The organism is Erythrobacter sp. HA7-11 (assembly GCF_055693605.1).
Map to the genome: position 1 here is coordinate 222417 of NZ_JBVFUF010000002.1, position 114513 is coordinate 336929.

The following is a 114513-nucleotide window of genomic DNA, read 5'->3' on the forward strand; positions in this document are numbered from 1 at the left end:
ACCGTTGCGCCGTATGATCTGGTGCGCAAGATGCGCGCTTCCATCCTAGTGCTCGGCCCGATGCTGGCACGTGCGGGCGAGGCGACCGTTTCGATGCCAGGTGGCTGCGCGATCGGAAACCGTCCTATCGACTTGCACTTGAAGGCGCTCGAGGCGTTCGGGGCCGAGATCGAGCTTGCGCAAGGCTACGTCAAAGCAATTGCACCTGATGGTGGCCTTCCGGGCGGAGAATTTGACTTTCCGGTAGTATCAGTCGGCGCGACCGAGAACGCGCTGATGGCAGCGGTGCTGGCCAATGGAACAAGCCGCCTGTTCAACGCTGCTCGCGAGCCAGAGATCGTTGACCTTTGCAACTTGCTCACCGCGATGGGCGCAGAGATCGAAGGGATCGGGACTTCCGACCTCACAATCCACGGGGTCAAGCGCCTGCACGGCGCAACATATCGCGTAATGGCCGACCGGATCGAAGCGGGCTCCTATGCCTGTGCGGCGGCAATTACCGGCGGCGAGTTGCGGCTCGAAGGAGCCAAGGGCGAGGAGATGGGCGCGACGATCCATGCGCTGCGCAATATTGGGGTGGAGATCGACGAGGACGCGCGCGGTATCACGGTTCGCGCTGATGGTCCGCTTACAGCCACCGACCTGACAACCGCACCCTATCCCGGGCTTGCGACCGATATGCAGGCGCAGTTGATGAGCCTTCTGTGCAAGGCCGAAGGCACCAGCGTCCTTAAGGAAACGATCTTCGAAAACCGCTTCATGCATGTGCCGGAATTGAGCCGCATGGGTGCGGAGATCTCGACTGAGGGACGCACCGCCATCGTGAAAGGCGCGGCTGACCTGACCGGCGCCGAAGTGATGGCGACTGATTTGCGCGCGTCGATGAGCCTGGTGATCGCAGCGCTGGCTGCCGAGGGCGAGACGACGGTGCGGCGCCTTTATCACTTGGATCGCGGCTATGAGCGGCTGGAAGAAAAGCTGCAGCTCGTCGGCGCTGATATTGAACGGGTTGGCGACTAGCCTGATTGCGCTATCGGTCCGTTACCAGCCAAACCCTGATCGCACTCGCCAGCCCCGGCGGCGTCTCGGCCTTGATTCGCTCTTCATCAATCCGAGCGACCAAAGCGTTGATCGGCACGCCCTCCTTCTCTGCTGCCTCGCGCAGCTTATCCCAAAAGAGCGGTTCCAGACTGATTGAGGTCTTGTGCCCGGCTATCTGGACCGAGCGTTTGACCGGAGGGTGATAGGGCGGTGACATGGCGCTTGCTCTAGCGCGGCTGCCTGCACTTGCCCATGACTTGCGAACGAAACTCTATTTGTAGTGCTCGCGCCGATCGCCAAACTCGCGCACACGTTTGCGCCAAGTGCGATAGCTGGACGGCTTCAGGTTCTCGCGCATCAGCACCTTGGTCTGAGCATCAGACAGGCCGAACTGCGCCTCGATATCGGCAAAGCTGACATGATCAGACAGCGCCATTTCGATGACGGCACTGATCTCTGACGGGGTCAATTCTCGCGATGAAGACATGCCCACTCAACACTCGGTTAGCGGGCATGTTCCAAAGACAATCAATACATGTGCTGGCCGCCATTGATGCTCATGGTCGAGCCCGTGGTGAAGGCCCCGTTCTCTGAGGTAAAGAAAGTCACGCCGCGGGCGATTTCTTCGGCCTGCCCCAAACGTCCGACTGGGATTTTGGCGACGATCTTTTCGAGAACCGGCTCAGGGACCGCTGCGACCATGTCTGTGTCGATATAGCCGGGTGCGATCGCGTTGACGGTGACGCCGAACTTCGCGCCTTCCTGTGCCAATGCTTTGGTGAAGCCGTGAATACCTGATTTGGCGGCGGCGTAGTTGACCTGGCCGTATTGGCCAGCCTGTCCATTAATCGAACCAATATTGACGATCCGGCCCCATTTGCGCTCACGCATGCCAGGGAATGTCGCCTTGGCCATGTTGAAGCAACCGCCAAGGTTCACGCGCATTACGTCGTGCCAATCGTCATAGCTCATCTTGTGCAAAGTACCGTCGCGGGTGATCCCGGCATTGTTGACGACAATATCGACAGGTCCGTATTTTTCGGCGACTTCAGCACATCCGGCGAGACACGCTTCGTGATCGCCAACATCCCACTTCATCGAGGGGATGCCGGTCGCTTCGGTAAACTTGCGCGCGCTTTCATCATTGCCGCCGTAATTGGCGATGACGGTGTGGCCTTGGCGCTTTAGGCGCTTGCAGATGGCTTCACCGATGCCGCGTGTGCCGCCGGTTACGATTGCTACTTTGCTCATGACATTCTGACCCCTTTAAGATCCGATTGCGTTTCTTCATCCTATGGCAGAGATAGCTGTGCCGTAACGTCATGAAAACGAAAAACCCCGCTCACGGCGGGGTCTACATACGAATTCGTCGCTCAAACAGAGCGACCTAGAACTTGAACTGGGTTCCGACGTAGACGGCCTGACTGTCCTGCTCGGCATTGGTAAGCGGAGCCAACCGATCCCGTTCCTGCGAGAGGCGAACACCAGCGGTCACATTCAGGTTGCCCGTCACGCGGTAAGAACCGCCAACGTCAACTGTCTGCGAAGCCAGATTGTCGAGCGTGTTTGGCGAGCGACCGGCGACCTTTTCGTCTTCCAGTCCAATCCGTGGTTGGAGACGGCTGGGCTTGTCGACTGCACTCGGTTTGGCCGGTTCGAAGGTTGCCAAGTCCGGTACAGACAGGCTGCGGACCGATTTCGGCAAGTTAACAGGCCGCGCAAAACTGTCATAGCCGCGCGCCGTGCCGAGATTGTAACGTGTCGGCTGAAGAGGCTTAAGGGCCGCAAGGCTATCGCCCGCGCCCGGTTTGGCATCAATTGCTTTGCGCACGGAAATCGCCTCAGCAATTTCGCGATCGACGCGCACGGCCACGGTTACAGTGCGGTCGCGCGATGCTGGCTGCGTGCCTGCAGGCGTAAACCGAAGGCTTTCATCGCCATTCTGACTAGCAATCAATGCAGCGAGTTCGGGATCGACGGTCGCAGGCGTGAAAATATCGATAGCCCCGGGGTCGAATGATGCAGAGCCATCGGTCAGGCTAACAACAGCAAGGCCAGTCGAAGGAACGCCGCACGCGAGCGCACCAGCAGCGAGCAAGAACGGCAGCTTGCGCTGGCTCTTCGCTGAAACCTGATGTGCGTTACGTGGCATGATGCCGATGCGTCCTCAATACGAATGTCTATCCGAATCAGAGCACTTTGAGCCTTAATATTGGCTGAGTTTGCCCCAAACGACTCGCTGCAACTGCAACAAGAAGATGAGAATAGGATCGGCTAGGCTCGCATGGCAATGCTTACCGCCGGATTCGGCTGCGTTTTTGGAGTTCGCGCAACAAATTGTTGCATTTGCGCACGCTCATTCCGCGACCGTAATCGAATCAGAGTCGTGCAAGTTCGGTTATTCAGCAGCTATAAAGGCGTTGAGGCTGCTACTGAGCCTAGATGAACGATCGGCAGGTGCGGATTGCGTCGCAACAGCGCTTGCCGCGCCGATGCACTCGGCTATAGAACCACAAATGACACAGACGAGGATTGCTACAGTGAACCGCGCCCCAACTTCAATTTTCACTTCCGCTCGCATTCTGTTCGCAAGCGCTGCGAGCCTGGCCTTGGTCGCTTGCGGGGGCGGGAATGATCGTCCGCGTGCTGAGCTTGCGGCCTCGCAGGTCACGACAATTGGCGTGAACGCCTATCTTTGGCGAGCCTCTCTCGAGACTGTAAGCTTTGCTCCGCTGCTCCAGGCCGACAGCGCAGGCGGTGTGATTGTGACTGACTGGTATGCGAACCCGAGCAATCCGGGTGAGCGCGTTAAAGTGTCGGTGACAATCCTCGATCAGGATTTGCGGGCTGATGCACTGCGAGTCGCAGCGAGCCGGCAGGTTGCTCAAGGCGGCACATGGGTAGATGCTCCGGTGCAGGCTGCGACCGTGCAAAAGCTGGAAGATATTATCCTGACGAAAGCCCGGGATCTGCGCCGCAAAGCTGTCGCTTCCTAAAAATTCGCCCGGTATTGGACTGCAAATCGCGCCGCGCGGCGCTTGCAGTGCTCACGACCCTGAAAGGTAGCTGCGCGCTGGGTCTTTCGCGGCACAATTTTCGCCGAAATCCCTAGCAAATTTTCGCGCAGCGGACACCTACGCTTCCAATCTGCGATGAATGACGTAACAGGCAAATCATGACCGATACGCGTTTCGATCCGTCCGCAGCTGACGGGCGCTGGCAGCGTGCGTGGGATGAGGCGGGCACCTTCACCGCCGATAGCGCATCGCCCAAGCCCAAGAGCTATATCCTTGAGATGTTTCCCTATCCATCGGGGCGCATCCACATGGGCCATGTGCGCAATTACACGATGGGTGACGTGCTCGCGCGCTACAAGAAAATGCGCGGTTGCGAAGTGCTGCACCCGATGGGCTGGGACGCCTTCGGAATGCCGGCAGAAAACGCCGCGATGGAAAAGAAGGTGCATCCCGGCGCTTGGACTCGCTCCAACATCGAGGCGATGAAAGCGCAGTTGAAGCGCATCGGCTTTGCGCTCGACTGGACGCGCGAATTCGCCACCTGTGACCCCGAATATTACGGGCATGAGCAAGCGCTCTTCATCGACATGTACGAGGCGGGCCTCGTCTATCGCCGCCAGTCGGAGGTGAACTGGGATCCGGTCGATATGACCGTGCTCGCCAATGAGCAGGTGATCGATGGCAAAGGCTGGCGCTCGGGCGCAGAGGTCGAAAAGCGGAAGCTCGACCAGTGGTTCTTGAAGATCACCGACTTTGCCGAAGACCTGCTCGACGGGCTGGATGAGCTCAAGGACTGGCCCGACAAAGTGCGGCTGATGCAGGAAAACTGGATCGGCAAATCGAGCGGTCTGGAGTTCAGCTTCGAGCTGTCGAATGGCGAAAAGCTGCCGGTCTATACCACCCGGCCTGACACGATTTTCGGCGCGAGCTTCTGCGCGATTGCGGCGGACCATCCGCTCGCTCAGGCCGTGGCCGAGGACGACCCGCTCGCGGTCAAATTCATCGAGGAATGCAAGCGCGGCGGCACGACTGCTGCTGAACTGGAAACCGCTGAAAAGCTCGGCTTCCGCACTGGCATCACTGCCAATCATCCCTTCACTGGCGAGGCGATGCCGGTTTTCATCGCGAATTTTGTGCTGATGGATTATGGCACCGGCGCGGTGATGGGCGTGCCGGGCCATGACCAGCGCGACTTCGAATTCGCGACCAAATACAAACTGCCGATCACGCGAGTCGTGGCGAGCGATGTGACTCAGGCCGATGCGCCCATGGGCCACGAAGCCGAAGCCGGTGACGGCGTGATTGTGAATTCGGATTTCCTCGACGGGATGAGTGTTGAGGATGCCAAGGCCGAAGTCATCAAGCGTGCGGAAAGCGGCGGCTGGGGTGAAGGCACGACCGTATGGCGGCTGCGCGACTGGGGCATTTCGCGCCAACGCTATTGGGGTACGCCGATCCCCTTCATCCACTGCGATAGCTGCGGCGTCGTGCCTGTGCCAAAGGATCAGCTGCCGGTCACGCTGCCGGACGATGTCGATTTCGAGACGCCGGGCAACCCGCTCGAACGCCACGCCACGTGGAAGGCGGTTGACTGCCCCAAATGCGGCAGCGCGGCACGGCGTGAGACCGACACGCTCGACACTTTCACCAATTCCAGCTGGTACTTCCTGCGCTTTGCCTCGCAGCCTGCGGATGCGCCGTTCGATCCAGAAGAAATCGCCAAATGGATGCCGGTGCAGCACTATATTGGCGGGATTGAGCATGCGATCTTGCACCTGCTCTATGCGAGGTTCTGGACGCGCGCGCTCGCGCATATCGGCAAGCTCGACGTGAAAGAGCCGTTTGCCGCGCTGTTTACGCAAGGCATGGTCACGCATGAGACTTACAGCCTTGGCGATGGTTCTTGGCTCTCGCCTGACGAAGTCCGCAAGGACGGCGTGGATTGGGTCGCGATCGAAAATGGCGAGCCGGTAACCGCTGGCCGCGTCGTCAAAATGTCCAAGTCGAAGAAGAACGTCGTCGATCCGGACAATATCATCGACGAATTCGGCGCGGACGCAGTGCGCTGGTTCATGCTGTCCGACAGCCCGCCCGAGCGGGACCTGCCATGGTCGGCGAGCGGGATCGAAGGCTGCGCGCGCTTTGTCCAGCGGCTCTGGCGCCTGTTCGACAGCTATGATGCGAGCGCAAGCGGCGAAGACGAAGCTCTGCTGCGCAAGGCGCATCAGGCCGTCGTCGCGGTCGCTGAAGACATCGAGGCCTTGAGCTTCAACAAGGCGGTCGCGCGGATCTATGAACTGACCGGCGCGGCGGAGAAGGCTGAGGCGAGCGAGTCCCGCAATTTCGCCATCAACGCCATCCTTCACATGGTCAGCCCGATGATGCCGCACCTCGCCGAGGAGGCCTATGAGACCATCGGTGCGGGCGGATTGATAGCCGAGGCCGATTGGCCCGCCCACGATCCCGCGATGTTGGTCGAAGACGAAGTCACCATTGCGGTTCAACACAAAGGTAAGCTGCGCGACACGCTGACCGCACCCAAGGGCGCGCCGAAAGAAGACCTCGAAGCGCTTGCACTCGCGAGCGAGAAGGTCCAGCGTTCGCTTGATGGAGCGGAGATACGCAAGGTGATCGTGGTGCCCGACAGACTGGTGAATATCGTCACCTGATGCGCCGCGCGCTCGCCTTGATCGCGCTGTTTGCGACAACGCCGCTGCTCTCAGCCTGTGGATTGCAGCCGCTTTACTCCGCGCAAAGCGCCAATGGCGTGGTCAGCAACGAGCTGGCGGCGGTGCAAATTCCGACCATTCCGGGACGCGGCGGCTGGCTATTGCGCGGCGCGCTCGAAGACCGGCTCAATGTCGCGGGCAATGTGAGTCCGCGCTATCGGCTCGACATACGGCTCGACGATGCACTCGAAGCCTTGGGCGTGCTCAACGATGACACGATAAGCCGCGAGCGCCGGATCCTGCGCGCGCGCTATCAATTGGTCGACCTTGCGAGCGGGGAAATACTGCTCGATGCGACCGATGGTTCGGATGCCGGGATTGACGTTGTCTCGTCCGAATATGCGACGATCGCTGCTGAACAAAACGCGCTTGAAAACCTCACGCAGGAAGTGGCCGACCGGATCGTTACGCGGCTCGCGCTGACCTTGCGCGCAAACGGGGAACCGCCGAGCCAATGAAGGCGACTCAGCGCGATTTCGCCCGCGGACTGCCCAATGGCGCGGCCAATTGCTCGATCTTTTTCTTTGCGGCCCTGATGAAGCAGGAGCCTCTGCTGCCGCTGCCAAGGTCGTCGAAAACCTGCCTGATGCGGGCGAACGGATCGAGATTGCCGGCGGCGATCTGAAGCGCGATCCGGCCATGCTAGGCGATGAGGCGCGCTCAGGCTCGCTCTTTGGAGACAAGCGCCATATCCTCGTGCGCGCCAATGGCGATGAAGCGCATGATGCGGTTAAGGCGTTGATCGAAACCGGCGAAGCGGGCGCGGGTGAGGCGGCTCCGGTGCTGATTGTCGCGACGTCTGCGACCGACAAGGCGCGCACTGCCAAGCTTATCGAAAAGCGCAAGGATGGCATGGTGGCAATGTTCTGGCCGCCGGACCTCTCCTCGGTCTCAGCCTCGGTGCGCAGCATGGGCGATGCAGCTGGGCTGCGGTTGGGCGGCGACCTGGCCGAGCGGATTGCGCGCGCGGCGGGCCTCGATGTGCGGCTGGCGCAATCGGAAGTGACTAAGCTGGCGCTCTATTGCGATGCCGATCCGCAATCGCCCAAGAACGCCTCGGTCGAGGATTATGCCGAGATCGGCGCGGCGACCGAAGAGGACGGCTTTCAGCCATTGGTCAACGCGGTGATGGGCGGAGAGACCGGGCGGCTCGACAAGGAAATCCGCCGAATGCGCGAGCTCGGGCTTAATCCGGTCGGTCTGTTGCTGGCGATTGAGCGGCGCGCAGCGCAACTGGCGCAGATCACCGCAAAGCTAGGCCCGCGCGGTTCGCTCGACAATCTGGGTAAAGGTGAGAAAGCGCAGCTCGGTATTTTCTGGAAAGAAGAGCGCGACATCCGCAATCAGCTTTCCCGCTGGCAGTCGCGCAAGCTTGATCGGTTGGTCCCGCGTCTGGTTGAGATGCACCGCTCGCTGCTCACCAACAGCCAAGCCGCTGAGTTGCTGCTCGCGCAAGGCCTGGCTGATATCACCCGTTTTGCCGCAAGGCGGTAGAGTTTCGGGGCAAAACGCCGGTTTCCTTCGGGAAATTTACGAGTTTTAATTCTAGGTTTGCTCCATAATGGAGCAAACATCCCGTCTTGCGATGGGGGTCGCGAAGACATGAACAAGCCGCTTGACCAATTGGATGTCGCGCATGGCGTTAAGCCACAGCGTCATCGCTCGTCGCCTTCGTTGGAGCGAAGGCGCCTGCGCGCTTACATCGCGATGATCGTCATCGATATTGCGCTGTTGCATGCTGGTTTCATGCTCGCTGCCCTGGCGTACGAAAGCATGTGGTGGGAGCCGCGTGCTTTGCTCGCCGCTCAAGCATTGCTTCCAATCTTCCTCACCATTGCGCTTTACAATGCGAGCTATTGCGCCCGCGCTCTTACGGACTGGATTTATGCAGTCCGGCAAATGGCCGTGGCTTTAGTTATCTCGTACCGCGCTCATTAATTTTGTCGCGTTTTACACCAAGTCGAACGCCGTATTCTCGCGCGTCACGATCTCGCTTGGCTTTATTATCAGCTTCATTTTGATGGTTGTCGCGCGCCGAATGCTGGTCCGTTTCATCGCGCGCAAATGGTCCGGAAACGTGCAAAACCAGCTGATCATCGACGATGATGGTCCGGGATTCGAGGCCGGCAATGCCAAGCGCATCAGCGCATCAGCTCTCGGTCTCGATCCGGCCAGCGACGATCCGTATATGCGCGACCAAATCGGGCAGTATTTGCGCAATCAGGATAGTGTGGTGGTCTCTTGCCCGGCTGAACGGCGCGAGCAATGGGCAATGATGCTCAAATCGGCGGGTGTATTCGGCGAGATTGTGAGCGAGGTACCGCACCATCTCGGCGCGGTGGGCGTGCAACGCTATGAAGATCAAGAGCGCACAACGCTCATCGTTTCAACCGGTCCGCTGAGGTTGCGATCTCGCGCGATCAAGCGCGCCTTCGATGTGGTTGTGGCTGGGCTGGCGTTGCTTCTCTTGTCGCCCGTCCTGCTGCTCATAGCGCTGGCGATCAAACTGGAAGATGGCGGACCGGTGCTGTTCGTGCAGGAACGGGTTGGGCGCGGTAGCGAGTTCTTCAAGGTGCTCAAATTCCGCAGCATGCGGATGAATGGCGCAGGCAAGGATGGTGCGCGTTCCACCGCGCGTGATGATGATCGTGTGACCCGCATTGGCCGCTTTATCCGCGCCAACAGCTTGGATGAGTTGCCGCAGTTCTGGAACGTGCTGCGCGGGGATATGTCGATTGTCGGTCCCCGCCCGCACGCTAAGGACAGTCAGGCCAATGAGAAGCTCTTCTGGGAAATTGACGGGAGATACTGGCGGCGACATTCCTTAAAGCCGGGCCTCACTGGCCTCGCGCAAATTCGCGGCCATCGCGGCGCGACCGAGAATGAGGCAGATCTTACCGACCGTTTGCAGTCAGACCTGGAATATATCGCAAGTTGGACCTTGCAGCGCGACATTGCGATTATGCTGCGCACCTTGCGGGTGCTGCGCCATGACCGCGCTTATTAGGCTGGGTATCAGTCCTGCGGAACGGTGAAGCTGCCAGTCACGCGGTCGCCAGAGCCTTCCGCCGCGCTGCCCGACACGCTGCCATCGACGCTCGAAAGGCCAGTTTGCAGGTCGATCACCAGGCGCCCACCGCTGAGCCGGTCCGCGCCGCGCCGCAGTCGGACATTACCTGACATGGTGATGATCCGCCGCCCGAGATCGTAAATCGCGACATCGCCGCTTGCGCTTTCATTCCCGCGCGAGACGGTCACGCCGCCGGTCGCGGTGATACGCTGAATGTCTAGCGATCCGGTGTCAGTGTAGTTGACCAGCATCCGGTCAGAGCGCACCGTGAGGCCTGCCTGGCGTACGGTCACGCTGCCCGAAAGAGCGACTCGGTTCTCCCGATCCTGAAGTTCGATCCGGCCCGCATCGAAATCGACCGGCGCGCGGCTGTTATGTGCCGCGATACCCTGCGCGCCCGCCTGAATGCCTGCCATCAGCGCGGCAGCAGCAACAAATCCGCCAAGGCCCCAGCGGGCAGCGATTTGCTTGATCGACAGGATGGTATGCTGCGTCATGGTATCCTCAATTTGCCCGGTATCATGGACAGTTTTGCATTGCCTTCAAGCGTGATCGTGCGCGCAGCCAGATCAGCGCGGATCGAATTGGCGCTGAATGTACCAGCAGGCACCGCGCCCTGCACACCATCATCGCCGCGCATTGTGCGTGTGTTGAGATCGACGGTCACACCGCTTGCGGTCATCGAATAGCCATCGGCGGCGCGCAGGCGGACGGGGCCGTCAACTGACACCTGCTCTACGTTGAGATCATAGTTTCCGCCATCTGCACTAATCCGTGCCGGCCCATCGGTGAGCAGCAATTGCGCAATCAAATCCTGCATCCGCACGATGCCTTCGGCGCTCGACCGCTGAACGGCTTCACCTGCCTGGATCGTGAACGGGCGCCCTTGATCATCGCGCCCGCGATAGAGCGCATTGTCGACGCTCAGCCGTTCATCGATCATCGCCACTTTGTTGCGATCAAGCAGGAAGGAGATTTCGCCGCGTGGTGAAAGCGGCGTGATGATCATCAACGCAGCCATAATCCCGACGCCCATCGGCAAAGCTCGCGCGAGGAAACTGACCAGCTTGTCATGACTGCCGCCGGGCGCAGCGAAATCCTGACGCTTGCTGCGCAGTTCCATTGCTTCGCTGGTTTCTAGGCGGCGTTTGATAACCATGGGGGTGCGTAACAGTCCCTAGCTTACATGTGGCTGAAAATATCGCTGTCGGCCCAGCCCGCCATGTCAAGCAGCGCACGCGTTGGCAGAAAATCGAAACAGGCCTGCGCGATATCCATCCGGTCTTCGCGCTCCAATCGCTTGAGCAATTCCTCGCGCATAGCGTGGAGATAACGCACGTCGGAGGCTGCATATTCGCGCTGCGCCTCTGACAGCTCCGGCCCGCCCCAATCGGAGGATTGCTGCTGCTTTGAGATATCCGCGCCGAGCAATTCATTGGCGAGGTTTTTGAGGCCATGCCGGTCGGTATAGGTGCGCACCAGTTTGCTCGCGATCTTGGTGCAGAACACAGGCGCGGCCATCACGCCCAGATAATGCTGGATCGCGGCGAGATCGAAGCGGGCATAATGATAGAGCTTTAGCCGCGCAGGATCGGCCAGCACCGCCTTCAGATTCGGCGCAGCATAGTCACTGTTTGGGCCAAAACGCACCAGATGCTCATCGCCCTGACCGTCGCTGATCTGGACCACGCAAAGCCGGTCACGGTGGGTGATCAGCCCCATAGTTTCTGTATCGACGGCGACAGGGCCATCGGCGAGCACGCCTGCGGGCAGGTCTTCTTCGTGAAAATGTACAGCCATATGAGGCAGTGCCTTAGGCCGATTGGGGAAAGAGGGGAAGGGGACATGGCGCGACAGGCCGGCTGCGGTGTAGCTTTGCCAGGCGATGACAGAAGACGCGATCCCTGACAGCTGGCGAGAGGCGCTGGAGCCGGCCTTGAAGACGTCCGAGGCGCGCAGGCTCGGCGGCTGGCTGCGGGCGGAAGAAGACGCGGGCAAAGTGATCTTCCCGCCGAGGGGGTCTCGGCTCGCCGCCTTGCAGGCAACGCCGCTCGATCTGGTGCGCGTCGTGATCCTTGGGCAAGATCCCTATCACGGGCCGGGACAGGCGCATGGCCTCAGCTTTTCAGTGCAGGACGGGGTGAAGCAGCCGCCGTCGCTCGCCAATATCTTCAAGGAGCTGGAAAACGATCTCGGCATTGCGCGGCCCTCAACCGGGAATTTAACTCCTTGGGCGGAGCAGGGCGTGCTGCTGCTCAACAACACGCTGACGGTGCAAAGCGGGCAGGCGGGGAGCCATGCCGCGCGCGGATGGGATGCGATCACCGATGCCTGTGTGCAAGCGGTGGTGGATCGCGGGGACGCCTGCGTCTTTATCCTGTGGGGCAGCCATGCCCAGAAGAAGGCAGGCCGGGTGCGCGGCCTTGGCACGGCGGTTCATCATCTGGTGCTAACCAGCCCGCACCCCAGCCCTTTATCCGCGCATCGCGGGTTCTTCGGTTCCAAACCGTTTAGTCAGACGAATGATTTCTTGGCGTCTCATGGGCTGGAGACGATTGATTGGAGCCTGCCGTGACCGAAGAGGAAGCGAAGGTTGCGCTGATTGCGCGGCAGAAAGAGCTGGCGCAAGAAGATGCCGCCAATGCCGATTCCACCGACGTGGTCGAATTGCAGCAGGACAGCGTTGGGCGCTTGTCGCGCATGGACGCGATGCAACAGCAAGCCATGGCACAGGCACAACAGCGGCGGCGGACGAACGAACGCACGCGGATTGCAGCGGCGCTTGAGCGGCTAGAGGACGGGGAGTGGGGCTATTGTGCTACTTGCGGCGAGGAGATTGCCGAGGCCAGACTGCGCCATGATCCCAGCGTTCCGACTTGCGTCAAATGTGCGAGCGGGAGTTAGCGCTCCGGCGTTGTTTCATCAGGCCGCGGCGGCAGTTTGCGCAGCTCGAACACCACTTCGCCGGGTTGCGGTGGGCCATTGCCAAGGAGCCCATTTCCGCCGGATAAGCGCAGCACGCCATTATCGAGCGCACCCATCATGCCGGTGAAGTCGGCCACTCCGATATCGTTAGGCGCGAATTCAAACCGGAGGATTTGCCCCGGCTTCCACCCAGCCTCCCGCAAATCAATGCGAGGAGAAACAACATTGTAACTGCTTTGCTCGACGGTGATGGCGCTCATCCGATCACATTCTGGCGGCTCATAATCTTCGAAATATGCATTGCTGCCCGCGACGAATTCGGTGAAGCGCGCGCCGTTTGCGCATTCAATCCGGACTTCTGCATAGGTGAAGGGCTTGCCATCGGGGCGCGTGACGTAGACGAGCTTGTCGTCCTCCGCGTCGTCTGGCCGGTCTTCGACCGACAAGAAACGAAATTTTGGCCGTACCGGCTTCGGGTTGGAGGTGAGGAACAGGACGTCTCCCTTCTGCTCCCAAGTCCCTTGTGCCCGGAGGTCTAGCCCGCCGACGGCAAGGCCCCATTGAAATTTGCCATTGGGCAAAATTCGCATCCCCATCGCGGTTTCAAATGAGCCGCCGTCATATACTCCCACAAATGGGCTGTTTTCTGTGCTGACAGGAGCGTTTGCGGCTGACTGAACCTCGCCATCCGAGCCGGAGCCGGTCGCCATGCACGCACCGAGGGTGAGCGCCAGCGCTCCGCAAAAACTAACCTTTTTCAAATGCATTGAAATCGCGGCCCCTATTCTGCTTCGCGTCACTGTATCGCGCGAAGCTGGCGCCGTGTCCATCAATCAGCGTGGCAGGTTGCTCGCACCCATTAGCATCTCATCCACGCTGCGCGCGCACTGACGACCTTCGCGGATCGCCCAGACGACAAGGCTCTGCCCGCGCCGCATGTCGCCGCAAGTGTAAACCTTCTCGACGCTGGTGGCGTAGTCCTGCTCATTGGCGAAGACATTGCCACGTTCGGTCAGCTCAACTGCAGCCTGATCGAGCAAGCCAGCCTTTTTCGGCCCGACAAAGCCCATCGCGAGCAGGATCAGATCGGCGGGCAGAGTGAACTCGCTGCCGACTATCTCGCGCATTTGGCCATCAACCCACTCGACGCGGGCGCATTCGAGCCCGGTGACTTTCTCGCCGTCGCCGACAACGCGCTTGGTCAGCACTGCCCAATCGCGATCAACGCCTTCTTCGTGGCTGGAGGAGGTGCGCAGTTTGAGCGGCCAATCGGGCCAGGTCAGCGCTTTGTCTTCCTTCTCCGGCGGCTTGGGCATGATCTCAAGCTGCGTGACGCTTTTCGCGCCCTGACGGTTCGATGTACCGACACAGTCGCTGCCGGTATCGCCGCCGCCGATCACAACCACATCCTTGCCGGTCGCAAGCAGGCTGCCGCGCGGGGCTGCGCGCAATTCTTCATCGCCCGCATTGCGCTTGTTCTGCTGGGTCAGGAACTCCATCGCGAGCCGCACGCCGCCCATTTCCGCGCCGGGAATGGCAAGCTGGCGCGCGTCTTCGCTGCCGCCGGCCAGCACGATCGCATCGAAGTTTTCATCGAGGTTTTTGAACGAGATATCGACGCCCACTTCCTTGGACGTTTTGAATTCCACCCCCTCCGCTTCCATCTGGACGCAGCGCCGGTTGATCAGGTGCTTTTCCATCTTGAAGTCTGGGATGCCATAGCGCAGCAATCCGCCGACCCGGTCGCTTTTTTCAAATACGGTGACGGTGTGGCCGGCGCGCGCAAGCTGCTGGGCACAGGCGAGGCCTGCCGGGCCAGAGCCAATGACTGCGACCGACTTGCCGGTCTTTTTTGCAGGCACTTGCGGGGTGATCCAGCCCTCTTTCCAACCGCGATCAACAATCGCGCATTCGATCGATTTGATCGTTACCGGCTGGTCGATGATGTTGAGCGTGCAACTCGCCTCGCACGGGGCAGGGCAGATGCGTACCGGTAAACTCGGGGAAGTTGTTGGTCGAATGCAGGACGGAAAGCGCATTCTTCCAGTCATTCTCATAGACCAGGTGGTTCCAGTCCGGGATCATGTTGTTCACCGGACAGCCGTTGTGACAATAGGGAATGCCGCAATCCATGCAGCGAGCTGCCTGGCTCGACAATGTCGCATCGTCCGGCTGGACGACGAATTCGCGGTAATTGTTCAGCCGCTCTTTGGGATCGAGATAGTCGCGATCGCGCCGCTCGATTTCGAGGAAACCAGTGTCTTTGCCCATATGCTTTACTCTGTCTCTTATTCCGCTGCGACCGATGCGGCCTCTTCGCGCTCCGCCTCAAGGGCTTTGAGCGCGCGCGCATAATCGCGCGGCATGACTTTCTTGAATCTGCCCAGCGCACTCGACCAATCGGCGAGCAATTCGCCCGCCTTGGCGCTGCCGGTGTGCAATTGGTGACGCTCGATCAGGATTTTGAGGCGCTCGGCATCGTGACGCAGCATGTCACCCATGCCGAAATCATTGACCGAGGTGCCGCGCTGGCTTGGACGTCCAGTGCCATCCTCGGCATCCGGCTCGGCAGCGATCGGCAGCAGATCGACCTGCGCGTGATTGACGAGGCTCTCGAATGTGCCTTCAGGGTCATAGACGTAGGCGACGCCCCCGCTCATCCCTGCGGCGAAGTTGCGGCCCGTCTCGCCCAGCACCACGACAACGCCGCCGGTCATATACTCGCATGCGTGATCGCCCGCGCCTTCGACGACGGCAATCGCGCCTGAGTTACGGACCGCGAAGCGTTCCCCCGCTACGCCGCCGAAATACGCCTCGCCCGCGATCGCGCCGTAGAGCACGGTGTTGCCAACGATGATGTTTTCGCCCGGATTGCGGTTGGCAGCCTCCGGTTGGCGCACGATGATCCGTCCACCGGACATACCCTTGCCGACATAGTCATTGGCATCGCCGGAAAGATCGAGCGTGACGCCGTGGGCGAGCCACGCGCCAAAGCTTTGGCCTGCAACACCGGTCAGGTTGATGCGGATCGTCTCTGGCGGCAGGCCTTCATGGCCGTGCGCGGTGGCGATTTCGCCTGAGAGCATCGCACCGACCGTGCGGTGCACGTTGCGGATCTCGTAATTCAGCTGAACCGGCTTCTTGGCTTTGATCGCCTCGCTGCAATCCGCGATCAGCGCGTTGTCGAGCGCGGCTGCAAGCCCGTGATCTTGCCCCTCGGTGTGGTTCAGCGGTGCACCTTCGGGAAGCTCCGGCATGTGCAGCAAGCGCGAGAGGTCGATACCGCTCGCCTTCCAGTGGCGGTGCATACGTGTCATGTCGAGACGGTCGGCGCGGCCCACCATTTCGGCGACGGTGCGGAAGCCCATTTCGGCCATGATCTGGCGCAGCTCTTCAGCGACGAAGAACATGTAGTTGACCACATGCTCGGGCTGACCGGTGAAGCGCGCGCGCAGGACAGGGTCCTGCGTTGCAACGCCAACCGGGCAGGTGTTGAGGTGGCACTTGCGCATCATGATACAGCCCGCCGCGATCAGCGGTGCGGTGGCAAAGCCGAACTCGTCCGCGCCGAGCAGCGCGCCAATCGCAACATCGCGTCCGGTGCGAAGACCGCCATCGACCTGCACCGCGATGCGACTGCGCAAATCGTTGAGGAGCAGGGTCTGCTGCGTTTCGGCAAGGCCGATTTCCCACGGGCTACCCGCATGGGTGAGCGAGGTGAGCGGTGATGCGCCTGTTCCGCCATCATAGCCAGAGATCGTGACGTGATCCGCGCGTGCTTTGGAAACGCCGGCGGCAACCGTGCCGACGCCCACTTCGGACACCAGCTTCACAGAAATCCGCGCCCCGGTGTTCACGTTTTTGAGGTCGTGGATCAGCTGCGCGAGGTCTTCGATAGAGTAGATATCGTGGTGCGGCGGCGGCGAGATCAGACCAACGCCCGGTGTCGAGTGACGCACCGCGCCGATGCGCTTGTCGACCTTGTGACCGGGCAATTGCCCGCCTTCACCCGGCTTTGCGCCCTGCGCCATCTTGATCTGGATATCGTCGGAATTGGCGAGATATTCCGTCGTGACGCCAAAGCGTCCGCTGGCAACCTGCTTGATCCGGCTGCGCATCGAATCGCCATTGTCCATCGGCGCAAAGCGGAACGGCTCTTCGCCGCCTTCGCCGGTGTTCGAGCGCCCGCCGATGCGGTTCATCGCGATGGCGAGGGTTGAGTGCGCTTCGTGGCTGATTGAGCCAAAGCTCATCGCGCCGGTGCTGAAACGTTTGACGATTTCGCTGGCCGGTTCGACTTCATCGAGCGGGATCGCGGTGTCCGCTTTCTTGAATTCGAGCAAGCCGCGGATCGTCAGCAGGCGTTCGCTCTGCTCGTTCACCGACTTGGCGAATTCCTCGTAGTTTGAGGGATTGTTGCCGCGCACAGCGTGCTGCAAATCCGCGACATTTTTCGGCGTCCAGGCGTGCTCTTCGCCGCGTAGGCGGTATTGGTAGATGCCGCCGACATCGAGCATGCTGTCATAGAGCGGATCATCGCCATAGGCCTGCGCGTGACGGCGCACTGTTTCCTCAGCCACTTGTGCAAGGTCGACGCCTTCGATCGTAGTAGCTGTTCCAGTAAAGTATTTGTCGACAAAGGCGCTGGAGAGGCCAACTGCGTCGAAAATCTGCGCGCCGCAATAGGACTGGTAGGTCGAGATGCCCATCTTGGACATGACCTTGCGAATGCCCTTGCCGATCGCTTTGATGTAATTCTGTTCCACTTCGCGCGGATCGAGCTCGAGGTGCTTTTTGCGGCGAATATCCTCCAGCGTTTCGAACGCCATGTAAGGATTGATCGCCTCGGCGCCGTATCCTGCAAGCACGCAGAAATGGTGCACTTCGCGCGCTTCGCCGGTCTCGACGACGAGGCCGGTTTGCATCCGCAGGCCCTGGCGTACGAGGTGATGATGCACCGCGGCGGTGGCGAGCAGAGACGGCATCGGAATGCGGTCTGCATTCTGCGCGCGGTCGGACAGAACAAGGATGTTGTGATCCTGCAGCACCGCCTCGGTCGCCGCCCAGCACATTTCCTTGATCGCAAGCTCGATACCTTCGACGCCAGCCTCGACGTCCCAGGTCATGTCAATCGTGGCGCACCGGAACGCGCCATCCAGCGCGGTTTCGACCGTGCGGATTTTCGCCAGATCGTCATTGGTCAGGATCGGTTGCTGCACCTCAAGCCGCTTATGTGTACCCGCATCGCGGCCTAGAAGGTTGGGGCGCGGACCGATCATCGACAACAGGCTCATCACCAGCTCTTCGCGGATCGGATCGATCGGTGGGTTGGTGACCTGCGCAAAGTTCTGTTTGAAATAATCGTAAAGCAGGCGGCTCTTGCTGGAGAGCACCGCAATTGGCGTGTCTGTGCCCATCGAGCCGAGCGGATCATCGCCCTTGACCGCCATCGGCTCAAGGAAACGCGAGATGTCTTCCTGCGTATATCCGAATGCCTGCTGGCGCTGCAGTAGCGGATTGCCATCGGCCTTGTCGCGCTCGACGATTTCAGCGACTTCGGGCTCGATGTCGGCAATGTCTTCGAGCTTGAACTGCGCCTTTTCGAGCCACTCGGAATACGGGTGAGCGCTGGCAAGATCAGCTTTCAACTCTTCGTCTTCGATTATCCGGCCTTGCTCAAGATCGATCAGCAACATCTTGCCCGGTTGAAGGCGCCATTTGCGGGTGATGTCTTCTTCAGCGAAGGGCAAAACGCCGCTTTCCGAAGCCAGGCAGACGATGTCGTCCTTGGTCACGCAGAAGCGCGCCGGGCGCAGGCCGTTGCGGTCGAGCGTCGCGCCAATCTGGCGCCCATCGGTGAAGCATACCGCCGCAGGGCCGTCCCACGGCTCCATCAAAGCGGCGTGATATTCGTAGAACGCACGGCGATCCGGATCCATCAGCTCATTCTTGGCCCAAGCTTCCGGGATCAGCATCATCATTGCATGCGCGAGGCTGTATCCGCCTGCCAGCAGCAGCTCGAGCGCATTGTCGAGACAGGCTGTGTCGGACTGACCGTGCGGAATGATCGGCCACATCTTGTCGAGGTCAACGCCCAGAAGATCGCTTTCCATCGTGCGGCGGCGTGCATTCATCCAGTTCACATTGCCGCGGACGGTGTTGATCTCACCATTATGCGCGATCAAGCGGAACGGGTGCGCTAAACGCCAGCTCGGGAACGTGTTGGTCGAGAAGCGCTGGTGCACAAGGCCCATAGCCGAGATGCAATCGGGGTTGCGCAGGTCGTCATAGAAGCTGCCGACCTGATCGCACAGAAGCAGGCCCTTGTAGACAATCGTGCGGCTCGAAAAGCTCGGCATATAGGTATCGGTCAGGCTCGGCATGTCGTGCTTGTCAGCCAAGCCTTTGAGCGGGTTTAGCGTCTGCTTGCGGATCACGATCAGCTTGCGCTCGAACGCTTCCTGATCGGCGCAATTCTCGCCGCGCGCGATGATCGCTTGCTGGATTACCGGCATCGAATCCACCACGGCCTTGCCGAGGCCATCGAGCGTGGTCGGAACTTCGCGCCAACCGATAAAACGCTGGCCTTCCTTGGCGGTGAACTTTTCAAACCGCTCCGTCACAAAAGCGCGCGCGGCCTCGTCCTGCGGCATGAAGCACATTGCCACAGCGTAATCGCCCGCCTGTGGCAGATCGTGCCCGGCGTTTTTAGCCCAGTTGCGGATCAGCGGGTCAGGGATCTGCAGCAGGATGCCCGCACCGTCGCCCAGCAGCGGGTCCGCCCCGACCGCACCGCGATGGTCGATCCGATTGAGAATCTCGAGCGCTGATTCGACAATGGAGTGGCTCTTTTCACCTTTGATATGCGCGACCATGCCCACGCCGCAGGCATCGTGTTCGTTTCGAGCGTCATAAAGGCCTTGGGCCGCGGGCTGTCCCATCAAAAAATCCGTTCTGTCAGATGCCGACACTGGCGACAGGCCCGGTGGGCTTGTGGCCGGCAGAATTGCAGGCGGCACGACCTTTTTCAGGCGCACGCTGCCTTGCTTGGCGTCCTTTTGCCGACAGAATCGCTATTTTGCAACCGCGAACAACGAAGCATTCTTTCGCATAGCTATGCCTTAGCTTTATCGCGATTGCGCGACACGCACATGTTTGCGGGGTTTGTTGCGTTTTTGTGTGCGCACTCGCATCTGCGAGCGCGATATCCTCGGCCTTTCAGACCTGCGTGAGCCGTGCTCCTCGGCCAAGCAACCTAAATTGTGCTGGTTCGACGCCGCAGGTGTCGCAAGGGCGCATGCCCGCCCGCAGCGATGCGACCGTTAGGTCGCGTGAGCGAGGAAAGCCAAGTGAGCGGATGCGAGCGCCGGCGCTTGAGGCGCCAGAAAATCACGCCGCGCCGCTTAGCTTTTGCAGTTTTGCGAGGGCGTCGCGCAATTCGCGTTCAGTCTCTTGCGCTTTGCCAGTGAACCCACCGGGTGTCAGGCTGGCCGCGTCACGTTTGGCGATCGCTTCGGCCTCTTGCTTATTCTCGGTGAAAAGCGACAGCGCGCGCAAGGCTTCCGCTAGAGCGGCATCGCGGCGCGGTTGGCCGGTTTCGCCAACGGCGGCTTGGTGGGCATGCAGGGCGGTGGCAAACCGTTCAACCATCTGGATCAGGCTCATATTGTCGGTCGACATGCTGCGTAGACTCTCGACCGCGCTGCCTCTTAGAAAATCGGGCGCATCAGCGGGGATTGGCGGAGGAGGAGGTGGTGCTGGCTTAGCCACGGGATCGGCTTCAAAGCTTGCCTCATCATAGGAGACGACGTCAGCCACCTCGCTCAGTTCTAGCGGTTCGGGCTCCGCGTTCGCGGGCATCCGAGGATCGAGGCCGTTGCTAAGGCTTCCAAAGATAGCTGTCTCCGCGCGCTGCTCTTCTACCGGAGCATTATCTTCGATGACAAGTTCAGCTTCGCCGGTAAGTTCGAGTGGCGCATCGAGACTGTCGCTGCCCAGATCCAGAGTCGGATCAATCACGCGAACTTCTTCTGTCTCAGATGCTGTTTTGTGTTGCTCGTGCGCGGGGGCGACCATCGCATTCGCGACTGCGCGCGCCGCCGCAAACGCGAGCAGTCCGCCGAACAAAGCGGCGAGCAAAGCCAGGGCGATGCGGGCATAGTCGCCGAGCGCGGTGAGTTGCGCTATCCCGACCAGATTGCGCAGAACCGGTTCGGGCAGAATCGCTATGATGAGGCCACAGAGCGCCGCGCCCCAACCTACTATCAGCGGCACGAAGCTCTTGTGCGCAGCGAGAGGTGTGCGCCCGCTGCGTGTTTTCGTGGACGGTTCAACCCGCTTAGCGGGCTTGGCTGGTTTTGGGGCTCTATCGCTTTTGCGAAAAGCTGCGTTCTTGAGTTTGATAAACAGAGATTCGCCGCGCGCACGATCGCTCGCGATTGCCTCTTCGGCTTCGCTCCGTGCAGCCGCTCTCTGGCTGCTGATCTGATCACGAAAGCTCATTTTATGCGCTTGCCTCTTCTTCGATGCGCTGCCCGGACTGCTCTGATCCTGGCGCGACCTCCTTGGCGGCTAACAGGTTTTGGTAAACGTCCAGATAACGTCTGGCGTTGGTTGCCCAATCATGACCAGAGCGGACATGTTCAAAGCCGCGAGCGCGCATCCCGTCCCATTCCCCGCGTTCATCGAACAACTCTGCCAATGCATCGGCGCAGGCATCAGGATTGTCGGGCGGGAAGAGATAGCCGGTCTCGCGGTCGGCTATGAGCTCGCGGTGCCCACCGACATCGGACGCAGCGACGATGCGCTGCTGCGCCATCGCCTCCAATGGCTTCAACGGCGTGACGAGATCGGTGAGGCGGCTTTTCTTGCGCGGGTAGGCGAGCACATCGATCAACGAATAATAGCGCTCGACCTGATCATGCGGCACGCGGTACGGTGAAGATCACGGCTTGCGGGTCGGGGAGCCGTGCGGCCTGTGCGCGCCATTCTTCGTCCATCTCGCCGCCGCCCACGAGCAACAACCGCGCGCCGGGTTGTTGTTCGCGCAGGCGCGGGATGGCGGCGATCAGATCGTCGAGCCCCTCATAGGCGTAGAAGCTGCCGATGAAGCCGATAACCGGCTCTCCCTCGGCAATGCCGAGTTCTGCAGCGAGCGAGATCATCGCGTGGCGGTGGATCGCCGAACAATGTCAGGTCGACGCCGTTGCGCATAATCCCGATGCGTCCCTCCGGCACGCCGCGCGCGGTAAGGTCATCGCGCAGGCCCTCGCAGATCGTGAACAGTGCATCGGCTTTCTTCGCGACCTGCGTTTCGAGCGCGCGGGTCATCCGGTATTTGAGCGAGCCTTCGGTGCCGGTGCGATTGCCGACCGCCGCATCTTCCCAGAACGCGCGTATCTCATAAACGAACGGCACTCCGATTGCTTCAGCAGCGCGCATGGCAGCGGCTCCGCTTAAAGCGGGAGAGTGCGCGTGGATGACGTCAGGACGCCACTCTTTGGTAAGCTTTTGAATTGCGGCAGACAGCTGGGCGATCTCGCGGATTTCGCCGAGGCCAGGCAGGCCGCCCGGTTCGCCTTGGGTCCGGTAAAATGTCAGCCCATCGACGGTTTGCGGGTTCGGCGCATCGGCCTCGCCAGCATGGCGAACGCCTGTGATCCCGCGCACCTCGACACCCAGCGCCTCTTGCGCCTTCAGAATAGCGCGCGTGCGAAAGGTGTAGCCCGAATGCAGCGGCAGTGAATGATCGAGAACGTGAAGTACGCGCATATTACGCACGCATATGCCCGATTGTCCTTAACGGGCCGTCAACTGCATTCGTTTAATGGCCTTAGCGCGACAGGCGATTGAGCCTGCGCTTAACCGTGCGAGACGAACGCCTGCTATGATCGACTATTTCGCCCTTGCTCTTGGTCATGGCCTTTTGGCCGTGGCTCTGCTGCGCATGGTGATGAGCGATGACCTCGATGTCGATCCGGCCATCGCCGCCAATCAGGAGGCGGAACGCAAGGAGAGCGCTGATGCTTTGGCTGAGCGCAAGCGGGCTGTGCGCGAACAGGCCCGACAAGAAGCTGCGGCGGAGCGCGAGACCTAGATGCTCGATCTCATCCTGCTCAGCTTCATCGGTTACATCCTGCTGCTCGGCCTGCGGCGGCCCTATCTGTGGGTGCTGCTTTACGTCTATATCGACATCATTGCGCCGCAGCGGATCGGATATTCGCTGATCCAGTCGATCCCGGTCTCCTTGATCGCGTTTGGCGCTGCATTCTGCGGATGGTTGCTGCTGGACCGCAAGGAGGGCGCACGTTTCAGCCTGCGCCAAGGGCTCATGCTGGCGCTGCTCGCCTATTGCTTTTGGACGACGGGTAACGCTGACTTCCCCGAGGCTGCACAAACCAAATGGGAATGGGTCTGGAAGGCCCTGGTTTTTGCGATTTTCCTGCCGCTGACCCTTACCACGCGTTTGCGACTCGAAGCGCTGGCGATCACGGTCGTGCTGGGCGTGGGCATGATTGTGATCTCAACTGGCATGAAAACCGTGCTGGGCGGTGGCGGCTACGAGAACCTCAAATTCTTCGTCTCCGACAATAGCGGGATTTATGAAAGCTCCACGCTTGCAACGGTCGCGATTGGAATGATCCCGCTGATCTGGTGGCTGGTGCGCTTCGGCACGCTCGTGCCCAAGCATTGGACGGTAAAGCTCTTCGCCGCTGCGCTGACATTCTCCTGCTTGCTGATACCGATCGGGACCGAAGCGCGCACAGGCCTCGTCTGCATTGCGGTTCTCGGCATCCTGATGCTGCGCTATGTAAAGCGGCGTGTGATGTTCGTGATGGCCGCTGGCGCGCTGGGCGTGATCGCTCTGCCATTCCTCCCGCAAAGCTATTACGATCGGATGGCGACGATTGCTCAGCCGGGCGGGGACGAAAGCGCCTCCACACGCGTGGCAGTGTGGGCATGGACGCTCGATTACGTGTCGCGCAATCCGCTTGGCGGCGGCTTCGATTCTTATCGCGGCAACTCGTTTAAATATGAAATGCCGGTCTCGGAAGAGGTCGGCAACACCACCTCGGTCGAATACCGCGAAGTCGTGGATGAGGGCCGCGCGTTCCACTCAGCAATCTTCGAATTGCTCGGCGAGCAGGGCTGGCCGGGCCTGTTCATCTGGCTTTGGCTGCAAGGGCTGGGCGTTTGGCAGATGGAGCGGATCGGGCGCCGCTGGAAGAACCGCGACAGTAAGACCGAGGCGTGGATCGCGCCGCTTTCGACCGCGCTGCAAATCGCCAGCCTCATCTATCTCACTGGCGCGCTGTTCCAAGGCATTGGCTATCAACCGATCTTCTTCAAGATCATCGGCCTGCAGATCGGGCTCTACAGCTATTGCCTCAGGCTTGATTCGAAACGGTTTAAGGCGGCGGTCGAAAAGCCGCGTGTCGAAAGCGCAAGCGCGCGCCGCAGAGCGCAGCGTGAGGCAAGCGGCCAGGCAGGCTCGCCCGATGCCGTAGCGGCAGGTTGACGTTTACGGAAACCTCATTGCGCTAACCGAAAGGATGCGCCATTACTCCGCCCAAGCGTTCGCCCGGGATTCGGGCCAGAAGCGCGTAAATTTGGCAGGAGACTAATCCATGACCCCGCAAGAATTGGCCGCAAAGGTCGGCGAAAACCTCGGCACTAGCGAGTGGGTCGAAATGACCCAGGAAAAGATCAACATGTTCGCCGATGCGACCGGCGATCATCAGTTCATCCACGTCAACGAAGAAGCCGCCAAGATGACGCCGTTCGGCGGCACGATCGCGCACGGCTTCATGACGCTGTCGATGATCCCGTATCTTTCCGCCAATTCCGACATGCCGAAAATCGACGGCGTGAAAATGGGCGTGAACTATGGCGGCAACAAAACCCGCTTCATCAACCCCGTGCGTTCGGGCAAGCGCATTCGCGGCCACTGGAAACTGGTCGAAATGATCGAGAAACGCCCCGGTCAGTGGCAGCAAACTGCCGAAATCACGATTGAGATCGAGGGTGAAGAAAAGCCCGCGCTGATCTGCGAGTGGATCACTCAGTTCTTCGTCTGATCGGAATCAGACGAACCGCATTTCCCCCGTGCCGCCCATGATTGGCGGCACCGATATTACTTGAAGGAATTCCCATCATGTCACGTGACGCAGTCATCGTCTCCACCGCCCGCACCCCGATCGGTACGGGCCTACAAAGGCGGATTCAACGCAACTCCGGGCGCTACGCTCGGCTCGTTCTCATTCGCAGCGGCGGTTGAGCGCTCCGGAATTGACGCCGCAGACATCGACGATGTGGTGTGGGGCGCGGTCCTCACTCAAGGCACGCAAGCGGGCAATATAGGTCGCCAGGTCGCTCTGCGTGGCGGCGCGCCGGTAACGGTTGCAGCGCAAACCATCGACCGTCAGTGCTCATCGGGCCTGATGGCGATTAGCACGGCGGCCAAGCAGATCATCGTCGACAATATGGACATCGTCGTTGGTGGCGGTCAGGACTCGATCTCTATGGTGCAGACGCCGGAAATGCGCGTCGCTCCCGATCCCTCGCTGATCGCGATGCACAAGGATGTTTACATGCCCATGCTCGGCACCGCTGAGACGGTCGCTGCGCGCTATGGCATTAGCCGCGAAGCGCAGGACGAATACGCGCTGCAATCGCAGCAGCGCACCGCCGCGGGTCAGGAAGCGGGCAAGTTCGACGACGAGATCGTACCTGTGACCACCACCATGATGGTGAAAGACAAGGAAACCGGCGAAGTCAGCCAGCAGGAGGTCACAATCACCAAGGATGAGGGCAACCGTCCCTCGACCACTCTGGAAGGTCTTGCCTCGCTGAACCCGGTCATGGGTCCGGACAAGGTCATCACTGCGGGTAACGCCTCGCAGCTTTCAGACGGTTCGTCAGCCAGCGTGTTGATGGAAGCAAAACTCGCCGAGCAAAAGGGCTTGCAGCCGCTCGGCCGTTATGTCGGCATGGCGGTCGCTGGCACCGAGCCTGACGAGATGGGCATTGGCCCGGTCTTCGCCATCCCGAAGCTGCTCAAGCAAACTGGCGTCAAGATGGAAGATGTCGGCCTGTGGGAGCTTAACGAGGCTTTCGCTGTGCAAGTGCTTTACTGCCGCGACCGTCTGGGCATCGACAACGACATCCTCAACGTGAATGGCGGCTCGATTTCGATCGGTCACCCATACGGCATGACGGGCGCGCGCTGCGTTGGCCATGCGCTGATCGAAGGCAAGCGTCGCGGCGCGAAATATGTTGTCGTGACCATGTGCGTCGGTGGCGGCATGGGCGCAGCCGGTATGTTTGAGGTGTTTTAAGCCTCAAGCGCTTTGAAATTGGGAAAGGCGGCGTCGGAGAAATCCTGCGCCGCCTTTTTTGTTGCTGTTTGTCACGTCGATGATACGTGATCCGCCAGGAAGGGATCGGCCAGATGGCGAAAAGCGAATACATCCTGCGCGCCGCCGCACCCGATGGCATAGGAATTCTTGCCGATGTGGCATCGTGCGTTGCGGGTCATAATCTGAGTATCCTCAAAAACGAAGATTTTGCGGATTTGGAGACCGGTCGTTTCTTCATCTGGCAACGGCTGGAAGCTCCCAATGGCCACGATCTGTCCGCATTCGAGGCTGCCTTTGACGAACTTGCAGCAAAGCGGAGGATCAAATGGTCAATCCGTCTTGCGGAGCAGAAGCCGCGCGTTCTTGTGATGGTGTCAAAAGGCGATCATTGCCTCATCGACTTGTTATATCGCGCGCGCCGCGACAGGCTTGGTGCGGAGATCGCCGCGGTCGTGTCCAATCATGAAAATGCTCGCTGGCATGCAGAACGCCACGACGTTCCTTTCCATCACGTTCCGGTGACGCACGAAACAAAACCAGAAGCAGAGGCGCAACTGCTGGCTCTGGTGGAGCAATATCAGGCCGATTTCGTGGTGCTAGCGCGGTATATGCAGGTGCTCTCGAAGAACGCCGTGAGGGCGTTGGAGGGGCGCTGCATCAATATTCATCATTCGGCGCTCCCAAGCTTCAAAGGCGCCAAGCCCTATGACCAGGCCCATGCTCGCGGTGTGAAGATGATCGGCGCAACCGCGCATTATGTGACATCCGACCTCGATGAAGGTCCGATCATCGCGCAAGAGATCGAGAAAGTGGACCACCATCATTCCGCACGCGATCTGGCTGAGAAAGGGCGTGATGTGGAAGCCCGCGTGCTTTCGCGTGCCGTCACGGCGCATGCAGAGGGGCGTGTGTTCCTGAACGGTGTCCGTACGGTCGTGTTTTAAGTCAATCGCGATGTGAAGAGTAAGCGCAGGCTTGCCCTGATGCGATAAGCCGCGCATTCTGCCCTCCATGGGCATCATGGAAATCATCGGGATTGCGGGGAGCGTCAGCCTTTTGAGTGGCTGGCGGCTTTATCTGTGCGTGTTTGCTACGGGCCTTGCGATGCGGCTCGACGCACTGCCGGTGCCGGAGCATCTCGCGAGCCTAGCCGTGCTCGAAAACCCGTGGGTGATGGGCATCGCCGCGTTTGGCGCCCTCGCGGAATTCTTTGCAGACAAGGTGATGTGGCTCGATAGCGCGTGGGACACGGTGCACACATTGGTGCGCCCGGTTGGCGGCGCGCTGCTGGCGCTGGCGATAGTCGATCCGTCGGACCCGGCGATGCAGGTGGTCGCGTTCATGTTGGGCGGCGGGGCTAGTTTCCTCGCGCATGGCGGCAAGGCGAGTGCCCGTGCTGTCGTCAACACCTCGCCTGAACCGGTGAGCAATGTCGCCGCTTCGAGCGTCGAAGATGTCGCGACCATCGGTCTGCTTTACCTCGCATACGAATATCCGATTGCAGCGGGCGTAATTGCGCTGGTGCTTTTGGGGTTGGTAGTTCTGCTGCTGCTGTGGGCGCGCAGGGTCATCAAGCGGCTGTTTTTCAGGGCGCCGAAGGCGGAGAGTTAGGAAGGCGAGCGGCCCGATCGGTCGCGCAGCGACCGCAAGGCCAATCGACCGCCCGCAGCGGCGCGGGCTTGCCCGCAAGCCGCGAGGCAATCGCATCCCGGATGGGATGCGCAAATCAAGAATTCGCCGCCACAAACTCCTCCACCACCGGCGCGACTTTTGTACGCCAGCGGCTGCCGTTGAAGATGCCGTAATGGCCTGCGCCTTCGGCCATGTAATAGCGCTTCTTCTTCTCGGACAATCCGCTCGCCAGCTTCAGCGCCGCCTTGGTCTGACCCAGCCCTGAAATATCATCGCGCTCGCCTTCAATTGCGAGCAGAGCGGTGTCCTTGATTTGGGTCAGGTCGACGATCTCGCCCTTGTGGCGGAATTCTCCGTTCGGAATCGAGTGCTTCTGGAACACCTCCTCGACCGTTTGCAGATAAAACTCCGCCGTCATGTCGCACACGGCGCGATATTCGTCGTAGAAATCCTTGGTTGCGTTCGCGCTGTCATCATCGCCTGCAGTGAGGTGTTTGAACATCTCATAATGGCTCATCATGTGGCTGCCGAGGTTCATGCTCATGAATGCAGAAAGCTGCATCCAGCCGGGATAGACCTTACGCCCCGCGCCGCGATATTTCATCGGCACGGTCGCAATTACGGAGTTGCGGAACCACTCGATCGGGCGGTTCATCGCGTGATCGTTGACGGTCGTGGGGCTTTCGCGCGTGTCGATCGGGCCGCCCATCATGGTGAGAGTTGCAGGCGCGGCGGGCGACTTGTGCTGGTTGAGCAGCGCGGTCGCGGCAAAGGCCGGGACCGAAGGCTGACACACGGCAAGCATATGCGGGCGCTGGCCGGGCTTCACCCCTTCGATATATTCGAGGAATTCCATCACGTAGTCGATGTAATCGTCGAGGTCGAAATTGCCTTCATGCACGGGCACGGTCTTCGCATCGGCCCAATCGGTGATGTAAACCTCGAATTTCTCGAGCATCCGGCGGACCGTCCCACGCAGCAGAGTTGCATAATGGCCGCTCATAGGAGCAACGATCAGCATTTTGGGGCGATTGTCGTCCACTCCGTCGAGCCGGAACCGCTTGAGATCGCCAAACGGGCGGTTGACCACCGTCGCCTCGATCACGGGCCATGCCTTGCCGCCGGTTTCGATCTCGGTGATGCCGAAAGCAGGCTTACCGTAATCCGCAGTCGCATGAGCAATCACGTCGAGCGCGTTCGCTGCCAAAGGCATCAGTCCCATCTTGGCGAAGGGATTGGCTTCGTTGGACATGATCGACGTGCTGATTGACGCCAGCGAGCTGACCGAATTCATCCAGCTGCGCTGCAATTCGTAGGCGTGATAGAGCAAGTTTACCCCCTTAAGAGCGAAACAGAGCGGATGCTCTGCAATTCGCCGCAAATATCGATCCCGTTACAGCCATAGGTGGGCGTGTATGAACGATTGTGCAATGCACAAAACTTTACATGGGGCGCATTTTCCGTGGGTGAGTGTGATTTTTGCACGTGTAAATTGGGCTAGCTATGCCTAAGTCAGCCGCAATGGATGGGGTGAAGCACGAGACCGACGCGGGTGAGGACCATACCGAGGAAGAGCTCGGCGTGGGCGATGATGCCGCGTTAAAAAAAGCGCCCAAGGCGCGCAGCCTCGCTCCGCTTAAAATGGTCTATGCTGCGGCAGCGAAATATCCGACGCAAATCGGCCTTGCGATGATTTCGCTGCTGATAACAGCGCTCGCGACACTGGCGATTCCCTGGCGGTTCAAGGTCATCATTGATGAGGCCTTTGGCGGTGCGGCGGCTCGCGCTGATATCGACGCGGCATTTCAGTACCTGTTGATGATCGTCGCCGTGCTGGCCGTGGGCACCGCTCTGCGGTTTTATTTCGTCAGCTGGATTGGCGAGCGGGTGGTGGCCGATATCCGCCTGAAGGTGCAGCGCAATCTCCTGCGCTTGTCACCCAGCTTCTATGAAGAGAACAGCCCGAAAGAAATTTCCAGCCGGATGACGTCGGACACGGCAATTATCGAGACTGTGGTCGGCACCACGGTGTCCATCGCCTTGCGAAATAGCGTGACCGCGATTGGGGGCACGATCTTACTGCTCTACCTTGCACCGACGCTGACGCTGGGCCTCCTTATCGGTATTCCGCTTGTAGTCCTGCCGATCGTCTTCTTCGGGCGCCGCATTCGCAATATCTCTCGCTCCAGCCAGGACCGGGTTGCCGATGTTGGATCACGGGTGTCCGAAGTGCTTTCAGGCATGAAGATCGTGCAGAGTTTCGGGCAGGAAGACCGCGAGGCGAGCCGCTTTGGCGAGGTGGTTGAGCAGACTTTCGATACGGCCAAGAAGCGCATCTTTCTGCGCGCGGCGATGACAACCATCGTCATCACTTTGGTGTTTGGCGGAATCACGCTTGTGATGTGGCGCGGCGCGCTCGCGGTGAGCCAGGGCGAAATCAGCGGGGGCACGATAGCAGCCTTCGTATTGGTTGGCGGCCTTGTCGCCGGCGCATTCGGCGCGCTCACCGAGGTCTATGGAGACCTGCTGCGCGGGGCAGGCGCGGCGAGCCGCTTGGCCGAATTGCTCGAAGCCAAGCCCAGCATCGCGCCGCCAGCACGGCCCGAAAGCCTGCCAGAGCCCCCGCGCGGCAGCCTCTCTTTCCGCAATGTGACCTTTCGCTACCCGAGCCGTCCCGAAGTGGCGGCGCTCAATGACTTCTCGCTCGAAGTCGAACCAGGTGAGACAGTCGCCATTGTCGGTCCGTCGGGCGCGGGCAAGTCGACAATTTTCCAGCTGGTCGAGCGGTTCTATGACCCGCAAGCGGGCACGATCCGCCTTGATGGCGTGCCGCTGACCAAGGCTGATCCGGCAGATATTCGAGACCGGCTTGCCTTTGTGCCGCAGGATGGCGTGCTGTTCAGCGGAAATGCGCGCGACAATCTGCGCTATGGCCGCTGGGATGCGAGCGACGAGGATATCTGGGAGGCGGCGCGCGCGGCTAATGCTGAAGGCTTTCTGCGCGATCTGCCGCAAGGGCTCGACACGGATCTGGGCGAAGGCGGCGCGCAGCTTTCAGGCGGACAGCAACAGCGCCTTGCCATAGCTCGCGCGCTGCTGCGCGATGCGCCGATCCTGCTGCTTGACGAAGCGACCAGCGCGCTCGACGCGGAAAGCGAGCTTCTGGTCCAACAGGCTCTCGACCAATTGATGGCAGAGCGCACGACTTTAGTGATCGCGCATCGGCTCGCGACTGTGCGCAAGGCTGACCGGATTATCGTGCTTGATAGCGGCAAAATCGCCGAGCAAGGCACGCACGAGACGCTGGTGCAGGCCGAGGGAATTTACGCCCGGCTCGCCAAGCTGCAATTTGCCAGCGACCAGGCCGCGTAAAGCCCGGAAAGCTGCCGAGAAGGCGCACTTTTTCGACCAAGTGCGAGCGCACATAGACAAATGTCGACTCTTTGCCTTTGTACGGGCTAGATAGTTTCATTGAAAACCAAGCCAAAACGAAACCAAAACACTCACCGGGACAGGTAGAAATGATCAAGAAAACAGCACTTTTGGGCGTAGGCTTCGCAGCTCTCCTCTGCGCCAATCCGGCGCTCGCCAAAGCGCCAGACATGCATATCGACACATTGCTCGAGGATGCGGAAACGACGGTTAGCGAAACCGCAGCCGAGCCGACCACGCCCACGATGAGCTTTGGCGAGTGGGGCGTTGACCCCGATCTGATCGCGCAAGATGTCGATCCGGGCGATGACTTCTTCAAATACGTCAATCAAAAGTGGCTCGATGCCAATCCGCTGCCATCCGAATACAGCCGGTTCGGCGCATTCACTTTGCTTGCTGAGAAATCGACCAATGATGTGAAGGCGTTGATTGACGAGCTGGTCGATAAAGATCCGGCCACCCTTAGCAATGATGAGCGACGGATTGTGGCGGTCCACAACGCGTTTCTTGACACTGATGCGATTGAGGCGCGCGGCCTTGCCCCGGCCATGCCTTATGTGAATGCGCTGGCGGGCGTCAGTTCTCTGGAAGAGCTGGCAATGCTCTGGGCAGAGCCAGGCTACTCCAGCCCGCTGAACGGTTTCGTCAATGTCGATGCCAAGCAGCCTGATCGCTACGTCACATATCTTGGTTCAGGCGGGCTAGGCCTGCCAGATCGCGACTATTACCTAGATGAGAGCGAGAAGGGCCGCGACATCCAGGCTAAGTATAAGGAATACATGACGCTGTTCCTGGAGGCCGCGGGCTATCAGGATCCAGCGGCCGCTGCCGAAGCGATCTACGCGTTTGAAGACAAGATCGCACGCACGATTAGCTGGGACCGCACAGTCAGCCGCAACCGCGATCTCACCTACACCGCGGTGACGAAGGAAGAGCTAGAAGCGATGGCGGGAGATTTCCCGGTCGCAGCGATGGTCGACAAGCTCGGCTGGACTCAATCGCCGATCTTCGTTGTCGGCTCGATCCCACCAAGCGAAGAGCGCGCCAAGGAACTTGGCCTCGACGAAGCCACCCTCGCCAAGATCGGCAAGGGCTTGCCCGGCATGCTCGACCTGATCAACGAAACGCCGCTTGCGACCCTGCAAGCATGGTCAATCAAACAGTTCCTCTCTGGGAGCGCGCAAGTTCTTGCGAAGAAATATGACGATGCGCAATTCGAGTTCTACGGCAAGCTGCTGCGCGGCACGCCCGAACAGCGCCCGCGTTGGAAGCGCGCGATTGCCGCTACCGAAGGCGCGATGGGTGAGCTGGTCGGCAAGAGCTATGTCGAGCGCTACTTCCCGAGCGCAAACAAGGCTGCGATGGATGAGCTAGTTGCAAACCTGCGCATCGCCATGGCCCAATCGATCGATGAAATCGACTGGATGGGCGAGGCCACCAAGGAAGAGGCGCGCGCAAAGCTAAACAGCTTTGATCCGAAGATCGGCTATCGTGATAACCTGGAGACCTATGAAGGCCTTGAGGTGAGCGCGGACGATCCTCTCGGCAATGCGATTGCGGCACAGGCTTGGGGTCAGGCAGACAATGCCGCGAAGCTCGGCGGGCCGATTGACCGGACCGAGTGGTTTATGACTCCGCAGACAGTCAATGCCTACTACAACCCGACTAAGAACGAGATCGTTTTCCCGGCTGCGATCCTGCAGCAGCCATTCTTCGGCCTGTCGGCAGATATCGCGGTCAATTACGGCGCGATTGGCGGCGTGATCGGTCATGAGATCGGACACGGCTTTGACGATCAGGGCTCCAAGTCCGACGGCACTGGTAAACTGCGCAATTGGTGGACCGACGAAGACCGTGCCGCCTTTGACGAGCGCGGCGACAAGCTGGTTGAGCAATACAGCTCGTTCTGTCCGTTCGACGAAGGCGAGACCTGTGTGAACGGACGCCTCACGCTGGGTGAGAACATTGGCGATGTTGGCGGGCTTTCGCTTGCATACCGCGCCTACAAGATCGCGACGAAGGATATGGACGTGCCGGTGATCGACGGCTTTACCGGCGATCAGCGCTTCTTCCTCGCCTGGGCGCAAGTTTGGCGTTCGGCGCAGCGCGAAGAGAACTATCGCCTGCGTCTGCGCACCGGCGCGCACAGCCCCGAAGAATACCGGGTCAACGGCGTCGTTCGCAATCAGGACGCTTGGTACGAAGCGTTTGGCGTGACTCCAGACGATAAGCTTTATCTGCCACCAGAAGAGCGCGTGCGTATTTGGTAATATAGTGAGCGGGCTTCTAGCGGATCATGCGCGTGTGCGCGCCGTCGCCTGATGCTTCAAAAACATTTGACTTGGCCCGCGCTTCATTCATGGAGCGCGGGTCATGACCTTTCTGCAATTGCTTTTGATCGCGGTGGTTCAGGGGATCACCGAGTTCCTGCCGATTTCCTCGTCAGGGCATTTGATCCTGATCCCCTATCTGACCGAGTTTCCTGACCAAGGTCCGCTGATCGACGTCGCGGTGCATGTCGGATCGCTGCTCGCAATCATCGTCTACTTCTTCAAAGATGTGGTTGTGCTGGCCCGCGGCGGCTTCGCAAGCATCGGCATCGGAAGAGCGCCGTTTGAGCGCAAATTGTTCTGGTGGATCGTGCTGGGTACCATTCCGGCGGTTGCGTTCGGCCTCTCGATTAAGATGGGTCTGTTTAACGGAATTGCCCAGAGCGTATTTGGCATCGAGATTGTTGATGGCGATCTGATGAGCTCGATCCGCTTCACCGATCTGATTGCGGTGAACCTGATATTTTACGGTCTGTTGCTGGGCCTTGCCGATTGGCTAGGCAAAGAGGTGAAGGCATTCGAGGATATGAGCTGGCGAGATGGTCTGCTGGTCGGCTTGGCTCAGGCACTGGCAATCATTCCCGGCACCAGCCGTTCGGGCGTCACGATGACGGCGGCGCGGGCGCTCGGATATAAACGCGTCGAGGCCGCCCGCTTCTCCTTCCTCCTGTCGATCCCAGCCGTCGCCGGCGCAGGCGTGCTCATCGTGCCGGAGATTTTCGAAGCCGGCACGGCGCTCGCCTGGGATGCGCTGATCGCGGGTGTACTGACCTTCATCTCGGCCTTCCTCACCATGGCCTTCCTGATGAACTTTCTGAAGAAAGCCTCGATGCTCGTCTTCGTCCTATATCGGGTGGCAATGGGCGTGGCGCTGCTTGCGATCTTCTAAGTCGCGGGCCAAGAGTAGCGCATGGCAGTTTTGATCTTCGTCCTCGTCGGCCTGCTCCTTGGCTGGTTCGCATCCATCGCGACGCGCACCGAAGATGGGCCGGGCATTTTCAAAAGCGTTGGCTTGGGAGTTGTCGCGGCCGCGCTCGGCGGGCTGATTGCGAACGGCTTTATGCTTTTCGGCAGCGTCAGCTGGGCTGCGCTCGGCGTAGCGGTGTTGGCAGCGATTGTGGTGCTCGCTGCGTATAAGCTCGTCTTTGTGGTGCGATTTTAAAAGATAGATGGTGTGGCCTGGTCGCAGAGCACGGTTGCTCTAGCGACCGCGAGGCCGCATGGCCGCCCGTGGCAGCGCGGACTTGTCCGCAAGCTGCGAGGAAATCGCGCGCCCGGATGGGCGTCACGCAAAATCAAACAGGCTTGGCTCCAGACCCACGACCACCGCGCAGGTGGTATTCTTGGCTTCCGCGATGCACCACATTGTCGACATCGATTACCGCGCTGTTCGCATAGGTGAAGCTGGCCGCTAAGCTGCGGTAGAGTCTGTCGAAATCTCGCTCGACTGTCTGGCGGTAGAGGTCCTCAAAGCTCTCAATCACGAAATAGGTCGGCTGCAAATCGCTGATCACGTAATCGGTGCGCATCGCCCGATCGACATTGAGCATGATGCGGTTGGGGCTCTTCGCCTCGGTCGCGAACACAACCTCTGTCGGGCCGGACAATATGCCTGCGCCATAGGCCTTGATGCCGTCCGCTTCTTCGATCAGGCCGAATTCGACCGTGTACCAATAGAGCGCGCCAAGGGCTTTGAGGCGGTTGTAACGCATCGCCTTCCACCCGGCGCGGCCATATTCCTGCATATAGTCGGCAAAGACCGGGTCGGTCAGCATCGGGACGTGACCAAAAACGTCGTGGAAGACATCAGGCTCTTGGATGTAGTCGAAGGTCTCTCGCGTACGGATGAAGTTCCCCGCTGGGAAACGGCGATTGGCGAGGTGCCAGAAGAAGACGTGATCGGGGATCAGCATCGGGACGGGCACAACGCTCCAGCCGGTCAGCGCGCCGAGTTCTTCGGATAGCTTGCCGAATTCAGGAACGCCGCCGCGCCCGAGGTCCAGCTTTTCAAGACCTGCCATAAATGCGCTGGCCGCGCGGCCTGGAAGCACTTTCATTTGCCGATCGAACAGATCGTTCCAGATGCCGTGATCTTCGCTCGAATAATGGGTCTGGATCGGCTCGACCCAGTCGTCTTTCAGATGCGCTGGCTTTTGCAGCGGCGCAGTAAAGACGTCCGCTGGCAAGTCCGGCAGCTGCGAAAAGTTGGTTTCGGGTTCGCTAAGTGTAGCCATAATCCTGGGAATTGGCTTACCATCGCACAAACGCAAGGACAAATCGGCGAACGGGAGGCGGGCAGAGCTGTGAAGGGCAAGGACTATCGTGAGGAATTGGAGTCGCTGACCGAGGAATTGGTTGGCATGGCGCGTTGGGCCCGGACGACGGGCGCGCGTATCGTGGTGCTGTTCGAGGGGCGAGATACGGCAGGCAAGGGCGGCGCGATCCGAGCGGTGCGCGAACGGCTCAATCCGCGCCAGTGCCGCACGGTGGCGCTCAGCAAGCCGACCGAGGATGAACAAGGCCAGTGGTATTTCCAGCGCTATATCAAGCATCTGCCAACAACGGGTGAGATCGTGCTGTTCGATCGCAGCTGGTACAACCGCGCCGGCGTGGAGCGGGTGATGGGCTATGCCGACAAAGACCAGGTCGAACACTTCCTCGACCAGGTTCCGACCTTTGAAAAGCTGCTGACCGATGACGGCATTCTGCTATTCAAATATTGGCTCACCACCGATCAGGAGCGGCAGGAAGAGAGACTCGCCGAACGGCTCGAAGACCCTCTGAAACGCTGGAAGCTTTCGCCGATCGACCTCGCCGCGCGGGCGAAGTACGATGACTACACCCGCGCTCGCGAGGCGATGCTGCGCGCGACTCACACCGACCACGCGCCGTGGACCCTGGTCGATTTCAACGACCAGAAGCGTGGCCGCCTTACCCTGATCCGCAACCTGCTCGACCGCTTGCCGGATATGCGTGTCGAGCCGCCAGCGATCGACTTTCCCGAGCTTGAAACGAAGCCGCTGAAGGAAAGCTATGACGTGATCGAGCCGATCAAGGATTACCCGATCGAGGATTGACGTCAAACTCCGATTGATATAAATATGATATCATAATTATATCAAAGGAGATTCGTCATGTCTGAACGTGCTGCGCAAATCAATGCGAGCCAAGAGCGGCCAGCCAGCTCGTATAATGGCTATGTGATGTTGCTGATCCTGGTGGCGCTCGCGGCGTTCGCCTTGTGGTTTGTCACCGGCAATGTGCCGCCAGAAGAGCCAACCAAGTTTCAGAAGTTGGCCTTTATCGGTGTGATTCTCAGCGGATCTCTCTTGCCGCTTATCATGGCGATCGGCTTTTTCATGGTTCAACCCAATCAGGCGGTCGTCATAACGCTGTTCGGCGAATATCGCGGCACGTCGCGCAAGGAAGGCCTGCAATGGGTCTGGCCGTGGATGATGAAGAACAAGCTGAGCGTGCGCGCACACAACATCCATTCGGAAAAGGTCAAGATCAACGATCTGCGGGGCAACCCAATCGAAGTCGCGTGTAACGTCGTATGGCGGGTTGAGGACACCGCACAGGCCGTGTTCGATGTCGATGATTACAAGGAATTTGTGAACATTCAGATCGAAGCGGGCCTTCGCACCGTCGGCGCGCGCCATCCCTATGACGACATGTCAGAGGATGATAAAACGACCCTGCGTGGCAGCGCTGACGTCGTGAATGCAGAGCTTCGTGAGGAGCTTAATGACCGGCTGAAGGTCGCGGGCATCACCGTCGACGAAGCGGGTCTGACTCACCTCGCCTATGCCTCTGAAATCGCGGGCGCGATGCTCCGCCGTCAACAGGCGGACGCAGTGATTGCTGCGCGCAAGAAGGTGGTTATCGGCGCAGTCAGCATGGTCGAAGACGCGCTTGAGAAGCTTTCGAAGGACGGCATTGTCGAGCTTGATGATGAGCGACGCGCAGCGATGGTCTCGAACCTGATGGTGGTGCTCTGCGGTGACCGCGAAGCGCAGCCGATCGTCAATACCGGTACGCTCTACCAATAAGCCGCAGCGAAGGAGGCAGCCATGGCTGCGACTTCAAATAATGGGGCGAAGAAAGCCGGAGCCGCGAAGAAAGCCTTCGCGCTCCGGTTGGACCCGGCAGTTCACGCCGCGATTGAGCGGCTGGCGGCTGCCGAATTGCGCTCGGCCAATGCCGAGATCGAAATGCTGCTGCGCGAGGCTCTGTCCGCGCGCGGGATCGAGGTGGAGCGGAGCAAACCGCCGAAGCGAGGAAGGCCGCCTAAAGAGGGTTAGTTCTCGCCGCCGCTTGCGGGTTTCGGAGAATAGCCTTCGCGCGCCGGTCCTTGCTAGTAGCGACCGTAACGCCTTACCTCAGGCTGGTTCCCGCAAGGGCAGTCGCGGTCATAACCTGCCTAGCGTCCTTGGCAAATGCGCCAAGCTCATAGCCTTCGTCGGACTTCCGCATCACCAGATGGAGCGGCTCGTCCGCAATTGCGGGAGACATCCCGCGAAAGTTGAAACTGCGAAGTGTGTTCTCGCCTAGCTCGCTCGCCGCCAGCTGCAACAGCAGGCTGGCTATCAATGGACCATGCACAACGAGCCCGCGATAGCGCTCCTGCGTCTCGGCATAGGGCGCATCGTAATGAATGCGGTGCGTGTTGAATGTCAGCGCCGAATAGCGGAACAGCAGGCGCGGATCGGGCGTTAGCACGCGGTGCGCATCCCATGCGGTCGGATCGAATGCGGTGTCGCCCAAGGCTGGCGGGCTGAGCGGCGCGTCGGCTGAGGCGGCTTCGCGATAGACCAGCGTCTGTGTTTCTCGAACCGCTAAGGTGCCGTTGGCGCTGGTCTCATGATCGATATTCACGAAGACGAGCTGGCCCGAGCCACCCAACTTTTCCTTGATCGAGGCAACAGTGCTTGTGCGCGCAATGCTTGCGCCCAGCGGGATCGGAGAAATGAAGTCAATCGCGCTAGAGGCCCACATGCGGCGCGGCAGCGGCACAGGAGGTAGGAAGCTGTGCTCGCTGTCATCGCGAACGGGGTGGCCGTCCTCACCCAATTGCGCAGTCGGCGCATCGGGAGTGCAAAGCGCGAAGTGGATGCCCTGAGGAAGTAGAGCCGGTCTTGGCATTGTCAGATCAAATACGGCGAGCCAGCGCTCGGCGAGCGCCTCATCCAGCCGGTCGCTTGCGCGTTGCTCGCGACCGATCCAGGCATCCCACTCGCCCATTAGGCCGCGCGCTCGAAAACCGCAGCGATGCCCTGACCGCCGCCGATGCACATGGTCTCAAGACCATAGCGCGCGCCGCGCCGGTGAATTTCGGCGGCCATGTCCGCGAGGATACGCCCGCCGGTCGCCCCGATGGGGTGGCCAAGCGAAATGCCCGAGCCGTTGACGTTGAGGATCTCGCGGCGGCTATCATCCTCGCTCCAACCCCAGCCTTTAAGCACGGCCAGCACTTGCGGTGCGAAGGCTTCGTTGAGTTCGACCAGATCGATATCGTCCCAGCTAAGGCCGCGCCGTTCGAACAGGCGCTCGACTGCGGGAACCGGACCGATCCCCATGCGCGAAGGATCGCAGCCCGCCGCCGCCCATCCTCCGAACCAGAGCGACGGCACCAGGCCCAGTTCCTCGAGTTTGTCTTCGGCCACCACTAGGCACGCTGCCGCGGCGTCATTCTGCTGGCTGGCATTGCCTGCAGTTACGATGGCATCCGGATCGCGTTTGCCATCAATCGGGCGTAGCTTTCCGAGGCTTTCCAACGACGCATCGGCGCGGAAGCCTTCATCGCGGTCAAAGCGCACCGGGTCGCCGCGGCCCGGTCCTTTCTTGGGCGGCACATCGACCGGCACCAGATGGTCGCCAAACTTGCCCGCATCCCATGCCGTCGCTGCATTCTGGTGCGAACGCACGGCATAGGCGTCGGCATCTTCGCGGCTGATTTCATAATCCTTGGCAAGGTTCTCCGCCGTTTCGATCATGCCGGTGATCACGCCAAAGCGCTCGATCGGCTGGCTCATCAGGCGTCCGCGCGAAAGCCGGTCGTGCAGAGTGATGTCGCCCATGCGCGCACCACCGCGCCCTTGTAAAGTGTAGTGCTCGACATTGGACATGCTCTCGCAACCACCAGCGACAACCACGTCAGCCATGCCGGTTTCAACCATCATCGCCGCATTGGCAACCGCTTGCAGGCCGGAACCACAGCGCCGGTCGAGCTGGTATCCCGGCACTTCAAGCGGCAGGTCGGCGGCGAGCCAAGACCAGTGTCCGATGGCGGGCGCTTCGGCATTGCCATAGCCTTGAGAGAAGACAACGTCGTCGACGCGCGCCGGGTCAATACCACTGCGCTCGATCAGCGCCTTCAGGATGATCGCGCCGAGCTGTCCTGCATTTAGGCTCGAAAGCCCGCCAAGAAACTTACCCACGGGCGTGCGCAAGGGCGATACGATGGCGGCTCTTCTTGTCATGGGCGGTCCTTCTATCGAGCGGAGTAATCGGCGTTTTCGTCGGACAGGGCGACGGTGCCAGCATCCACCAGTTTTGCAATCGCGCCAGACGACAGGCCGAGCCGTTCGGCCAGCACTTCCTCCGAGTGCTGCCCTAGGTAAGGCGCCGGGGCAGGGTCGCCTGCTTCGTGGGCGGGCAGGTTTGCGAAAGAGCGTGTCGCGGGATATTCGAAGCCGGAGGGGTTCGCAGGTGACGGGCCGAAAAGCGGGTTGTCGTCAACCAGAACCGGGTCGTTGGACGCCTCGTAGTGCGAACGGTAGCTCTCGAACGTGCAGCCGTGCTTGGCCATGCTTTCTGCGAGTTCTGCATAGTTGCGCGCTTCCGCTGTCGCTTGAAAGACATCGAACAGTCGGTGACGGTTCTCAAAACGGGGCCGGTCGCCCGCGTTGAAGTCCACGCCCAGTTCCTGCTCCAGCGCGGCTATCGGCTCAGCGACGTCAAACGCTTTGACCAAACCAGCCCATTGCTTGGGCGTGAGCGCGGCGACCATGAACCGCTTCCCGTCCTTGGATTGAAAATCGCGCCCGAATGCGCCCCAGATCGCATTGCCGAGCCGCTCGCGGTTTGATCCGCGATAGAGCATTTCAGCGAGCGTGCCGGAATTCGCCATGGTCCCAATCGCCACGTCGCCCAGTGGGACGCGCATCTCGCTGCCTTGGCCGGTCGCGTTGCGGTGGTGGAGTGCTGTCATCAGCGAAAATGCTGAATACGCCCCGGTGATGAAGTCCCATGCGGGCAGCGGTTGACTGATCGGCGGTGCGGTCTCCGGATCCCATTCCTCAGGGCCGGTCATCAGCGGATAGCCCGAGGCAGCGTTGACCGTGAAGTCCATCGCCTGCCTGCCATCGTGCCAGCCCATGATGCGAACGCTGATCATGTCGTCACGTTTCGCCGCCATCGCCGCGTGGCTGAGGAAGCTTTGTTCCGGCAAATTGGTGATGCATTGGCCCGTCTTGGCCGCAAGCTCGACGCACAATTCGCGGCCCTCCCCGCTGCGCAGATCGAGCGCGACCGACTTTTTTGCGCGGTTGAGGTTCTCCCAGCTCAGCGAGCGGCCCTCCTTCGTCAGCATGAAGCGGTCATAATCGAGTCCGCCTGCCTTGTGATCGACGCGGATGACTTCGGCGCCCATTTGCGCGCAATACAGGCCCGCCGTGGGCGAGGCGACGAAGCTGGAAACCTCGACGATCGAGAGGTCGTTTAGAAGGTCGTACATTCGTTTCCTTGTCTAGATGCCGGCGCGGGCTGGCGCAGCTACAAAACTACGAATTATTCTTTTCCCACTCGCGCAGCATATGCTTGGCGATCTGGAGCTGAAGGATCTGCGTAGTACCCTCGTAAATCCGGTAGATGCGCGCATCGCGATAGAACCGCTCGGCATCGTATTCGGCAAGGTAGCCCGCGCCGCCATAGATCTGCACCACGCGATCGACCACGCGTCCGCACATCTCGCTGGCGAACACCTTGAACGCGGCTGCCTTGGTGATGATGTTCTCGCCGCGATCCGCGCGCGCAGTCACATCGCGCATCATGCATTCTGCGGCATAGATCTCGGTCTCGCTGTCCGCCAGCATCGCCTGGATGAGTTGGAAGCGGGCGATCGGTTCGCCAAAGGCCTTGCGCTCATTGGCGTAGCGAAGCGCACTGTCGAGCGCGCGCCTGGCATAGCCGGTAGCTGCCGCGCCAACCGAAATGCGGCCATTGTCGAGGCTCTGCATTGCGAAGCGGAAGCCCTTGCCGGTTTCCCCGCCGAGCAGAGCGTCTCCCGGCACCTTCACATCGTCGAGCATGATGTCGGAGATGTGCGATCCGGCCTGCCCCATCTTCTTGTCAGGCGATCCGGTCGATACACCGGGCGTGTTCATCGGCACGAGGAAGGCGCTCACATGCGCGTTTTTGGGCAGCGCCTCTTTCTCAGTGCGCGCCATAATCAGCGCGACATCGGCGTGCGGCGCGTTGGTGATGTAGCGCTTGGTGCCGTTTAGCACCCAGCCATTGCCGTCAGGGTCAGGCGTCGCGGTGGTCTGCATCGCTGCGCTGTCGCTGCCCGAACCCGGCTCGGTCAGGCCGAAACAGGCAATCTTGCCTTCGACAAGCTTGGGATACCACTCGGCCCGCTGTGCCTCGGTTGCACCATTCTTAAGCGCGCTCGCAAACATGCCGATATTTATCGAAAAGATCGAGCGATAGGCCGGCGCTGCATAACTCATAGCGTTCACCACGCGCGCATATTGCGTGGTGTTAAGGCCCGCGCCGCCATAATCCTCCGGCACAGAAATACCGAACAGGCCCATGTCGCGCATTTCGTCGACGATCTCTGGCGGTATCGCGTCGTTCTCAATCACCGCCTCTTCGGAAGGGATCAGGCGCTCTTTCACATAGCGATCGAGCTGCTCGGCGAATTGTTCGAACGTATCGGAATCCATTCCGGGATTGGCGTGCGCAGCCTGCATAATGTGTATCGTCCTTGGGTTAGTCGCCTGCGTCCGGGCGTGCTTCCGTCTCGCTTTCATCAGCGGGAGGAAGGGCGATGCCCGTCTCGGGCAGGACTTCAGGTGGAAGCACGCGCTCATCGAGCATTGAAGCTGCCTCGTCGAGCGCCTGCGCTTCGCCCTCGCTCACCGCGCCCGGCCCGCTATCGGGCTCTGCGCCGCTGCATGCGGCAAGTCCGACAAGAGCTGCGAGCGCTAATATGCAAGAGAAGCGAGCGCGCGCGAACGCCGTCGGTCGGCGAAATTGCAGGGCTCGCTCCTCTTGCATCAAAATCGAGATTACTCGGTTGTAGCGTCTACAGCGTTTTCAGCCGCTTCGACTACGTCTTGCAGGCTGTCGCTGGCTTCTTCAGCAGCTTCTGCAGCAGCAGCGGCTTCGTCCGCCACGGCTGAGGCCGCTTCAGCTGCGCTTTCTGCGGTTTCTTGTGAGACGGCTGTGTCAGCTGGCTCGCCTGCGTCTTCGGTCGCTGCAGCAGCTGCGTCCTCGACTGGCTCTTCTGCGACAGGCTCAAGCGCTTCGTCTGCCGGCATTTCAACGGTGTCTACGGTTGCTTCGGTCGATGCATCTTCGGCGCTGCCACAGGCGGCGAGCGCCAAAGTCGCACCGGCGATGGCGAGTGTGTTTGCGAGTTTCTTCACGGGTAATTCCTCCTGAGTGACCCAAATTGGATGGCTGGGCGCATCCGCACCTTGGCCCATCCACTGTCTAGCCTCGCAACGGCCTGCTCGCCAAGCACGAATTAACCTTTGCAACGCAGGTCTGTGCCGCCGAGGGACGCACATCAAACAGAGCAACGGCACTCGAGAAGCCTCTGGTATCAATATAACCATGACCTACAGACTCACCGCTTCCGCCATCGCTCTTGCGCTATTGGGATCAGCTGCCTCTGCACAAACCGTGCGAGGCGACTTTATGATTGTCGAAACTGGCAAATCGTACAGTTCGCTTCAAGCGGCGGTGAATGCGGTCGGCGCACGTAAGGCGACGATCTCAGTTGCGCCGGGCACGTATCGGCAATGCGCGATCCAAACCGATGGTGTGATTACCTACACCGCTGAAAAAGCTGGCAGCGTGGTGTTTGAACGCCGTGCCTGTGAAGGCAAGGCGGCACTGGTGCTGCGCGGCGTCGGGGCGGAGGTGCGCGGAATTACGTTTCGCAATATCGCTGTGGCCGACGGAAATGGTGCTGGCATTCGACTTGAGCGTGGCAGCCTCAACATCGCATATTCGCGGTTTGAGGATAGCCAGCAGGGCATCCTGACCGCCAACGATCCGAACGGCTTTATCTACATCGCGCGCTCGACATTTACCGGGCTTGGCACCTGCGAGCATTCGGCAGGCTGCGCGCATTCGATTTATGTCGGCAATTATGGCGAGCTGTCGGTGGTTGATAGCCGGTTTGAGCGCGGGACAGGCGGGCACTACATCAAAGCGCGCGCAGGCAAAGTGATGATACGCGGCAACTCGTTCGACGATGCCAATGGGCGCGGCACGAACTATATGATCGACCTGCCAGCGGGCACGCGCGGCACGATCACAGGGAATTGGTTCATGCAGGGCCGCGACAAAGAGAACTATTCAGCCTTCATCGCGCTCGGTGCAGAAGGAATCCTGCATCCGTCAGACGGCCTGCGCGTGCAAAATAACGAAGCGCGCTTTGTGCCAGGACTGCGCCGTTCCAGCACGTTTCTAGCCGATTGGACCAGCTCGCGCGTCGTTATGAGCGGCAACCGTTTGATGGACGGCCTGACGCAATATCAGGAGCGGTAAGGCTCAGCCAAATGCGGATGAGAATTTGACCTCGCCTTCAGGCAAATCGCCATCCAGCACGAGGCACTGGAAGTATTCTGCCGGGCCGCCCGCATAGGTGAGCTGTGGTTCATGCTTGAAACCGAAGCGTGGATAATAGTCAGTGCTGCCCAGCAAGACGATACCCTTGGCTCCGCGCTCCCGCATATCGGCGATAGCGCGGCGGATTAGCCTGCCGCCAATGTCCTGCCGCTGAAGCTCGGGCACGACCGAGACCGGGCCTAGGCCAAACCAACCAGTCGCCCCGCCGCTGATCGTGACCGGCGAGATGGCTATGTGTCCGACAATGCGTTCTGCATCCTCCGCCACGAGCGATAGAGCAAGGTCACCGTCAGCGCGCAATTTGTCGATCAGATCCGGTTCGTCACCGTCACTAAACGGCATGTCGCGAAAGGCCACTTCGGTGATCGCGTGGATCGTGCCTTCATCGCCGGGCGCTTCGGGTCGGATTGTGATGGCGGTCATGTCAGCAAATGTCCCGATTTGTCGCGCTTGGTTGCGAGATAGCGCGTGTTGTGGGGGTTGTCTGGCAATTGGTGCGGTACGCGTTCGCTGATTGTAATGCCGGCGGCGGTGAGCGTGTCGACCTTTCGCGGATTGTTTGTCATTAACCGAACGCTTCGCGCACCGATCAGCTCGAGCATGCGTGCGGCAACGGGGAAGTCGCGCGCTTCATCGGGCAGGCCGAGCCGCTCATTCGCCTCGACCGTATCAAAGCCCACATCCTGCAGGCCGTAGGCGCGCAGCTTGTTAATGAGGCCGATCCCGCGCCCTTCCTGCCGCAGATAAAGCAGCACGCCCCAACCGCCTTGTCTGGCCTCCTCTGCCATCGCGTGAAGCGCTGCGTCGAGCTGCGGCCCGCAATCACATTTGAGGCTGCCGAAAGCATCTCCGGTTAGGCATTCGGAATGCAGGCGAACCAGCGGTTCTTTGTCGCCATTCTGCGTGCCGATGATGAGGGCTGCGTGCTCGCGGATGTCAGCCGTTGAGCGGAATGCGATGATCTCCGCATCGGTGCTGGCGATTACAGGCAGGCGCGCGCGCGTCGCGATCCGCAAGGCACCGGTGTGCGTGTAATGATCGAGGTCGCTCGCCGCGAGCGGCAGTGTTTCGCCTGCTTTCTGCGGGGCAATCAAAAAGGCGGGCAGGATCCCGGCGATGCGCGCCAGCTCAAGCGCCACCTTGGCGGTCTCCTCCCACTCGATGCTTTGCGCGCGGAACGGCCCCTTTAGCGGGTTACGTAAATCAAGCGCCGGGTCGGCAATTGGCAAGGCGGTGCTCAGATCAAATGGCTCTCCGCCAGCGATCACCACTGGGGCATGCGGGACCGCTGCCTCGCGCTGATTGGCTAGCTTTAGAGTCACCGCGCGCGCGCAGGAAATCAGCATGCGGTCAGCTGTCGCCTCTCGCGCAATCGCCGTCTCCACTGGCAGCAAAACGGGTCCACCAGCAAAAGCCAGCGGCCAGCCATGGCGCAGAGCATCGACCGCCTGCGCCGCGCGCCGTTCAGGAGACGGGGTGGGGAGGTCCGCCTCGCTCAGAGGTCAAACTCCGTGATCAAAGGAATGTGGTCAGACGGCTTTTCCCAGCTGCGCGCGTCCTCAAGGATGCGGTGCCCGCTCGCCTGTTTTGCAAGCTCTGGGCTCGCCCACATATGATCGAGCCTTCGCCCGCGATCGTTCTTGCGCCAGTCAGGCGATCGATAGGACCACCAGCTGAAATAGCGCTCTGGATCGCGGATATGCTCGCGCCCGATATCGACCCAGCCGTGCGCGTTCCTAAACCGGTCCAGCGTCTCTATCTCAATCGGTGTGTGGCTGACCACTTTGAGCAACTGCTTGTGGCTCCATACGTCGCTTTCGAGAGGGGCAATGTTGAAATCGCCGACAATCATGGTGGGCTGGTCAATGGAGCCCGCCCAGTCGGTCATGCGGGCCAGAAAATCGAGCTTCTGGCCGAATTTCGTGTTCACCTCGCGGTCGGGAACATCGCCGCCAGCGGGCACATAGACATTGTCTAGAGCCATGACCGGCGAGCCGCTTTTGAGCAGTTCGACCCCGACATGACGCGCTTCGCCATTGGCCTGCCAATCATGCCGCGAATATTCGCGCAGCGGCAGTCGGCTAATCGTTGCAACGCCGTGATAACCTTTTTGCCCGTGCACCGCGATGTGCTCGTAACCGAGCGCTGCGAGTGGCTCGGCAGGAAACTGATGCTCCTGACATTTGATTTCCTGCAGGCACAGCACGTCGGGCGCTTCTTCTTTCAGAAAACGCTCAACCAGGGGCAGGCGCAGACGGACAGAATTGATATTCCAGGTGGCAATCGAGATCATGCGGCTTGCCATAAGAGGCGCACGGCGCGCGCACAACATTTCCCTTTATCGTCACAATGGAAAGCGATAGCGAAGCCGATAACTGGTTGGAGACCTTAAAGATGAAACTCACCCGCACGCTTACGATTGCGCTTGCCGCCTGCACATTGCCGCTTGGCGCTTGCACCTATGCCGAGGGCAGTCAGAGCGTGGCGAGCACACCCGCTCCTGGGGTGCAGCAAGCCGAGGCGAAAAAAGCCAAAAACGTCATCCTGTTCATAGGTGATGGCATGGGCATTTCGACGATCACTGCCGCGCGGATCTATGCCGGGCAGAAACTGGGCCAATCGGGCGAAGAATATGTCCTGCCATTCGAGCGGTTCGAGAATGTCGCTTTGGTCAAGACCTACAATACTAATGCTCAGGTCGCTGACAGCGCGGGCACAGCAACTGCGATGCATTCGGGCGAGAAGACCAAGATTGGCGTGCTTGGTGTCAGTTCGAGTGTAACGCGCGGCGATTGCGCATCGGGCCTAGCCAACCCGCTCCCGCTATTGGGCGAAGAGGTGAAACAGCGCGGCCTTGCGCTCGGCATCGTCTCCACCGCTCGGATTACCCATGCGACCCCGGCAAGTGTCTACGCCCGCAGTGCTGACCGCAATTGGGAAGCATTCATCGAGGACGAAGCTGAGCGAGCCTGCAAGGACATCGCGACTCAATTGGTCGAAGCCGACTTTGACCTTGCTCTGGGGGCGGGCGTCATTCTTTCTTTGGCAAGGATAATGATGGTCGGCGGCTTGAAGACAATGCCGATTTGCCAAGTCTTTGGACTGCGCGCACGGGCGGCATGTTCGTGCAAGATGCGCAGCAATTGGCTCAGGCGCCGATGGATGTGCCAGTGCTGGGGCTGTTTTCGAACAGCCATATGACCTACATGGCCGAGCGCGCGCAGGATCCGACCAAAGGAGCAAGCGAACCGACCCTGACTGAGATGACTGCGACCGCCATTTCGCGCCTCAAGTCGGACCCAGAGGGCTATTATCTGATGGTCGAAAGCGGGCGAATCGACCACGGCCATCACGCTGGCCGGGCAGGCGTTGCGCTTGAAGAAGCGGTCGAGTTCGCCAACGCGATTCAGTATGCGATAGAGAACACCGATCCGGAAGAGACGCTGATCATGGTGACGGCGGATCACAGCCATGTGTTCACGATTGCGGGCTACCCGCGCCGGGGGAACGACATCTTGGGTCTGGTCGTGCCGCCATCAGACGGTGGAGACGAGGTAGCGGAGGCCGCGAAGGCAAAGGACGGCAAGCCATATACGACACTCGGCTATGCTAACGGCCCAGGGGCCATCGAGCATGACCACGAAAACGGTCGCCCAGTGCCAGAGACCGGAATTGCAGCGCAGCAGCAGGCGGCGATCCCACTGGGGAGCGAAACCCATGCGGGCGAAGATGTCGCGCTCTATGCGCAGGGACCGGGCGCGGAGAAAGCACGCGGCGTGATCGAGCAGGACGTGATCTACGACATTATCCGCGGTGCGTACGGCTGGGAGTGAGTTGAGGATTTGAATTCTGTTTGTACATCGCATCCGCGATGCGATTTCCACTTCTTGTTTTTTGCCCTCAAACGCCGGGCGGCGGACATCCGTCCGCCTTGGCTTTTCTCGCACGAGCTCGGGCGCGCGTTCGCGCTTGCGAGGCCCGCGGCCTCGAACCATTCCAGGCTAACGACTTGGTTGCGAAGCTCGGCTGCGACGCGACGCTTTATCCACTATTCGGGTTAGGCGTAAGCGAGAATTGTTCGCCGTGAAGACCGGCGCGCAGCGCACGTCTGGTGCGTGAGCACCGGAAGCTGAGCGGTGGGCAATTCGCAGCAAGCATAAGGCGAATAGGCAGCAAAAAACCCTCACCCCGGGGGCAATGGGATGAGGGTTCCATGTGAGCGTTCGTCACGCTTGCACAAGCCAGCTGTGTTGAAGGTTGGGGCAACAGGGGGAAACCCGCCTTCAACTGACTTGCCTTAGAAAATTACGCGTTCTTGCCTTACGGGTAAATGAATATTCGCCTTGGCTTGTCGTATTCCTACAACTTTACGCGGACAAAGCGTTCATCGCGGTCGACGAGACGATGGGCGCGGATCCTTGAAGCGAAAGGCGCTGTCCGGAACCGACATTCCATAGCGGTGATTCGCGAGCCGCACAGTGGTACGGTGATTCTGCGAATCGAGGGCAACCCAATGGGTGAGCTGCCAGCCGCCAGGCGCCGATGCATCGCGAACCATGATCAAGTTGATCACGCCGAATTCGGGCCGCTTGGGATCGCGAACTTCAACGCTCAATACATTCTCATTCCCGGTCGGAATCGGTTTGCCGTATTTGCGGACATCACGCTCGGGGTCGAGAAGCGCACCAAGCGGCGAATTCTTGATTGGCCAGCGCTCGACCTGCTTCACGTCATAGTCGACGAGGTACATCGACCGGTACCGTTCGACACGACCAGCAGGTTTGCGTCCTTTTGGTATTCGAAACGGATCTTGCCCGGACGCTTGAGTGTCATCGTGCCGGAAACGCGATTGCCTTGCCGGTCGATCTGCGAGAAATCGGCGCGCATAGTCGAGATCGCGCGCAAAGCTGCGGCAGCCTTGTCGAGCGCATCGCTAGACTGCGCGTGAGCCGCTGGCGCAGGAGACACGCTCAGCGGAGAAGGCGCACCGAATGCGGTGGCAACAGCAACAGCGCTCGCTGCTATGGCAAGCGTAGGCTTGTGAGATGAAAAAAGTCGCATGTTCATGCTTTCAGCAATTAGAGCTCAAGCGTTGAACTGCGGCTGAATTGATCGCTTGGCAAGAGTGCAGGATCGAAATTCAGCGGAGAGTTGCGTGTGCCTCGCTCGGCGCGAGGCCCACCAATCGAAAATCAAGCAAAGCTTACTTGATCTTGGCTTCCTTGAATTCGACGTGCTTCTTCACGACCGGATCATACTTACGAAACACCATCTTTTCGGTGATGTTGCGCGGGTTCTTTTTGGTCACGTAGTAGAAACCCGTGTCGGCGGTCGAGACGAGCTTGATCTTGACGGTTGCGGGCTTCGCCATCGCAGTTTCCTAAATCTATCGTTGGTGGGCTGCCCCAAGGGGGTCTGAGCCGAAAAATATAAGGCGACGCACACGCATCGCCTCGCAAGGGCGCGCCAATGAGCGATTCAGGGGTAAGAGTCAAGCCATTCTCACCAGTCCGAGCGGCTGACCTTGCCGCGTTTGGCCTTTACTTCGCCGCGCGCCTTCTTCGATTTGAGCCGTTTGGCCTTGCCCACCCGGTTGAGCCGCGTCTTGGCCCTGCGTTTGGGCTGGCGATGCGCGGCTTCGAGCAATTCTTCCAATTTGGTGCGGGCGAGCGTGCGATTGGCTTCCTGAGTGCGGTGCTCCCGCGCGGTGATCAGCAATTCACCAGCAGCCGTGAGCTTGCTGCCCGCGAGCGAGCGGAGCCGCGCGAAGACCGGCGGCGGCAGGCGCAAAGCATAGATGTTGACCCGCAGCTGCACTTCGGTTGCCACCTTGTTGGCGTTTTGCCCGCCAGGTCCTGAGCCGGCGAGGAAACTTTCCTCCGCCAGCGCGTGCGCGCGATCGATCAGACCGTCATCCATCGTCGGCCAAAGAAGCGCGGGTTGGCGGTGCGGAGGGCTGCTCGGGCGCGGTCATTCCGGCGCGCGCAAAATCCTCAGGGAAGGGCGCAAAAGCGGTGATGTCGGGCTTTCCTTCGCGCTCGATCGTGATTGTCTCTGCATGAAGCATGGTGCGACCCGCGCCGCGATGCTGGCCGTGGACCGGGCCATAGACCGGATCGCCAAGCAGCGGCGCGCCAAGGCCTTGGAGTGCGTGAACGCGCAATTGATGCGTGCGGCCAGTTTCGGGGCGGAAACGGATGAGCGAGCGGGTGCGGTCGCCTTCACCGATGGTTTCGAGCAGCTCCCAATGCGAGATCGCGTTCTTGCCCTTCTTCGCCGCGATCATGCACCAGCCTTTTTCAGCCGAGCTGATCTTCGACAGCGCCATCTCAATGCGTCCGGACTCGCCAGAGGGGTGACCGTCGAGCACCGCAAGATAGCTCTTGCCGACCGCGCGATACTCAAACGCCTTGTTGAAGCGCTTCAATGACTTGGGATTGCGCGCGAGCAGCAGGCAGCCGCTGGTGTCAGTGTCGAGCCGGTGGACTGGCATCGGTGGCCGCTGAAAGCCGAGCTTTAACTGCTCCCAATGATCCGCAAGGCACGGACCACCGCGACGCGGGCGATCGACCGGCAGACCGGCGGGCTTGTTGATGACGAGCGCTTCGCCGTCTTCGAAAAGGATTTCGATTGTCATTGTCTTCTTTTTCCTTGCCGCCCGCGCCCTCTACCCCTCCACCCGGATTATCACACCGGGTTACGATCCGAGTGAAAGGGTGGAGGGCGCAGGTTGGCTACGACATCATCTATATCAGTTTCGCAGCAAAAAGCCCGCGCACGGCATTGCCGAGCCAGAATCCGTCTTCGAGATCGGCCAAAGTCAGCTCGCCTTCGCGCGCCTTTCCTTCCGCGATCAAGTGCTCGCGCAAAATGCCGGGCAGCAGGCCGAGCGTCGCGGGCGGGGTGATGAAGCTGCCATCGTCCTGCTCGACGAAGACATTGGTGAAGCTGCCTTCGGTCACCAAGCCATCATCGCGCACGAGCACGGCTTCGCCCGCGCCGGCGTCTTTTGCGGCGGCCAGGGCATCTTCGTAAAAGCTGCGGTCGGAGCTCTTGTGCGCAAGCCGCCAGTCGGATGGATCGAGCGGATTGGGCAGCGCGATGCACGCGAGCGGCTCGTCGCTCGGCATTGGCAGCGGGCCAGTTTCAAGCGCCAAGGCTCTATTGCGCGAGACCAGCAGCCGCACCTTGCACGCGCTTTCAAGATCAAAGCATAGCGCCTGGATCTGGTTGCGCGCGGCATGGCGATCAAAGCTAGTGCCAAGTTCTGCCGCGCTGCGTTTGAGCCGCGCCAGATGCAATTCGAGCAGGTCAATCCCGCTCTCCGGCTCAAACCGCATGGTCTCAATCAGGTCGAATTGCGGCGCGGTGAGATCGGGCGAAGCGCGCCGCGCAAATCCGGCCTTTACTTCGCACTCGCGCCGCTCGGCCATCATGTCGCTATCAGCCACAATCGCAGAGCCGACGCCGAGCACGGCGTTGCCTTGCGCATTTTCGATCGGGCTGAGCCGCAAGGTGCGGATCGCAACATTGAACGCGGCGCTACCGTCTGCATCGATCCGGCCAATCGCGCCGCAATAAGGGCCGCGCGCATCGCGCTCGACTTTGTGGATCAGCTCCATCGCGCGGATCTTGGGTGCACCCGTGATCGAACCGCAAGGGAAGATCGCGCGGATGAGATCGCTCGGTCCTTTGCCGGGCGTAAGCCGCGCGCGCACGGTCGAAACCATCTGGTGCACCGTTGGATAGCTTTCGACTGCAAAAGGCTTGTCGACCCGCACGCTGCCGGGTTCCGCCACCCGGCTCAAATCGTTGCGCATCAGATCGACGATCATCAGGTTTTCCGCCTTGTCCTTGACCGAGGTCGCAAGGTCCTCGCGCAAGGCAGCATCGCTCGCCGCATCGTGCCCGCGTGGGCGCGTGCCCTTCATCGGCTTGACCTTCGCCTCGCCATCTTCAAACGCGACGAACAATTCGGGAGAAAAGCTAAGGAGCCAATGCGCGCCGTCGAACAGCACGCCCCCATAGCCTGCATTGCCCGCGCCGCGCAGCTGAGAATAAAGCGATATCGGATCGCCGCGGTAGGAGCCCGCGAGCGGATAGGTGAGGTTGGCCTGATAAATGTCGCCCGCGCGGATTGCTTCCTGCAAAGTCTCGAAGGCGTCAGCATAGCCACCGGGCGACAATTGCGGGTCAAGCGGACCGATGCTCGCATCGCCATCCGAACGGGAAGCGAGCCATCTGGGCACGTTCCGCGCCGGGATCTCATGTGGCTCATCGAACAGGCCAAGCCAGACCAGCGGACCATTGGCGCCGCTGCGCGCCCGCGCCAGCTCAAACGTCTTTGGCTCAAGCGCGAGGCCCGCTTCATAAGCGATATAGCCCGCCAGCGCGCCGCCGGTCTCAGCCTGCGCACGCCGCGCATTTTCCAGCACTTGCTCGACGTCACCCGCGCGATAGGCTGCAAACACCTCGCGCGGATTCTCGTAAAGCAGAGCAGGTGCAGGCTCGCCCGCGCCGTCCGCCACGGCGCGCGCATCATCAAGCAGAATGAAAGGGGTTTCCTCACCCATATCGAGCAGCCTTAGAGCAAAAACCGTCCAAGTCGACACCTTGACCGCATTGCCCGCGCGCTGCACATGTTTTTCAAACGAAAATCTGACGAAAAGGGCGTCCAATAATCATGAGCGACATAGCAGCCGACATCTTTCTGGGCCTTGCCGCCAATGGCGAAAACCAGCACCTGGCCTTGAGCCGCGCGAACCGCCACGGGCTGATCGCAGGCGCGACTGGCACGGGTAAAACGGTGACGCTGCAGGGTCTGGCTGAAAGCTTTTCGGCCAATGGCGTTCCGGTGTTTGTCGCGGACGTGAAGGGCGATCTGTCTGGCATCGGAATGCCGGGCAGCCCGACCTTCAAGCATGCGGACAAGCTCGAAGGTCGCGCCAAAGAGCTTGGCATGGACGATTACGGCTATTCCGATAACCCGGCAGTGTTCTGGGACCTGTATGGCGAGCAAGGCCATCCTATCCGCACCACGATATCAGAGATGGGCCCGCTGCTGCTCGCGCGCTTGCTCGACCTCAACGACACGCAGGAAGGCGTGCTGCAGATCGTCTTCCGTTACGCCGATGACAATGGGCTATTGCTGCTTGATTTCGGCGATCTTCAATCGATGCTGCAATGGGCGAATGAAAACGCGAAAGAGCTTTCGGGCAAATACGGCAATGTCTCGAAGCAATCGGTCGGCGCGATCCAGCGCCAATTGCTAAGCTTTGAATCGCAGGGCGCGGACTACTTCTTTGGTGAGCCAGCACTTGAGATCGATGATTTCATTCAATGCGATGATCAAGGGCGCGGCAATATCAATGTGCTGGCAGCCGACAAGCTGATGCGCAGTCCGAAGCTTTATGCGACGTTCCTCTTGTGGCTGCTCGCCGAACTGTTCGAGACCCTGCCCGAGGTCGGCGATCCGGAAAAACCCAAGCTCGTTTTCTTCTTTGATGAAGCGCATTTGCTGTTCGATGACGCGCCCAAAGCGCTCGAAGAAAAGATCGAGCAGGTGGTTCGCCTGATCCGATCCAAGGGCGTCGGCGTCTTCTTTGTCACGCAAAACCCGATCGACATACCTGAGGAAGTCGCGGGCCAGCTCGGGAACCGCGTGCAGCACGCCTTGCGCGCCTTCACCCCGCGCGATCAGCGCGCGATCAAGGCGGCGGCGGAAACCTTCCGCATCAACCCCGATCTCGATATCGAAGAAGCGATTACCGAGCTGAAAGTGGGTGAGGCACTGGTTTCGACCCTGGACGAGGACGGCGCGCCTACCATCGTGCAGCGCACTCTGATCAAACCCCCGCGCTCGCGCCTTGGCCCGGTGACCAAGAAAGAGCGTGCGATCATTCAGTCGATCAGTCCGTTTGAGAACAAGTATGACGAAGCAGTCGACCGCGAAAGCGCCGAGGAAGTGCTTGCGCAGAAGGCGGCTGACGCGGCTGAGACCGCCGAAGAAGTCGCTGAAAAAGGCGAAGAGGAAGTCGGCAAGCGCGCGCGCAAAACCAAGAGCATGTGGGAAAAAGCCATTTCGCGCGGCACCAAGGTTGCCGCTGGCGGCATGGCTGGCGCGGCGGCCTCTGCTATGCTGGGCAAGAAGTCTCGCGCCAATCCGATGCGGTCCGGAATCACATCCGCCGCAGGATCCATCGCCACAGATCTGGCCGGGCCGATTGCAGGGCGGTTTGTCAGGAACCTGATCGGCGGATTGATGAGGTGATAGCGGGCTTTCGTCCGTATTGGCTCAGGCAATCCGCAAAACATGGTCCTCAAAACTGAGGCGAACCGGCATGTCGAAGTCGATCAGCGCTTCGCCTCCTGCCTCGCGCAGCATGGTCTCGCACGCCTCCCGCTCTTTACCCTCGAGTGAGCGCAAGTAATCAAGCCCGCGTTGCAGCATCCATAGACTGAACGGGATCGCGATCCGCTCTGCGCTCACGCCTTCAATCTCGAATCCGGCCATGCCGAGCGCGCGCGGCAGGTCAGCGCCGGGATTGCCGGCATGCCATTGGTCCAGCATTTGCGCGACTCTCTGCAGATGCGGCACTTGCTCGCACATCATCCGGGCGAGCACCGGCATCACTGTCTCGGGCACCTTATCGCCTGCCAGAAACTCGCCTGAGCGCGCCTGCGGTATAATCATCCGCTCGACCCAGGCCGCCACCCGCGGGGCGAGGCGGCGCATGATTTCACCGCTCGCGGGGTCGCGATAATTGTGCGCGTAGAGCGGACCGATCAGGCCATAATCACCGATTGAAGGGCGCGAGCCGAACAGAAAGTCATGCGCTTCAAAATGCACATTGAGGTCAGCCAGCAGTGCTTCATAGCTCGCCTCGACCGCAGGAATTGTCGCTTCGTTAATGCCCAGCATCGGCACGAAGCCGCGAAAAGCGGCGCCGCGCTCCTTGCCAGCGGCATATTGTTCCTCTGCTGTGCCATCTGGCAGCGCGACCTTGCCGAATTCGCCGTAAACCCACTCCTCATTGTAGTTCCAGCGATAGTGCATCGCCGGGATCACCAGCCACTCATCGCCAAAGCACTCGAGCAGCAAAGCGGCGAGTTTCTGGCGTGGACTATCAGGGTAGATACTCGGCTCTTCCTCGCTCACTTCGAAATGATCAATGATGAGCGAGGTGTCCTGCAAGACTTCTCCGGTTTCGGTCTGCAGCACGGGGATCACCGGACGCCCGACATTCGGGACGATCACGTCGCGGTAGACATCTGGCGTGGAGAGCACTTCGGTGTAATCGACACCCTTCCAATCGAGATAAGCACGGGCCTTTCCCGAATAGAGCGACAGCGGCGCGGCGTAGAGCGTGTGGGGCAAGGAAGGTCTCCGGCTTTGAGGGCTCAGCGTCCTAACGCGGCCTCGCCTTACTGTCAGCCTTTGGGCAGGCGCATTTCTGCCTGCAGGCCGACAATGCCATCGGCATCCCGGCGATTGGTGAGCGAAAGCGATCCGCCATGCTGTTCGGCAATGGCGCGCGCTAAAGTCAGGCCGAGTCCTGCGCCGCCAGTCGCGCGGTTGCGAGACCCTTCGCCGCGCGTGAACGGCTCGAGCATATCGGCGATTGCCTCGTCAGGGATGCCCGGCCCATCATCGTCGACGCACAAGATGATGGCATCTGCATTGTCGGCCAGTGAGACGCGTGCAGTGCCGCCATAGCGCACCGCATTGCTGACGAGATTGCGCAGTGCGCGCCTGACCCAGGTGACCTGCACAGGCGCGACCAGGCGCTCACTCTCAACCAGGGTCACGGGCTGATCGAGATCCTCGAATTCGTCGACCACGCTGGCGGCAAGTGCGCCTAGATCGACCGGCTCCACTGCCTGAGACAAGCGGCCCACGCGGGCGAGCGCCAGAATATCATCAAGCGTTTCGGTTATGTCTTCGATGCTGGCGGCCATCCGCTCACGCTGCAAATCGTCGGGCACGCTTTCGATGCGCACCCGCAGGGCGGCAAGCGGGGTTTTGAGATCATGACCGATCGCGCCGAGCATTACGTCTTTCTCATCGAGCAGCGCCGCAATTCGCGTCTCCATCGCATTATGCGCCGCGATCAACCGCCGCATATCAGCAGGGCCGCTTTCCTCGAGCAAAACCACCTGATCCGGCTTGCGGGAAAAATCGGTCATCCGCGTGGTCAAAGTGGCAAGCGGACGCGTGATGCGCCTCAAGACAAAGTACAAAAGCGCAAACAGGATCGCAAAGATCAGCACTGTTTGCAGCACGATCGTTCCGAGTGCATTTCTCGGCGCGCGCGGCGCCGCGACACGGGCGACCATCCAGTCGCTCGAACCCAACTGCTGAACAGCAGCCACTAGAATAGTTCTTTCCTGCCAGCCGGGTCGATCAGGCTGCGCCCTGTTTTCCACGAAGCGGCGGACAAACGGGTCATCGGCGGCTCGCCGCTTTGTGATAACGATCTCGCCCGCGACGATATCTTGCTGTGCGAGCACTTCTCGTAGGGCATTTTCGTATTTGGCAAGCCGCTCTTCGTCATCCTGGATCGGAGAGGTCTCGACCGTCTCGATCCCAAACCTCATCCGGCCTCCAAACGGGCCAGGCGGCAGTTCGCGAACCGGCAATCCAAGTTCGCGCCGTTCTGCTCGCCTTGCTTCCCGCCGCGCGCGTCTCTCTGCGATTTCGGGTCGGGTGACTTCTATCACGAGGCGGAAAGCGAGCGCGCTCACCAGTGCTGTTTCGCGGCGATCTTCGGCTGCGCGGTAGAGAAGCACTGCCGAAATCGCCTGGCCAACGAGCAAGCCGAGCGCGAGCACGAGCATCACTTGGCCAAGGAGGCTGTTGGGCAGCAGCCGCTTCATTGGCTCTCAGACTGGTTTGGCGAGGGGGCGAAGCGCTTTACTTGTGCCGCGAAGCGATAGCCGCCGCCGCGTACCGTCTGGATCAGCAGCGGGTCGCGGCTATCGACTTCGATCTTTCGGCGCAGCCGGCTGACCTGATTGTCGACTGCGCGGTCGAACAGCTGCGCGGTGCGACCTTGCACCATATCGAGCAGCCGATCACGGTCCATCACCTTGCGCGGATTGTCGAGCAATGCGCGCAGCAGGCGAAACTCGGCGGTCGAAAGCGGTACGGTCACGCCTTCGGGGTCGATCAGCTTGCGTTTGAGCGGATCGAGCACCCAGCCTTCGAAGTGATAGTGCCAGTCCTGCTCATCCGGCAGGCTGCTGTTTGCAAACCCGCTGCGCTGCGCGCGACGCAAGACGGAGCGGATGCGAGCGACCAATTCGCGCGGCTCAAACGGCTTGGTGACATAGTCATCCGCGCCCAGTTCCAACCCGACAATGCGATCCGTGGATTCGCCTTTGGCAGTGAGCAGGATGACGGGTAGCCCGCGTGTCTCAACCAGATGGCGGCAGAGCGAGAGACCGTCTTCGCCCGGCATCATGATATCAAGCAAGACGATATCGGGCACCGCGTTCACCAGCACGGCGCGGGCGGTACCGCTGCGCTTTCAGCTTCAGTAACAGCGAAGCCCTGACCGCGCAGATATTCGCCTAAGGGCTCGCGCAGGCTCGGCTCATCGTCGACGAGCAGGATAGAGGTGTGGGCGGCTTCGTTCATGGATCTGGTGGGGCACAGGCATGGCGCGAGCCAGCCCGCTGCGCAACCCATGGAAGGGATGCGAGCGGGCCGAGCACTATGTCAGCAATTGCCTTTGATTAGCGCGATTCGCGCCGTTCCATGCGCTGGCCGCGCATTTGCTCGCGGCGTTCGCTGCGCTGCGCACGGCGTGCTTCGCGAGCGGCTTCGCGCTCTTCAGCGGTTATTGTTCCCGAATCGTCGGTATCGACGCGGGCGAAGCGAGCCTCAATCGCCGCATCAAACTCGGCGCGGCTGACGGCGCTATCGCCATTGGTATCGGCACGGCGCAGCATGCGCTGCGCACGATCGCCGCCTCTGCCGCCCCGCCTTGCGCGATCACCGCGTGCCTCGCGGGCTGCTGCCATCTCGGCTTCACTCACACCGCCGCTATTGTCGGTGTCGAGGCGCTCAAACCGGCGAGCCTGACGCTCTGCGCGGCGCTCAACACGGCGTTCTTCGCGTTTGGCATCGCGGGCTTCGCGTGCGGCGGTCATCTCAGCTCGCGAAAGCTCACCATTACCGTCCGTGTCGGCGGCTGCGAAGCGCTCAGCCCGATTGGCTGCGCGATCTTCGTCGTTGAGCACACCATCGCCATTGCCATCCATGCGGGCGAAACGCTGGTCGGCGTGAGCCTTGGCTTCATCAAGCGAGACGATGCCGTCGCCATTCGCGTCGGCCTTGCCTTTGCCGCCGTGGTGATCGGCCAGGGCAACACCTGCAGTCCCGACGCCAAGCGCCAGGGCTGCTGCCGAAAGTGTGAGGGTCAATTTACGCATTATCGTTCTCCGAATTCAGTTATTCTCAAGAGCTGCGGCGGCGCACCGGCTGGCCCAAACGAAGTGGGAGGAGTGGCCAGCTAGCCCTTTGTGAGGGCCATCAGGGGTATGTATATTCGGCAAAAACCGCCGCAACTCATGACACTCCTTTTAAGCGGCTAATGTCGCAGGATTATCCCTCAATTCAGTAGAATTGTCGCAAATTGTATCAGAGCTCGGGGCTTGTTCATTCATGAGCAAGCCGCCCTCTCCGGTTTGCCTGTTACCCTGATGCTTGGGTCATACAAAAGGCGTTGAGCTTGTTGCCATCCGGATCGCGGAAATAGCCTGCATAAAAGCCATCATCGCCGCGTGGGCCGGGCGCGCCTTCGTCGCTGCCGCCATTGGCGAGCGCCACGTCATAGACAGCCTGCACCTTTTCCGGACTGTCGACTTGCAGCGCGACCATCGTGCCATTGCCGACCGTTGCCTCTTCCCCGTCGAACGGCTTGGTCGCGGCCACGCCTGGTGCTCCGCCCATGGAGCCCCATGCGATGAAAGTGTCGAAGTCCATCATCCGCCCGACGCCGAACTGCTCGGCAATCGCGTCATAAAATTTCGCCGCGCGCGGTAAGTCATTGGTTCCCAGCGTTACATATCCGATCATTGTGATGTCCCTCTTCTTGGATCGCGGCGGGCAGTGATCACCGCGACTCGATGATTAGAACATTACAGGAACAAAACGCTGCTCGCAAGCGGGTTAAAGCGGCGCGCACTCGCGTTCGAGCCAGGCCAGATCATCACCTTGCAATTGCGGGGCGAGCACCGCGCGCACCTGCGCATGGTAGGCATTGACCCACGCGATCTCGCTGTCTGTCAGCAGGCTCTTCTCGATCAGTCTGCGGTCGAGCGGGACAAAGGTGAGCGTTTCAAAGCCCAGATAGCGCCCCTCTGCGCCCTCGATGGCGCGTTCTTCGACCAGTACGAGGTTCTCGATCCGAATGCCGAATGCGTCGGGCTTGTAATATCCCGGCTCGTTGGAAAGGAACATGCCCGCATGCAATTCCTGATTGGTCCCGGCCTGCCCGCCGGTCGGCTTGGCGATGCGCTGCGGGCCTTCATGTACGGCGAGGAAGCTGCCCACTCCGTGCCCCGTTCCATGCGCGTAATCGACGCCCGCCTCCCACAAATATTGCCGCGCGAGAACATCGAGCTGTCCGCCGGTTGTGCCTTGAGGAAAGACGGCCTTGGCGATCTGGATGTGCCCTTTCAGCACGCGCGTGTTGCGGTCGCGCATTTCTGCGCTTGGCTCAGCGCTGCCGTCAGCGGAATTGATCCAGACCGTGCGGGTGATGTCGGTCGTGCCGTCTGAATATTGTCCGCCGGAATCGACCAGATAGATGCTGCCGGGCGGGATCGGAATATTGCTGTCTTCGTCGACTTTGTAATGCGGCAGCGCGGCGTGTCCGGCAGCAGCCGAGATCGTGTCGAAGGAGAGATCTCGCAATGCGCCCGTTTCGCGGCGGAATTCGGCGAGCTTTGCCGCTGCGCCCAGCTCATCGACCTCCCCGCTCGGCGCGGTTACTTCGAGCCAACGCAGGAAGCGGCTGACCGCTGCCCCGTCGCGCGCTTGCGCATCGCGGTGGCCCTGTTGTTCGTACCGGGTTCTTCACCGCTTTGGCGAGGATGGTCGGATCTTGCTTGAAGACGAACTTAGCGCCGCCCGCACGCAGCTTTTGCGCTATGGCCACAGCGCCGAAATCGGGATCGACGCTGACGCTTTTGCCCGACAATTCGCCGAGCGCGCCGTCAAACGCATCACGGTCGCGGATCGTCACCGCATTGCCGAGATGCTGGGTCAGTTCTGGTGTGACCTTCTCAGGCGCGATGAACAAGTCCGCCCGGCCATCCTTATGAGCGATCACATAGGACAGCGCGACCGGAGTATGCGTCACATCTTCCCCGCGAATATTGAGCAGCCATGCAATCGAATCGAGCGCAGGGATGACCACCGCATCATGCCCCTCACTGGTGAGCCAATCGGCAATTTCTGCACGCTTTTCCGCTGACGATCGGCCAGCATGCTCATCCTCATGCACGATGGCGACCGCAGAGGATGGTTCGGGCTGATCCTGCCACACGGCGTCGATTGGATTGCTTTCGACCGGGGTCATTGTGATGCCTGCTAGCTCGACCACCTTCTCAACCGCCTCAACCCATTTCCAGGTGTGCAACCACGGGTCATAGCCGATGCGCGATCCGCTCGGCGTGTTCTGCTTCAGCCATGCACCAAGGCTATCACCGGGAATCGAGCAATATTGATAGAGCGAACCATCGACCTGATCGCGCACTTGCACCGTGTAGCGGCCATCGACGAACATTGCGGCAGAATCGAGTGTGACCACGGCAAAGCCCGCCGATCCGCCGAAACCCGTCAGCCAGCCGAGCCGCTGCGCATAATCGCCGACATATTCGCTCATATGTTCATCGGAGATCGGCACGATAAAGCCAGTAAGATCGCGGCGTTTCAATTCTTCGCGCAAAGCGGCGAGTCGGGCTTCATGGGTCTGCATCAGCATCGGGGCGTTTCCTAATCAGCGGGCCCGCGCTTGCCGCGCGCAGCCATTCGGTTATGAAGCCACCATAGTTTGCCGCGAGCCGGGTTTCCACCCATCTGCTCGCGCACCACAAGGAAAGCTGATCCCCATGAAGCAGGCTGCACCATCGATTTTCGCGCTCGCCGCTGCCCTTTCGCTGGTGGCATCTCCTCCTTTGAGCGCAGCCACACAAGAGGACACTGATACTGTGACAAAAGAGGCGAGCCAATCGGCCCCCACATCTCCTCCCATCGCCGAAAAGCGCGAGCACACATACACGCATCACGGGATCACGATTTCCGATCCCTATCACTGGTTGAAAGACCAGTCCTATCCGGTAATCGATGACGAGGATATTCTCGACTATGTGAAGGCGGAGAACGCCTGGTTCGAAGCGCAGATGGGCCCGCACAAGGCGCTCACCGAAAAGCTGTTTCAGGAGATGCGCGCGCGGATCAAAGAGGATGACAGCACCGTTCCGCAAAAGGATGGCGACTATCTCTATTGGTCCGAATTCGAAGAAGGCGCGCAATATCGCAAGCATTACCGCAAACCGGTCGCGGGCGGTGATGCGGCGCTGATCCTCGATGAGAATGCGCTTGCCGAAGGACATGAATATTTCCGGCTGGGCGCAGCGTCGGTCAGCAAGAACGGACGTTATCTTGCCTATTCGTCCGACACCAATGGGTCGGAGCGCTACACCGCGCGGATCAAGGATCTTGAGACCGGCGAGCTGCTCGCCGACGAGCTCACAAACTTGCGCGGCGGCCTGACCTGGGTCGCTAATGACACGGCGCTGGTTTACGGGCCATCGACTGAGGAATGGCGCACGCTCGAAGCCAAGCTGCATGTGATCGGCACGCCGAATGATCAGGATGTGACGCTTTACGAAGAAGCCGATCAGAGCTTTGGCGTCGGCTTTGGGCTTAGCGCCGAGGACAACTGGCTGATCATCGCCACCGGCGACAATGAGACGAGCGAGGTGCGGCTGGTCCCCGCGGACAACCCGACCGGCGAGCAGATCCTCGTTAAAGCGCGTCAAAAGGGCGTGGAATACAGCGTCGATGTCCGCACCGAGCCGACCAATTCCGATGTCATCTACATCTGGAGCAATGATGAGCACATCAATTTCCGGCTCGCCAAGGCCTCGATCAAGACGCCGGGCGAATGGGAAACGGTGATCGCCGGTTCTAACGAGTTCTACCTCACCGGATTTGAGCTGTTCAAAGATTTCTTCGTCACCGAGGGGCGTCTCAACGGCTTGGATCAGGTCCAATTGCGCAGCTATGATGCGCCGACCGAAGCTCGTCCGATTGCCTTCCCGGAGGCTAGCTACAATGCTGGCCTCTCCAACAATCCCGAATATGACATCCAAAAGCTTCGGCTCGCCTATGAGAGCATGGTCACGCCAGATTCGGTGTATGATTACGACGTCGCATCGGGGGGGCTCGAACTGCTGAAGCAGCAAGAAATCCCCAGCGGCTATGACGCGAACCTCTACACCACCGAGCGGGTCGAAATCCAAGCGCGCGACGGTACGATGGTCCCGGTCAGTATCCTGATGCGTAAGGACCGGCCTGCAGGCGGTCCGCTGCACCTCTATGCCTATGGCGCTTATGGCTATGCCGTGCCGCCGGGCTTTTCGACCACGCGGCTTTCTCTGGTGGATCGTGGCTTTGCCTATGCCATCGCGCATATTCGCGGCGGCGATGATCTGGGACGGCGCTGGTATCTGCAGGGCAAGCTGATGGAGCGCACCAATACTTTCAACGACTTCGTCGATGTAGGACGCGGGCTGATCGCGAAAGGCTACACCGCGGAAGGCAAAGTGACCGCCAGCGGCGGTTCGGCGGGCGGTGAGCTGATGGGCGCAATCGTCAATCAAGACCCATCGCAATATGGTGCTGTGGTCAGCCACGTGCCGTTTGTCGACGTGCTCAACACCATGCTTGATGAAAGCCTGCCGCTGACGCCGGGCGAATGGCAGGAATGGGGCAATCCGATCACCAGCAAAGAGGCGTTTGCCTACATCCTGCACTATTCGCCCTATGACCAGGTGAAGGCGCAGGATTATCCGCCGATGCTGGTCACAGCAGGCCTAAACGATCCGCGCGTGACTTATTGGGAGCCAGCCAAATGGGTTGCCAAACTGCGCGATGTGAAGACGGATGACAACGTGCTGTTGATGAAGACCAATATGGGCGCAGGACACGGAGGCAAATCGGGCCGTTGGAACTCGCTTTATGAGACGGCTGAAGAGTTCGCCTTTATCCTGTGGCAAATGGGGCTGACCGAACAGAGCGAGGCCGAGTGAGCGCGCGCTTTTCCAAAACTTTCACCGCTGCCGCAGACCACATCGACGAGCTTGGCCACGTCAACAATTCGGTATGGGTGCAATGGATTCAGGACATGGCGACCGCGCATTGGGAGGCGGCGGCTGATCCTGCGCATGTCGAGCAATTCTTCTGGGTCGTGATCCGGCACGAGATCGATTATCGCGGTAATATCGGCGAAGGCGAGACGTGCGAGGCGACTACGTGGATCCCCGATGGGGCCAAAGGCGCAAAGTCGGACCGTCTGGTCGAGTTTCGGAGCAGCGACGGCAAACTGCTGGTCGCCGCGCGCACCACATGGGCGATGCTCGACCACGAAAGTCAGCGGCTCGCCCGCGTCCGCCCCGAAGTTATGGCGCCATTTGAGCAGGACAACACGTAAATGACATCTGCACTGTTTGAACCGCTGACCCTGCCCAACGGCACGGTCATTCCGAACCGGATTTGCAAGGCGGCGATGGAAGAGAATCTCGCCGTGCAGCCGGGCCAGTATCCGGGCGAGAAACTCTATTCGCTCTACCGCCAATGGGCCGAGGGTGGCACGGGCCTGATCCTCTCAGGCAATGTCATGGTCGATCCTTCCGCGCTTACGGGCCCCGGAGCCGTGGTGCTGCAAAAGGGCACGGATCTTAACCCGTTCAAACGCTGGGCCGAGATCGGCAAAGCGGGCGGCGGGCAGTTCTGGCTGCAGATCAGCCATCCCGGTCGCCAGCTGTACAAGAGCATGGGCGAGACAGCGGTTTCGCCATCGGGCGTGGAGCTTAATCTCGGCAAGTTTTCTTCGCTGTTCGCGCCGGTGCGTGCGCTGGATCAGCAAGAGATCACCACGATCATTACGCGCTTTGCCGATACTGCAGAACTCGCCGAACAGGCCGGGTTTGACGGCGTGCAGATCCACGGCGCGCATGGCTATCTGGTCAGCCAGTTCCTTTCCCCGCTGACGAACAAGCGCGACGACGAATGGGGCGGCAGCCTCGAAAACCGTGCGCGTTTCCTGATGGAGATCGTCACGGTACGTTCGGACACGGGTCGGCGCAGGTTTCGGGGTAAGCATTAAGCTCAATTCAGCCGATTTCCAGCGCGGCGGCTTTGATTTTGAAGACGCGCAGCAGGTCGTGAAATGGCTCGACGGGAAAGGTGTCGACTTTGTCGAGCTATCTGGCGGCAGCTATGAGAGCCCAGCCATGCAGGGCAATCCGCAGGAAGGCTCGACCGGCCAGCGCGAGGCATACTTCATCGGTTTTGCGCGTGATATCGCGAAGGTCGCTAGCATGCCGATTATGGTCACCGGCGGGATCACCCGGCTGGAGGTCGCTGAAGCCGCTCTGGCTGAAGATGAGCATGGCTTTGGTGTGAAAATCCTCGGCATCGCCCGCGCGCTCGCGGCTGATCCCAACCTGCCCAAGCATTGGCAGGCGCAGCAGAACATGAACGTAACGCTACCTGAAGCGAATTGGTCCAACGCTTCGCTTAAGGGTCTTGCGACTATGGCGCTCACCAAGGCGCAGCTTGAACGCATGGCCAAAGGAAAGACGCCGGGCGATGGCGGTTCGCCCATTGTCGCGCTGGTGGCCGATCAGTACCGTGCGGCGAAGCGGGCCAAGCGCTATCGCCAATGGCGCGCGTCGGCTTAAACACTTGTAGATTAGAGATAAAACGCACTTCCGAAGCCTAAAGGCGCAGGATAGTTTTCCACTGTCATTGATCTGAAACATATCCGTCATGAAGGTGACGCACCAGGATCATACGGGCGTCACAGATCAACAGGACGAACCAGCGATGACACCCAAGATTTCTCATATTGCCCTTGCGAGCGTATTGGCCGCAACCGCCAGCCCGCTCGCGGCTCAGGACAATGAAGCGCTGCAGCAAGAACTCGCCGAAATGCGGGCGATGATGGCCAAGATGGCCGACCGCATCGATACACTCGAAGCAGAGCTGGAAAGCGTTGAGGCAGAAGCCGAAGCTGCGACCACTCAGGCCAGCACGGCTACGCAAACCGCGCAGACCGCCATCGCAGCGGCTGAGGCGAAAGAAGACACCTCTATCGCGTTCAAGGGCGCGCCTGAGGTCAAGAGCGAGAGCGGCTTTAGTTTCAAACCTCGTGGCCGCCTGCAATTCGACGCTGGCACAATCAACGCGCCTGATTCAACAGGCGCAGGCCAAGGCTTCAGCAATGATGTGCGCCGCGCGCGCCTGGGTGCTTCAGGCGATATCCCCGGCGGTTTCGGCTATAAGTTCGAGCTCGATTTTGCGAACAGCGATCTTGCCGTCACCGACGCGATCATCTCCTATGAAACTGGCGATGTTGAAGTGATGGTTGGACAGTTCAACAACTTCCAGTCGCTGGAGGAGCTGACTAGCTCGCTCCACACCAGCTTCATCGAGCGCGCTGCGTTCACCGATGCGTTTGGCTTTATCCGCCGCGTTGGTGTTGGCGTAGAATATGGCGCTGGTGACGTGTTGGTGCAGGCCGGCGTATTCTCTGACAACATGGACCGCTTGACCAATGACGCGTGGAGCGCGGATGGGCGCGTGGTCTACATGCCGAAGATTGGCGATGCTCAGTTGCACCTGGGTGGGCATCTGAGCTACCGCGAAGTCGATACCGACGGGACGGTTCGCTATCGCCAGCGTCCGCTGGTGTCCTTCACCAGCAATCGTTTTGTGAATACGGGCAATTTCGCCGCCGACAGCGAGCTGTCTTACGGTGTTGAAGGGGCCTTCATTTCGGGCCCCTTCCACGGCGCGGTCGAAGGCTATTGGCGTGAAGTTGACGCGCCAACACTGGCATCTGACCCGACATTCTTCGGCGGATATGCCGAGGTCGGATACTTCCTGACCAAGGGCGATACGCGCGGCTATAAAGGTGGCAAGTTTGACCGCACCAAGCCTGCCAATCCGGTTGGTGAAGGCGGATTCGGCTCGGTTCAATTGAACCTGCGTTACGATCGACTTGACCTTAGTGACGGCCCGATCATCGGCGGCACACAGGATGGATACTTCGTCTCGCTCGTATGGAAGCCGACCGACTACACCATGCTCCTCGCGAATTACGGCATCCTCAATTACAACGATGCCGCATTCCCGACTGCCACGGGCAACACAGACTACATCGTCGACGTGTTCGGCGTGCGGGCGCAAATCGACTTTTGATAACGGAGACGCTCTTGCTGTCACATGGCTGTCACAGCCGCTGACTAAGGGCGCGACAAGAATTTAGATCAGGGAAGAATTTATGAAACCGACTAAGACAATTGCATTTGCCTTGATGGCATCCATTTCGCTTGCGGCGTGCGACTCCGCTGACACTGGCGGTGGCTCGCGCGATTCCATCCGTGCCGTAGGCTCCTCAACCGTTTTTCCGTTCGCCAAGCAAGTGGCTGAGATCTTCGTCCGCAATAACGAAGGCTTTAAGTCACCTCTGATCGAGTCGACCGGCACAGGCGGCGGCATCCAGCTGTTCTGCACTAAGCTGGGTGCAGATTCGCCGGACATGGCGAACGCATCGCGCCGCATGAAAGTATCCGAGTTCGAGCGCTGCCAGGAAAATGGCGTAACCGACATCATCGAACTGCAGGTTGGCTTGGACGGCATTGCTTTCGCATCGGCACAGGGCGGCATCCAGCTGAACCTCACGCCGAAGATCGTCTATGAAGCGCTTGCGGCTGCCCCTTATGGCGGCGAACAAACCGCAAAGACTTGGGCCGATGTTGACCCGTCACTGCCGGCGGAGCCGATCCTCGTTTACGGTCCGCCAAGTACATCGGGCACGCGCGACGCGCTGAAAGAGCTCGTGCTTGAAGCCGGTTGCAAGACCAACCCAGAAATGGAAGCGCTGAAGGACAGCGACGAAGATCGCTACGACCAGGTTTGCACCGAAGTGCGTTCGGACGGCGCCTATATTGACCAAGGCGAGCAGGACAATCTCATCGTCCAGAAGATCGAAGGCAACCCGCGTTCGGTTGGCGTGTTCGGCTTTTCTTACCTCGAAGAAAACTCCGACAAAGTCCAAGGCCTGCCAATGAACGGTGTCGATCCGACCTATGAAAATATCTCGAGCTTCGCCTATCCGGGCGCGCGCCCCCTCTATGTCTACGTCAAGAAGGCTCACATGGGAGCGATCCCAGGCCTTGATGTCTATCTTCAGGAATGGGTGAAGAACTGGGAAGCTGGCGGTCCACTGGCTGAAATCGGCCTGGTTGCGTCGCCTGCTGACACGATGGCGGCGAACACCGCGAAGGTGAATGACCAGATCGTTCTGACCAAGGCGGATCTCGAAGCGCCAGCTGAGTAACCCCTCAAGAGGCAGGCATTGACCGGATAGGCCGAAGTCTGCCCTTATAGTGAACCAGCAGGCCGGCAAACGGCAGGCTGATAGAAACGTCGAAGGCGAAGTGATCGTCTTCGACGTTTTCTTTTGCGGCAACGCGCGGTGCTAGAGCTAGCGGCATGTGAACGCCCAGCAAGGTCCAGCTGCGGATGTGCATTTCCAGGCCTTGCTCGTTCACTGGCAAATCGAACGCGAAGCGCATCGGGCCGAAGCGCTCGGTCAGATGGCCGCCTACCTCGGCGAGCGTGCTGTGAAATCGCTGGCCAGTAAAATCGCGGGTCCAGCGCTCGCGTCCGTCCTCCTCGCGGAATGAGACATGCAGATCGTGCTCGCCTTGCGGCGGGAAGCGGATGATTGCCGCGATGAGGCGCGCTAGCGGATTAGTGCCGCGTCTAACTTGCGCGCGGCCCGCTGCACCGCCGTCTCCGCATAAGTTGTGCAGGTCTTGAATGGGTTTCGGCAGGACTGCGAATTGGTCGCCCAAGACGCGTCGATAGAGCGGCGTGTAGCTTTGGGAGGTCGTCTCGCACTCCAATTCGAGTTCGTCGAATAGTGGGTTAAACTGCTCGAGCGAAAGTTCTTCGCCAGCATGCCGTGCGCCTACTTCGGCCGTGCCGTCCGCGATTGAGCGGGCGAGCAATTGCGCGGCCAGCACTGGGATTTCCGGACCGTTGCCATCGCGCGCAATAACGTGCCAGCGGCGCTTTTCGAAGGCGCCCTCGCTTTCTACGCAGGCGTCCACGGTCATAAAACTTTGCCCATCGGAGAACGGCTGGGTCAGCTTTTGCAGCGGTAGTAGCAGTCCCTTCAATCGGCTGAGCGATGAGAGCCATTTCCAGCGCACCGGCCAGCTAAGCAGCCACATAGCAATCACTTGAAACCCGAATTCCGGCCCGGCGCTGAAGCGTGTTGCAGGCTGACCGGGAAGCGCAGCTGGAACGATGTCGAGATCGGGTACATCGGCAGCGGCGGCAAAGCGCGTAGTGTTCTTGCCATCGCTCGCGGTAACGCGGGCGCGCTTAACCTGCTGCCAGCCATATTCGCGCGACCATCTCTGCCCCTGCCACACCCGCAAGGGCTGGCCGACATAGGAAAGGATCGCCGCGGCGACCGACTGACCCGCGCTCGCTTTGTCGGAAGCGCTGATCGCCATATCGACGCGGGTGACTTGGCTTCCTCCGTTGGTGAGGTGGCGCAGGACGGCACCCGACAGGGCCGGGACGCTCGATGCGCCGGAGATCACCGCGACGCTTGCGACTCTTGCAGCTTGATCCAGCGAGCCGATTCCAGTGACGAAGGCGCGCGCATCGGCAAGATCGAGATAGTGTACACCCGCAGCGATGCAGGCCTCGGCGACGCGGTAATCGCTGGTTTGAAACGGTCCCGCTGCATCGACGACGACCAGCGGCTTGTGCTCTCGCAGCGCTGGCGCAATATCGCTGCTCCGATCAAGCGCAATGCCGCTCGCATGAGCGAGGTTTGTCGCCATCGCCTGCGCCTTTTCCGAGCTGCGCCCGGCTACGATCACATGCCAGCCATCTTGGTCGAGCCGCCGCGCCAAGCGCGCGCCAAAGCCGCCATAGCCCCCGATGATGAGCGCCCGCTTCAAAGTAGGCGGTCACGCATATGATCGGGCGGCATCCAGCACGTCTCACGCTTGCCGAAGATCTTGTAGCGGTTGCGCGCGATCACCCCGTAGATCGCGTCGCGGACCCGGCGCGGGATCAAGCGAAGGATGCCCGCAACCTTCCACGGCCAACCGAGCCCTTGATAGATCGCGAGCACGGCATCGCTGTTGCGCCGTGCATCGCCGTTCTCGACGACAATGATCGTATCGGGGTCCTTTGGATCAATGCCGAAGCTGCGGAACAGCTCCGCACCGACCCCGCTCTGCATCGATGCAAGCCGAAAATGCGCCCTGCGGTCGAACTTGAGCACGAATCGCGCGTTGGCCGAACACAGCACGCATTCGGCATCGAACAGGATGATGGCGTGGTCTGTGTCCAGCTTGAGTGCCGGGTCGGTCATAGCCTGACCTTAGATCGGATTGCCGTCCTGATCACGGAAGATTTCGCGCCGTCCGACATGGTTGGCCGGGCCAACCAGCCCTTCGGCCTCCATCCGCTCGATCCATTTGGCCGCGGTGTTGTAGCCGACACCCATCTGGCGCTGGAGCCAGCTACCCGAAGCCTTCTGCGCCTCGAACACGGCTTGGCAGGCCTGGCGATATTTGCGCTCTGCCGGGTCGTCGCTGGCGGTCATTTCGTCTTCGAATGCGAAGCCGCCGCCATCTTCGGGCTCTTCGGTCACAGCATCGACATATTCAGGCTTGCCCTGAGCGCGCCAGTAATCCGCGACTGACTCGACTTCCTCGTCAGATACGAACGGCCCGTGCACACGCACCATCGCGCCAGTGTTCGGTTTGTAGAGCATATCGCCTCGGCCAAGCAGCTGCTCGGCGCCTTGTTCACCAAGAATGGTTCGGCTGTCGATCCGGCTCGTCACCTTGAAGCTAATACGGGTCGGGAGGTTCGCCTTGATGACGCCGGTGATCACATCGACCGACGGACGCTGTGTCGCCATGATCAGGTGGATACCGGCGGCGCGCGATTTCTGGCTGAGACGCTGGATCAGCACTTCGATTTCTTTGCCGACCGTGACCATCAAATCGGCGAGCTCATCGACGATCAGGACGATCTGCGGCAGCGGTTCGTAATCGAGCTGTTCTTCCTCATACAGCTCCTCGCCTGTCTCGGGGTCGAAACCGGTCTGCACGCGGCGGCCCAATGGCTTGCCCTTGGCGGCAGCGACGGAAACCTTGTCGTTGAAGCTCGCAATGTTGCGCGAGTTCACACTCGACATCATGCGATAGCGCCGCTCCATCTCCTCGACCGCCCATTTGAGCGCGCGCACAGACTTGTGCGGCTCTGTCACCACGGGTGAGAGCAAGTGCGGGATATCGTCATAGCTGGCGAGCTCAAGCACTTTCGGATCGATCAGGATCATCCGGCATTCGGCTGGCGTGAAGCGATAGAGCAGGCTCAAGATGATGCAATTGAGGCCAACCGACTTACCCGAACCGGTGGTGCCTGCGACAAGCAGGTGAGGCATGGCCGCAAGATCTGCGACAATTGGTTCGCCCGCGATATCCTTGCCCAGAATGATCGGCAGGCTGCCTTTGCTTTCGGCGAAATCGGCGCAGGCGGCGAGCTCTTTCAGCATCACCATCTGGCGGTCGGCATTAGGCAGTTCGATGCCCATCACGGTCTTGCCCGGGATGGGCGAGACGCGCGCGGAAATCGCGCTCATATTGCGGGCGATATCCTCGGCGAGGCCGACAACGCGGCTAGCCTTGATACCCGGCGCTGGCTCCAGCTCGTACATGGTGACGACCGGGCCGGTACGCACGGCGGTGATCTCGCCCTTCACGTTGAAATCATCGAGCACATTTTCGAGCAGGCGGGCATTGCGTTCGAGCGCCAGCTTGTCGAGTTTGGGTGCGTTGTCTTGTGGCGGATCGGCTAGCAGATCAAGGCTCGGCAGATCGTAATCGGCGAACATATCGCGCTGCTTGGTCTTGGCCGGGTTGGCGCGCTTGGGCGGTGCCGATGGGTCGGTGATCTCCGGCGCGCGGCGCTGTGTCGGCTCGGGCAGCGGCTTGGCCTCACTGGCTGTGGCTTTGGCCTTCTTGCGCTCGCTTGTGCCGGGCAGCGACATGGTGGGCGCTTTCGGCATGTCGGGCAGACCGGGAATGCGTGCGAACACTTGTTCACGGATGAAGTTCGGCAATGTGAGCAGCCCGCGCCAGTCAATCGCGAACACACGGGTAACAAGCGCCACACCGCCAGCGAGCGACGCAAGCGCCAGACCCATAATGATCCAACCCGATGCGCCCTCGCCAAAGCGGCCTGCGACCGCCTCAATCGCACTTGCGCCCAGCAACCCTGATACGCCGCCCATTTGCGCTGGCAGGGTGCCGCCTGGTCCATCAAACACCAGCGCGAGCACGGTCGAAAGGAGGATCATCGCTACCAGCAGCATGCCCGTCGGCAACCACCACCGTGTATTCTCCGGCTCATCGCCGTTTTCGACGTCGAGCCACAATTTGCGCGCAGAAATATACAGGAGTGGCAGTAAAAGCACCGATGTCAGACCAAATGCGAACAGCACGCGGTCTGCCGCCCATGCGCCCCAAGCGCCCATCCAATTGCTGATTTCAGCACCGGAAGCTGCGGTCGATGGGCTCGGGTCGGTTTGCGTGTAGCTGGCGAGGGAAAGCGTGAGAAATCCGAGCGTTACGACCAGAACGCCCGCGCCCGTCATCTGCGCGAAGCGGCGCATGGATCGGCGGAAAGCCGCGCGCCAATCACCACTGTTTTTTCGCATGTTTATCGCTCGTGTTGCCATGTCAGGCCGCCCCATCACTCCTTATGGAACACACCATGAATCTTGCGGGAGTCTGGGTCAAGGGAAGTTAGGTGATCTGAGACCCATCACTCAAGCCATCAATCGCGGCCCAGCGGTCCCACTTCAACTCCTTTGCTCGCTCCGCATTCATGCCTCCCAGCGCGATGACCGGGCTGACAGAAGCGCGCGCGAGACGATGAAACTCGCCCGGTCCCAGCACTTCGCCGCCCGGATGCGAGCGAGTTGGAAAGACGGGCGAGAGCATGATTCCATCGGCTGCACCGCGATCAGCGTCGACCATCTCGTCTTCGCCATGCGCGGTCGCGATCCATTTCATCCCAGCAGGCGGGATGCGAGAGAAGGGGCCATAGACGCCATCTGCGCCCCACGCTCTCGCAACATCCGCTGCGTCCGAGACAATCGCCCAGTGCCCGGCTTCATGCAGCATGGGCAAAAGCGCAGCGAAGCGGGTGGCGCGTGCTTGCTGTGACAGGTGGTAATGCCGGAAGACAAAGCCTGACCTGCTGGGCAGCGCCGCAATCGCAGCTTCCAAAACCGCGTCATTACGCTCGTCTGAGAGCAACCACAGCTCGGGCAGTTCTTCCTGAGGGGTCTGGTGTCGCGCCATCGGCTCGCTATAGCGCAGCCATGGGACAAAACGACATGGAAATGGCCGACAATCCGCTCGAAGAGGTGCGCGGCAAAATCGCCAAGATGTGCAAGATCGCGCGGCGCGAGCCGGAGGACGTCACGCTGATCGCGGTCAGCAAGACCCATCCGCCCGAGCGGATCCTGCCGCTGCTGGAGCAGGGGCACCGCGTGTTCGGCGAGAACCGCGTCCAAGAAGCGCAGGGCAAATGGCCGCAATTGCGCGAGGACTATCCCGAAGTCGAACTGCATTTGATTGGCCAATTGCAATCGAACAAGGCCGAGGATGCGGTCGAATTGTTTGACTGTATCCATGGGCTTGACCGGCCCAGCCTTTCGAAGGCGCTGGCGAAGGCGATGGTCAAGCTGGATCGCCAAGTGCCGTGCTTCATTCAGGTCAATATTGGTGAAGAAGAGCAAAAGGGCGGCTGCGCTATCGCCGATCTGCCAGGCTTTATCGAACAGGTCCGCGCGGCGGACATTCCGATTGCGGGCCTGATGTGCCTCCCGCCTGCCGATATCGAGCCCGCGCCGTTCTTCGCGCTGCTTCACAAGCTCGCCCATGACAATGGCCTCACGGGCCTGAGTATGGGGATGAGCGGCGATTATGAGACCGCCGTGCAATTGGGCGCGACCCATGTGCGGGTCGGCACGGCTCTGTTCGGCGCGCGGGGATGAGCGTAGAGCTGGAAAAGTTGAACCAATTCATCGCTAAGTGGCGCGCGTCATTGGAGGCACAAGCAAAGCTCACCTTTCTTTGTGCCAAAATAGAAGAGAGCTTTGATCCGCCGCAAGTGATCGCTGACAGGTTCGTTCGGTCGCGTGGCTTCAAGCCAATCGGTCACAACTGGGAATTGCTTGATGCTGCGCCCGACGCGTCAGGCAGCAGGTCAGCGGCCGAGATTATCGCCGATGCGCTCGCCAAGGATATGGTATTCGGCAAAGAATGGCTCGGTTCGAAACCAGCAATGGAATGTGCAAATGATTTCTTGAGCGCGTTCGCGCCAGAACGACGCACAATTCTCAGCAACCGATATGACGGGCTATGGAACCCGATCACGAACGCGCAAATTGAGTATGCTTTCGTGGGCTTTGACGACCGAAAAATAGCGTTGCTGGTCGTCTCAGTCGAAGACTAAGCCTCTTCCAACTGCCGCTGTTTTTTGTCGCTCGCAACTTCAATCAGGCTCGCACGGATCTCATCGAGCCTATCCTTCGCTGTCACTTTGCTGCCGGTCAGATCGGTAACGTAGAAATTGTCGACCGCTCGCTCGCCATATTGCGTGATATGCGCCGACTGGACGATCAGATTCGATTGATAGAGCGCGTGAGCAAGCCTGTTGAGCAGCGCAGGGCGGTCGCGGGCGCTAACCTCAATCACGGTGAAGCGGTTGGACGCCTCGTTGTCAAAGGCGACACGCGGCGCGACGTCAAACGCCTTGGACCGGCTGTGCGGCAGCGGCCGTGCGGCCAGCTTCGGCACGAGCGCGGTCTTGCCCGTCAGCGCGTCCGAGATCGACTTCTTTAGCCGCGCGATCTGCGCTTCCTCGCTAAAGGCCTCGCCATGCGCGTCCTGCACGAGGAAGTTGTCGACGGCATAGCCGCTTTGCGAGGTGTGAATGCGCGCATCGATGATGTTCGCTCCGGCCAAATGGATGCCGCCCGCAATCCGATAAAACAGGCCGGCATCATCGGCGGCGATAACGCTGACCAGGGTCGCGCCGCGTTGTTCATAGACCTCGCAGTGGATCGAAAGCTGGTCTTCGAGCGCTCGTGCGGTTTCATACTGGACGAGGTTGAGCGCGATGACATCTTCCGGCTCGGCAATCCAATAGGCATCGCCCAGCAGCTCGCCGACTTCCTCGACCAGTGCTGATTTGTCACCGAGCAGTTCGGTGACCGCCGCCTTTTTTGCAGCGACACGCTCTTTGCGGCCATGTCGCATGTGGCCAAGCCGCAGCCGCTCTTGCGCGGCATCGAACAATTCGCCGAGCAATTGGCCTTTCCAACTGTTCCATGTGCCAGGACCGACCGCTCGGATATCAACGGCGGTGAGGATGGCGAGGTTGCGCAGCCGCTCAAGGCTTTGGACCTCTGCAACAAAAGTCTCGATGGTTTGCGGATCGGTGAGGTCGCGTTTTTGCGCGGTCGAACTCATCAGGAGGTGCTGTAGCACCAGCCACGCAACCAGCTCGGTCTCTTCCTCATCCAAACCAAAGCGCGGGCACAATTCTTCCGCGACCTCCGCGCCGAGTACCGAATGATCGCCGCCGCGACCCTTGGCAATGTCGTGTAGCAGCACCGCGACATAGAGCGCGCGGCGCGATTTTAGCTTGTGGATCAAGCGGGTTGCGCGCGGATGATCGGCCTTAAGCTCCCCTTTCTCAATCCGGGTCAGCAAGCCAATTGCGCGGATCGTATGCTCATCGACCGTATAGTGGTGATACATGTCGAATTGCATCTGCGCGTTGACCCGTCCGAAATCGGGCACGAAGCGGCCAAAAACGCCCGCCTCGTTCATCCACCGCAGCACCATTTCGGGATTATTGCGACCGCTCAACAGGTCGACGAAGAGCGTGTTAGCGCGCTTGTCCTGGCGCACCTGGTTGTCGATCAGCCGGCTGTCACGATCCGCCTGGCGCATCGTCGAGGGATGGACCTCAAGGCTGTTCGCCTCGGCAAGCTGGAACAGCTCAATGAGGCGCACCGGATCATCGCGAAACCAATTGTCAGTCGGTGCCTTGATCTTTCCGCCGAACACGGTGAAGCCTTTGAGTGTGCGCGCTTTTTGCCCCCACCCGGCGAAAAATCCGCTGGTCGCCTTCTTCTTGGCATGCGTATCATCGAGATGCGCCAGGAACACTCCGGTCAGACTGCCGACGCGCTTTGCCTGCAGGAAATAGAATTGCATGAAGCGCTCGACCGCACTTTTGCCGGGCCGGTCGACGAAGTTCATCCGCTCGGCCACTTGGCGCTGCAAATCGAAGGTCAGACGATCTTCGGCCCGCCCGGTGATGTCGTGCATGTGACAGCGCACCGCCAGCAAATAACCTTCTGCGCGGCGAAAGCTGCGATATTCCTGAGCGGTGAGCAGGCCGACATCGACGAGGTCGGCGGCGTTGCGGGCGCGGTGGATGTACTTTCCGATCCAGTAAAGCGTTTGCAGATCGCGCAAGCCGCCTTTGCCATCCTTGATGTTGGGCTCGACGACATAGCGGCTGTCGCCCATGCGCTTATGCCGATCATCGCGCTCGGCAAGCTTTTGCGTTAGGAATTGGCGTTCGCTGCCGCGCACAACCTCGCTCCAGAAGCGCGCCCGCAGCTCGTCATGCAGTTCCTGATCGCCCCACACAAAGCGCCCTTCGAGCAAGGCTGTCCGGATGGTCAGGTCTTCCTTCGCCATGCTCAGCGTGTCATTGATCGTGCGGCTGGAATGGCCGACCTTGAGGCCGAGATCCCACAGTAGATAAAGCATCGCTTCAATCACCTGCTCGCACCACGGCGCGCGCTTCATCGGGGTAATGAAGCCGATATCGACGTCGGAATGAGGGGCCATTTCCGCCCGGCCATATCCGCCCACCGCCAGGATCGAGAGGCGCTCAGCAGTGGTGCGATTGGCGATCGGATAGACATAGGTGGTGACGTAGTCGTGGATTACGCGCACCAGCTGATCGATCAGGAAAGAATGGCCGTGGACGCATTCATAGCCCGCCGCTGGCTTTTGCTTCAGCCGCTCGGATAATTCAGCGCGTCCAGCATCGAGGGCAGCGCGCAAGGCTTCGACAATCGCCGGGCGAGCCTTTTCACCTTGCTCCTGGGCAAGCGCTGAGATTTGTTCGGCGAGCAAGCGCCGATCAATAATCGCTCGCTGACGCGGAACGCGCGGCGCACTGGCTGGGCCGGGACTGGCCGTCATGTCAGCAAGGCCGCGCGCGTAGGCTTCACGCGTTTTCCATTTGAGCAGTGTATTGCTCGCGCAGGCTCTTCTTGTCGATCTTCTGAGTGCCAAGGCGCGGCAGCGGGGCCGTCTCGATGAACATATGCTCTTCCAATGGCACCTTGAACGGCGCGATCCGGCTGAGCAGATATTCGCGCAGAGCGGCTGCATCCATGCTCGCGCCGTCCTTCACGCGAAACACGGCGGCGGGCACTTCGCCCATACGCTCATCTGGAAGGCCGAACACGGAGCACTCGGCGATGTCGCTGTTCGAGTAGATTGCGTCTTCGACCTCGATACAGGTGATGTTTTCACCGCCGCGAATGATGATGTCTTTCTTGCGGTCGACGATGAAGAGATAGCCGTCTTCATCGAGATAGCCGAGGTCGCCAGTGCGGAAGAACTGATCGTCGGTAAAGGCTGCTGCGGTTGCTTCGTCATTCTTCCAATAGCCGCGGAAATTGGCGACGGTACGCATGCAAACCTCGCCGACATCACCCTGCGGCAATTCGTCGCCGGCATCGTTGAGGATGCGCAGATCGACCAGCGGGAGGCTCGCCTTTCCGGTTGAGCCAGGCTTGGCGAGATAATTCTCGTTGAAATTGCCGCAGCCAACCGCGTTGGTTTCGGTCAGGCCATAACCAAGCAGCGGGAAACCGCCCGGGAACGCCTCTTTGATCTTGTTGACGTGCTCGACCGGTCGCGGGGCGCCGCCAGCGGCAAAACTCTTGCAGGCGGTCAGATCGTATTGATCGCGGTTCGGGTGGGTCGCGATCTCATAGCTCATCAGCGGAACGCCAACGAAGTAAGTGACCTTTTCCTTGTCCATCAGTCGCAGCGCGTCTTCCGCATTCCATTTCGGCATCAGCACGAGCTTGCGCGCAATGGCGTATGACTGAAGGAACAGCGGCACTTCGCCGGTCACGTGGAACAGCGGCACCGCGATCAGCGCGCAGGGCTGTGCCGCAAGTTCCTCGCCCCGGCTTTCGAGCAGGATCTTAGCCATCGCGCTTTGCGCGACATAGTTCATCGTTCCGCTGACAACGCCGCGGTGATCAGAATAGGCCGCCTTTGAATTCCCGGTTGAACCAGAGGTGTAAAGGATGGTCGCGAGGTCATCCGCGCCGAGCTCAGCGAGCATCGCCATCGCGGTTGGACCTTCCGCCCACGCCTCTTTCAAACCTTCGGACGGCGCGCAATCATGCTCCATTGGAATGAGCTTGGCGGAGTGATCGGTTCCCTCAAGCCGCTTTTCCCGGCCCGCGTCGATCAGCACCGCTTTACACTCAGCTAGGCGAATGCCGTATGCGAGCTCGTCGCCCGACCAAAAGCCATTGAGCAAGGTCGCGCAGCCGCCTGCCATTACGATGCCCATATAGGCGATCATCCAATTGGCCGAGTTGCGCGCGGCGATGCCGATGCGGTCGCCCTTCTTCACATCGTGCATCGTCGCAAGTCCGTGCGCGACATGGGTCGCCGCATGCCAGCACTCGCCAAAGGTCAAGCGGATATCGCCATCGACCAGAAATTCGAGATCCTTATGCTCATTGCAGAAATGCGCGAAATAATGCGCGAGCGTTGGCGGCGCGCCTGCAAAAGCGGGCATTTCCACGCCGTCGCGTTCGAAAGGAACGATGGCGAAAGGCTGCCCTTCCTTCGTCAGTTCGCCGATGATGTTTTCCAGCGCTATGTCGAGCTGTGTGGGCATGCCTTGGTCTCTCCAATTATCTATTCGTATCAGCCATCGCTCGTTGACGCGGTACGGCCATCATTTATTTTGATATCGTGACCATTAACGCATGTGGACCGGAGAGGGTTTCCCCGGCTCGCTCGCTGTGCCAAAAGCCACGCCGAAAGGGCGGGCGAAGCCGCGCCTGTCGAATCAGCAGTTAGATAAGAGGTTCGCTTCGTGCTGTCACTACTCGCTACCAGCGTCGCTGCTGACCCAATCCTTTGGGAAAATCTGAGCCTGGGTCCCAACCTCTTCAAACTCGGTTGGTTTGAGCTGAAATTCTATTCTCTAGCGTACCTGCTGGGCGTGCTGTTTGCCTATTGGCATGTGTCGAAAATGCTCAAGGAGCCGGGCGCTCCGATGGCTCAGCGTCATGCCGATGATCTGTTTTTCTACTGTACGCTCGGCGTGATTTTGGGCGACTAGACTTGGCTATGCCGCGTTTTACCAACCCTCGCTGTTCACCAGCTTTGATGGAGATGGCTTCATCAGTTGGAACCTGCTGCGGCTGTGGGATGGCGGGATGAGCTTCCACGGCGGATTGCTCGGCGTGCTCGCGGCGATGCTGTGGGTGTCTTGGCGCGGCAAGCTCGATTTCGTGCGGGTCGCCGATTACGTCTGCACCACTGTGCCGATGGGCATGTTCCTTGGACGTCTGGCCAATTTCAACAATGGCGAATTGTGGGGCCGACCGACCGATGTTTCATGGGGAATGGTTTTTCCCGGCGGCGGCGATGTCGTCCGCCACCCGAGCCAGCTTTATCAGGCAGGCCTTGAAGGGCTGTTGCTGCTGATCATCTTGCTGCTGTTGTTCTGGAAGACTGACGCGCGCTATCGTAAAGGCCTGCTGTCAGGCGTCTTTTTGCTTGGCATTGGCGCAGCGCGTTTCATCAATGAGTTCTTCCGCGAGCCGGATGCAGAGCTCGCGCACCGCGTCGTCGAAACCGGCCTTTCCCAAGGGCAATGGCTGACGATCCCGGTCATCATCTTCGGACTGATCGTCACCGCGATTGCGGTGATGCGCAAGCCGATCGGAACCGGTGGCAGCGGAAGCATAACCGCATCCGCCTGATCTGAAATGGCCGCTCCCGAGCAGGATCTCAGCCAAATGTTCCGCCGCCTGATCCGCGAGACCGGGCCGATAACGCTCGCGCAATATATGGGCGAGAGCAATGCGCGCTATTACACCAGCCGCGATCCGTTGGGAGCGAGCGGGGACTTCATCACTGCGCCCGAGATCAGCCAGATGTTCGGAGAGCTGATCGGCCTATGGCTGGCTGATATGTGGGCGAAGATGGGCGGGCCTGCGCATGTGCATTATGTCGAGCTTGGGCCTGGACGCGGAACTTTGGCAAGCGATGCCTTGCGCACCGCGGCGCGGTTCGGTTTGGACCCGCAAGTGCATTTCGTCGAAGGGTCAGCCAGCCTGCGCGCGCTTCAAAGCGGGACTATGCCAGGTGTGGTGCATCACGATGACCTTGCGACCCTGCCCGATGATGCGCCGATCCTGCTCGTTGCCAATGAATTCTTTGACGCGTTGCCAATCCGGCAGCTGGTCCGGACTGAGGCGGGGTGGCGCGAACGTATGGTCGGGCTTGATGACGAGCGGATGGTGTTCGTCTCCGGCGACAAACCGATGGATAAGGCCGTGCCCGAAGAATGGCGCGCGGCCGATCCCGGCGCCATCATTGAAACCTGCCCCGCAGCATCGACCGTGATGGGCGAAATTGCCAGCAGGCTGTCGCAGCAGGGCGGTGTAGGCCTCGTCATCGATTATGGCACGCGCGCGCTGGTGCCCGGATCAACTCTGCAAGCGGTGCGCGCGCACAGTAAGGTCGATGTGTTCAGTCGCCCTGGCGAGATTGACCTCACTGCGCATGTCGACTTTGCAACCCTGAGCGATGTCGCCCAGCGAAATGGCGCGCGAGTCTTAGGCGTGACCCAGCAAGGGCGCTGGCTGCAAATGCTCGGGATCGACGCGCGATTGGAGGCTTTACAGCAGGCCTCGCCCGAGAATGCCGAGAAGCTAAAGCGGCAACACGACCGGCTTGTGAAGCCGGAGCAGATGGGCGACCTGTTCAAGGTTATGGGCCTCAGCGGAGGTAACTGGCCGAGGCAGGCAGGCGGCTTCGGCTAGCTAGTCTGCGAGGCCGATGGCCTCGGCCAATTGCGACGCGGCATCTTTGGGGCTGAGCTTGCCTTCACCCTCGCGGTCCACTGCGTAATTGGCTTTGCGCATCTGCTCGACATTGATCGCGCCGATTAGCGGACGGAGCGCCGCGATCAATTCGCCGTCGTCGCGGCGTTCCGGGCTGACCAGCAGGATGGCGTCGTAGTTGGGAAAGGCTCCGCGCGGATCTTCGAGGATGACCAGATTGTCGGCAGCGATCCTGCCATCGGACGTATAGGCGCCGATGACCTGTGCCTCGTCTGATTTCAGCGCGTTGTACATGAAGGTCGGCGAGAAATTGCGCGTCTCGCCAAAGCGCAATCCGTAGGTGTCGCGCACCGCGATCCATTCGGGTCGCTCGAAGAATTCGGGATCACCGCCGATGCTCATTTGCGGCGCGACCGAGGCTAGATCAGCAATGGCGCGCAAATCGAATTGAGCAGCGGTCTCTTGCGTCACGGCGAGGCCATAGGCGTTCTCGAAGCCTAGTCGCCCGAGTACCAAGGTCTGGCTGGTTTCCTCTTCCCAAGCGGTGATTGCCTCAATCATCTGATCGCGCGGCACATTATCCTCGCGCTTCATCTGATTGGCCCAGATCGTGCCGGTGTAGTCGGCGAGGATGTCGATCTCGCCGCTGGTCACTGCGCTATGCGCCACGGCAGAACCCAGGCCGTCGCGATATTCGACCGCGTAGCCCGCCGCCTCAAGCTGCGATCCGATAAGGCGCGCGAGGATGAATTGTTCTGAGAAACCTTTGGCCCCGATAACGATGCGATCATCGTCATTTGCGTCTGCAACCTGCGAGAACAGCGCCGCGCTAACGCCGAGTGCCACCGCCGCAAGCCCTGCGCCCCATTGCCAGTTTTTGCGGTTCGCAAGCCCGCGCTCGATCAGGCCAAGCAGCGCGTCTGCCACCAGCGCCAGCGCCGCGCTCGCAAGGCATCCGGCCAGCACCAGCGCCCAGTTCTGCGTTTGCAATCCAGCAAAGATCGGATCGCCAAGGCTCGGCTGCCCGATTGTGGTTGAAAGTGTCGCCGCGCCGATGGTCCAGACGCTCGCGGTGCGAATGCCCGCCATGATGAAGGGGGCTGACAAGGGCGCTTCGACCAGCCGCAATTTCTGCCATTTGGTCATGCCGACACCGTCAGCGGCTTCGAGCACGCCGGGGTCGAGATTGGCCTGCGCGGTGACGGCATTGCGCAGGATCGGTAGCAGCGCATAAAGCGCGAGTGCGAGCAGGGCCGGCAAAAAGCCGAGCGTTGGCAGGCCCTCACCAAAGACCGCGCGCAGGCTCAGCAGGATCGGGAAGAACAGCGCGAGCAAGGCAAGCGCGGGGATGGTCTGCACCAGACTGGCAAAGCCGAGCGCTACCCGGGCGACAGATTGCGAACGACTGGCCCAGACAGCGAGCGGCAGCGCAACCGCTATGCCCAGGCCGATAGCGCTCGCCGCGAGGACCACGTGGGCTGCGAGCTTGTCGCCAAGGCCTAGCAGGATGGCGCCAAAGTCGCTCATTCCCGCTCCATCGCGGCGAGCTTTTCTGCCTGTTGTCGCGGCACGGAAACAAGGCCCTGTGCGATTTCCCCGCCTTCGCCGGCGAGCAATTCTTGCGGGGTGCAATCGGCGACAATCGAGCCTGCATCCATCACCAACACGCGGTCGGCGAGCAGCAGCGCCTCTGCCATGTCATGCGTGACCATGATCGTGGTGAGGCCGAGCCGTTCGTGCAACTCGCGCACCTTCTCACCAAGCGCATCGCGAGTGATGGGATCGAGCGCACCAAACGGTTCATCCATTAAAAGCAGTTCCGGTTCGTTCGCGAGCGCGCGGGCGACACCAACGCGCTGACGCTGCCCGCCGGACAGTTCGTCGGTCATGCGCGAAACCATCTCGCCTTCAAGCTCAACCAATTCGAGCAGTTCTGTGATGCGCGCGACGCTCAAGCTCTCGCCAGAAAGGCGCGGGCCAATGCCGATATTCTCGGCCACGCTCATATGCGGGAACAGGCCAATGCCTTGAAAGACATAGCCGATGCGGCGACGCAGTGTAGCGGGCGATTGCTGGCTGACATCCTCGCCGCCAAACAGCACACGGCCAGAACCTGGCTGTTCCAGCGTGTTGACCATTTTGAGGAGCGTTGATTTGCCCGATCCGCTTGCGCCAACCAGCGCGACAAAGCTGCCTTTCGCGATCTCGCAGCTCACGCCGCCGACCGCGATCACGTCTCCGTAATGGCGAGTGACGTTCTCAAAAGAAAGCAACGGATCAGAATAGATGGGCTCAGCTCTCTTCGCTGGCTTGCGCCGCCTGCTCGTTATCAGATTCGGCGGCTTCCGGGGCGAGATAGGTCACCCGCTTCAGCTCAATTGCCTTATCGTCCTGATTGGTCGCTTTCATCGTGCCGTCCTCGGAGAGCTCGCCAGTCGTCCAGCAACCACCGACCCGATCTGCGGCGTCCGGCACAAAGCATAGCCGCCCGTCCTCGCGGCGTTGCCACGTACCGGTTTGCCACGGCGAGCCATTGCGGAAGTCGCGATAGGTGCCACCTGCATCTAGGAACGTGGTGAAGACCGCTCCATCCTCGCCAACTGTCAGCCAACCGGTCTCGGCCATTGGGATAATGCTCGCCTCACCGCCAGATTCGGACCCGGTGGCGCTGGCGTCTTCCGCTGGCGCCTCGGTTGCGTCTCCGCTCTCTTCGGGGGCAGTACATCCGGCGAGGCCCGCAAGCATAAGCGGCGCAATGAAAGATATCGAAAGCCTGAAGTGTTTCATTCCTTGAAGCCTTACTGCGCCAAGCGTTCGCGCGATACCGTAATCGTGACGGCAAGACCGTCCTCGTGCCATTCGCGTTCAATTGAGCCGCCGAGCTGATGATCGACCGCCATGGATATGAGCCGTGATCCAAAGCCGGTATTATCGGGTTCAGTTACTTCGGGGCCACCACGTTCGGTCCAGCGAAATGTGATCGTGTCGCCTTGCGCTTGGACCGTTACCGCGACTGTGCCCTTTGCAGTGCTGAGCGCACCATATTTGGCGGCATTGGTTGCAAGCTCATGGAATACAAGCGCTAGAGGCGTGGCCGCGCGCGTGCCAAATCGCACTGCCTCACCATCGATATTCACCCTGCCCGATCCGTCCGCGCCATAGGGCTCCAGCATGATGCGCAGCAGGTCCTTCAGATCTTCGCTCGAACGGTTTGATCCCGGCAGGGCATATTCCTGCGCTCGCGAAAGCGCCCGGATATTGGCTATGATCGCTTCACCGAATTCCCTCGTCTTATCATCGCCGCGAGAGCGCAGCGAGATCAGTCCGGTGATGACCGAGAAGATATTTTTGATCCGGTGCGCCAGTTCGCCCGCCAGCAATTCGCGCTCTTGCGACAGGCGATATTGCTCATCAATGTCGGTGATCGTGCCGAACCAGCGCGCTGTTTCAGGATCGTCACTCGAAGGGACAGCGCGCGAGACGATGTAGCGATACGAACCGTCTGCAACACGCAGCCGCCACTCATCCTCGAACATCGTCGCGGTTTGCAGGGCGTGCCCGAATTTCTGTACCGAGAGTTCAAAATCATCCGGGTGGATGAAGGCTCGCCAATCATCGATGCTGCGCGGTGGGGAATTACCAGTGACCTCGGTAAAGCGCGCGTTGAAATTATCGAAAATGGGTCCGGGCGCCGCCGACCATGCGATGTCGGGAACGCTGTCGAGCATGAATTGAAGCCGCTCTGCGCTTTCCTTGAGTTCGAACACGGCCAAGTGCGATTGCCGATGTGACTCCAGCCGGCGTTTCACCGCCTCGGCGAGCACCAGCAGCCCCTCGCGTTGCAGCTCATCCAATCCCTTTGTGCGGGCCTCCGTATCGATAATGCAAAGCGCACCCAGCGGTGCACCCTCCGAAGAAATCAGCGGTGCGCCCACATAATAACGCAGATGCGCATCACCTCGCACCAACGCGAAATCCGCAAACCTGTCATCCTGCGATGCGTCGAGCACTTCGAATATCGAGCTGCCGAGCATTGCATGTGCGCAAAAGCTGGTCGAACGCGGCGTTTCGGATTGCTCCAGTCCCTCGCCTGCGATGAAGCGCTGCCGTTCTTCCTCCACCAAGCTGATTGCCGCGGAAGGAGCGTTGCAGAGCCGCGCCGCAAACCGCGCAAGCCGCGCCAATTCCGGATCGCCGTCAAGACCATCGGCATCGAAGCTCGCAAGCACCCGCAAGCGATTGCTTTCCTCGCAAAACTCCTTCGCGGGTGCCTGATCACCAGGCCAGGGAGGCAGATCAACGAGTCTCAGCACAGCTTCCTTTCACGAGCGCTCATACATGAAAGCGTGGTAAGCACAAATTCAGCTATCGCGCTGGGCAAGTGGGCCTCGTTTCTGCTGTTTGCGCGAGGCGGCTGCGCTGATATGAGGCTACAAAACACGATTGTTTCAAAGGACTGGAATAAATGCGCGCGACCCCCGAATTCGATTTTCAGCTTGGCGAAAGCGCTGAGATGATCCGCGACAGCGTGAGCCGGTTTGCCGATGAGCAAATCGCCCCGTTGGCAGAGAAAATCGACCGCGAGGACTACTTTCCGCGCGATGAGCTATGGCAGCAAATGGGCGAGCTGGGTCTGCACGGAATTACGGTTGAGGAAGAGGATGGCGGGCTTGGGCTCGGCTATCTCGAACATGTGATCGCGGTTGAGGAAGTGAGCCGCGCAAGCGCCTCGCTCGGCCTTTCCTACGGCGCGCATTCGAACCTGTGCCTCAACCAGATCCGCCGGTGGGGGAATGACGAGCAGAAGGCCAAATATCTGCCCGGTCTGATCTCAGGCGAGCATGTCGGCAGCCTTGCCATGAGCGAAGCCAGCGCGGGGTCGGACGTTGTCTCGATGAAGCTGAAGGCCGAGGCGGTGCAGGGCGGATATGTGCTTAATGGCACCAAGTTCTGGATCACCAACGCGACTTATGCCGACACACTCGTCGTCTATGCCAAGACCGACGGCAATGCGGGTTCGCGCGGGATAACCGCTTTCCTGATCGAGAAGGGTGATGAAGGCTTCTCCATCGGCCAGAAGATCGAGAAAGTCGGCATGCGCGGCTCGCCCACAGCGGAGCTGGTGTTCGACGATTGCCATATTCCCGAAGACCGTGTGATGGGGCCGGTCAATGGCGGCGTCGGCGTGCTGATGAGTGGGCTCGATTACGAGCGCGTGGTGCTCGCCGGCTTGCAGCTCGGCATCATGCAGGCGTGTCTCGACACCGTCATTCCTTACCTGCGCGAGCGCAAGCAGTTCGGAAAGCCGATTGGCAGCTTCCAGCTGATGCAGGCCAAGGTCGCCGACATGTATGTCGCGCTGCAATCCGCGCGCGCTTACACCTATGCGGTGGCGAAGGCGTGCGATGCGGGGCAGACGACGCGCTTCGATGCGGCGGGCGTGATCCTGCTGTCGAGCGAAAACGCCTTCCGCGTGGCGGCAGAGTCAGTGCAGGCACTGGGCGGCGCGGGCTACACGCTCGACTGGCCGGTCGAGCGTTACATGCGCGATGCGAAGCTGCTCGACATCGGCGCGGGGACGAACGAGATCCGCCGGATGCTGATTGGTCGCGAGCTGATCGGAGCGGCTGGGTGATCCTTCACATTGCTGCAATAGTGCTGATTAGCATCATGTTCATCTGGCACTTTCGTCTCGGTGGTCGCGCGAATGCCCTTCGCGTTCTGAGGTATCAACGAAATGAAGGACTGAATAACCTGACCGATGATGGACATGCAGCAGTTTACACCGGAATGGTCGGCTTTCTTGTTCTTTCTGCGATCATTTTATCGATCCCTTCAACACCGATTTGGATTGAAGGCACTCTAGGCAGCTTTTTTATCCTCTTCGCCCTGGCTGACTTCTTCGTCCAGAAGGGAAAGAAGTCGGGTGGCTACTTCGCCGCCGCCATTGGTGTTCTTATCTTGGCCGGACTAAAATTATGACCGCACCCGTACTCACCTCCAAACTGGACCGCGAGGCTCCCGATGCGAAGGCGCGGTTTGCGCTCAACAAGGCGCTGGCCGATGATTTGCGCTCCACTGTAGCCGAAGCCGCTCTTGGCGGCCCTGAACGCTCGCGTGAGCGGCATGTTTCGCGCGGTAAGGTCCTGCCCCGTGAGCGGGTGGAGCGGTTGCTCGACCCAGGCTCGCCCTTTCTTGAAATTGGCCAGCTTGCGGCGAACGGCATGTATGAAGGCGATATCAACGGCGCGTCGCTGATCTGCGGGATCGGGCGCGTCTCGGGCCGTCAGGTGATGATCGTGTGCAACGATGCGACCGTGAAGGGCGGCACCTATTATCCGATGACGGTCAAGAAGCACCTACGCGCTCAGGAAATTGCGCAGGAGAACCGGCTGCCGTGCATTTACCTCGTCGATTCAGGCGGGGCGAACCTCCCGCACCAGGCCGAGGTCTTTCCCGACCGCGATCACTTTGGCCGCATCTTCTTCAACCAGGCCAACATGAGCGCGCTCGGTATCCCGCAAATCGCCTGCGTCATGGGTAGCTGCACCGCGGGCGGGGCCTATGTGCCCGCCATGTCCGACGAGACGGTGATCGTGCGCAACCAGGGCACGATCTTCCTCGCCGGTCCTCCGCTGGTGAAAGCCGCGACGGGCGAGGAAATCAGCGCCGAGGACCTTGGCGGCGGCGACCTCCACGCGAAAAAATCGGGCGTGGTCGACCATCTCGCCGAAAACGACGAGCACGCGCTCACCATCGTGCGCGATATCGTCAGCCATCTCGGCGACAACCATGCGGCGGCGAAGGACATCGACCTGCACGACCCGCGCCCGCCGAAATTCGATGCGGACGATCTTTACTCGATCATCCCCGATGATGTCCGCGCGCCTTACGACGTGAAGGAAGTGATCGCACGCCTCGTCGATGGCAGCGAGTTCCACGAGTTCAAGCAGCATTACGGCTCCACGCTGGTCTGCGGGTTTGCGCATATCTGGGGAATGCCGGTCGCGATCCTCGCCAATAACGGCGTGCTGTTTTCCGAAAGCGCACAGAAAGGCGCGCATTTCATCGAGCTCGCCTGCCAGCGTCGCATTCCGCTGCTGTTCCTGCAGAACATCTCCGGCTTTATGGTCGGCGGGAAATACGAGGCGGAAGGCATTGCCAAGCACGGCGCAAAGCTCGTCACCGCCGTCGCCACCGCCACCGTGCCCAAGATCACCGTGGTGATCGGCGGCAGCTTTGGCGCGGGCAATTACGGCATGGCGGGCCGCGCCTATTCCCCGCGCTTCCTGTTCACATGGCCCAATGCTCGCATCAGCGTGATGGGCGGCGAACAGGCCGCAAGCGTGCTCGCAACTGTCCACCGCGATGCCGAGAGCTGGAGCGAGGAGCAGGCTGAAGAATTCAAGGCTCCGATCCGCCAAAAATATGAGGACGAAGGCAACCCCTATTACGCCACCGCGCGGCTGTGGGATGACGGCGTGATCGACCCGGTGCAGACGAGGGACGTGCTCGGGCTGGCTTTCGCCGCGACGCTCGAAGCGCCCATCCCCGAGCGGCCTGCGTTCGGCGTGTTCAGGATGTAGTGAAACTCACACCCCTCCCCTTGCGTAACTCTCTGCAAGGCCGCAAATAGCGCGACGGAGAGAGCGAACTTGAAACATAACGAAACTCGCAACGTCGGGCTGCTGTCGCGGATCGTGAACCGGATTATCCTTTTCTTCTGGAAGTGGAAGAGTTGGTCGATCGAGGAACGCTTTCCCGAAGGGGTGAAGAAGTGCGTCATTGCGGGTGCACCGCACAGCTCCAATTGGGACTTTGTGTTTTTCGCCGGAGCAACCAAAGCAGAAAAAATCCAACCCAACTTCATGGGCAAGCATACTCTGTTTCAGGGAATCATGAAGAATTTCATGCTCGATATGGGCGGCATATCGGTCGACCGGAGCGCGCCGGGCGGTATTGTCGAGCAAATGAAGGCAGAATTCGACCGGCGCACCGAGCTCAATCTGGTGATCGCGACCGAGGGTACCCGCTCTTCAGACGGCCAGTGGAAATCGGGTTTTTACCGCATCGCGCAGGCAGCAGGCGTACCGATCGTACTGGCCTATGCCGACAACGAAAAGAATAATATCGGGTTTAGCCCGCCGATGATGCCGAGCGGCAATTACGGTGAGGATTTGCTCAAAATCGCGGAGTGGTTCCGCTCCAAGATACCGGACCTCGACCGCTACAAAGTGCTCGAGCAGCAGGCGCGCGATATCATCGCGGGAAAGAACGAATTCTAATCCACTTGCGTTATGCCGCAATGTCCCGTCGCAAAAAGGCGAGTTAGGGGTTCAATACACCTGCGCGCCTCCCTACATGGCCTTGCAAGGCCAGGAGGATCAGCGCGATGCCATTGAGTGAGGAAGCCCGTATCGCAGAACGCAACCGGATCGCACAATTGGTGCTCGATCTCGTTGATGCGCGCGGGTCCGAGGTGTCTCACGCGACACTGATCACCGAAAGCGGATTGCCTCGCGCGCGGTTTGAGCAGATTTTCCAAGACGAAGATGACGTGTTTGATGCGGTCGCGGCTTTGTGGCTCGCCCCGCATATGCAGGCAATGGAAGAGGTGCTCCAATCCGACCTTCCGCCCAATCGAAAGATGTATGAATTCTTCCGCCGCCGCTTCGTGATCTCGCGCGACCGCTACAATGCCGATCCGGCATTCTTCGCGATCATTTGCGAAATGGGCGCGGCGCAGTTTGAGAAGGTCCGCAGCTATGTCGACCTGGCCGATCACTATTTGTGCGAGCTGATCGCAGAGGCGCAGGCCGAGGGGCATTTTGCCGGACTTGAGATTGATGAGGCGCTTTCGCTGATCAATCAGATCGTGTCGAATTACACTTTGCCAGATTCGCTGATCTACCTGGGCGACAAGCTGACCGAAGAGAAGCTCGCGAGGATTGTCGATACGATGTTTATCGGCCTGTCTGGTGAGGCTGGCGACGCAGCGAAGGGCGTCAACACGATCCGCATCGCCGGATAAAGGCTAGCGCGCCCTAGTCCCGTCTATCGCGGAATTGCAGGACATTATCGGGTTTGCGCAGCTTTGGCCGGCGCCGACGGTTCGATTGATCGGACAGCGCGAATTTGAGACTCGCGCCAATCATCACAGCTGAAGTCGTGATCAGCACGATCGCCCAAAACCAGTGGGGCAGGAACAGCGCCTCTTCAATCGCGCCGGTGTCAGACAGCATGGACTGCCCGCCGATCACAGCGCGTTCGGTAAAGAGGTAGTTGAAATCGCGCAGCATGCTCATAGCGGACAGGACGCCCAAGAACTGCAGCGTGAAGCGCGCAAATCCATCCGGCGCGCGCCAGGCGATCAGACCGATTAGCGCGGCCACCAGTGGCAGCATGGCAAGCCCTACGCCCGAGCGGACATAGAACAAGGTTGAGCCTGCGATGATAAGCGCGAGCGCCACCAAAGTCGGACGCCAGAATTTCTGCTTGGCACTGGCTATTATCAGCAACGCGCCCGCGACACTCGGCGCAAGCGGACCGCCCGCTGCGATCACAGCATTGGTAACCGCGCCCGCATCATTGTCCAATCGGCTTTCGGCGACGCCCGATCCGTCGGCAAAGATCAGTAGTTGCTCAAAGCTCTGCCCCATTAGGATGGCACTGACCCCGTGTCCCATCTCGTGGAACCAGGTGGTGAGGATCGCAAATGGGTAGATTAGATAGTTGCCAAACGGCAGGGCAGGCAAAGCGAGCACAACCACCACCGCGAGCACCAATCGTCCAACCTGTTCGGCCTGGCTACCCGGTTCAACAACCGACATCATGAGGCTGGCTCAGCCCAAATTGCCAGGGGCATCGTCGCTCGCTCGATCAATAGCACCGTTTTTCCTTTTCGCTCGCTTCTTGACCCGAACAATTGTGGCCGGAACAATCACCACGAAAGCGTCTCCACCCATACCAAATGGGATAGACGGCCTGCCAATTCAATCTCTTTGACGCGTCAGTAATCGGTACCGTGGTGTGCGGTATGTCCGCTTCGCCTTCTGCGCGCTGCTCTTGCAAGATCGACCAGCTGGCGAGGAAAAGACCCGCGACGAGTGGCCCCAGCACAATGCCAGAAAACCCGGCGAAAGCGATCCCGCCAAGGGTCGTAACCAAGATAATCCAATCCGGAATACCCGTGTCGCGCCCCACCAGGATCGGGCGCAGTACATTGTCTGCCATTCCGATAATGACAGTGCCGGAGGTCAGCACAAACAGGCCCTGCCAGATTTCGCCAATCGCTAGCAGGTACAGCGCTGCGGGCAGCCAGACGAGCGCTGTGCCGACGGCCGGGATCAGCGAGAGGATCGCCATCACCACACCGAACAGGATCGCTGATGGAATGCCTGCAATCCAGAAAGTCGCCGCGCCCAGCGCCCCTTGCACTAGCCCGACAACCAGCGAGCCTTTGATCGTGGCGCGGACAATCGAAAGGAAGCGCTCCGCAAGACGGTCAGCGATGACGCGCTCCAGCGGCAGGCTGGAAAGTATTGTCTCGCTCACCCGCTTGCCGTCGCGCAGCAGGAAGTAGCTGATGTAAAGTCCAACACTGAACGACAGGAAAAAGCCGAGCGCGCCGCTGCCCACGGCCACGGCTTGCTGAGCGATGATCCCGGCGCTTTCGGTAAAGAGGCCGCGGACCCGCGCCTGGATCTGCGACAGATTGCCCCAGCCTGACGTTTCAAGCGAGTTGCGGATCGAATCCGGCAATGCGGAATAAATCGTATTGAACCAGCCTACGATGCTGAACTCGCCGCGCTGGAAGGCGTTTACCACGCTAAGCGCCTCGTCAATGACAAGGCTGCCGATGAAAAGCGCCGGCAACAAAACCGCGAAAAAGATAATCAGCAACGTGATGCCAGCCGCCGCATTCATCCGTCCGCGGACCTGAACCAGCATCCAGCGATAGAGCGGGCGGAACATTACCGCAGCCAGCGCGGCCCATAATAGCGGCTGGAAAAACGGCCAGACAATGACGCCGAGCAGTATCGAGACCGCCGCGACCAGCGCAAGGAAGCTGATCTGTTCCAGCTGGGTCTTATGATGGGTCTGCGGATCGCTCATGGCCTTGGCATGTCGAGCAAAATTGCGAAAACCGCAAGGCCCGAATGCCAAGAAGCCATGTCCTCAAGCCTAATCGCTAGAAGCGATAGGGAATCCGCAGGCTAAGCGCCATATCTGGGCTGTCATTGGTGAGGCCAATGCCAATGTTCGAGACCAGCGCGATGTTCTCTCCCAAGGAGAATGTCGCGCCGAAATTCATCAAAGCGACATTGGCCTGGCTTCCCACCACGACGCGACTGTCCAGTCCTTCAGGTGCCAAGCGCGTACGCTCGACGATGCGCTGAGTGTACGACATCGAGATGCTCGATTTGTCATTAAGCGCAAAGGCCAGGCCGCCACCGAACTGGAATGCGTCGCCGATCTTCACCATGCCCGGCTGATCACCCGGGTTCTCGTTTATGTCGTCGAACTCGCGCTTGAAATTATGGAAGTAGGTCGCGCTGCCAAAGACGATCATCGGATCGAGGGTCTTCAACATCGACCAACCGATCGACGCCCCATACACGCCGGTGCCGAAAGACAGCCGTTCGGGGATTTGGAGATTGCCTTCGCTGCCCTGCACTTCGACAAATTCAATGCCGAAGGGATGGCGACCGGTCGGAAATTTGACCCGTGCATTAAGGACGACATCGGGCAGTTTCACCGTCTCGGCGAACAGGCGGTAGCTCGCGCCGACGCTGACGTCGCCGAGACCGGTCCCGTGGACGGTCCGTTCAACCAGCCCAGCAGCGGACCCACCCGCGCCACCGGACTGGAAGTTCGACGTGCGTGACAAGAGAGGCACGGTTGCATCGATGAACAGGCGATCGCTGAGGCCAATGTCGACAGAGGGCTCAAGCGTGAAAATGTCCGCGTTAATCCGGTCAATGCTGATCGTTCCAAGGAAGATCGCATCGAGCGCCAGAAATCCGTCGAGGTTGATCCGCGCGTTGTCGAAATGGGTGTAGGATGCGCCCAGTTCAAAACTGAGCCTGCGCCCGAACGTCCCTTGCTGCTGTTCGGTCACATCCTCCTGAGCTGCCGTCGGCGCGGGCGCTTTTCGATCACCGCCTGAAACCTCGCCAGCCGCTGAGTCCTGCGCAGCCTGGATTGCAACCATTTGCTGTGGACGCGGCGCGCTGGTGACGGGAAATCCGCCGAAAGTCGGATCGGAAGGTTGCGCGAAATTCTGCTGGCCGATGTAGCGGCCGCGTATGTTCGATGCGTCCTCCGAAGAGATGGGAGACGCGCCGATCTGTTCCAGACGCAGCAGCCGCGCCTCGAGCGCCTCGACCGTTCGCCGCGCGTCGGCTTCGCGTTCTTCGAGGTCGCGCACCTGCTGGCGTAAGGATTCGAGTTCGGACGCTTCGCCCTGTTCGCTTGCGGCAGGGTCGACGATTTCCTCGTCGGTGCTGAGCACGTCCTCCGGCTCAATTGTTTGGGCCATGGCCTGAGTTGGGACTCCAGCGGCCAGACCGGCGATGGAGATCGCGAGGATCGATCCATATGATGAAAGCGGAATGTGCATTTTCAATGCTCCAAGTTTTTTGGGGCCGCGCATTTGTCGTGCGCAAGGCCGCCAGTCATTTCCTAAGGGTTCAAAAGCTTCCACAAGGTCGCAGGGTCGGGAATCCCGGTCGCGTCGAGAGAGCTCTGGCGCTGAAATTCCATCAGCGCGGCGCGCATTTCCGGCGTGAAGCTTCCCGTCTCATCGCCTTGATAAAGCCCGCGTGTCTTCAGGGCCGCTTGCGCCCGATTCAGGATCGCTTCGTAAACATAGGTCCGATGCGTCTCGTCTCCGACTTCCACCATGGGCGAGAAGCGGGCGACGCGAAACGGCTTCAGGCCGTTCACCATCCGCATCACCACGCTGATCAACGTGTCTTCCTGATGTTCCGAGCAATGCGAGTTCAGGATGATGTCGAAAGCTGTCGCGTTGTGCCACGGCGTCAGATCAAACGTGTTCGGCTCATACCGATTGGCAGCGCTGAGATAACCTTCGAGAAAACCGATAATGCGCTGATATTCGGGCGACGATTTGTCTGCCCGCGCGGTCATAAATGTGGCGCAGTCCACCCGGCCTGCGCCTTCTACCGCGAAGGCATCCTCCTGAGTCTCTTGGGCAGAGACTCCCGAGCTGATTGTTGATGCGGCGAGTGCCGCGATTATCCACTTCTTCATACTATCCTCCCCAGTGGGCCTTTCGGTACGGATCAGAATTGTGGCCCGGTTAGAAACCGTGGCCCTTCATCGCGCTCAAAGCGTTATCGAGGCTGACCTTCTCAGCCTGCGAGAACACGTCGGTTGCCAAGACGATCGACGCAGAGTTGAAGATCGAATTGCCATCGGTGTTGAGCATTGTTTGCTGCAGGATCTGACCGGCATCGCCGCCAAGCGCCTGGAGCGAGCTGTCCAGTCCTTCTGCGCCCGACATGACAATGCCGATCCGATTGTTGGCCACTTCGAAACGAAGCTGGTCGCCATCGGCGAAACCGAACTCGCTGGTACCGTCTGCGGATTGCAGGCCGGCAACCGATTGCTGAGGGATCGCCGAGGCCGGGACGATCGCAATTTGCATATTGTTGCGCGCGAGATTGTTTGCGCCGGTGATGACATTGGCTTGCGCTGCGCCTTGGTGGGAACCGAGCCCACCAACCGCCAGCACACTGCCAGATGTCTGGACGGGCACGTAACCGGCATGGGTGTCAGAGGTGTCCATCGCCGGATCGCCTTCGCGCTCCCATCCGATCATCAAGGTCGGGACAGGGTTGCCGTCACCGCCGAGATTGAGGAAATCGACGTTGAAGATGAGGCGCGCATTCGTCGTAACGCCCTGCGCATCCTGCCAGCTGGTGGCGAGGGTAATCCCAAAGAAAGAAATGTCGCCCTGGCGCACAAACTTGCCGCGCATATCGGCCAGCTCGCCATCAGGGAGCGGGGCGCCTAATGCGTCGAGACCAAGATCGGCATCTTGCGCGATTGCCGGGCTGGAGATTGTGAAACACGCCGCGCCTAGCAGGACCAGGCCGGGCCGTGATCGTATGGGGGTTGAACTAGGCATTTGAAATCTCCGTCAGAATGAGAAACTGAAAGCCGCCTGATTGCCGAACTCTGCGGTTTCGGCGGCTGGTAAAACTGCGTGGAGCGCTAACAGGCGCTGGGCTGAAAGCGGTGAGGGCGGATTGATCAGCGCATTGGCTGGATCGTATCCCTCGCCGGCGACCACAAAGGCGACGTCATTCCAGGCCTTTTCAAATTCAGACCGGCTCATCGTGCGATTTCCCAAAGCGGGATCGCCGACAGCGACGCGGTCTGGCCACGCTTTTCGAATGACGACGAAGTGCTTGTATCCCTTGATGTCGAGCAGTGCGATCGAGGGGATATCGAGCTCTGTGAGCTTGTCGTAATCAAGCCGGAAGCCTTCCGCTTCCATCCCGATCGACAAGGCATAATTCTTCATGTCGAGCAGCGAAAATCCCTTTTCGCGAACGATATCGGGGTCGGCAATTTTCAGCATGTTGACGAGAACTTGCTGTTCGGTCGTGCTGCGTCCGAATGCCTCGTTGAAAATGGTGGCCATCACTGCGGCTCCGCAGCTGAAATCAGTGCGTTGCCGCACGAGGCCGATAAATTTGCGATCCTTCCAGCTCGAGACTGGGATCGTTGCAATCCGGGCGCCGTCTGCCGTCTGGCCGAGCCAAATCTGCGCGTCGCCTGCTGGCGCGGTCATGCATCCTGCAAGGGCAAGAAGCGGCATCGCGGCCAGAGTTTTTATGAAGGGATTGCGTTTCATTGTGTGTGAACTTTCGGTCGATTGATCGATCGGGTCCCCGCAAAGGAGAGCGGACGGAAGGTCTACGTCCGCTCTCCCCGACGGTTCTGCGGATCAACTGGGGTCGTCGCCGCCACCGCCACCATTGCCGCCGCCTTGCGACGCAGCAATCGTCAGCGAGTTCAGCTGTTGGTTGCCGACACCAGAAGCCAGGTTCACCCCGATGTTACCGGACGCACCGGAAATCGAGAGACCGCTGACCGAGTTGATGCTGTCCTGCTGCTCAACGAACGAAAGCGTCGTTGCCTGGATCAGTCCAGCATTCGCCTCAGCGAGGTCTGCGTCATTCGCAACCGCAAGCGTCATCAGGTTTGCCTGCTGGTTCAAGCTACCGGCAGCCGCGTTCACCCCAATGTTGCCCGACCCTGTAATGGTCGCACCCATAATAGTGTTGCGGTCACGGAAGTTGTTCATCGCACCACCCGATTCTGGATCATCCTCGGAAAGGATCATGCCAGGCGTTGCGAAGTGCGCGACAGCCAGCTGCGATTGCAGCGAGGTGGTCGACGCTTCGGCCCAACCGCCAGACGCTTCTTCGTCAGAATTGCTGGAAACAGCAATCGACGCAGCATTCATCTGATCGTTGAAGTAACCTGCAGCGAGGTTCACACCGATATTGCCTGAGCCCTCGACGTCGAACGCATCGATCGTATTGACGATCGGAGCAAAGAATCCAACGCGGATCTGCGGCTGTAGAACGCCATCGGTCAGATCATCGTTCGGATCGTCTCCAGCTTCGCTATAGCCGGGGCCGAAGACGCTATCGACGAAACCGTTTTCGCCATTGAGCTCGTTTTCCTCACGATAATTCACGAGGACGCCTTGCTGCAATTGCTTGGCATCGGTCACGGCAACAGCTGAGCTGTCGACGGTAATGACGCCGCGCAGACGAACACCACCACGGAGTGCAACATTCTTGTTGTACGTAACGTCTGTGGTGACGCTGGTGTCGATGTTGTTTGCATAGCGCAGATCGACTTCGACCGAGCTTTCTCCATCGGCACCGCCGTGGTCATTGTCGGCTAGGGCTGGCGTGGCGAGCATCGCCAAGCCGGCTGCTGAGGCCATAAGTATACTTCTCATTGTACTTCTCCTTTAGTTACAGGGGTCGCTTCAAGGTGATCCCTCACTCGCGATAGACAGAGCGAAGGTGTTGGATGAGGAATTGCCCTCACCCCCGATCAGGTTGACCTGGATCAGGCCGCTGCCATCGCCGAACGCATTGTCGCCGATGGCGATCGCGTCGTTCGCGGGCAGGGACTCATCCGAGTTGCCCCCTTTCGGTTTGATGGGCGCACGCGATTGCTCGAGGAGCTGATCTGACATGGCGCCGCTATTTCCCACCGCCAGCGCAGCCAGATTTGCCATCTGGTTGTGCGATCCGGCGGTGATGTTGATGCTGGTGAGGCCTGTGGTGCCGGCAAAGGCACCGTCCTCTATGGTGATGCTGGTGGTGCGATCGGTCTGGTCGGCGCTGTTCAGGCGCTGGTGTACAGATTGCGTTACGATCGCGAGGTCGCCGATTGCGACAGTCGCAGCGTTGACCTGCTGGTTGTTGTTGCCCGCAGCGATATTGACGGCGGTGCGACCGGTGCTGCCATTGGCAGATTGGGCGGTGACCACCACTTCGTCATCGATCGGAGCTTCAAGAGCTTCGTCTTGCGCTGCCAGCCCGCTGGCCCAGACAAGAGCGAGGCCGCAGATCGCAATGCTGCACCGGGTTAGGGTCTGCGGGCTCATTGTCCGCCTCCCGTGCTGCCGGTGAGGTTGCCGCTGAGCGCGCCGCGAAGACTGCCCATGGCTGATCCGATTGCGCCGGTCGCGCTGCCGATCGCGCCTCCCGTTGCGGAGGCCTGCACTCCGGCGACATTGCTGGCTGAATTGCCTGCGCCGTCCATGCTCGAAAGCGCGGAAAGTCCTTGCGAAATTTGGCCGTCGATGCGGCCCACATAAAGATTGGGGCCGGCGGCAATGCTGGCGTTCTCATCGTCGCTGATCGGCTTAAGACCTGTCGCCAAGCTGCCGATGATCACCGCCGTTGGGCCAGCATTTACTGTGTGGGCTTCTCCCGGCATCCGGGGGCCGATGGCTGAGCCATAAGGAACGGTGCGTGAGTAGATGATATGGCCTGCGGGCACATCAGAACTCGATTGCGCTGCGGTGTCACTGGCTGCTTCCTGCGCAAAGGCCGACTGTTCAAAGCCTGCAATTGCCAAAGTGGAAATCGCGATGCTTGAAAGTAGAGCGCACAGATTGTTTGTACGAGACAACAATTGCATCGCAAAATCCCTCCCTGAGTGAGACAAAACTGTCCCGCTCCCCGAAACGGTATGTCTCGGGCAGTAGTAACTGAAATCGAAGTGATTCGATCTCGGCGGTGCGACTTGTTGTTATGAGACTTTTATAAACCGATTCGCGGACAATGAAATCACAACGGATGGTTAGTCATGATTTAATAGCTAAGAATGATTATATTTCTTAGATATTTGTACTAATGCGACAGACCCCTTGTCGATTCACGCCATTATGCCACTCGATAGGCATTTAGCTTGCGCCACAGCTCCTCTCGGCATGTGATCCCCAGCTTGTCGTAACAGCGCCTGATATGCGCGCGAGATCGTATGAATCGAATTCTGATGAACCTGGGCGATCTTTTGCGGAGTGCATCCTAAAAACAGATCATAGACGATCGAAGCCTCTGTTCGGGTCAGATGAAAGACCTGCTGAAGGTCGGCAAGCTCCGGCTCGACCATCTCAGTGGCGCGCTGCAAGCTCATGATGACGGTTTCGTCGCAATTGGTTGTAGCGCGCACCAATAGGTGGCCATTGGTCCTCCAGCACGGCAAGGCCAGGGTCCGCACTTCCGCCCCTCTTACATTCAGCAATTGCTGCAGCCCGTCAGTGTATTCTGCCTGGGACACGCGTATGATGCCGTCGTCGAGATATAAGCACGTACCCAGTTTGAACACATCGGCCATTCCCGACGAACCGGCGCGATACGTCCCATCACGGCCTGCGATAGCGCGCATTCGGCCATCAAGCGCGGCAATAGCGCTAAGCAAGCTGTTCAGATTGTCCAGATCATCTTCAGGAGGTTTGAAGCCGGTTTTGGCTATTCGCGTATCGATTTCAACGGCACTATGGCTGCCGATAAGACCTTCATTCAGATGCTGCATGAGTTCCACCCCAAAAGTAACTAGACAAAATCGCCTAGTTAATTGTAACTACTCAAGATTAGCGCCCGTTTGATTTTGCACTTTCGGCAAGCTGCCAAAGTGACGAAGAATTTTTTCGTAGGACATACGTAATTCCCACCAGGGTTATATTACATTTGGCCACAAAAGACTTGTAAAATTGCGCCTTCTGCACTCGGCAGTCCATGCGTTGCGGCCATGATGTGCATTATTTGCGACAGATTGGGCCTTGCAGTTCGGCGCAGAATCTCGCCTAGTTGACTGATCCCACTGAATTATTTCACTTGGAAAGCTCGCAAATCACGCTTTACGCCCCTGGATGATGCATTCGGTGCAACTTTTCGCAATTCTTGGCTGAATCAGTTGAATATTGCTCTCCGTCCAGCCCGACTCGGGGTTCGACTCGCGTTACGACTTACGTAACCGGCTGCTCAATCACGCATCCGCAATTGGGCGGTACGACGCCTATGCGAGCTTTGAAGCACAAGATCAGAGGTCGAGGTTTGCGACGTTGAGAGCCCCGGCGGCTCTCGATGTGCTAAACATCGAGGTTCGCCACATTTAATGCATTGTCCTGAATGAATTCACGGCGTGGCTCGACCACATCGCCCATCAACCGTGTGAAAATCTCGTCGGTGACATCGGCGTCTTCGACCTTCACTTGCAGAAGAACGCGCGCCTCCGGATCAAGCGTGGTCTCCCATAGCTGCTCCGCGTTCATTTCGCCCAGCCCCTTATAGCGGCTGATCGAAAGCCCCTTGCGGCCTACAGCCAGCACATTGTCGAGCAGTTCGGTCGGGCGGAAGATGGCATCTTCCGCGCTTGCGTCGACCACCACTTCTTCATCGCCCTCCGTAGCGCTTGGCTCCTCCGCTTCACTGGAGGTTTTCTCAAGCCGAGCTGCCTGTGCGTAAACTTCGGCGTGTTCCGAAGCGAGGCTGTGCAGCTTGCGCGCTTCGGCGCTGGTAAGAAACTTGGCTTCGATTTCGTGCGCATCAGTCACACCGCGCCACACGCGGGCAAACATAACCGAACCGTCTTCGCGCAAATCGGCGGACCATTTTGCGTCATCGTCAGCCATTTCGAGCCGGTTGGCGGTGAGTTCCAGCGCTTGCCCGCGCGTGGCGCTGTCGAGCGACGGATCGAGCGCGCCGGAAAGCGCCATCTGCTCGATAATGTGCGGCGCATATTTACGCGGGACGAACCCGATCAGGTTGCGGATGCGCAGAGCGTGTTCGACCAGAGCGTGCAGGTCTTCGCCGGAGCGTGCGCCGGTGGCTGTCTCGAGCACGCGGCCCGACAGACCAGCATCGACCAGATAGCGATCCAGCGCCGCCTGATCTTTCAGATACACTTCGCTGCGGCCTTTGCTCACCTTGAAGAGCGGCGGCTGTGCGATGAAGAGGTGCCCAGCTTTCACGATCTCCGGCATCTGCCTGTGGAAGAAGGTGAGCAGCAGCGTGCGGATGTGCGCCCCGTCGACATCAGCGTCGGTCATGATCACGATCTTGTGATAGCGCAGCTTTTCAAGGTCAAACTCGTCGCGAATGCCGGTCCCCATCGCCTGGATCAGCGTGCCGACTTCCTTGGACGAAATGATCCGGTCAAACCGCGCACGCTCGACGTTCAGGATCTTACCTTTGAGCGGCAGGATCGCCTGCGTTTTGCGGTCGCGGCCCTGCTTTGCTGAACCACCAGCAGAATCACCCTCGACCAGGAACAGCTCGGCTTTGGTCGCGTCGCGTTCCTGACAATCGGCGAGCTTGCCGGGCAGCGAGGCAACCGACATCGCACCTTTGCGGCTCATCTCGCGGGCGCGCTTGGCGGCCTCACGCGCAGCAGCTGCGTCGATGATTTTCTGGACGATGATCTTTGCTTCAGCCGGATTCTCCTCCAGCCACTCCGTCATCTTCTCACCCATCAGCGTTTCGAGCGGCTTGCGCACTTCGGAGCTGACCAGCTTGTCTTTGGTCTGTGAGGAGAACTTAGGGTCGGGCAGCTTGACGCTGACAATCGCGGTCAGCCCTTCGCGCATATCCTCACCCGACAGACTGACCTTCTCTTTCTTGAGCAGGCCGCTAGCGCTCGCATAATTGTTGAGCGTGCGGGTCAGCGCGGCGCGGAATGCGGCCAAATGCGTGCCGCCATCGCGCTGCGGAATGTTGTTGGTGAAGGTGAGGACGTTTTCGTAGTAGCTGTCGTTCCATTCGAGCGCGACGTCGATGCCGATCCCGTCCTTTTCGGCTGAGACCGAAATCGGGTTGGTGATCAGCGCTTCCTTGTTGCGGTCGAGATAGTTGACGAAAGCGGCAATCCCGCCTTCGTAGAACAAGTCGTGCTCGAGCACTTCCTCGCCGCGATTGTCGCGCAGCAGAATGCGCACACCCGAATTGAGGAAGGCAAGCTCGCGGTAGCGGTGCTCGAGCTTGTCGAAATCGAAGACTGTGACGTTCTTGAACGTCTCGTGCGAGGCCTGAAAGGTGACACGCGTCCCCTTTTTAAAGCCGTTATCATCCGGATTCTTGTCGGTCTTGGGCGCATCGCCTTTGACTTCGAGGCTGTTCACCGCATCGCCGTTTTCAAAGCGCATCCAATGCTCTTTGCCATCGCGCCAGATCGTGAGCTCGAGCCAGTCGGACAAAGCGTTCACCACCGAAACACCCACACCGTGCAGGCCGCCGGAGACCTTATAGGCGTTATCATCGGAGGTGTTTTCGAACTTACCACCCGCATGCAGCTGGGTCATGATGACCTCCGCTGCTGAAACGCCCTCTTCCTTGTGCATGCCGACCGGAATGCCGCGGCCATTGTCTTCGACCGAGACGGAGCCATCGGGGTTAAGCTCGATCAGGACGAGGTCGCAATGCCCCGCGAGCGCTTCGTCAATCGCGTTATCCGAAACCTCGAAAACCATGTGATGCAGACCGCTGCCATCATCGGTATCACCGATATACATGCCGGGGCGTTTGCGGACCGCATCAAGGCCTTTCAGAACCTTAATCGAATCGGCGCCATATTCGCCCTGCTGCTTTTCAGGCTTCGAGCCTGTTTCAGGGGTGGTTTTGGGATTATCCGGGGTGTTCTCGTCCATGCCGATTATATAGGCGCGAACGCAGCGATCCCCAAGCAATTGCCTTGCTTAGAGAGATGTTTTCCACCGCTTGGCTTTAAGGTTGGCGAGTTGGTGCAAAGGCCAGCCTGAAATAGACCGAGCCCTGCCACATTTGGCTATGCAACAATTGCGGCAAGGCCGCGCGTGCTTCGGGTGAAAACTGGCTTTCGTAGCAATCCACCGCGAGCTGCGTTCTGGCGAGGTCTTGCGGCTGATATTGCAGCCGGTCGGTGACCAGTTCTGGCGCGGTAGTCGCCCAGCCTTGGAACTCCGCCAGATCGGGCCGCGAACCGGTGGGAATGGCGCTGTAGAGCAGGTCTGGTCTTTTCCCTTCCATCGACTGGACGGCTTGCGTGACCACGCTGCTGATCATGCGATGATCGCCGTGGCCATAGCCGCCATCCGGCCCCCAGGTCATGACAACCATCGGGCGTTCTTCGGTCAGAATCTCCACGGCTCGTCCGAGCGCCTTGTTTGCATTGCTTGCCTGATCGCGTGGTTTGTCGGACAGCTTGCCATCGTCGAACCGCCAGAACATCGGTTCGGGCAGGCCGAGCGCGAAAGCAGAGCAGCGCGCCTCGCTCTCGCGCAATTCGGCGAGCTCTTCGCCCGGCTCCAAACCGCTGACACCCGGACCGGCATTGCCGCTGGTGGCGAACACCAGTGTCACATTCGCGCCGTCGCGGGCCGCACGCGACAGGATCGGCGCGACTACTATTTCGTCGTCGGGATGCGCGAATATGGCAATGATCGACGGAGGACCGGGCATGGGTTTCGCCGTTTCGGTCACTTCATCCTGTGCCGCGACTGCGCTCTGGTTTGTTCCGAGAGCCAAGGCCAAAGCCGCGCCTGCTATGGTGTGAGTTCGCATTTTCGGCTTCCCTCCTGAATTCGCTTCATGACGCATTGTGTCAGCCAAGTCTTAACAGGAAATAGGCTTGCCGTGCCGTCCAGCGCTCGTAAACCCTTCAAGCATGACAGACCAAGCCATGCTCGCCAGCCTCTCCCAGCCCTATGGCTCGTTTTGTCACGTTCTGGACCAATGGACGCGGGTTCAGCCCGACAAGACCGCTCTGATTGACGATGGCGGCTCGCTCTCATGGGCAGAAATGATGGACCGGGTTGAGCGGCTGGCTGCGCGCTTGGTCGAGACCGGGCTGGAGCGTGGGCAATCGGTTGCGATCCTCGGATATTCGGATGCGAATTACGCGCTCGCCTTCCTTGCTGCGGTGCGCGCAGGCGGCGTCGCCGCGCCGCTTACGACCAGCGCCTCGCCCGAGCAGTTAGCGGGCATGGCGACAGATTCGGGTGCGCGGCACCTCTTTATCGACGCGGCCAAAAGGGCTGAACTGGGCGCGGATTTCATGCCCGATCTTGAGCATATCGCGCTCGAAGAGATCGACGAATGGATGGCTGCGCCGGGAGCGTCTGCACCTGCCTTCGAGCCTGACCCCAAGGACTCGTTCAATATTATCTATTCGAGCGGGACCACGGGCATTCCGAAAGGCATTGTGCATTCGCACCAGATGCGCTGGCGACAATTTGCATCGACGGCGGTCTCCTATTTTGAGGCGGGCCTGCCAGTGCGTTCGCTCGCCTCGACGCCGCTCTATTCGAACACCACGATGGTTGCCTTCCTCGCTCCGCTCTTGGCGGGCGGAACGGTGCGCGTGATGGGCAAGTTCGACTGCGCCAAGTGGCTAGAGCACGCGCAGGCCGACCAGACGACCGTCACAATGCTGGTGCCGGTGCAATATCAGCGGCTGATGGACTTCGATCGTTTCGACGAGTTCGACCTCTCCAGCCTCGCGCTCAAATATTGCACCTCCGCGCCATTCTCAGCAGAGCTGAAGCGCGAAGTGCTAAACCGCATGCCGGGCGGCTTGATCGAGATCTACTCAATGACTGAGGGCGGAGTTGTCTGCCTGCTCGCTTGCCATGAGTTCCCCGACAAGCTGCATACGGTGGGCAGACCCGCGCCGGGCAGCGAGCTGAAAGTGCTCGACGACGATGACAAGCCGGTCCCGGCAGGCGAGCCGGGCAACCTGATCGGGCGCTCGCATACGATGATGGCGGGCTACAAGAACCAGCCGGGAAAGACCGCCGAAGCGCAATGGCAGGATCCAGAAACGGGCGAGGTCTGGATGCGCATGGGAGATATCGTACCGGGTCGATGCGGAAGGCTTTGTCGAGCTGGTCGAGCCGCGCGAAGGACATGATCATTTCCGGCGGCTTCAACATCTATCCCAGCGATCTCGAAGCAGAGTTGGAGAAAGAGCCTGACGTCATCGAAGCGGCGGTGGTTGGTATCGAGTCCAAGCAATGGGGCGAGACCCCGGTCGGCTTTGTCGTGTTGAGCGAAACAGCGCGCGACCCCGCAGAAATCGGCGCAGCGGTGAATGCGCGGCTCGGCAAGACGCAGCGCCTGTCTGCGCTTCACGCAATTGATGATATGCCGCGCAGCCACATCGGCAAATTGCTCAAAACCGAGCTGCGAGAGCTTGCCGAGCGGCGCTAGAAGCGCGCCCATGCGTTAGTCTTGTTAGCCAATTTGTCCCCATCTGGGACGGTGCAATTTCGATATGCCTAACGCGTTTGACGATTTGGGCTTTTTATCAAGACTACAGCCCCACAGCGCAGGTGCGAGTTCGGAATTAACCCGAAACCCTTGCGGCGGTTCATACTCTTCTGGGGGTCAGATTGATGAAATTTATGACTAAGAACGCAATGCTTGCCGTGGCTGGCGCATCCATGATGGTTGCTGCTGCTCCGGCGCAGGCATCGACCGTCGAATACGACGCAACCGACTACAACAGCGGCTCGAGCTGTTCGCACGGTCTGTGGACCAACACCCGCAATTCGGGCTGCTCACGTAAGTTTTCGTTGCAAGATGGCTCGACCTTCTCGGTCGATAGCTCTGCGGGTACGGGTAGCTTTGTCGCAACCGCCATCAACGACCTTGGCGAAGTGGCAACAATCGACCTGGCGCTGACCGGATTGGTTGACGAGCTGCCCGCGCATAACAGCTATAAGGCTGGCGGCCTTTCTTACGACCCGTCTCGGATTGATTTCTTCACCGGCGCGACCGGCACGATCGACATTGATGGTGAGATTTACTCGCTGAAAAGCGGCGATCCCTTCGCTGGAAACACCTTGTTCCAGCTGGGCACCGGCGCCAACGACAAGACCGCCGATTTCGGCGCTTCGGCATGGCTCAACATTATTGATCCATCAGGCACTTTGCTGCGTCACTGGGACGTAAACTTCAATCTGTCCGAGCGTCCGATTGACGTTCCGGCTCCAGGCATGCTGGTGCTCTTCGCCTTGGGGCTGGGCCTGGTTTTCGACCGCCGTCGCTTGACCCAGGCAATCGCGCGCTAATACGCGCTGCAATCGCGCGGCGGGAAATGTCAGGCGCAGATACCGTGTGGTAACGGTTTCTCGCTAAGCATTTGCACCATGAAAAGATTGCAGATCGCCATAGTTGCAACCGCTTCAGCCGCGCTCCTAACGGGGTGCGGCTCGAGCTTTTTCTCCGCAGAAAGTGAACAGACCGCATATGCCGCACAGGATTTGCGCGCGAAGCGGCTGGAGCTTGTCGACGCTCTCAAGCAAAATCCTGACGATGCAGCTCTGCGGTTAGAATATGCGCGCACACTGAACGAGCTGGGTGACGGGGTTGGCGCGCAGGCCGCGCTCGAAAGGCTCCCGGCGGAAATTGCGCAAGAGACAGAGGCGAGCGCGCTGCTTGGTCATGCCCTGCTGATCCAGGGAAAGCCAAAGGCTGCCTTGGAAGCGGCCAACCGCGCGGGTGAGCAATCGCCGCTGGCCGAATGGGTAGCGACAGGCGCTTTGCTCGCATCGGGGCTGGAGCAAGAGGCATACGATCGCATCGCTTCCGCTCAAAAAGCGCATCCGGACGATGTCCGGCTTATTGCGCTTGCCGGAGAGATGGCGCTGCGCCGCGGCAATATCAGCCGCGGCTCGGAGCGTGCTGAGAAGGGATTGTCGCTTGATCCGGCATCGCTCCCGGTGCGCGTGCTCGCTGGCCGCATCGCTCTGTTGCAAGAGGACTATGAGGGCGCAGAGGCGCATTTCAAAGTCGCTACCGAAGTGCGCCCCGATGCGACCACGCCGCTGATCGCGCTCGCGGCTACACAGGCGGATCTGAATAAGATCGATGCTGCCGAAGAGAGCCTCGCACGCTTGTTGAGCCTCGCTCCCCGGCATCCGCATGGCATTCTGCTCAAGGCCAAGCTCGCCTTTGCCGAAGGCGACATCGAAGAGGCCAACCGCCTGATGCAATCGGGCGAGCAATCGCTGCGCGATAACTCCATCGCCCAATTGCTCGGCGGTGAAATCGACCATCTGCGCGGCAATCACCAGAGCGCGATCGTGCGACTGTCTCCGTTCATCAAGCAAAACCCCAATCACATTCACGCCTCGACAGTTCTGGCGCAGGCCTATCTCGCAGCCGGCAAGCCGGAGGCGGCATGGGACATAGTGCAGACCCCTGCAAAACGCGCTGCCGCATCGCCGCAATTGCTCGCGGTTGCATCGAAGACGGCCCAGCAATTGGGTAAGGAAGACCCCTTTGCCGCGCGTCTTGTCACGGGAGACCCGTCGGACGAAGCGCACGAAATGTTGAAGTCCGCTGATCGGGCAATGGCGGCATCGGACTGGCAGAAAGCGGCAGGGATTTATCGCGAGCTGCGCGGAATGGGCTTTGCCGGTAATGCGCTGGTGCTCAACAATGGCGCTCTGGCTGAGCTGGGTTCGGGCAACACTGGCGAAGCGCTTAAGCTCGCGCGGCAAGCAATCGCGCTCGTGCCGGATGATCCGCAAGTGAAGGATACTCTAGGCTGGGTGCTGCTGAAAAGCGGCGGTGCCAATGGTGAAGCCTTGGCTTTGATCCAAAGCGCGCATCAGGCTCGTCCGACCGATCTGGAGATTCGCTGGCATTACGCTGTCGCGCTGGCGCGTAATGGTCGCAAAGCAGAAGCACGCCGGATCGCCTCGGCTATCCGTCAATACGCACGGGCCGAACAGCGCCAACTGATTGACGATTTGCTCGCCCAGCTCTGACGCGAATGCACATGTCTTGGTGTGTGGAGAATTTGGTACGCGGCCACCGATCCAGGCAGGGAGGGGTCATCAGGGTCTTGGACCAGTGACCGCGTACGATGCGACCCGAGTGGGGGGACAAGCTCGGGCTGACATTATGCAGTTCGCGCTCTTCAGCCGTGTGGTTACAGCGGTACGCAAAAATTTTTGTATTTTTTCCTGAATTCGTGCGGAGGCGTGGAGACGCGGGCCGCCGTAAGCTGTCTTTGTCGAAAGCCATTTGGGGAGAGAGGACTGGCTGGTCCCGCGTCTCATCTGCGCCTGCTGGACTTGTCGCCCCCGCAAGGGGGTGGGAGTGTTCCGCCGAGACCCGGGGAAGGCGCTGGGCGGGCGAGCGGGCTTCATCGCGCTGCTAGCTGGTGAGGGGTCACCGCAGAGCGCTCCGTGCGGGCTCGCTAGGCCCCGAGTGGGGCGACAAGCAGGCTGGTGATGGAACATTGGGGGAGAGACCATCACCCGATGCAGCGTCTTCGAAGAGCGGGAGAGGGAGCTCTTGCTGCGCTGCACAACCCATATGAAGTTTCATGCAATCGAACACAAATGCCAAAACTGCGAATGTCTTTGCGTTTTTTGCAACATATTTGATGCAGCTCATGCATGTCTGCGCAAAGCCTCCGCTGGCCCTCTGGACTTGCACTCGGACGCTGCTTAACGCCCGCACATGGACCCACATACACTCTCAGATTCGATCCTTATCGTCGATTTCGGCAGCCAGGTGACCCAGCTGATCGCGCGCCGGGTGCGTGAAGCCGGTGTCTACTCCGAAATCGCACCGTTCAGCATGGCCGAAGAGGCGTTTCGCCGGATGAAGCCAAAGGGCATCATCCTTTCCGGATCGCCGGCCAGTGTCCCCGATGAAGGGTCACCGCGCGCGCCGGAAGTGCTGTTTGAAGCGGGCGTGCCGATTCTTGGCATTTGTTATGGCCAGCAAGTGATGAGCCATCAGCTTGGCGGCGAAGTGCGCCCCGGCCATGAGACGGGTGAAGGCGGCGAATTTGGCCGCGCGTTCCTTACAGTCACCAAGTCCTGCGCCCTCTTCGATGGCCTTTGGGCCGAGGGCGAGCGCCATCAAGTATGGATGAGCCATGGCGACAAGGTCACCAAATTCGCGCCCGGTTTTGAGATTGTCGCCACATCAGACGGCGCGCCTTTCGCGGTGATCGCGGACGAAGGCCGCAAATTCTACGGAACGCAGTTCCATCCAGAAGTCGTCCACACGCCCGACGGCGGCAAACTGCTCGCCAATTTCGTCCACAAGGTCTGCGGGCTGGCGGGCGATTGGACCATGGCCGCCTATCGCGAGACCAAGGTCGCTGAAATCCGCGAGCAGGTTGGCGATGGTCGAGTAATTTGCGGCCTGTCGGGCGGTGTTGATAGCTCAGTCGCCGCGATCCTGATCCATGAAGCGATCGGCGACCAACTTACCTGCGTGTTCGTCGATCACGGGCTGCTGCGACTTAACGAGCGCGAGCAGGTCGAAAGCCTGTTCCGCGATCATTACAACATCCCGCTCGTCGTGGTGGATGCCGAGGAGCGCTTTATGGCTGGCCTCGAAGGCGTCACCGACCCGGAGAAGAAGCGCAAATTTATCGGCGGCGAGTTCATCGCCGTGTTCGAGGAAGAGGCCAACAAGCTCGGCGGGGCGGATTTCCTCGCTCAAGGCACGCTCTATCCGGACGTGATCGAGTCTGTCTCATTTACCGGCGGGCCATCGGTCACGATCAAATCGCATCATAATGTTGGCGGCCTGCCTGAGCGGATGAACATGGAACTGGTCGAGCCTTTGCGAGAATTGTTCAAGGATGAGGTGCGCGCGCTGGGACGTGAGCTTGGCCTCAACGAACAATTCGTCGGCCGCCATCCCTTCCCCGGCCCCGGTCTTGCGATCCGTATTCCAGGCGAGGTGACGACGGAGCGCTGCGACATCCTGCGCAAGGCAGATGCGATCTATCTCGAAGAGATCCGCAATGCCGGATTGTACGACGCGATCTGGCAGGCCTTTGCCGTTCTGCTCCCGGTCAAGACGGTTGGCGTGATGGGCGATCACCGCACTTACGATAGCGTGTGCGGCCTGCGCGCCGTGACCAGCACCGATGGCATGACCGCAGATGTCTATCCCTTCGATGCAGGCTTCCTGACCGGCTGCGCGACCCGCATCGTCAACGAAGTGCAGGGGATCAACAGGGTGGTCTATGACTACACCAGCAAGCCGCCCGGCACGATCGAGTGGGAGTAGGGCATTGCAACCTTTTGTGGCCGTCTTCGTAATCCTATACGATAGTCGTGTTTTTCTGATGGAGGTTCGCCCGTGACCAGATCGATTAATCTTCCGCTGATGGCCGTTGCAGCTGCCGCCGTCTCGGCCTGTTCGCAGGCGCCCGCCGAACCTGCTGCTGTTACAGAGGGCGCTTGGACGCTCGACGGAGCCGCATCGGAATTGTCCTACGTGACGATCAAGTCGGGCGAGATTGCCGAGCTGAATAGCTTTGAGACGCTATCGGGTTCCATCGCCGCAGACGGCGCGGCGACGATCGAAATTGATCTCGCCTCGGTCGAGACCGGGGTGGATATCCGCAATGAGCGAATGCGCGACATCTTCTTTGTCGTCGCTGACAATCCCAGCGCGACGGTGACCGCTCAGATTGATCCCGCAGCCTTTGAAAGCCTTGCCGTTGGCGCAAGCACGGACACAACTCTCGACGGCACGCTGTCCTTGAAGGGTGCGGAAATGCCATTCCAATCGGAGATCACCGTCACGCGCGTTGGCGCTGATCGCGTGCTCGCAGTGTCCGATGCGCCGGTGATCGTCGATGCCGCGCGGCTCGATCTGGTCGAGGGTCTGGGCCAATTGCAAGAGCTCGCCGGACTGCCTTCGATCACGCCGGTTGTCCCGGTGACTTTCGCGCTAACCTTCGAGCGCTAAGCGCTTTTGCCCACGATCTTCACTCACGCTGTTGTTCCGCTGGCGCTCGCAGCAGCGGCGGGGCGCGGGGTGATTTCGCCCAAGCTGGCTCTCGCCGGAGCGGTCTTTTCGATAGTGCCCGATGCCGACGTGATCGGGTTCAAGCTGGGCGTCGAGTATGCCGATGAATGGGGCCACAGGGGGGCGACGCATTCGCTCGCCTTTGCCGCAATGTGTGCAGCAGCGCTCGCGCTGGTCTGGAAAGAGGCGCGCAGCTTCACCGCCTTTGCTTTCCTGACTTTTGCGATGGCGAGCCACGGCCTGCTCGATACGCTGACGAGCGGAGGTTTGGGCGCGGCTTTGTGGTGGCCGTGGGATGATGCGCGGATATTTGCCCCGGTGACTCCGGTGCGCGTTTCGCCGATTGGCGCAGACTTCTTTTCTTGGCGCGGGGTCGAAACGCTGGTGTCGGAGCTGAAATGGATCTGGCTGCCGTGCATTGCGTTGGCGGTTGCCGGCTTTGGAGCGAGGCGTGCAGCTCGATCTCGGGTCTGATCCTCGAACGGATGTATTGCGCCGCTTGCAGGCTGGGCTGATCGAGCGCTTTGGTCGGATCGTCCGTCCGTCCGAGAAACGCCGGAGCCCCGAATGGGTGCTGGTGCACGGCGTGATCGGCGCGCAGACGAAGACCGCGGCGAGCAATGCCTCAACCGATGGCTTGTTCGAAGAGTTCGGCAACTGGGATGCGGTCGCGAAGGTTCGGCCCGAGGACTTGGAGGCGCGGCTTCAGCGCCAGACCTTTCCTAGCGTTGCGGCAAAGCGGCTATCTGATTGCCTAAACGCAATCATCCACGAACGCGGTTCGGTGGACCTGAGGCATCTTTCAAACCTGCCGACCGAAGACGCGATGGCATGGCTTGAGCAGCTTCCCGGTGTCGCGCGCAAGAACTCGGCAGGCGTGATGAATGCGAGCACGCTCAATCGCAAAGCAATGGTGATCGACGGCCATCATCGCAGGATCATGCAGCGCATGGGCATTGTCCCGGCGAAGGCTGACACGGCCAAGACCTATGATTTGCTGATGCCGATTGTGCCGGATGAATGGTCGGTCGAGGATATGGATGAGCACCACCTGCTCTTGAAGAAACTCGGTCAGACCCATTGCCGCCCTCGCAAAGCGCAGTGCGAGGGTTGCCCCGCGCGCGACGACTGCAAAATAGGAACCCAAAGCTCGCCCGCTCGCTGATGCGATATGCTCAGCGAGAACCAAGTCGAAACCGTTTACCGAAAGCTGTCCGAGGCAATGCCGGGGCGGACCAAGAACGCCAAGGGGCCGAAGGGTCAGCCTGATGCGTTTCGATCCTGCATCTCCTGCATGCTGTCCGCGCAGTCGCTTGATCGCAACACGGCTGCGGCGACCAAGGCCTTGTTCAAGCTCGCCAAGACTCCTGAAAAAATGCTCGCGCTCGACGACGCGGAGATAGCGCAGGCGATTAAACCGTGCGGGCTCTACAACAATAAGACCAAGAACATTCGCAAATTCTGCACCACGCTACTCGAAGAGCATGATGGCTTGGTGCCCGATACGCGCGAGGGGCTGATGAGCCTGCCTGGCATTGGCCGCAAATGTGCTGATATCGTGATGAGTTTCACCTTTGGCAAAGATGTGATCGCGGTCGATACGCATGTTCACCGCGTGTGCAATCGCATCGGGCTGACCGAAGCCAAGACGGCGGAGAAAACCGCTCAGCAGCTCGAAGAGCGCAGCCCGGACTGGACGCTCGCCGATGGGCATTTCTGGCTGATCCAGTTCGGCAAGAAAGTGTGCCGCGCGCGAATTCCCAAATGCGAAATCTGCGTGGTGAGCGATCTGTGCGAGACCGGGCCAATCGAGAAGGCGGCTGACTGACGCTACGGCGCGGCGCGTCAAGCAAAGCGACCCCAAAAACCACGCTTGCAAGTGCGGCGAACATGCGCTTGTTTCGCGCGCAACACGAAAACTTGAGGAGGAAACGCCCATGAAAACCGCCATCACCGAAATGTTCGGCATCCAGCATCCGATTATTCAGGGCGGCATGCATTATGTCGGGTTTGCCGAGATGGCAGCGGCGGTTTCCAATGCGGGCGGGCTCGGCATCATCACCGGTCTTACCCAAGGCACTCCCGAAAAGCTCGCCAATGAAATCGCGCGATGCAAGGACATGACCGACAAGCCATTTGGCGTGAATCTCACCATCCTGCCGACGCTGACTCCGCCGGATTATCCGGGCCTGTTAAAGGCCGTGATTGATGGCGGTGTGAAGGTAGTGGAGACCGCCGGGCGCAACCCGGTCGAGCTGCTCCCGCCGCTCAAGGATGCAGGGATCAAAGTGATCCACAAGTGCACCAGCGTGCGCCATTCGCTGAAAGCGCAAGAGATCGGCTGCGATGCTGTTTCGGTCGATGGCTTCGAATGCGGCGGCCACCCTGGCGAAGACGATATTCCGAACTTCATCCTGCTGCCGCGCGCTGCGGATGAGCTCGACATTCCGTTTGTCTCCAGCGGAGGCATGGCCGACGGGCGCAGCCTCGTCGCATCGCTCGCCATGGGTGCGGAAGGCATGAATATGGGCACGCGATTTATCGCCACCAAGGAAGCGCCGGTGCACGAGAACGTGAAGAAGGCGATCATCGAAGCCTCCGAACTCGACACGCGCCTCGTCATGCGCCCTCTGCGCAACACCGAACGAGTGCTGGCAAACGAAGCGGTTGAACGCTTGCTCGAAAAGGAAAAAGAGCTGGGGGATGCAATCACGATCCAGGACATCCTGCCAGAGGTGGCGGGCGTCTACCCATCGATCATGATGGAAGGCGAGATGGACAAGGGCGCGTGGAGCTGCGGCATGGTCGCCGGCCTCATCAACGACATACCGACCTGTCAGGAATTGATCGACGGCATCATGAAACAGGCTGAAGACATTGTCGATCGCATGAACAAGCAGATCGCAGCCGGGTGAGTCGCTGCGCGTCAGGGTGCGCTCGCTAAGGGCGCCCATACCTTAACAATCCGGATCTGCCCTTGAGGGCGGCGCAGCGCAGTCTTTCCTGCGAATTCTTAACGGCTGACCAAGTAGTCAGCCGAGTGATATTCCGGGAACCTTTCGCGTATTGATGATTTGTGGCCGGGCGAAATCGCGTCTGTCCCGTGGGATCGTAACACGAACAGCGCGCCGGTGGGGGTCGGAGCGCGGAAAGGGATGGGCCATGCAGGAATTTTTTGCATTGGAGACCATGATTTTGGCGCTTGCTGCGCCGTGCATGATAAGTTGGTTAGCCGGTGAGGTGCATGGCGCCAGACGCATGCAAAAGCTGATGGAAGCTGGTCAGCGGATCAGTCAGTCAGAACATGAACTGGCGATCATGCCGCACAGCATTTCCAAAGCCGAGAGTGCTGGTCGCCAGCAATGGGTTCGCGAAGCAACGACGCAATCAGCGGATACCAGAGATATCGTTATTGAGGGCGACACTCTTGATGATGAACTTGCTCGTGAAGATGCTCTTTGGCGCAAGCGCGAACTGGAAGCCATGTGGGCCGAGCGCGAGGCACAGGTAGAGGCTGAAGAGGCCGAGCAAAAGTTGCCCGGCGAGCGTACTGACCTCGAAGCTGCTTTGGATGCCTTCGCCCGGTCAACCCGTGGTTCGAAGCCGGACATACGCGCCTTTCGCGATGCGCTTGAGGAAGAATATTTACCCCCTCGCGCGCAAATGTCGGAGAAAGCAACGATGCCGCTTGTCCGAGCAGGCTGATCCAAGAGTAAGCCTTGCCTGCCTTGCCCCGAACTTACAGGCAGGCTGAAAGGAAACGGCGCGCGAGAGAAGCCCCTCGCGCGCCGTTTTCAATTCTACCTTACGGATGAAGAGTGGTCAGCTCTCAGCTTTGTTCGCGTCTTTCACCCGGGTGTAAGGCACGAAATCCTCAAAGAAGACCGCGCCGGTAAAGAAGCCGTTGAAACGGTCAACGGTCGTAATTTGGTCAAGGCGGCACAGACGCGAATCACCGTACTTGCGGATCACGAGAATATCGTCATCATCAATGCTGTCAGGATTGCGTGTGCGCTGCACGTAGATTGTATCGCCGCTGCCATAGACATAGGCGGTGTCATCGATTGTCTGTTGGCGCCGACCGTCAAAGCGGTTGATACAACGCACTGGCACCCCGGCCACACGGCCTTCGAGCAGCTTTTCGAGCTTTTTCTCGCCCTTGGTCATTTCCTTGGTTTCGGGTTCGTCGGCCATGGCGACCGGCGCTGCGACGA

100 protein-coding genes and 8 pseudogenes (2 of these 108 running past the window's edge) are annotated in these 114513 nt (G+C 59.9%); 51 read left to right on the forward strand and 57 right to left on the reverse strand.

All coding sequences use genetic code 11. The features are described 5' to 3' along the window. On the forward strand, nt 1-1020 hold the 3' portion of the coding sequence (gene murA / locus ACZ1GU_RS01305; protein ID WP_472646338.1) for a UDP-N-acetylglucosamine 1-carboxyvinyltransferase. It extends 261 nt beyond the left edge of the window; only the last 1020 of its 1281 coding nucleotides appear in the window; its start codon lies beyond the left edge, outside the window; its stop codon occupies nt 1018-1020. A gap of 10 nt (nt 1021-1030) precedes the next feature. Here murA and ACZ1GU_RS01310 read toward each other — a convergent pair whose 3' ends face one another. The 4 genes from ACZ1GU_RS01310 to ACZ1GU_RS01325 all read right to left on the reverse strand — a co-directional run bounded on the left by ACZ1GU_RS01310 (nt 1031) and on the right by ACZ1GU_RS01325 (nt 3193). Continuing rightward, nucleotides 1031-1258, reverse strand: coding sequence for a ribbon-helix-helix domain-containing protein (locus tag ACZ1GU_RS01310; RefSeq protein ID WP_472646339.1), 228 nt, complete (start codon nt 1256-1258; stop codon nt 1031-1033). A gap of 54 nt (nt 1259-1312) precedes the next feature. Beyond that, nucleotides 1313-1528, reverse strand: a complete 216-nt coding sequence (locus ACZ1GU_RS01315; RefSeq protein WP_472646340.1) for a TIGR03643 family protein — start codon at nt 1526-1528, stop codon at nt 1313-1315. A gap of 41 nt (nt 1529-1569) precedes the next feature. After that, entirely contained in the window at nt 1570-2292 is a 723-nt protein-coding gene (gene phbB, locus ACZ1GU_RS01320; RefSeq protein WP_472646341.1) for an acetoacetyl-CoA reductase, read from the reverse strand. A 136-nt stretch (nt 2293-2428) separates the two neighbouring features. After that, nucleotides 2429-3193 (reverse strand): hypothetical protein, encoded by a 765-nt coding sequence (locus ACZ1GU_RS01325; protein ID WP_472646342.1) that lies wholly within the window; start codon nt 3191-3193, stop codon nt 2429-2431. Between the two features lie 364 nt (nt 3194-3557). Between ACZ1GU_RS01325 and ACZ1GU_RS01330 the strand changes: the two genes are divergently transcribed. From ACZ1GU_RS01330 to ACZ1GU_RS01355, 6 genes are all read left to right on the forward strand, one after another. Continuing rightward, nucleotides 3558-4037: a DUF3576 domain-containing protein gene (locus ACZ1GU_RS01330; protein WP_472646343.1), complete on the forward strand. Its 480-nt coding sequence runs from the start codon at nt 3558-3560 to the stop codon at nt 4035-4037. Between the two features lie 179 nt (nt 4038-4216). Beyond that, on the forward strand, nt 4217-6727 hold the full coding sequence (gene leuS, locus ACZ1GU_RS01335; RefSeq protein ID WP_472646344.1) for a leucine--tRNA ligase: 2511 nt from the start codon (nt 4217-4219) through the stop codon (nt 6725-6727). After that, nucleotides 6727-7245, forward strand: a complete 519-nt coding sequence (lptE, locus tag ACZ1GU_RS01340; RefSeq protein ID WP_472646345.1) for an LPS assembly lipoprotein LptE — start codon at nt 6727-6729, stop codon at nt 7243-7245. The genes leuS and lptE overlap by 1 nt, the downstream gene beginning before the upstream one ends. Before the next feature lie 49 nt (nt 7246-7294). Then, the gene (gene holA / locus ACZ1GU_RS01345; protein WP_472646346.1) at nt 7295-8281 is read left to right on the forward strand and encodes a DNA polymerase III subunit delta; all 987 of its coding nucleotides are present in this window, start codon (nt 7295-7297) and stop codon (nt 8279-8281) included. Nucleotides 8282-8389: 108 nt separating this feature from the next. Then, entirely contained in the window at nt 8390-8725 is a 336-nt protein-coding gene (locus tag ACZ1GU_RS01350) for a hypothetical protein (RefSeq protein WP_472646347.1), read from the forward strand. A gap of 49 nt (nt 8726-8774) precedes the next feature. After that, a complete protein-coding gene (locus tag ACZ1GU_RS01355) occupies nt 8775-9794 on the forward strand; it encodes a sugar transferase (protein ID WP_472648672.1) in 1020 nt (339 codons plus the stop codon). Between the two features lie 8 nt (nt 9795-9802). Here the strand turns inward: ACZ1GU_RS01355 and ACZ1GU_RS01360 are convergent, their stop codons facing one another. Genes ACZ1GU_RS01360 through ACZ1GU_RS01370 form a run of 3 tightly spaced genes read right to left on the reverse strand, consistent with a single transcriptional unit; the run spans nt 9803 to nt 11657 of the window. After that, a complete protein-coding gene (locus tag ACZ1GU_RS01360) occupies nt 9803-10354 on the reverse strand; it encodes an LptA/OstA family protein (RefSeq protein WP_472646348.1) in 552 nt (183 codons plus the stop codon). After that, entirely contained in the window at nt 10351-11016 is a 666-nt protein-coding gene (gene lptC, locus ACZ1GU_RS01365; RefSeq protein WP_472646349.1) for an LPS export ABC transporter periplasmic protein LptC, read from the reverse strand. Before lptC ends, ACZ1GU_RS01360 begins: the two co-directional genes overlap by 4 nt. Nucleotides 11017-11039: 23 nt before the next feature. Then, on the reverse strand, nt 11040-11657 hold the full coding sequence (locus tag ACZ1GU_RS01370) for a ribonuclease D (protein WP_472646350.1): 618 nt from the start codon (nt 11655-11657) through the stop codon (nt 11040-11042). Nucleotides 11658-11742: 85 nt separating this feature from the next. On the opposite strand from ACZ1GU_RS01370, the gene ung reads away from it, so the two are divergent. Together ung and ACZ1GU_RS01380 are read left to right on the forward strand one after the other, a co-directional pair. Further along, complete coding sequence (ung, locus tag ACZ1GU_RS01375; protein ID WP_472646351.1) at nt 11743-12432, forward strand: uracil-DNA glycosylase; 690 nt, start codon at nt 11743-11745, stop codon at nt 12430-12432. After that, entirely contained in the window at nt 12429-12761 is a 333-nt protein-coding gene (locus ACZ1GU_RS01380; protein WP_472646352.1) for a TraR/DksA family transcriptional regulator, read from the forward strand. The genes ung and ACZ1GU_RS01380 overlap by 4 nt, the downstream gene beginning before the upstream one ends. On the opposite strand, the gene ACZ1GU_RS01385 is transcribed toward ACZ1GU_RS01380, so the two are convergent. From ACZ1GU_RS01385 to ACZ1GU_RS01405, 5 genes and pseudogenes are all read right to left on the reverse strand, one after another. Continuing rightward, a complete protein-coding gene (locus ACZ1GU_RS01385) occupies nt 12758-13549 on the reverse strand; it encodes a hypothetical protein (protein ID WP_472646353.1) in 792 nt (263 codons plus the stop codon). The two genes, ACZ1GU_RS01380 and ACZ1GU_RS01385, sit on opposite strands and share 4 nt — an antisense overlap. A gap of 66 nt (nt 13550-13615) precedes the next feature. Continuing rightward, nucleotides 13616-15053 (reverse strand): annotated as a pseudogene (locus ACZ1GU_RS01390) (glutamate synthase subunit beta). Nucleotides 15054-15070: 17 nt separating this feature from the next. Continuing rightward, the gene (gene gltB, locus ACZ1GU_RS01395) at nt 15071-19723 is read right to left on the reverse strand and encodes a glutamate synthase large subunit (protein WP_472646354.1); all 4653 of its coding nucleotides are present in this window, start codon (nt 19721-19723) and stop codon (nt 15071-15073) included. Nucleotides 19724-20171: 448 nt separating this feature from the next. Continuing rightward, entirely contained in the window at nt 20172-21284 is a 1113-nt protein-coding gene (locus ACZ1GU_RS01400; protein WP_472646355.1) for a hypothetical protein, read from the reverse strand. A gap of 1 nt (nt 21285) precedes the next feature. Beyond that, nucleotides 21286-22553, reverse strand: a pseudogene (locus ACZ1GU_RS01405) (TIGR04063 family PEP-CTERM/XrtA system glycosyltransferase). A 115-nt stretch (nt 22554-22668) separates the two neighbouring features. On the opposite strand from ACZ1GU_RS01405, the gene ACZ1GU_RS01410 reads away from it, so the two are divergent. From ACZ1GU_RS01410 to ACZ1GU_RS01435, 6 genes and pseudogenes are all read left to right on the forward strand, one after another. Then, nucleotides 22669-22878 (forward strand): hypothetical protein, encoded by a 210-nt coding sequence (locus tag ACZ1GU_RS01410; RefSeq protein WP_472646356.1) that lies wholly within the window; start codon nt 22669-22671, stop codon nt 22876-22878. Next, nucleotides 22879-24300 carry a DUF5935 domain-containing protein gene (locus tag ACZ1GU_RS01415; protein WP_472646357.1) on the forward strand — a complete coding sequence of 474 codons (1422 nt, stop codon included), beginning with the start codon at nt 22879-22881 and terminating at the stop codon, nt 24298-24300. A 109-nt stretch (nt 24301-24409) separates the two neighbouring features. Continuing rightward, nucleotides 24410-24859 carry a MaoC family dehydratase gene (locus ACZ1GU_RS01420; RefSeq protein ID WP_472646358.1) on the forward strand — a complete coding sequence of 150 codons (450 nt, stop codon included), beginning with the start codon at nt 24410-24412 and terminating at the stop codon, nt 24857-24859. 77 nt (nt 24860-24936) lie between these two features. After that, nucleotides 24937-26119: pseudogene (locus ACZ1GU_RS01425) on the forward strand (acetyl-CoA C-acyltransferase). Nucleotides 26120-26232: 113 nt separating this feature from the next. After that, nucleotides 26233-27084, forward strand: coding sequence for a formyltetrahydrofolate deformylase (purU, locus tag ACZ1GU_RS01430; RefSeq protein WP_472646359.1), 852 nt, complete (start codon nt 26233-26235; stop codon nt 27082-27084). 67 nt (nt 27085-27151) lie between these two features. After that, nucleotides 27152-27751 carry a DUF4126 domain-containing protein gene (locus tag ACZ1GU_RS01435; RefSeq protein WP_472646360.1) on the forward strand — a complete coding sequence of 200 codons (600 nt, stop codon included), beginning with the start codon at nt 27152-27154 and terminating at the stop codon, nt 27749-27751. Nucleotides 27752-27866: 115 nt separating this feature from the next. On the opposite strand, the gene ACZ1GU_RS01440 is transcribed toward ACZ1GU_RS01435, so the two are convergent. Further along, entirely contained in the window at nt 27867-29102 is a 1236-nt protein-coding gene (locus ACZ1GU_RS01440; protein ID WP_472646361.1) for a polyhydroxyalkanoate depolymerase, read from the reverse strand. Between the two features lie 311 nt (nt 29103-29413). Here ACZ1GU_RS01440 and ACZ1GU_RS01445 point away from each other — a divergent pair, with 311 nt between their 5' ends. The 4 genes from ACZ1GU_RS01445 to ACZ1GU_RS01460 all read left to right on the forward strand — a co-directional run bounded on the left by ACZ1GU_RS01445 (nt 29414) and on the right by ACZ1GU_RS01460 (nt 34696). Next, nucleotides 29414-31144, forward strand: a complete 1731-nt coding sequence (locus ACZ1GU_RS01445) for an ABC transporter transmembrane domain-containing protein (protein WP_472648673.1) — start codon at nt 29414-29416, stop codon at nt 31142-31144. A gap of 149 nt (nt 31145-31293) precedes the next feature. After that, complete coding sequence (locus tag ACZ1GU_RS01450) at nt 31294-33474, forward strand: M13 family metallopeptidase (protein WP_472646362.1); 2181 nt, start codon at nt 31294-31296, stop codon at nt 33472-33474. Between the two features lie 103 nt (nt 33475-33577). Then, nucleotides 33578-34423 carry an undecaprenyl-diphosphate phosphatase gene (locus ACZ1GU_RS01455; protein ID WP_472646363.1) on the forward strand — a complete coding sequence of 282 codons (846 nt, stop codon included), beginning with the start codon at nt 33578-33580 and terminating at the stop codon, nt 34421-34423. 21 nt (nt 34424-34444) lie between these two features. After that, on the forward strand, nt 34445-34696 hold the full coding sequence (locus ACZ1GU_RS01460; protein WP_472646364.1) for a GlsB/YeaQ/YmgE family stress response membrane protein: 252 nt from the start codon (nt 34445-34447) through the stop codon (nt 34694-34696). A 133-nt stretch (nt 34697-34829) separates the two neighbouring features. Here ACZ1GU_RS01460 and phhA read toward each other — a convergent pair whose 3' ends face one another. Further along, the gene (gene phhA, locus ACZ1GU_RS01465) at nt 34830-35768 is read right to left on the reverse strand and encodes a phenylalanine 4-monooxygenase (protein WP_472646365.1); all 939 of its coding nucleotides are present in this window, start codon (nt 35766-35768) and stop codon (nt 34830-34832) included. A 42-nt stretch (nt 35769-35810) separates the two neighbouring features. On the opposite strand from phhA, the gene ppk2 reads away from it, so the two are divergent. From ppk2 to ACZ1GU_RS01480, 3 genes are read left to right on the forward strand one after another with little or no spacing between them, the layout of a single operon-like run. Then, nucleotides 35811-36611 carry a polyphosphate kinase 2 gene (ppk2, locus tag ACZ1GU_RS01470; RefSeq protein ID WP_472648675.1) on the forward strand — a complete coding sequence of 267 codons (801 nt, stop codon included), beginning with the start codon at nt 35811-35813 and terminating at the stop codon, nt 36609-36611. Nucleotides 36612-36668: 57 nt separating this feature from the next. Further along, on the forward strand, nt 36669-37586 hold the full coding sequence (locus ACZ1GU_RS01475) for an SPFH domain-containing protein (protein ID WP_472646366.1): 918 nt from the start codon (nt 36669-36671) through the stop codon (nt 37584-37586). 21 nt (nt 37587-37607) lie between these two features. Continuing rightward, nucleotides 37608-37838: a type II toxin-antitoxin system antitoxin gene (locus ACZ1GU_RS01480; RefSeq protein WP_472646367.1), complete on the forward strand. Its 231-nt coding sequence runs from the start codon at nt 37608-37610 to the stop codon at nt 37836-37838. 73 nt (nt 37839-37911) lie between these two features. Here ACZ1GU_RS01480 and ACZ1GU_RS01485 read toward each other — a convergent pair whose 3' ends face one another. The 6 genes from ACZ1GU_RS01485 to ACZ1GU_RS01510 form a co-directional block, all read right to left on the reverse strand. After that, entirely contained in the window at nt 37912-38778 is an 867-nt protein-coding gene (locus tag ACZ1GU_RS01485) for an HTD2 family dehydratase (RefSeq protein WP_472646368.1), read from the reverse strand. After that, a complete protein-coding gene (locus ACZ1GU_RS01490) occupies nt 38778-40016 on the reverse strand; it encodes an acetyl-CoA C-acetyltransferase (RefSeq protein WP_472646369.1) in 1239 nt (412 codons plus the stop codon). The genes ACZ1GU_RS01485 and ACZ1GU_RS01490 overlap by 1 nt, the downstream gene beginning before the upstream one ends. An 11-nt stretch (nt 40017-40027) precedes the next feature. Continuing rightward, nucleotides 40028-41272: a CoA transferase gene (locus ACZ1GU_RS01495; protein ID WP_472646370.1), complete on the reverse strand. Its 1245-nt coding sequence runs from the start codon at nt 41270-41272 to the stop codon at nt 40028-40030. A gap of 46 nt (nt 41273-41318) precedes the next feature. After that, nucleotides 41319-42509 (reverse strand): acyl-CoA dehydrogenase family protein, encoded by a 1191-nt coding sequence (locus ACZ1GU_RS01500; RefSeq protein ID WP_472646371.1) that lies wholly within the window; start codon nt 42507-42509, stop codon nt 41319-41321. 19 nt (nt 42510-42528) lie between these two features. Next, nucleotides 42529-42678 carry a hypothetical protein gene (locus tag ACZ1GU_RS01505; RefSeq protein WP_472646372.1) on the reverse strand — a complete coding sequence of 50 codons (150 nt, stop codon included), beginning with the start codon at nt 42676-42678 and terminating at the stop codon, nt 42529-42531. A gap of 149 nt (nt 42679-42827) precedes the next feature. Then, entirely contained in the window at nt 42828-43187 is a 360-nt protein-coding gene (locus ACZ1GU_RS01510) for a hypothetical protein (protein WP_472646373.1), read from the reverse strand. Between the two features lie 190 nt (nt 43188-43377). On the opposite strand from ACZ1GU_RS01510, the gene ACZ1GU_RS01515 reads away from it, so the two are divergent. Further along, a complete protein-coding gene (locus ACZ1GU_RS01515; RefSeq protein ID WP_472646374.1) occupies nt 43378-44319 on the forward strand; it encodes a right-handed parallel beta-helix repeat-containing protein in 942 nt (313 codons plus the stop codon). Nucleotides 44320-44322: 3 nt separating this feature from the next. Here the strand turns inward: ACZ1GU_RS01515 and ACZ1GU_RS01520 are convergent, their stop codons facing one another. The 3 genes from ACZ1GU_RS01520 to ACZ1GU_RS01530 all read right to left on the reverse strand — a co-directional run bounded on the left by ACZ1GU_RS01520 (nt 44323) and on the right by ACZ1GU_RS01530 (nt 46693). Next, nucleotides 44323-44823 carry a GNAT family N-acetyltransferase gene (locus ACZ1GU_RS01520; protein WP_472646375.1) on the reverse strand — a complete coding sequence of 167 codons (501 nt, stop codon included), beginning with the start codon at nt 44821-44823 and terminating at the stop codon, nt 44323-44325. Then, nucleotides 44820-45746, reverse strand: coding sequence for a GTP cyclohydrolase II (gene ribA, locus ACZ1GU_RS01525; RefSeq protein ID WP_472646376.1), 927 nt, complete (start codon nt 45744-45746; stop codon nt 44820-44822). Before ribA ends, ACZ1GU_RS01520 begins: the two co-directional genes overlap by 4 nt. Before the next feature lie 149 nt (nt 45747-45895). Further along, nucleotides 45896-46693, reverse strand: coding sequence for an exodeoxyribonuclease III (locus ACZ1GU_RS01530; protein WP_472646377.1), 798 nt, complete (start codon nt 46691-46693; stop codon nt 45896-45898). Nucleotides 46694-46962: 269 nt separating this feature from the next. Here ACZ1GU_RS01530 and ACZ1GU_RS01535 point away from each other — a divergent pair. Continuing rightward, nucleotides 46963-48233: pseudogene (locus ACZ1GU_RS01535) on the forward strand (alkaline phosphatase). Nucleotides 48234-48784: 551 nt separating this feature from the next. Here the strand turns inward: ACZ1GU_RS01535 and ACZ1GU_RS01540 are convergent. From ACZ1GU_RS01540 to pabB, 5 genes and pseudogenes are all read right to left on the reverse strand, one after another. Beyond that, nucleotides 48785-49461, reverse strand: a pseudogene (locus ACZ1GU_RS01540) (LolA family protein). A 142-nt stretch (nt 49462-49603) separates the two neighbouring features. Beyond that, a complete protein-coding gene (rpmG, locus tag ACZ1GU_RS01545; RefSeq protein WP_472646378.1) occupies nt 49604-49771 on the reverse strand; it encodes a 50S ribosomal protein L33 in 168 nt (55 codons plus the stop codon). Nucleotides 49772-49902: 131 nt separating this feature from the next. After that, nucleotides 49903-50319 carry an alternative ribosome rescue aminoacyl-tRNA hydrolase ArfB gene (gene arfB, locus ACZ1GU_RS01550; RefSeq protein WP_472646379.1) on the reverse strand — a complete coding sequence of 139 codons (417 nt, stop codon included), beginning with the start codon at nt 50317-50319 and terminating at the stop codon, nt 49903-49905. Continuing rightward, entirely contained in the window at nt 50312-51037 is a 726-nt protein-coding gene (locus tag ACZ1GU_RS01555; protein WP_472646380.1) for an RluA family pseudouridine synthase, read from the reverse strand. The genes arfB and ACZ1GU_RS01555 overlap by 8 nt, the downstream gene beginning before the upstream one ends. A 109-nt stretch (nt 51038-51146) precedes the next feature. Beyond that, a complete protein-coding gene (gene pabB / locus ACZ1GU_RS01560) occupies nt 51147-52973 on the reverse strand; it encodes an aminodeoxychorismate synthase component I (RefSeq protein ID WP_472646381.1) in 1827 nt (608 codons plus the stop codon). Between the two features lie 110 nt (nt 52974-53083). Here pabB and ACZ1GU_RS01565 point away from each other — a divergent pair, with 110 nt between their 5' ends. Then, nucleotides 53084-54670 (forward strand): helicase HerA-like domain-containing protein, encoded by a 1587-nt coding sequence (locus ACZ1GU_RS01565; RefSeq protein ID WP_472646382.1) that lies wholly within the window; start codon nt 53084-53086, stop codon nt 54668-54670. A gap of 24 nt (nt 54671-54694) precedes the next feature. Here ACZ1GU_RS01565 and ACZ1GU_RS01570 read toward each other — a convergent pair whose 3' ends face one another. The 6 genes and pseudogenes from ACZ1GU_RS01570 to ACZ1GU_RS01595 all read right to left on the reverse strand — a co-directional run bounded on the left by ACZ1GU_RS01570 (nt 54695) and on the right by ACZ1GU_RS01595 (nt 61394). Continuing rightward, complete coding sequence (locus tag ACZ1GU_RS01570; RefSeq protein WP_472646383.1) at nt 54695-55777, reverse strand: glutathione S-transferase; 1083 nt, start codon at nt 55775-55777, stop codon at nt 54695-54697. A 53-nt stretch (nt 55778-55830) separates the two neighbouring features. Then, nucleotides 55831-57276: a sensor histidine kinase gene (locus tag ACZ1GU_RS01575; RefSeq protein ID WP_472646384.1), complete on the reverse strand. Its 1446-nt coding sequence runs from the start codon at nt 57274-57276 to the stop codon at nt 55831-55833. Continuing rightward, nucleotides 57273-58039: pseudogene (locus tag ACZ1GU_RS01580) on the reverse strand (response regulator). The gene ACZ1GU_RS01575 and the pseudogene ACZ1GU_RS01580 overlap by 4 nt, the downstream one beginning before the upstream one ends. 98 nt (nt 58040-58137) lie before the next feature. Then, nucleotides 58138-58836, reverse strand: a complete 699-nt coding sequence (locus ACZ1GU_RS01585) for an EF-hand domain-containing protein (RefSeq protein WP_472646385.1) — start codon at nt 58834-58836, stop codon at nt 58138-58140. Between the two features lie 262 nt (nt 58837-59098). Beyond that, entirely contained in the window at nt 59099-59482 is a 384-nt protein-coding gene (locus ACZ1GU_RS01590) for a VOC family protein (RefSeq protein WP_472646386.1), read from the reverse strand. 93 nt (nt 59483-59575) lie between these two features. Beyond that, nucleotides 59576-61394 (reverse strand): annotated as a pseudogene (locus ACZ1GU_RS01595) (aminopeptidase P family protein). A 127-nt stretch (nt 61395-61521) separates the two neighbouring features. Here ACZ1GU_RS01595 and ACZ1GU_RS01600 point away from each other — a divergent pair. From ACZ1GU_RS01600 to ACZ1GU_RS01625, 6 genes are all read left to right on the forward strand, one after another. Beyond that, nucleotides 61522-63726 carry a S9 family peptidase gene (locus tag ACZ1GU_RS01600; RefSeq protein ID WP_472646387.1) on the forward strand — a complete coding sequence of 735 codons (2205 nt, stop codon included), beginning with the start codon at nt 61522-61524 and terminating at the stop codon, nt 63724-63726. Then, nucleotides 63723-64127, forward strand: coding sequence for an acyl-CoA thioesterase (locus ACZ1GU_RS01605; RefSeq protein WP_472646388.1), 405 nt, complete (start codon nt 63723-63725; stop codon nt 64125-64127). Before ACZ1GU_RS01600 ends, ACZ1GU_RS01605 begins: the two co-directional genes overlap by 4 nt. Further along, a complete protein-coding gene (locus ACZ1GU_RS01610) occupies nt 64128-64802 on the forward strand; it encodes an oxidoreductase (RefSeq protein ID WP_472646389.1) in 675 nt (224 codons plus the stop codon). Then, complete coding sequence (locus ACZ1GU_RS01615; protein WP_472648676.1) at nt 64798-65379, forward strand: hypothetical protein; 582 nt, start codon at nt 64798-64800, stop codon at nt 65377-65379. Before ACZ1GU_RS01610 ends, ACZ1GU_RS01615 begins: the two co-directional genes overlap by 5 nt. A gap of 88 nt (nt 65380-65467) precedes the next feature. Continuing rightward, nucleotides 65468-66901: an OprO/OprP family phosphate-selective porin gene (locus ACZ1GU_RS01620; RefSeq protein WP_472646390.1), complete on the forward strand. Its 1434-nt coding sequence runs from the start codon at nt 65468-65470 to the stop codon at nt 66899-66901. Nucleotides 66902-66983: 82 nt separating this feature from the next. After that, nucleotides 66984-68042 (forward strand): substrate-binding domain-containing protein, encoded by a 1059-nt coding sequence (locus ACZ1GU_RS01625; RefSeq protein ID WP_472646391.1) that lies wholly within the window; start codon nt 66984-66986, stop codon nt 68040-68042. Between the two features lie 4 nt (nt 68043-68046). Here ACZ1GU_RS01625 and ACZ1GU_RS01630 read toward each other — a convergent pair whose 3' ends face one another. The 4 genes from ACZ1GU_RS01630 to ACZ1GU_RS01645 all read right to left on the reverse strand — a co-directional run bounded on the left by ACZ1GU_RS01630 (nt 68047) and on the right by ACZ1GU_RS01645 (nt 73113). After that, nucleotides 68047-69687, reverse strand: a complete 1641-nt coding sequence (locus ACZ1GU_RS01630; protein ID WP_472646392.1) for an SDR family NAD(P)-dependent oxidoreductase — start codon at nt 69685-69687, stop codon at nt 68047-68049. After that, nucleotides 69684-70106, reverse strand: coding sequence for a thiol-disulfide oxidoreductase DCC family protein (locus tag ACZ1GU_RS01635; protein ID WP_472646393.1), 423 nt, complete (start codon nt 70104-70106; stop codon nt 69684-69686). Before ACZ1GU_RS01635 ends, ACZ1GU_RS01630 begins: the two co-directional genes overlap by 4 nt. A gap of 9 nt (nt 70107-70115) precedes the next feature. After that, on the reverse strand, nt 70116-72485 hold the full coding sequence (locus ACZ1GU_RS01640) for an FtsK/SpoIIIE family DNA translocase (protein ID WP_472646394.1): 2370 nt from the start codon (nt 72483-72485) through the stop codon (nt 70116-70118). Nucleotides 72486-72552: 67 nt separating this feature from the next. Then, nucleotides 72553-73113 (reverse strand): thiamine phosphate synthase, encoded by a 561-nt coding sequence (locus ACZ1GU_RS01645; protein ID WP_472646395.1) that lies wholly within the window; start codon nt 73111-73113, stop codon nt 72553-72555. Between the two features lie 35 nt (nt 73114-73148). On the opposite strand from ACZ1GU_RS01645, the gene ACZ1GU_RS01650 reads away from it, so the two are divergent. Both ACZ1GU_RS01650 and ACZ1GU_RS01655 read left to right on the forward strand, forming a co-directional pair. Continuing rightward, on the forward strand, nt 73149-73811 hold the full coding sequence (locus tag ACZ1GU_RS01650; protein ID WP_472648677.1) for a YggS family pyridoxal phosphate-dependent enzyme: 663 nt from the start codon (nt 73149-73151) through the stop codon (nt 73809-73811). Next, a complete protein-coding gene (locus tag ACZ1GU_RS01655) occupies nt 73808-74272 on the forward strand; it encodes a hypothetical protein (RefSeq protein ID WP_472646396.1) in 465 nt (154 codons plus the stop codon). The genes ACZ1GU_RS01650 and ACZ1GU_RS01655 overlap by 4 nt, the downstream gene beginning before the upstream one ends. Here the strand turns inward: ACZ1GU_RS01655 and ACZ1GU_RS01660 are convergent. Beyond that, on the reverse strand, nt 74269-77049 hold the full coding sequence (locus ACZ1GU_RS01660) for a [protein-PII] uridylyltransferase (protein ID WP_472646397.1): 2781 nt from the start codon (nt 77047-77049) through the stop codon (nt 74269-74271). The two genes, ACZ1GU_RS01655 and ACZ1GU_RS01660, sit on opposite strands and share 4 nt — an antisense overlap. Nucleotides 77050-77074: 25 nt before the next feature. Beyond that, on the reverse strand, nt 77075-78778 hold the full coding sequence (locus tag ACZ1GU_RS01665) for a class I adenylate-forming enzyme family protein (RefSeq protein WP_472646398.1): 1704 nt from the start codon (nt 78776-78778) through the stop codon (nt 77075-77077). 201 nt (nt 78779-78979) lie between these two features. Between ACZ1GU_RS01665 and lgt the strand changes: the two are divergent. Next, a pseudogene (gene lgt, locus ACZ1GU_RS01670) lies at nt 78980-79874 on the forward strand (prolipoprotein diacylglyceryl transferase). Between the two features lie 6 nt (nt 79875-79880). Then, nucleotides 79881-80939: a class I SAM-dependent methyltransferase gene (locus ACZ1GU_RS01675; protein ID WP_472646399.1), complete on the forward strand. Its 1059-nt coding sequence runs from the start codon at nt 79881-79883 to the stop codon at nt 80937-80939. Here the strand turns inward: ACZ1GU_RS01675 and ACZ1GU_RS01680 are convergent, their stop codons facing one another. From ACZ1GU_RS01680 to ACZ1GU_RS01695, 4 genes are read right to left on the reverse strand one after another with little or no spacing between them, the layout of a single operon-like run. Next, on the reverse strand, nt 80940-82487 hold the full coding sequence (locus tag ACZ1GU_RS01680; protein WP_472646400.1) for an ABC transporter permease/substrate-binding protein: 1548 nt from the start codon (nt 82485-82487) through the stop codon (nt 80940-80942). Continuing rightward, the gene (locus ACZ1GU_RS01685) at nt 82484-83233 is read right to left on the reverse strand and encodes an ATP-binding cassette domain-containing protein (RefSeq protein ID WP_472646401.1); all 750 of its coding nucleotides are present in this window, start codon (nt 83231-83233) and stop codon (nt 82484-82486) included. The genes ACZ1GU_RS01680 and ACZ1GU_RS01685 overlap by 4 nt, the downstream gene beginning before the upstream one ends. Before the next feature lie 19 nt (nt 83234-83252). Next, a complete protein-coding gene (locus ACZ1GU_RS01690; RefSeq protein WP_472646402.1) occupies nt 83253-83747 on the reverse strand; it encodes a hypothetical protein in 495 nt (164 codons plus the stop codon). Between the two features lie 11 nt (nt 83748-83758). After that, entirely contained in the window at nt 83759-85273 is a 1515-nt protein-coding gene (locus tag ACZ1GU_RS01695; protein ID WP_472646403.1) for a sensor histidine kinase, read from the reverse strand. Nucleotides 85274-85425: 152 nt separating this feature from the next. Here ACZ1GU_RS01695 and ACZ1GU_RS01700 point away from each other — a divergent pair, with 152 nt between their 5' ends. From ACZ1GU_RS01700 to ACZ1GU_RS01720, 5 genes are all read left to right on the forward strand, one after another. Beyond that, nucleotides 85426-86595: an isovaleryl-CoA dehydrogenase gene (locus tag ACZ1GU_RS01700; RefSeq protein WP_472646404.1), complete on the forward strand. Its 1170-nt coding sequence runs from the start codon at nt 85426-85428 to the stop codon at nt 86593-86595. After that, nucleotides 86592-86942: a hypothetical protein gene (locus ACZ1GU_RS01705; protein WP_472646405.1), complete on the forward strand. Its 351-nt coding sequence runs from the start codon at nt 86592-86594 to the stop codon at nt 86940-86942. The genes ACZ1GU_RS01700 and ACZ1GU_RS01705 overlap by 4 nt, the downstream gene beginning before the upstream one ends. Beyond that, nucleotides 86939-88546, forward strand: coding sequence for a carboxyl transferase domain-containing protein (locus ACZ1GU_RS01710; protein WP_472646406.1), 1608 nt, complete (start codon nt 86939-86941; stop codon nt 88544-88546). The genes ACZ1GU_RS01705 and ACZ1GU_RS01710 overlap by 4 nt, the downstream gene beginning before the upstream one ends. A 69-nt stretch (nt 88547-88615) precedes the next feature. After that, nucleotides 88616-89245 (forward strand): lysophospholipid acyltransferase family protein, encoded by a 630-nt coding sequence (locus ACZ1GU_RS01715; RefSeq protein WP_472646407.1) that lies wholly within the window; start codon nt 88616-88618, stop codon nt 89243-89245. Between the two features lie 107 nt (nt 89246-89352). Beyond that, the gene (locus ACZ1GU_RS01720) at nt 89353-89991 is read left to right on the forward strand and encodes a hypothetical protein (RefSeq protein WP_472646408.1); all 639 of its coding nucleotides are present in this window, start codon (nt 89353-89355) and stop codon (nt 89989-89991) included. Between the two features lie 13 nt (nt 89992-90004). Here the strand turns inward: ACZ1GU_RS01720 and ACZ1GU_RS01725 are convergent, their stop codons facing one another. The 12 genes from ACZ1GU_RS01725 to ACZ1GU_RS01780 form a co-directional block, all read right to left on the reverse strand. Next, on the reverse strand, nt 90005-90793 hold the full coding sequence (locus tag ACZ1GU_RS01725) for a M50 family metallopeptidase (RefSeq protein ID WP_472646409.1): 789 nt from the start codon (nt 90791-90793) through the stop codon (nt 90005-90007). Between the two features lie 46 nt (nt 90794-90839). After that, nucleotides 90840-92075: an AI-2E family transporter gene (locus ACZ1GU_RS01730; protein WP_472646410.1), complete on the reverse strand. Its 1236-nt coding sequence runs from the start codon at nt 92073-92075 to the stop codon at nt 90840-90842. Between the two features lie 76 nt (nt 92076-92151). Further along, nucleotides 92152-93582, reverse strand: a complete 1431-nt coding sequence (locus ACZ1GU_RS01735; protein ID WP_472646411.1) for a transporter family protein — start codon at nt 93580-93582, stop codon at nt 92152-92154. A gap of 62 nt (nt 93583-93644) precedes the next feature. Next, nucleotides 93645-94235: a peptidoglycan-binding domain-containing protein gene (locus tag ACZ1GU_RS01740; RefSeq protein WP_472646412.1), complete on the reverse strand. Its 591-nt coding sequence runs from the start codon at nt 94233-94235 to the stop codon at nt 93645-93647. A gap of 49 nt (nt 94236-94284) precedes the next feature. Next, nucleotides 94285-95115 carry a hypothetical protein gene (locus tag ACZ1GU_RS01745; protein ID WP_472646413.1) on the reverse strand — a complete coding sequence of 277 codons (831 nt, stop codon included), beginning with the start codon at nt 95113-95115 and terminating at the stop codon, nt 94285-94287. A gap of 12 nt (nt 95116-95127) precedes the next feature. Further along, on the reverse strand, nt 95128-95847 hold the full coding sequence (locus tag ACZ1GU_RS01750) for a C39 family peptidase (protein WP_472646414.1): 720 nt from the start codon (nt 95845-95847) through the stop codon (nt 95128-95130). A gap of 93 nt (nt 95848-95940) precedes the next feature. Next, nucleotides 95941-96969 carry a hypothetical protein gene (locus ACZ1GU_RS01755; RefSeq protein WP_472646415.1) on the reverse strand — a complete coding sequence of 343 codons (1029 nt, stop codon included), beginning with the start codon at nt 96967-96969 and terminating at the stop codon, nt 95941-95943. A gap of 30 nt (nt 96970-96999) precedes the next feature. Then, a complete protein-coding gene (locus ACZ1GU_RS01760) occupies nt 97000-97626 on the reverse strand; it encodes a hypothetical protein (RefSeq protein ID WP_472646416.1) in 627 nt (208 codons plus the stop codon). Then, a complete protein-coding gene (locus ACZ1GU_RS01765; protein ID WP_472646417.1) occupies nt 97623-98165 on the reverse strand; it encodes a hypothetical protein in 543 nt (180 codons plus the stop codon). The genes ACZ1GU_RS01760 and ACZ1GU_RS01765 overlap by 4 nt, the downstream gene beginning before the upstream one ends. A 237-nt stretch (nt 98166-98402) precedes the next feature. Further along, nucleotides 98403-99071 (reverse strand): hypothetical protein, encoded by a 669-nt coding sequence (locus ACZ1GU_RS01770; protein WP_472646418.1) that lies wholly within the window; start codon nt 99069-99071, stop codon nt 98403-98405. 547 nt (nt 99072-99618) lie between these two features. After that, the gene (gene gyrB, locus ACZ1GU_RS01775) at nt 99619-102171 is read right to left on the reverse strand and encodes a DNA topoisomerase (ATP-hydrolyzing) subunit B (RefSeq protein WP_472646419.1); all 2553 of its coding nucleotides are present in this window, start codon (nt 102169-102171) and stop codon (nt 99619-99621) included. 76 nt (nt 102172-102247) lie between these two features. Continuing rightward, entirely contained in the window at nt 102248-103063 is an 816-nt protein-coding gene (locus tag ACZ1GU_RS01780; protein ID WP_472646420.1) for a PIG-L family deacetylase, read from the reverse strand. Between the two features lie 103 nt (nt 103064-103166). Here ACZ1GU_RS01780 and ACZ1GU_RS01785 point away from each other — a divergent pair, with 103 nt between their 5' ends. The 11 genes from ACZ1GU_RS01785 (at nt 103167) to ACZ1GU_RS01835 (ending at nt 114004) form a co-directional block, all read left to right on the forward strand. After that, nucleotides 103167-104411 carry a class I adenylate-forming enzyme family protein gene (locus ACZ1GU_RS01785; RefSeq protein WP_472646421.1) on the forward strand — a complete coding sequence of 415 codons (1245 nt, stop codon included), beginning with the start codon at nt 103167-103169 and terminating at the stop codon, nt 104409-104411. Continuing rightward, entirely contained in the window at nt 104408-104710 is a 303-nt protein-coding gene (locus tag ACZ1GU_RS01790; protein WP_472646422.1) for an AMP-binding enzyme, read from the forward strand. Before ACZ1GU_RS01785 ends, ACZ1GU_RS01790 begins: the two co-directional genes overlap by 4 nt. A 194-nt stretch (nt 104711-104904) precedes the next feature. Beyond that, nucleotides 104905-105573 carry a hypothetical protein gene (locus tag ACZ1GU_RS01795; protein ID WP_472646423.1) on the forward strand — a complete coding sequence of 223 codons (669 nt, stop codon included), beginning with the start codon at nt 104905-104907 and terminating at the stop codon, nt 105571-105573. Between the two features lie 78 nt (nt 105574-105651). Further along, complete coding sequence (locus tag ACZ1GU_RS01800) at nt 105652-107277, forward strand: tetratricopeptide repeat protein (RefSeq protein WP_472646424.1); 1626 nt, start codon at nt 105652-105654, stop codon at nt 107275-107277. A 700-nt stretch (nt 107278-107977) separates the two neighbouring features. Continuing rightward, nucleotides 107978-109552: a glutamine-hydrolyzing GMP synthase gene (guaA, locus tag ACZ1GU_RS01805; RefSeq protein WP_472646425.1), complete on the forward strand. Its 1575-nt coding sequence runs from the start codon at nt 107978-107980 to the stop codon at nt 109550-109552. A 72-nt stretch (nt 109553-109624) separates the two neighbouring features. Then, nucleotides 109625-110239 carry a YceI family protein gene (locus ACZ1GU_RS01810; RefSeq protein WP_472646426.1) on the forward strand — a complete coding sequence of 205 codons (615 nt, stop codon included), beginning with the start codon at nt 109625-109627 and terminating at the stop codon, nt 110237-110239. Nucleotides 110240-110245: 6 nt separating this feature from the next. Continuing rightward, nucleotides 110246-110773: a metal-dependent hydrolase gene (locus ACZ1GU_RS01815; RefSeq protein ID WP_472646427.1), complete on the forward strand. Its 528-nt coding sequence runs from the start codon at nt 110246-110248 to the stop codon at nt 110771-110773. Continuing rightward, complete coding sequence (locus ACZ1GU_RS01820; RefSeq protein ID WP_472646428.1) at nt 110751-111464, forward strand: endonuclease III domain-containing protein; 714 nt, start codon at nt 110751-110753, stop codon at nt 111462-111464. Before ACZ1GU_RS01815 ends, ACZ1GU_RS01820 begins: the two co-directional genes overlap by 23 nt. A 6-nt stretch (nt 111465-111470) precedes the next feature. Next, nucleotides 111471-112127 (forward strand): endonuclease III domain-containing protein, encoded by a 657-nt coding sequence (locus ACZ1GU_RS01825; protein ID WP_472646429.1) that lies wholly within the window; start codon nt 111471-111473, stop codon nt 112125-112127. Next, on the forward strand, nt 112120-113214 hold the full coding sequence (locus ACZ1GU_RS01830) for an NAD(P)H-dependent flavin oxidoreductase (RefSeq protein WP_472648678.1): 1095 nt from the start codon (nt 112120-112122) through the stop codon (nt 113212-113214). The genes ACZ1GU_RS01825 and ACZ1GU_RS01830 overlap by 8 nt, the downstream gene beginning before the upstream one ends. A 343-nt stretch (nt 113215-113557) precedes the next feature. Beyond that, nucleotides 113558-114004: a hypothetical protein gene (locus ACZ1GU_RS01835; protein WP_472646430.1), complete on the forward strand. Its 447-nt coding sequence runs from the start codon at nt 113558-113560 to the stop codon at nt 114002-114004. A 117-nt stretch (nt 114005-114121) separates the two neighbouring features. Here ACZ1GU_RS01835 and ACZ1GU_RS01840 read toward each other — a convergent pair whose 3' ends face one another. After that, nucleotides 114122-114513 carry the 3' portion of a hypothetical protein gene (locus tag ACZ1GU_RS01840; RefSeq protein ID WP_472646431.1) on the reverse strand. 58 nt of this gene lie beyond the right edge of the window, so the window shows 392 of its 450 coding nt (coding positions 59-450); its start codon lies beyond the right edge, outside the window — the gene reads right to left on this strand; the stop codon is at nt 114122-114124.

Excerpts from the sequence above, each read along its gene's own strand:
- ACZ1GU_RS01310 (WP_472646339.1), bottom strand. The coding sequence starts at position 1,258 with ATGTCACCGCCCTATCACCCTCCGGTCAAACGCTCGGTCCAGATAGCC.
- ACZ1GU_RS01315 (WP_472646340.1), bottom strand. The coding sequence starts at position 1,528 with ATGTCTTCATCGCGAGAATTGACCCCGTCAGAGATCAGTGCCGTCATC.
- phbB (WP_472646341.1), bottom strand. The coding sequence starts at position 2,292 with ATGAGCAAAGTAGCAATCGTAACCGGCGGCACACGCGGCATCGGTGAA.
- ACZ1GU_RS01325 (WP_472646342.1), bottom strand. The coding sequence starts at position 3,193 with ATGCCACGTAACGCACATCAGGTTTCAGCGAAGAGCCAGCGCAAGCTG.
- ACZ1GU_RS01330 (WP_472646343.1), top strand. The coding sequence starts at position 3,558 with ATGACACAGACGAGGATTGCTACAGTGAACCGCGCCCCAACTTCAATT.
- leuS (WP_472646344.1), top strand. The coding sequence starts at position 4,217 with ATGACCGATACGCGTTTCGATCCGTCCGCAGCTGACGGGCGCTGGCAG.
- lptE (WP_472646345.1), top strand. The coding sequence starts at position 6,727 with ATGCGCCGCGCGCTCGCCTTGATCGCGCTGTTTGCGACAACGCCGCTG.
- ACZ1GU_RS01350 (WP_472646347.1), top strand. The coding sequence starts at position 8,390 with ATGAACAAGCCGCTTGACCAATTGGATGTCGCGCATGGCGTTAAGCCA.
- ACZ1GU_RS01360 (WP_472646348.1), bottom strand. The coding sequence starts at position 10,354 with ATGACGCAGCATACCATCCTGTCGATCAAGCAAATCGCTGCCCGCTGG.
- lptC (WP_472646349.1), bottom strand. The coding sequence starts at position 11,016 with ATGGTTATCAAACGCCGCCTAGAAACCAGCGAAGCAATGGAACTGCGC.
- ACZ1GU_RS01370 (WP_472646350.1), bottom strand. The coding sequence starts at position 11,657 with ATGGCTGTACATTTTCACGAAGAAGACCTGCCCGCAGGCGTGCTCGCC.
- ung (WP_472646351.1), top strand. The coding sequence starts at position 11,743 with ATGACAGAAGACGCGATCCCTGACAGCTGGCGAGAGGCGCTGGAGCCG.
- ACZ1GU_RS01385 (WP_472646353.1), bottom strand. The coding sequence starts at position 13,549 with ATGCATTTGAAAAAGGTTAGTTTTTGCGGAGCGCTGGCGCTCACCCTC.
- gltB (WP_472646354.1), bottom strand. The coding sequence starts at position 19,723 with ATGGGACAGCCCGCGGCCCAAGGCCTTTATGACGCTCGAAACGAACAC.
- ACZ1GU_RS01400 (WP_472646355.1), bottom strand. The coding sequence starts at position 21,284 with ATGAGCTTTCGTGATCAGATCAGCAGCCAGAGAGCGGCTGCACGGAGC.
- ACZ1GU_RS01410 (WP_472646356.1), top strand. The coding sequence starts at position 22,669 with ATGATCGACTATTTCGCCCTTGCTCTTGGTCATGGCCTTTTGGCCGTG.
- ACZ1GU_RS01415 (WP_472646357.1), top strand. The coding sequence starts at position 22,879 with ATGCTCGATCTCATCCTGCTCAGCTTCATCGGTTACATCCTGCTGCTC.
- ACZ1GU_RS01420 (WP_472646358.1), top strand. The coding sequence starts at position 24,410 with ATGACCCCGCAAGAATTGGCCGCAAAGGTCGGCGAAAACCTCGGCACT.
- purU (WP_472646359.1), top strand. The coding sequence starts at position 26,233 with ATGGCGAAAAGCGAATACATCCTGCGCGCCGCCGCACCCGATGGCATA.
- ACZ1GU_RS01435 (WP_472646360.1), top strand. The coding sequence starts at position 27,152 with ATGGGCATCATGGAAATCATCGGGATTGCGGGGAGCGTCAGCCTTTTG.
- ACZ1GU_RS01445 (WP_472648673.1), top strand. The coding sequence starts at position 29,414 with ATGGTCTATGCTGCGGCAGCGAAATATCCGACGCAAATCGGCCTTGCG.
- ACZ1GU_RS01450 (WP_472646362.1), top strand. The coding sequence starts at position 31,294 with ATGATCAAGAAAACAGCACTTTTGGGCGTAGGCTTCGCAGCTCTCCTC.
- ACZ1GU_RS01455 (WP_472646363.1), top strand. The coding sequence starts at position 33,578 with ATGACCTTTCTGCAATTGCTTTTGATCGCGGTGGTTCAGGGGATCACC.
- ACZ1GU_RS01460 (WP_472646364.1), top strand. The coding sequence starts at position 34,445 with ATGGCAGTTTTGATCTTCGTCCTCGTCGGCCTGCTCCTTGGCTGGTTC.
- phhA (WP_472646365.1), bottom strand. The coding sequence starts at position 35,768 with ATGGCTACACTTAGCGAACCCGAAACCAACTTTTCGCAGCTGCCGGAC.
- ACZ1GU_RS01475 (WP_472646366.1), top strand. The coding sequence starts at position 36,669 with ATGTCTGAACGTGCTGCGCAAATCAATGCGAGCCAAGAGCGGCCAGCC.
- ACZ1GU_RS01480 (WP_472646367.1), top strand. The coding sequence starts at position 37,608 with ATGGCTGCGACTTCAAATAATGGGGCGAAGAAAGCCGGAGCCGCGAAG.
- ACZ1GU_RS01485 (WP_472646368.1), bottom strand. The coding sequence starts at position 38,778 with ATGGGCGAGTGGGATGCCTGGATCGGTCGCGAGCAACGCGCAAGCGAC.
- ACZ1GU_RS01490 (WP_472646369.1), bottom strand. The coding sequence starts at position 40,016 with ATGACAAGAAGAGCCGCCATCGTATCGCCCTTGCGCACGCCCGTGGGT.
- ACZ1GU_RS01495 (WP_472646370.1), bottom strand. The coding sequence starts at position 41,272 with ATGTACGACCTTCTAAACGACCTCTCGATCGTCGAGGTTTCCAGCTTC.
- ACZ1GU_RS01500 (WP_472646371.1), bottom strand. The coding sequence starts at position 42,509 with ATGCAGGCTGCGCACGCCAATCCCGGAATGGATTCCGATACGTTCGAA.
- ACZ1GU_RS01515 (WP_472646374.1), top strand. The coding sequence starts at position 43,378 with ATGACCTACAGACTCACCGCTTCCGCCATCGCTCTTGCGCTATTGGGA.
- ACZ1GU_RS01520 (WP_472646375.1), bottom strand. The coding sequence starts at position 44,823 with ATGACCGCCATCACAATCCGACCCGAAGCGCCCGGCGATGAAGGCACG.
- ribA (WP_472646376.1), bottom strand. The coding sequence starts at position 45,746 with ATGCTGATTTCCTGCGCGCGCGCGGTGACTCTAAAGCTAGCCAATCAG.
- ACZ1GU_RS01530 (WP_472646377.1), bottom strand. The coding sequence starts at position 46,693 with ATGATCTCGATTGCCACCTGGAATATCAATTCTGTCCGTCTGCGCCTG.
- rpmG (WP_472646378.1), bottom strand. The coding sequence starts at position 49,771 with ATGGCGAAGCCCGCAACCGTCAAGATCAAGCTCGTCTCGACCGCCGAC.
- arfB (WP_472646379.1), bottom strand. The coding sequence starts at position 50,319 with ATGGATGACGGTCTGATCGATCGCGCGCACGCGCTGGCGGAGGAAAGT.
- ACZ1GU_RS01555 (WP_472646380.1), bottom strand. The coding sequence starts at position 51,037 with ATGACAATCGAAATCCTTTTCGAAGACGGCGAAGCGCTCGTCATCAAC.
- pabB (WP_472646381.1), bottom strand. The coding sequence starts at position 52,973 with ATGGGTGAGGAAACCCCTTTCATTCTGCTTGATGATGCGCGCGCCGTG.
- ACZ1GU_RS01565 (WP_472646382.1), top strand. The coding sequence starts at position 53,084 with ATGAGCGACATAGCAGCCGACATCTTTCTGGGCCTTGCCGCCAATGGC.
- ACZ1GU_RS01575 (WP_472646384.1), bottom strand. The coding sequence starts at position 57,276 with ATGAAGCGGCTGCTGCCCAACAGCCTCCTTGGCCAAGTGATGCTCGTG.
- ACZ1GU_RS01585 (WP_472646385.1), bottom strand. The coding sequence starts at position 58,836 with ATGCGTAAATTGACCCTCACACTTTCGGCAGCAGCCCTGGCGCTTGGC.
- ACZ1GU_RS01590 (WP_472646386.1), bottom strand. The coding sequence starts at position 59,482 with ATGATCGGATATGTAACGCTGGGAACCAATGACTTACCGCGCGCGGCG.
- ACZ1GU_RS01600 (WP_472646387.1), top strand. The coding sequence starts at position 61,522 with ATGAAGCAGGCTGCACCATCGATTTTCGCGCTCGCCGCTGCCCTTTCG.
- ACZ1GU_RS01610 (WP_472646389.1), top strand. The coding sequence starts at position 64,128 with ATGACATCTGCACTGTTTGAACCGCTGACCCTGCCCAACGGCACGGTC.
- ACZ1GU_RS01620 (WP_472646390.1), top strand. The coding sequence starts at position 65,468 with ATGAAGGTGACGCACCAGGATCATACGGGCGTCACAGATCAACAGGAC.
- ACZ1GU_RS01625 (WP_472646391.1), top strand. The coding sequence starts at position 66,984 with ATGAAACCGACTAAGACAATTGCATTTGCCTTGATGGCATCCATTTCG.
- ACZ1GU_RS01635 (WP_472646393.1), bottom strand. The coding sequence starts at position 70,106 with ATGACCGACCCGGCACTCAAGCTGGACACAGACCACGCCATCATCCTG.
- ACZ1GU_RS01640 (WP_472646394.1), bottom strand. The coding sequence starts at position 72,485 with ATGGCAACACGAGCGATAAACATGCGAAAAAACAGTGGTGATTGGCGC.
- ACZ1GU_RS01645 (WP_472646395.1), bottom strand. The coding sequence starts at position 73,113 with ATGGCGCGACACCAGACCCCTCAGGAAGAACTGCCCGAGCTGTGGTTG.
- ACZ1GU_RS01650 (WP_472648677.1), top strand. The coding sequence starts at position 73,149 with ATGGAAATGGCCGACAATCCGCTCGAAGAGGTGCGCGGCAAAATCGCC.
- ACZ1GU_RS01655 (WP_472646396.1), top strand. The coding sequence starts at position 73,808 with ATGAGCGTAGAGCTGGAAAAGTTGAACCAATTCATCGCTAAGTGGCGC.
- ACZ1GU_RS01660 (WP_472646397.1), bottom strand. The coding sequence starts at position 77,049 with ATGACGGCCAGTCCCGGCCCAGCCAGTGCGCCGCGCGTTCCGCGTCAG.
- ACZ1GU_RS01665 (WP_472646398.1), bottom strand. The coding sequence starts at position 78,778 with ATGCCCACACAGCTCGACATAGCGCTGGAAAACATCATCGGCGAACTG.
- ACZ1GU_RS01675 (WP_472646399.1), top strand. The coding sequence starts at position 79,881 with ATGGCCGCTCCCGAGCAGGATCTCAGCCAAATGTTCCGCCGCCTGATC.
- ACZ1GU_RS01680 (WP_472646400.1), bottom strand. The coding sequence starts at position 82,487 with ATGAGCGACTTTGGCGCCATCCTGCTAGGCCTTGGCGACAAGCTCGCA.
- ACZ1GU_RS01690 (WP_472646402.1), bottom strand. The coding sequence starts at position 83,747 with ATGAAACACTTCAGGCTTTCGATATCTTTCATTGCGCCGCTTATGCTT.
- ACZ1GU_RS01700 (WP_472646404.1), top strand. The coding sequence starts at position 85,426 with ATGCGCGCGACCCCCGAATTCGATTTTCAGCTTGGCGAAAGCGCTGAG.
- ACZ1GU_RS01710 (WP_472646406.1), top strand. The coding sequence starts at position 86,939 with ATGACCGCACCCGTACTCACCTCCAAACTGGACCGCGAGGCTCCCGAT.
- ACZ1GU_RS01720 (WP_472646408.1), top strand. The coding sequence starts at position 89,353 with ATGCCATTGAGTGAGGAAGCCCGTATCGCAGAACGCAACCGGATCGCA.
- ACZ1GU_RS01725 (WP_472646409.1), bottom strand. The coding sequence starts at position 90,793 with ATGATGTCGGTTGTTGAACCGGGTAGCCAGGCCGAACAGGTTGGACGA.
- ACZ1GU_RS01730 (WP_472646410.1), bottom strand. The coding sequence starts at position 92,075 with ATGAGCGATCCGCAGACCCATCATAAGACCCAGCTGGAACAGATCAGC.
- ACZ1GU_RS01735 (WP_472646411.1), bottom strand. The coding sequence starts at position 93,582 with ATGCACATTCCGCTTTCATCATATGGATCGATCCTCGCGATCTCCATC.
- ACZ1GU_RS01740 (WP_472646412.1), bottom strand. The coding sequence starts at position 94,235 with ATGAAGAAGTGGATAATCGCGGCACTCGCCGCATCAACAATCAGCTCG.
- ACZ1GU_RS01745 (WP_472646413.1), bottom strand. The coding sequence starts at position 95,115 with ATGCCTAGTTCAACCCCCATACGATCACGGCCCGGCCTGGTCCTGCTA.
- ACZ1GU_RS01750 (WP_472646414.1), bottom strand. The coding sequence starts at position 95,847 with ATGAAACGCAATCCCTTCATAAAAACTCTGGCCGCGATGCCGCTTCTT.
- ACZ1GU_RS01755 (WP_472646415.1), bottom strand. The coding sequence starts at position 96,969 with ATGAGAAGTATACTTATGGCCTCAGCAGCCGGCTTGGCGATGCTCGCC.
- ACZ1GU_RS01760 (WP_472646416.1), bottom strand. The coding sequence starts at position 97,626 with ATGAGCCCGCAGACCCTAACCCGGTGCAGCATTGCGATCTGCGGCCTC.
- ACZ1GU_RS01765 (WP_472646417.1), bottom strand. The coding sequence starts at position 98,165 with ATGCAATTGTTGTCTCGTACAAACAATCTGTGCGCTCTACTTTCAAGC.
- gyrB (WP_472646419.1), bottom strand. The coding sequence starts at position 102,171 with ATGGACGAGAACACCCCGGATAATCCCAAAACCACCCCTGAAACAGGC.
- ACZ1GU_RS01780 (WP_472646420.1), bottom strand. The coding sequence starts at position 103,063 with ATGCGAACTCACACCATAGCAGGCGCGGCTTTGGCCTTGGCTCTCGGA.
- ACZ1GU_RS01785 (WP_472646421.1), top strand. The coding sequence starts at position 103,167 with ATGACAGACCAAGCCATGCTCGCCAGCCTCTCCCAGCCCTATGGCTCG.
- ACZ1GU_RS01790 (WP_472646422.1), top strand. The coding sequence starts at position 104,408 with ATGATCATTTCCGGCGGCTTCAACATCTATCCCAGCGATCTCGAAGCA.
- ACZ1GU_RS01795 (WP_472646423.1), top strand. The coding sequence starts at position 104,905 with ATGACTAAGAACGCAATGCTTGCCGTGGCTGGCGCATCCATGATGGTT.
- ACZ1GU_RS01800 (WP_472646424.1), top strand. The coding sequence starts at position 105,652 with ATGAAAAGATTGCAGATCGCCATAGTTGCAACCGCTTCAGCCGCGCTC.
- guaA (WP_472646425.1), top strand. The coding sequence starts at position 107,978 with ATGGACCCACATACACTCTCAGATTCGATCCTTATCGTCGATTTCGGC.
- ACZ1GU_RS01825 (WP_472646429.1), top strand. The coding sequence starts at position 111,471 with ATGCTCAGCGAGAACCAAGTCGAAACCGTTTACCGAAAGCTGTCCGAG.
- ACZ1GU_RS01835 (WP_472646430.1), top strand. The coding sequence starts at position 113,558 with ATGCAAAAGCTGATGGAAGCTGGTCAGCGGATCAGTCAGTCAGAACAT.